Source organism: Pseudomonas tritici, from assembly GCF_014268275.3.
GTDB classification, from domain to species: Bacteria; Pseudomonadota; Gammaproteobacteria; order Pseudomonadales; family Pseudomonadaceae; genus Aquipseudomonas; species Aquipseudomonas tritici.
In genome coordinates, this window is sequence record NZ_CP077084.1 from 2,126,653 (window position 1) to 2,238,642 (window position 111,990).

Consider the following 111,990-nt stretch of genomic DNA (forward strand, 5'->3'; position numbering starts at 1 on the left):
TTTTTGGCGGCGCTCAACCTGCTGCAGCGCGAGTTTCCCGATGAGTCCTGCCCGATCCGTACCGCCTTGGTCACCGCGCGCTCGGCGCCGTCGCACGAGCGAGTGATTCGCACCTTGCGTGAGTGGGATATCCGGCTGGACGAGTCGTTGTTCCTCGGCGGCCTGGAAAAATCCGCGTTTCTGGAGGCGTTTGCTGCCGATGTGTTTTTCGATGACCAGGCCGGGCATTGCGAGAAAGCCAGGGAGTTTGTAGCGACCGGGCATGTGCCCCATGGCATCAGTAATGAGGTGAAGATCTAAGCTAATCGTATTCGCCCGGGCACTGCTAAGCTCATTTCATCTCCGCCATCCTGGCAGTTCCGGGGGGGTTCTATGATTCGTTCGATGCTGTACGCCACGGACCTCGGTCTGTACGCGCCTTATGTGATGCAGCACGCGCTGGCGCTGGCCCGAACGTTCAAGGCAGATTTGTATGTGATTCACGTGGTCGAGCCCATCGGGCTGTTCGCCGAATCGGTGTTACAGAGCTACCTTGATGAGAAGGCCCTGAGTGAATGGCAGAGCCAGGGGCTGACCACGGTGATGGCGACGATTGAGCAGCGGGTGCTGGACAGCTTTCGCGAGGAGTTGGGGGAAGGGGAGCAAGACCTGAAGTTGATCCGCTCGGTACGGGTGATCCAGGGGGACCCGTGCGAGGTGATACTCGACCAGTTGCGCAAACTGTCCGTGGACTTGTTGATCGTAGGCAGTCATAGCCACGCGATCGCGGCGGCCACCCCGTTGGGGCGCACCGCTGCACGGGTGCTGCAGTTGTCTACGGTGCCTGTGTACCTGGTGCCTTCGTTACAACGTCGACGCAGTGATGATGCGTGATGGGTAAAAACGATAAAAAGTTCTAGATTTATCCATCAAACCTTTAATATAGTTATATATCGTCGCTGATACCCGTGGCGTCTATCTGCTTTGAGGGACACATATGAAGCTTCAACAACTGCGCTACATCTGGGAAGTGGCGCACCACGACCTCAACGTTTCCGCTACCGCTCAAAGCCTGTACACCTCGCAACCTGGTATCAGCAAGCAGATCCGCCTGCTCGAAGATGAGTTGGGCGTCGAAGTGTTCGCCCGCAGCGGCAAGCACCTCACCCGTGTCACCCCGGCCGGTGAGCGTATCATCACCACCGCCGGCGAGATCCTGCGCAAAGTCGAAAGCATCAAGCAGATCGCCCAGGAATTCTCCAACGAAAAGAAGGGTACCCTGTCCATCGCCACCACCCACACCCAGGCTCGTTATGCGTTGCCGCCGGTGATCCGTGATTTCATCAAGCAATACCCGGACGTGGCCCTGCACATGCATCAGGGTTCGCCGATGCAGATCGCCGAGATGGCCGCTGACGGCACCGTCGATTTCGCCATCGCCACCGAAGCCCTGGAGCTGTTCGGGGACCTGGTGATGATGCCGTGCTATCGCTGGAACCGCTGCGTGGTCGTGCCGCAAGGTCACCCGTTGGCCAAGCTGCCGAAACTGACCCTGGAAGCCCTGGCTGAATACCCGATCGTGACCTACGTATTCGGTTTTACCGGCCGTTCCAAGCTCGACGAAGCCTTCAGCCATCGTGGCCTAACGCCGAAAGTGGTGTTCACTGCGGCCGACGCCGACGTGATCAAGACTTACGTGCGCCTGGGCCTGGGCGTCGGTATCGTCGCCAAGATGGCGGTCGACACGGCCCTCGACAAAGACTTGGTAGTGCTTGATGCGAGCGAGCTGTTCGAGTCGAGTGTGACCAAGATAGGTTTCCGTCGCGGCACTTTCCTGCGTGGTTTCATGTGCGATTTCATCGAGAAGTTTGCGCCCCACCTGACCCGTGAAGTCATGGCCAAGGCGATCCAGTGCCACAACAAGCAGGAACTGGAAGAGCTGTTCGACGGCGTTGAACTGCCCGTTCACTGAGTGGTTTATTTGGCCTCGGTAACCGTAAACAGTTGCCGAGCGCCTGCCACCAGAATCTCCACCTCATCACCTTCAAACTTGCCCAGCAGGCTGTTGCCCAGCGGCGAGCGCGGGGTGATGACGGTCACCGGTTGCCCGACCACGTCCACTTTCAAACCCGCCGCGTCCGGCGCCAGGAACAGCCACTGCTGGCGACCGTTCTCATCATCCAGGCCCAGTAGCGCGCCGATTTCTATGCCCCGCTGATCATCGTAGGCACGCAGTGCCATGTTCTGGCACAGCGCCAGCGACTGCTTGATTTCCTCGACACGCTTGGCTTGCCCGGCTGCCAGGTAGGAAGCCTCCAGCCCCAGAGTGTCGTATTTGTTTTCGGCGATGTTTTCTTCGTGGGTCGCAGTTTCGTAGGCGGTCTGCGCGGCCCGTTGGGCAATGTCGAGGTCGACGCTGAGCTTTTCCAGGACCAACTGGTGGACGGCGTGTTTATTCATAGTGATCAATCGCAGAATTGCAGGACATTGGCCCGAGTCTTTTCGTTGGGAGCGTTCTGGTCTTGTTGCAGCCAGAACTGGCATTTGGGGTTGGACAGGTTGCGTGCATTGTTGCGGGCCTGATCCAGGGCTTGCTGCTGTTCCTGCTTCTGCAGGTTCTGCTGGTATTGCTCGAACAGGCGGTTCGGCGGTTCAGGTTCCACAACCGCAGGCTTGCCCAATTGCTGGACCGCCTGGGCCACCGGCGCCAAGCTCTGCGGGAACAGATAGCGCGAAGCCAGCCAAGTGGTCAGCACGATGGCGATAAACCCCAGCCACACGCCAAACGCGATAGAGACACTGAGCTTGAGCAGCGAGAACGAACGATCAGACATGGCGGCCTCCTGGCAGGCATTTGCGGCGTGGCGGCGATTGTCGCACAGCCGCTGTGCAGAATAATCGCGATCAAGCCTTCTGCATCGGTGCATTTATGCGGACAATCGAGCCTTTGATCGTTGGAGCCCGGAATGAAAGCCCGCTGGGATATTTTTTGCAGCGTCGTCGACAACTACGGCGATATCGGCGTGACCTGGCGCCTGGCTCGGCAATTGGTGGCGGAGCACGCTTGCGCTGTGCGTTTGTGGGTCGATGACCTGCGTGCCTTCGAACGCATGTGCCCGGAAATTGATGTGCAGCAAGACCTGCAATGGCAGGAAGGCGTCGAAGTGTGCCATTGGCCGGCCGAGTGGGTGGGGGCGCCTGCGGCGGACGTAGTGATCGCCGCCTTCGCCTGTCAGTTACCGCCCGACTATATGGAAGCCATGGCCGAACGCGAGCGTACGCCGTTATGGATGAACCTGGATTACCTCAGCGCGGAAGACTGGGTAGTGGGGTGTCACCGGTTGCCTTCGGTGAAATTCAAAGGCGTGCAGAAGTACTTCTTCTTTCCCGGGTTTCGTCCCGGCACCGGAGGCTTGCTGCGCGAGGCGGGTCTGCTGGAGCAGCGTCGGGCCTTTCAGCAGGATGCCAGCGCGCAGCGAGATTTCCTGCAAGCCTTGGGCATATTTCCCGCAGCCGATGCGCGGCTGATCTCACTGTTTGCCTACGAAAATGCCGGGCTGGCCAGTTGGCTGGACGTGTTATCGACGGATGGGCGTGCCACTCATCTGTTGGTTCCGGAGGGCCGTATTCTGGGTGATGTGCAGCGCTGGCTGGGCCTGGACCGGCTGGCAGCGGGGGACATCCAGCAACGCGGAGCGCTGACGGTGCAGGTCATCGCGTTCGTACGCCAAGAGCAATATGACCACCTGCTGTGGTGCTGCGACTTCAATGCCGTACGCGGCGAAGACTCGTTCGTGCGCGCCCAATGGGCCGGCCGGCCGTTGCTGTGGCACATCTATCGCCAGGACGAAGACATCCATCTCGACAAGCTCGATGCCTTCCTGGAGCTGTACACGGCCGGCTTATCAGCGGCGGCAAAGGCTGCCTTTATCGGGCTCTGGCAAGCCTGGAACACGGAGGGCGATATGGCACAACCGTGGAAAATGCTGCTGGAACACGGGTCGGAGGTGAGCCAGCACGCCGAAACATGGTGTCTGGAACAGGGCTTGCAGGCCGATCTTGCGACGGCGCTGGTGAAGTTTTATGAAAGTTGGATATGATACGCCACCTTGAATTTTGTAAATCCCATCCAAATTTCGGATATATGCAATGAAAACTGGTAAAGAACTGAAACCCGGTACAGTGATCCGTCTCGAAAACGACCCTTGGCTGGTTCAGAAAGCTGAGTTCACCAAGTCTGGTCGTAACAGCGCAATCATGAAGACCAAGCTGAAGAACCTGCTGACCGGTTACAAGACCGAGATCGTCTACAGCGCCGATGACAAACTGGACGACGTGATCCTCGACCGCAAAGAAGCGACCCTGTCCTTCATCAGCGGCGACACCTACACGTTCATGGACACCACCGACTACACCATGTACGAGCTGAACGCTGAAGATATCGAAGCCGTTCTGCCGTTCATCGAGGAAGGCATGGAAGACGTTTGCGAAGCTATTTTCTTCGAAGAGCGCCTGGTTTCCGTAGAGCTGCCGACCACCATCGTGCGTAAAGTGGCCTACACCGAAGGTTCCGCTCGCGGCGACACTTCCGGCAAGGTGATGAAGCCTGCCAAGCTGAGCAACGGTACCGAACTGCAAGTGGCCGATTTCATCGAAATCGACGACATGATCGAAATCGATACCCGCGAAGGCGGTTCGTACAAAGGTCGCGCCAAGAAGTAATTCTGGCCCAGCCGATACGAAAAAAAGCCCGACCTTGTGTCGGGCTTTTTCGTGGGCGTCGTACTGACTTACTTCAGGTGTTGCTTCAGTTCGTCCGACGCTTGCAGCAGGGCTGAGCGCACCGCTGGTACCTGGCTGACCACATTGAGCAAACCGTAGTCGTGGATCATGCCGTTGTAGCGCACGGCAGTTACCGGCACACCGGCTGCATCCAGTTTGCGGGCATAGGCCTCGCCTTCATCACGCAGCACATCGGCGCCGGCCGTCTGGATCAGCGCGGGCGGCAAGCCTTTGAGCTGAGCAGGGGTGGCCCGCAGCGGCGAGGCGTAGACCTCGGCGCGCTGGTTGGCGTCGGTGGTGTAGTTGTCCCAGAACCACTTCATCATATTGCGGGTGAGGAAGTGCCCTTCGGCATACTGGTCGTAGGACCCCGTGTCGAAGCTGGCGTCGGTCACCGGCCACAGCAGCAGCTGGAATTTGATGGCTGGCGTGCCCTTGTCCTTGGCCATCAGGCTGACCACGGCCGCCATATTGCCGCCGACACTGTTGCCCGCTACCGCCAGGCGCTTGCCATCGACATTGATCTCTTTGCCATGCTCGGCCACCCATTTAGTGGCGCCGTAGGCCTGGTTGATCGCCACCGGATAGTGCGCTTGCGGCGAAGGCGTGTAGTTGACGAACACCGCCACCGCACCTGAGCCCGCCACCAAATCCCGCACCAGGCGTTCGTGAGTCGGGTAATCCCCCAGCACCCAGCCGCCACCGTGGAAGAACATGAACACCGGCAATGTGCCCTTGACCCCGGCCGGACGCACGATGGTCAGGTCCAGCGGCTTACCATCGACCTGAATGGTCTTCTGGCTCACTTCCGCCTTGGGTAAGGTCAGCTTCACACCGGCCTGGGCGCCAGTGAGTACGGCACGGGCGTCCTTTGGCGTCAGTTGCTCTATTGGTTTACCGGTGCCGGCGTTCAACGCATCCAGGAAGGCCTGGGTGTTGTGTTCCACATCACCCGTCGCAGCAAAGGCATTGGTGATAGACAGGGCGAGCAGGGTACCGGTGAGCGCTTTACCAATTGTGTTCATGTCGTTCTCCAGGGGCGGCCAAGGTCATCAGACGGTCACGTGCAGGCGCACATCGACGTTGCCACGGGTGGCGTTGGAGTACGGGCAGACTTGGTGAGCCGCGTCGACCAGGCTTTGCGCGTCGTCCTGAGCCAGGCCCGGCAGGCTGATGTGCAGGTCGATATCCAGGCCGAAACCACCGGGGATCTGGCCGATGCCGACGTGGGCAGTGATCGAGGCGTCATCCGGGATTTTGCGTTTGGTCTGGCTGGCGACGAATTTCAGCGCGCCGATAAAGCAGGCCGAGTAGCCGGCAGCGAACAGTTGTTCAGGGTTAGTGGCCTGGCCACCGGCACCGCCGAGTTCTTTGGGGGTGGAGAGTTTGACGTCGAGGATGTTGTCGTTGGAAACAGCACGACCATCACGGCCGCCGGTGGCGGTGGCTACTGCGGTATAGAGCGTTTGCATGGTGTTGTCCTCTTGTGTTGTAGCGCTAAATGTTTGTGCGCTAAGTAGTTGGTGAGGCGAATGTATAGCGCTAATGTTTAGCGCGCAAGCTAAATTTATAAAAAAGTTTGCATTGAGTAGTTTTCTGACGCGCCACAAAACCAAATGTGGGAGCTGGCTTGCCTGCGATAGCGGTGGGTCAGTCAATGCTGCTGTGACTGATAGACCGCTATCGCAGGCAAGCCAGCTCCCACATTTAGATATTGGGTGGCTGGTCTAGCGCGTTAGATGCTGGCTTGCAGGTTGGTGCGCAACGCAATCAAATCGCCTTGCAGCTTGCGCAACTGGTCCAATTCCAAGCCGCTGGCGCCAAGAATGCACTGAGGTATCCCCATGGCCTTGTCCTGCAACGCCCGGCCGGCGTCGGTCAATTCCACCACGACCACGCGCTCATCTTCACGGCTGCGTGTACGGCTGAGCAGGCCTTCGACCTCCAGGCGCTTGAGCAGCGGAGTGAGGGAGCCCGGATCGGTCAGCAGGCGGCTGCTGATTTCGCCGACGGTCAAACCGTCCTCTTCCCACAGCACCATCATCGCCAGGTACTGCGGATAGGTCAGGCCCAGGGCCTGCAACAAAGGCTTGTAGACCTTGGTCATCAACAGCGAGGTGGAGTGCAGGGCGAAGCACAGCTGGTTGTCCAGCATCAGCGATTCGCACGGATCAGGGTTTTTGCTCATGGCGGTGCCTCGAAAAAACGTGTCTGGGCTGGAATCTAGCGGGCAAATCTTTAATGCGCCAGATAATTCTGTCCGGGTGGTCAGACCAAGCCGCTTTGCAATGCCAGGTCCCAGGGCGGTACTGGGCTGAAACGGGTTTTGAGGTATTCCAGCAGCAAGCGGCTACGTGCATTGGGTTGCTGCTCCAGGCGCAGCGCATAGATCCCGGTGGTCTCGGGGCTGGGCAAGCCGTTTTCGCAAAACAACGGTAACAGCTCGCCGCGCACCAAGTACTCACTGGCGAGCCATGTGGGCAGATGGGCAATACCCAGCCCCGCCAGTGCGCCGGACAGCAAGGCTTCAGCGTTGTTGGCGCTCATGCGGATGCGCTGCGGGCGATAGGTCGCGCGGCGCCCATCCAGCTCAAAGCGCCAGGCGAACATCGGCGCCAAGCCATCCCAGTCCAGCCCGTCGTGTTCGCTTAGCTCGCGAGGATGCAGCGGCGTGCCACGGCTTTTCAGATAGGCCGGGCTGGCGCAGGCGATGCGTACGATGCTCGCCAGGGGCGTGGCGATCAGCCGGGTATCGACGATATGCCCGGCGCGCAGCACCAGATCGACCTTGCCCAGGTGCGCGCCCTGCATATCCACAAAGCTGTCGATCAAATGCAGGTGCACATCCAGCCCCGGATACACATTGAGGAAATCTGCAATCACCGGCGCCAGATGCCGTCGTCCAAACGCTGCCGGCGCATCCACGCGAATCAAGCCTTCCGGCGCATGGCTGAGGGACACCGCTTCGGCGCGCGCCAATTGCAACTCGCTGACAATCCGTCGCGCCCGCTCGGCAAACGCCAGGCCTGCCGGGGTCGGCACTACCGCGTGGGTGCTGCGCTGGAACAGGCGGCTGCCCACTGAGCTTTCCAGGCTGTCGATGCGCCGTGCCACCGCTGAGGGCGTCAGCGGGTGGCGACGTGCGGCGGCGGAAAAGCTGCCGGTCTCCAGTACATCGAGAAACAGGCCCAGCTGATCGGTCAAGGTATTCGGGTTCATGACTCAAACGCTTATGCGAGATTGGCACAGCCATTGTGCGTTGCTATGCGTTTCCACGCCATAGCCGACTGCGTAGCATGCAAGGCCTGGGATTGAGGAGTAACGCGCAGTGTTGGATTTAGTGATGTATTTGATCTTGGGCGCGGCCCTCGGCACGGTGGGCGGCCTGTTTGGCATTGGTGGCGGGCTGATTGCGATTCCGGTGCTCGGCGTATTGTTCGGCCTGGACCAGCAGTTGGCCCAAGGCACGGCGCTGGTCATGGTGGTGCCCAACGTGATGCTTGCGCTGTGGCGCTATCACCAACGCAACCGCATCGAACTGCGGCATGCGCTGCCGTTGGGGATCATGGGCTTCAGTTTTGCCTGGCTCGGTTCGATCTGGGCGGTGGGCCTGGATGCGGGGGCGATGCGCATCGGCTTTATCGTCTTTCTGATGGTGCTGGCGGCCTATAACCTGCTGCGCATGTTCACCCGCAACGCACCCCCGACTGCACAGATGCGTTACTCCTGGCCCTGGCTGGGCGTACTGGGTGCGGCGTCGGGCTCTATGGGCGGCCTGTTTGGCGTGGGGGGCGCGGTGGTCGCCACGCCGGTACTCACCAGCGTGTTTGGCACCAGCCAAGTGGTCGCGCAAGGATTGTCGCTGGCCTTGGCGCTGCCCAGCACCGGCGTAACGCTGGTGACCTACGCCTGGCACCAGGAAGTGGACTGGATGATCGGCGTGCCGTTGGCCGTCGGCGGCTTGCTCAGTATCAGTTGGGGTGTGAAGGTGGCGCATGCGCTGCCGGAGCGCGTGCTGCGCGGCTTGTTCTGTGGCTTCCTGGTGGTGTGCGCGGTGATGCTGACCTTTAAAGTCTGAAACCTTCGAGGATGTAGTCCGCCAGGCATTCGGTGATGGGCGAATTCATCTGTGGGTTGCGCAACAGGTGCAGGTTCATCGACGGCAGTGGCGGCAGGCCCTCGTCCTTGCCAAGCACGCGCAGGTCATCAGTCACCAGGCTTTCCATGCTGACCATCATCGCCAGGCCGGCGTTGACCACCGCCTGGATCGCCGCCACGTTGGAGCTGTGATAGGCCAGGCGATAATCCCGCCCGGCCGCCTCCAGTGCCGAGCGTGCCCACTGGGTGTAAAGACAATCGGCACCGGACATCGCCAGTGGCAGGGCCTCATGCTCGTCCGTGCAAAAGCATGGCGCCGCCGCCCACACCATGCGTTCTGTGCGCAACAGTTCACCGATTTCATTGCCTGGCTCGCGACTGACAACGGTCAACGCCAAATCACGGCGCTGCATCAGCACTGGTGAGGATTCGCAGTGCATCTCGATCTGGATCAGCGGATAGGCCTTGGAAAACTGCTTGAGAATCCCTGGCAGGAAACGCATCACGTAGTCATCTGGCGTGCCGATGCGCACCAAGCCCACCATGTGCGGCTCACGCAGGGTGTTGAACACCTCGCTGTGCAGTTTCAGGATGCGCCGTGCATACCCCAGCAACACCTGGCCTTCGGGTGTGAGCCGTACCTGCCGACCATCACGCTCGAACAGCTTGCGCTGCAACACGTCTTCTTCCAGGCGCTTCATCTGCATGCTCACCGCCGACTGGGTGCGGTTGACCAATTCCCCGGCGCGGGTGAAACCGCCCTGATCGGCGATGGCGACGAAGGTGCGCAGCACTTCTGTGTCGATGCTTGGAAAACTGGACAAATGATCAATCTCTGAGATGTATTGCATAAGAAACATTCGTTGGATTGATCATAAGCCCGAGCACACACTTGCGCCATCCCCACTGGAGGGCGAGAAGATGAAAGGTCAAAGAGGTTTTGTAGTGCTGGTGAAACGTCCATTTTCCGGGCTGTTTCACAAGATTTCCCGTTGGCAGGTGGTGCACGAGGAGCGGCAGATGCTGGCAACCTTGAGCGATGAGGCGCTCAAGGACATCGGGCTCAATCGCGGCGACGTAGAGCAGGAGCGACACCTGCATTTCTGGCAAGACCCGCTGCGAAAATGATCGCTGATGCAGTAGGGTGTTCGGTGAGTCCACACGGAGAACCTCATGCCCGCCGACCTGTCTTTTTCACTTAAGCAAGCTCGACGCATGGCGCTGGTGGCCCAAGGTTTTTCCGGACGCCAGGCGCCTGCGCTGATTAAGGCTACGCATCTCAACCGGATGATTGAGCGCCTCGGCGTGTTGCAGATCGACTCGGTGAACGCCGTGGTGCGCTCGCATTACCTGCCGCTGTTTTCCCGATTGGGCAATTACTCCCCTTTGCTCCTTGAGCAGGCGGCCTGGAGCCAGGGCCGGCGGCGTTCGTTGTTCGAATACTGGGGGCATGAGGCGTCACTATTGCCGCTGGCGCTTTACCCGTTGATGCGCTGGCGCATGGTACGGGCGCAGCAGGGGCAGGGTATCTATTCACAGATGGCGCGTTTTGGTCGGGAGCAGCAGGCCACGATCCAGCGCGTTTTGCGCACGGTCGGGCAACAGGGCGCATTGGGTGCCGGCAGCCTCTCGACGCGTGAGGAGCGCGCCGGCCTTTGGTGGGACTGGAGCGATGAGAAACACGCGCTGGAATGGTTGTTTGCGGCCGGCCTGGTGACGGTTGCTGGCCGACGTGGCTTTGAGCGTCTCTACGATTTGCCGGAGCGGGTCATTCCCAGCGCTGTCCTACAAACCTCTGTGACTGAGGCCGAAGCCCAGCGCGGCTTGCTGCTGCACAGCGCCACGGCGTTGGGCGTGGGCACCGAGAAGGACCTGCGCGATTACTTCCGTCTCGATCCTGCCGACAGCCGCAATCGCCTCGCCGAACTGGTGGAACACGGCCGACTGCAGGTTTGCCAGGTACAAGGTTGGAAACAACCGGCCTACTGCCTGCCCGAACCCAAAGTGCCGCGCAACGTCACGGCCAGCGCATTGCTGTCGCCATTCGATTCGTTGATCTGGGAACGCAGCCGCACCGAGCGCTTGTTCGATTTCCGTTACCGCTTGGAGATCTACACGCCACAGGACAAACGCGTCTACGGCTATTACGTGCTGCCGTTTTTGCACAACGAACGGATCGCCGCGCGCATCGACTTGCGCGCCGAGCGCGCCAATGGTCGTTTGGCGGTGCATGCGGTGCATGAGGAGGCGCCGGGGCTTGATGAGGAGGGGATGTTGGCGCTGGCGCTGAACCTGCGGCAGATGGCTGATTGGCTGGGACTTGAACAGGTCCAGCTCAATTGCCAACGGCCGAGTGCCGACCGGTTAAGGGCGGCAATGATGACTATGGATATTGGCCTATAGGGCCCCATCGCGGGCAAGTCGAATCGTCGCACCGCCGCTCCCACATTTGGAGCGCATTCCCCTGTGGGAGCCGGGCTTGCCCGCGATGGCGTCGGCTCAGTCGACAAAAATCTCAGCGCTTGACCTGCTTCAACGTCTCAGCAATCAAAAACGCCAACTCCAGCGACTGATCGGCATTCATCCGCGGGTCGCAATGGGTGTGATAGCGGTCCGACAAACCATCTTCAGTAATCGGCCGCGCGCCGCCGATGCATTCGGTGACGTTCTGCCCGGTCATTTCGATATGAATCCCGCCGGCATACGTCCCCTCGGCCTGGTGCACCTGGAAGAATTCCTTCACCTCGCCCAGGATCTGCGCAAAGTCGCGGGTCTTGTAGCCGCTGCTGGCCTTGATGGTGTTGCCATGCATCGGGTCGGAGCTCCACAGCACCTGCTTGCCCTCGCGCTGTACCGCACGAATCAGGCCTGGCAGGTGGTCGCCGACCTTGCCGGCGCCCATGCGCGCGATCAGGTTGAGGCGGCCGGGGTCGTTGTCCGGGTTGAGGATGTCGATCAAGCGGATCAAGTCATCCGGGTTCATGCTCGGGCCGACCTTGACGCCGATCGGGTTGTTCACCCCGCGCAGGAATTCGACGTGGGCACCGTCCAACTGGCGCGTACGGTCGCCGATCCACAGCATGTGCGCCGAGCAGTCGTAGTAGTCGTTGGTCAGGCTGTCACGGCGCACGAAGGCTTGTTCGTAATTGAGCAGCAGCGCTTCGTGGGCGGTGAAGAAGCTGGTTTCGCGCAGTTGCGGCGAGCTGTCCATGCCGCAGGCGCGCATGAAGGCCAGGGTTTCATCGATGCGGTCGGCCAGTTGGCTGTATTTTTCGGCCAGGGCGGAGTTGGCGATGAAGTCCAGGTTCCACTTGTGCACCTGGTGCAGGTCGGCAAAACCGCCTTGGGCAAACGCGCGCAACAGGTTGAGGGTGGCGGTGGACTGGTGATAGGACTGCAACAAGCGGTCCGGGTCCGGCACGCGGCTTTTTTCATCGAAACCGATGCCGTTGACGATATCGCCACGGTAGGCGGGCAGGGTGATGCCGTCGATGGTCTCGTCGTTGGCCGAACGCGGCTTGGCGAACTGGCCGGCCATGCGCCCGACTTTGACCACCGGGCAGCCGGCGGCGAACGTCATCACAATGGCCATCTGCAGCAACACCTTGAAGGTGTCGCGGATTTTTGCGGCGGAGAATTCGGCAAAACTCTCGGCGCAATCGCCACCTTGCAGCAGGAACGCGCGTCCCTGGGTCACTTCGGCGAACTGACGACGCAACTCGCGGGCTTCCCCGGCAAACACCAGCGGCGGGTAGCTGGCCAGGCTCTGCTCCACGTGCAGCAGGTGCGCAGCGTCCGGGTACTGGGGTTGTTGCTGGATCGGCAGGGCGCGCCAGCTGTCGGGGCTCCAGGGTTGGCTCATCATGCACTCGATTGTTGATTGACGGTCGGGCGCCAATGTTATCAGCAATTAGTGCGTGACCTGTTGCCGCCGGTTGGCCGACAATCGCGCCTTTGCCGTGCAGCAAACCCTTTAGGAGTAGTGATGACCGAGGAGCGTGTCGAGCGCCTGCTCGCCGAAGTCCATGATGATTTCGGCATGATCCGTGTGCTCGAAGTGGCCGATTACCGTTTTCTCGAGTTCGGCGATGCCATCGAGCAAAGCTGCGTGTTCACGGCAGACCCGAGCTGGCTGGAGTACGACTACACCCGCGCGATGCTGATCGGCGCGTTGTGCCATGAGCAGCCGGAAAGCGCGCTGTTCCTCGGCCTGGGCGCCGGCACGTTGACCCAGGCGTGCCTGAAGTTCCTGCCGCTGGAGGACGTGGAGGCCATCGAGTTGCGTCCCGACGTACCGCGCCTGGCCATCGAATACCTGGGGCTGGACGATGACCCACGGCTGTATATCCGCGTCGGCGACGCGCTGCAATTGCTCGACACGGCTGAGTCGGCCGACCTGATTTTCGTCGACCTCTACACCGACGTCGGCCCCGGCGTCGGGCACCTGGCCTGGACCTTCTTGGAAAACTGCCAGAAAAAACTCAACCCCGGCGGCTGGCTGGTGATCAACCAATGGGCCACCGACGATGGCAAACCGTTGGGTGCGGCGTTGTTGCGCGGGTTGTACCACCGGCATTACTGGGAATTGCCGGTGAAGGAGGGGAATGTGATTCTGCTGGTGCCTTCGGAGTTGGATCAGGAACTGGACCTTGGCGCGCTTTCGGCGCGTGCTGAAGCGCTGGCACCGCGGTTGGGCTATTCGTTGCAGTCGCTGATCAAGGCGATTCGGCCGGCTACTTAGTTGCCTGGAACGACGCCATCGCGGGCAAGCCCGGCTCCCACATTCGACCGCATTCCTACAGGATGCACGCAGTCAAAATGTGGGAGCGGCGGTTCGACGCTTCGACTTGCCCGCGATGAGGCCATCACTGTCGACGGCTAATTCAGGTTGTTCATATACCCTTGAACACCCCCGGCCGCTTCTCAATCATCGCCCGCACACCCTCCTTGGCATCCTCGCTGTTAAGCAACTTATCCACCACTGGCGGCAAAGCCGCTGCCGCGACGGCTTCGCCTTCCATGTGCGCCAGCCGTGCCGACATCAACGTGGCTTGCACACCCAACGGTGCCTGGCGCGCAATACGGTTAGCCAGTTCGACGGCGCGCGGCAGCAAATCTTCGCTGGCCATTACTTCCTGCACCAAACCCAAGCGCAGCGCGTCATGGGCATCGAATTCATCGCCGGTCAGCAGCCAGCGCATCGCATTGCCCCAGCCTGCGACTTGATGAAAGCGCAGCGTCGCGCCGCCAAACGGAAAGATCCCACGCTGTACTTCCATCTGCGCAAAGCGCGTATTGCTCGCGCACAGGTTGATGTCCGCCGCGAGCATCAGCTCGATCCCGATGGTCAGGCAGTAGCCCTGGGCCGCGACGATCACCGGTTTGCTCACACGCGGGCCGGCAAACACGCCCCAGGGATCGCAGCCCCCCAGCGGTGGTTGCCAGCCGCCGGCCATCACCGCGCTGACATTGGCCAGGTCCAGCCCGGCGGTAAAGTGATCACCATGGGCAAACACCACCGCCACCCGCGCATCGGCATTTCGATCAAATTCACCATACGCCAGGCTCAGCGCGTTGAGCAGGTCCAGGTCGAAAGCGTTGCGTTTGGCTACCCGGTCCAGGCCCAACAGCAGGACATGGCCCTGCAGTTCTCGGCTGACGCGGCTGCTGCTGGCTTGATTCATCGGGTGTGCCCTCGGGCGCGGGGAAGGGTTTCAGACCAAAGGGTCGGAAGGGTTGGGTGAACCGTTTAAGCGTAATGACCAACAGGGCCGGGCCTTTGAAAAATAGACCTTACGCGTGTTATCTGCAAAGACTGTGACGCAACGCGGTTTATCAGTGCTTTACGATAAAAAAAGCTCCCTTTTTCAGCTATTTCCGGTATAGTGCGCGCCGGCCTTTAACCGGGCCGCGTTTAGGTAGCGCAATTCCCCGAAGTCAGCTTCGGCTGCACGTCCGCACAGCGGACTCTCCCTTGACGAATCTTTTTCATTCATTCGTTTTCGCAAATCCCCGCCGACAAAGCAGCCAGGGCGACTCTTGAGTCTCAACACGGCATGCGCAGCTTTGGAGCATGGGTCTTTGCGGATGCACTTAGAGGCAGACCCATGACCCAGGAAACCGGCGGCTTCGCCGCTTTTAATCTTAACCCGAACATTCTCGCTGCCGTCATCGCGACCGGCTACGAAGAACCTTCGGCGATTCAGCAGCAATCGATCCCGATCATCATGGCCGGCCAGGACATGATTGGCCAGGCGCAAACCGGTACTGGTAAAACCGCCGCGTTCGCCCTGCCTATCCTGCACTGCATCGATCCTGCCAAGCGCGAACCGCAAGCCCTGATCCTGGCGCCAACGCGTGAGTTGGCGCTGCAAGTAGCAACCGCTTTTGAAACCTACGCCAAGCAAATGCCAGGCGTTACCGTTGTGGCCGTTTACGGCGGCGCGCCGATGGGCCCGCAACTGAAAGCAATCCGTAACGGCGCACAGATCGTTGTCGCCACCCCGGGCCGTCTGTGCGACCACCTGCGTCGCGACGAGAAAGTCCTGTCGACCGTGAACCACCTGGTTCTCGACGAAGCTGACGAAATGTTGAAGCTGGGCTTCATGGATGACCTGGAAGTCATCTTCAAGGCGCTGCCACCAACCCGTCAGACCGTACTGTTCTCGGCCACCCTGCCACAGTCGATCCGTGCCATTGCCGAACGCCACCTGCGCGATCCGCAACACGTGAAGATCCAGACCAAGACTCAGACCGTTACCGCGATCGAACAGGCTCACCTGTTGGTTCACGCTGACCAGAAGACCTCGGCTGTATTGAGCCTGCTGGAAGTCGAAGACTTCGACGCCCTGATCATGTTCGTGCGCACCAAGCAAGCGACCCTGGACCTGGCCAGTGCCCTGGAAGCCAAAGGCTACAAAGCCGCTGCGCTGAACGGTGACATCGCCCAGAACCAACGTGAGCGCGTGATCGACTCCCTCAAGGATGGCCGTCTGGACATCGTTGTGGCGACCGACGTGGCTGCACGTGGTCTCGACGTTCCACGTATCACCCACGTGTTCAACGTTGACATGCCGTACGATCCAGAGTCCTACGTTCACCGTATCGGCCGTACCGGCCGTGCCGGTCGCGAAGGTCGTGCACTGCTGCTGGTGACTCCACGTGAGCGCCGCATGCTGCAAGTGATCGAGCGTGTGACCGGTCAGAAAGTCGCCGAAGTCCGCCTGCCGGATGCCCAGGCCGTTCTGGATGCTCGCATCAAGAAACTGACCAACAGCCTGTCGCCGCTGGTGGCTGACGCTGAATCGACCCACGGCGAACTGCTTGACCGCCTGACCGCCGATATCGGTTGCACCCCACGTGCCCTGGCTGCAGCCCTGCTGCGTAAAGCGACCAACGGTCAGGCCCTGACCCTGGCAGCCATCGAGAAAGAACGCCCACTGGTGCCGAACAACGCGCCACGCGGTGATCGTCCAGAGCGTACTGGCGACCGTCCAGACCGTGGTGATCGTGAGCGTCGTGCTCCGGTTCCATTGGCTGAAGGCCGTGCTCGTTGCCGTACCGCGCTGGGCGCGCGTGACGGTATCGCTGCCAAGAACCTGCTGGGCGCTATCCTCAACGAGGGTGGCCTGGCACGTGAAGCCATCGGTCGCATTCAGGTCCGTGACAGCTTCTCCCTGGTGGAGCTGCCGGAAGATGGTCTGGAAAAACTGCTGACCAAGCTGAAAGACACTCGCGTTGCCGGTAAGCAGTTGAAGCTGCGTCGCTACCGCGAAGATTGATCCGCCCTTGGGCTGATTGATCACACATAAAAAATCCCCGACTGGTTCGGGGATTTTTTTTGCCTTGGATTCAGGCTGTGTCCGGATCAGCACCCAATCCAATGTGGGAGCTGGCTTGCATGCGATAGCGATGTATCAGTGATAAATGTGCTTGACTGAACCACCGCCATCGCAGGCAAGCCAGCGCCCACAAGAGGAGGCGTTCGTTAGTCGAAGCGGTAAATGTCCATTCCTAGGGCGCCCATGGTGAACCCCTGGTGCGCCACGCTGAAATCGCCACCGGCGCCACGTGCAAAGTACAGCGGCAACAAATGCTCATCGCTGGGATGGCTACGTACCGCATGCGGTGCCTGACGGCGATAGTCGTGCAGCGCGGTCTCATCGTTGGCCGCCAGCTTATCCACCACCCAGTCCCGGAAATCCTGCGCCCAGGGCTCTATGCTCTCAGGCCCCGCGTGCCAGTCCAGTTCGCCCAGGTTATGGGTGATGCTGCCCGAGCCGATCAACAGCACACCTCTGTCGCGCAGGCTGGCAAGCGCATGCCCGACCCGCGTCTGCAGGGCAGGGCCCATACGGCTGGGCAGGGAAACCTGCACCACTGGAATGTCTGCCGCCGGGTACATCAGCGACAACGGTACCCAGGTGCCGTGGTCGAACGGGCGTTGGTCGTCTATGCGTGCATTCAAATCATCGGCGTGCAACAACTCGACTATTTCGCCGGCCAACTGCGGATCGCCCGGCGCGGGGTATTGCACGGCAAACAATTCGCGGGGGAAGCCACCAAAATCGTGCCAGGTGTCAGGCGCGGCGCTGCCGCTGACCAGCAGCTCATGGCTTTCCCAATGCGCCGACACCACCACGATTGCCTTCGGCCGTGGTATCTCGGCGGCAAGTCGCTGAAGCGCCGGGCCGCTGGCGCCGGGTTGCAGGGCGAGCATGGGCGAACCGTGGGAGATAAACAGGCTGGGGAACATAAGTGGGGTCCTGAGCGTTAACATGGGCCCATCTTTAATCAGATCATTGATCTAAATCTAATATAAGTTTTAGCACCATTTGATCGAATTTTTGGGGGCATCCATGGAGCCTGAGTTTTGGCGGGAGCGCTGGGCGCGCAATCAGATCGGCTTTCATTTGCCCGAGGTCAATCCTTACCTGCAACGGCACTGGCCGAAGTTGGCCCTCGCCGAGGGCGCCAAAGTGCTGGTGCCATTGTGTGGCAAAAGCCTGGACCTGATGTGGCTGGCCAGCCTGGGGTTTCGGGTGCTGGGCGTGGAGCTGTCGGAACAGGCGGTGGAAGCCTTCTTCACAGAGCAGAGTCTGACACCGCGAGTCACCGAACGAGGCGCCTTCAAGGTGTATCAGGCGGATTTGATCGAAGTATGGTGCGGCGATTTCTTCGCCTTGGACGCGCAAGTCCTGGCTGATTGCACCGCGCTCTATGACCGCGCCGCGCTGATCGCCCTGCCACCGCTGCTGCGTGCGCAGTATGCCGAACACCTGAATACGCTTTTGCGGCCGGGTTGCCAGGGGCTGCTGATCACCCTCGATTATGACCAGACGCAAAAAGCCGGCCCGCCGTTTGCAGTGACGCATGATGAGGTGAAGGTGCTGCTTGGCTCGCATTGGGCCTTGGCGGTGCAGGAAGAGCAAGACATCCTGGGCGAAAGCTGGAAGTTCGTGCAGGACGGCGTTACGCGGCTTGAGGAGCGGGTGTATCAGCTGACGATGCGCTGAGCCCGCGATGACCACAGAGTAGGGTAGTGAGCGGGCTTGTCCCGCGCTGGGCTGCGGAGCGGCCCCAATAAGGCCGCTGCGTTTCTTCAGGTAAAGCTCGATATCGGGTTTTTAGGGCCGCTTCGCAGCCCAGCGCGGGGCAAGCCCGCTCACTACAGGATGCTTCTGCGCTTTCAAAAGAGGTGTAGATAGCTATGCCGCGATGGTCAAGGACGTACCCACGAAAAAGGGGCGATCAGATCGCCCCTTTCGGTGTCACTACCGAGCTATCAGCCCCGACGACGCAGTGCGTCGATACGCTCTTCCAGTGGCGGGTGGCTCATGAACAGGCGAGCCATGCCCTGCTTGATGCCACCGTTGATACCAAAGGCCGTCAGGCTGTCCGGCATATGCACCGGCAGGCCCTGTTCGGAGCGCAGGTGTTGCAGCGCTGCAATCATCGCCCCGGTACCGGCCAGGCGGGCACCGGCTTCGTCTGCGCGGAATTCGCGTTTGCGCGAGAACCACATGGTGATCGCGCTGGCCAGGAAGCCCAGCACCACTTCGGCGAAGATGGTTGCCACGAAATAGGCAATACCGCGGCCTTCTTCGTTCTTGAAGATCACCTTGTCGACAAAGTTGCCGATGATCCGCGCGAAGAACATCACGAAGGTGTTCACCACGCCTTGGACCAGCGCCAGGGTGACCATGTCACCGTTGGCCACGTGGCCGATCTCGTGGGCCAGCACCGCCTTTACTTCATCGTACGAGAAGCGTTCCAGCATGCCCTGGCTGACCGCAACGAGTGCGTCGTTCTTGTTCCAGCCGGTGGCAAAGGCGTTGGCTTCATAGGCCGGGAAGATCCCGACCTCGGGCATCTTGATGCCGGCTTCTCGGGACAATTGCTCGACGGTCTGCAGCAACCATTGCTCATGCCGGGTACGTGGCTGGGTGATCACCTGGGTGCTGGTGCTCATTTTCGCCATCCACTTGGAGATGAACAGCGAGAACAGCGAGCCGGCAAAACCAAAGACCGCACAGAAAACCAGCAGCTGATTGAGGTTCAGGTCAACCCCGTTGGCCGCCATGAACCCATTGAAGCCGAAAAGGCTCAGGGTAATGCTGGCAATCAGCACGACCGCAAGGTTAGTGGCCAAGAACAGCAGGATGCGCATCATGGTTGTAGAGTTCTCCTCATGCTTAATATGTCGCGTACTGCGGGGTATATAAGGTGCGGCATGGGGTGATTCAACCGAGCGACTATTTCAAACTGTGTCCTACAGCCTGAATGTAGAGCCTTGAAGGGATTTTCCGACGTAAAAAAGACCCCCTGATCGGTTCACCTATACCTTCCAGCCCAGTAATTATAGGGGGGAGATAGCTTTTGCTGCGCCAGCAAACGGCTGCAACGGAGAAGGGGCAGAGAAGTGTTGCCAGATACTCGCTGTACGACCGATTGTCGATCGTACAGCGCCGTTTCCGTTACTGGCGATAGGACTTGAGGAAGCTACCGATGCGACCAATGGCCATCTCCAGGTCATCCACACGCGGCAATGTGACCACGCGGAAGTGATCCGGCCACGGCCAGTTGAACGCCGTGCCTTGCACCACCAGCAGTTTTTCCGAGAGCAGCAGGTCGAGCACAAACTTCTCGTCGTTGAGAATCGGGCACACCTTCGGGTCGATCCGTGGGAAGGCGTACAGCGCTCCCATGGGTTTCACACAGCTCACGCCCGGGATGGCGTTAAGCAGTTCCCAGGTGCGATTACGCTGTTCCAGAAGGCGACCTTGGGGCAAGACCAGGTCGTTGATGCTCTGGTAGCCGCCCAGCGCGGTCTGGATCGCGTGCTGGCTCGGCACGTTGGCGCACAGGCGCATGTTGGCCAGCATGTCGATACCTTCGATGTAACTTTGCGCGTTGTGCTTGGGGCCGGAGATGGCGATCCAGCCGGAGCGAAACCCCGCCACGCGGTAGGACTTGGACAGGCCGTTGAAGGTCAGGCACAGCAGGTCTGGCGCCAGGGACGCGGTGCAGATGTGCACCGCGTCGTCGTAGAGGATCTTGTCGTAGATCTCGTCGGAGAACACCACCAGGTTGTGCTGGCGCGCCAGTTCGAGCATGCCCAGCAACACCTCCCTGGAATACACGGCGCCGGTCGGGTTGTTCGGGTTGATAATCACCAGGGCCTTGGTGTTCGGGGTGATCTTGGCCTTGATGTCGGCCAGGTCCGGGAACCAGTCGGCGCCTTCGTCACACAGGTAGTGCACCGGGTTGCCACCGGCCAGGGTCACGGCGGCGGTCCACAGCGGGTAGTCCGGCGCCGGCACCAGCACTTCGTCGCCATTGTTGAGCAGGGCCTGCATGGACATCACGATCAGCTCGGACACGCCATTGCCCAGGTAGATGTCTTCGATGCCAACACCTTCGACCTGCTTTTGCTGGTAGTACTGCATCACCGCTTTACGCGCGCTGAACAGGCCTTTGGAGTCGCTGTAGCCCTGGGCGGTGGGCAGGTTGCGGATCACGTCCTGGAGGATCTCGTCCGGCGCTTCGAAACCAAAGGGCGCCGGGTTGCCAATGTTCAGCTTGAGGATGCGATGGCCTTCCTCTTCCAGGCGTTTGGCGTGCTTGAGCACCGGGCCGCGAATGTCATAGCAGACGTTGGCGAGCTTGTTCGATTTGCTGACCTGCATGGCGATGTGATCCTGAAAATGAACGATCCAGACGGTGTGGACACTACCGTACTGTGAATCCCGCGGGGCCGCCCCCATAAATACGTTTGAATGCCGGTAGCGCGGGTGCCAGACTGGCGTTTTGAAGAGGCGCAATCATACGTGCCGCCTGATCTACGGAAAAGACACAGATCAGGCTTTTTCAGTTGCCGAGGTGTACCGATGGAAAAGCTGCAGAAGACCATTGATGAATGGAAAGCCATGCTCGACCCCGAGCAGTACAACGTATGTCGTCTCAAGGGTACCGAGCGACCTTTCAGCGGCAAGTACAACGGCACCAAGACGGACGGTGTGTACCACTGCATCTGCTGCAACGAGCCGCTGTTCGATTCGACCACCAAGTTTGATTCCGGCTGCGGCTGGCCCAGTTTCTACGCGCCGATTGCCGACAGCGCGATGATCGAAATCCGTGACGTCAGCCACGGCATGATCCGCACCGAAGTCACCTGCGCCAAATGCGATGCCCACTTGGGCCATGTATTCCCCGACGGTCCGCCGCCGACTGGCCTACGTTATTGCATCAATTCGGTGTGCCTGGACCTCGTCCCGCGATAAACACATCGTCTGTGGCGAGGGAGCAAGCTCCCTCGCCACAGACGCGGTTATCGTCTGATATCGGCCTATCATTCTGGTCAATTGAATTGAACACAATTGAATTGATCACTATGTTTATTCTTTCTTTCCGTTATCGAGGCACTGCCATGAGCGACAACCTGCTGAGCATCCCTTGCACCACCATCAAAGGTGAGCAAAAGACCTTGGCCGATTTTGCCGGCAAGGCCATCTTGGTGGTCAACACTGCCAGCAAGTGTGGCTTCACCCCGCAGTACAAGGGCCTGGAGCAACTTTGGCAGCAGTACAAGGACCAGGGGCTGGTGGTACTGGGTTTCCCTTGCAACCAGTTCGGCAAGCAGGAACCGGGTAACGAAGGGGCGATCTCCGAGTTCTGCGAGCTGAACTTCGGCGTCAGCTTCCCGCTGTTCAAGAAAATCGACGTGAATGGCAGCGATGCCCACCCGTTGTTCGTGCAACTGAAACAACAGGCCCCGGGCCTGCTTGGGTCCAAAGGCATCAAGTGGAACTTCACCAAGTTCCTCATCGGTCGTGACGGCCAGGTAGTCAAGCGTTTTGCCCCGACCACCAAGCCGCAGGACCTGACTCAAGAGATCGAAGCCCTGCTCAAATGAGCGTATCCCTGGCCCTCGATAACCAGCTGTGTTTCAAGCTCTACGCTGCGTCCAGGGCGGTGACCCGCGCCTATAAGCCGATGCTGGATCAACTGGGCCTGACCTACCCGCAATACTTGGTGATGCTGGTGTTGTGGGAATGGCACGACACAGCCCCCGCGCAACCCACGGTCAAGGCCTTGGGCGAACGCTTGATGCTGGATTCGGGCACGCTGACGCCGTTGCTCAAGCGCCTTGAGCACCTTAAGTGGGTCAAGCGCCAGCGCAGCGCCAAGGATGAGCGAGAAGTGCACCTGAGCCTCAGCGAAAGCGGTGTGCAGTTGCGCGACCAGACCCATGCGCTCAAGACCCGGCTGCTGTGCGACAGCGGCATCGACCTGAACCAGGCCGATGCCTTGCGCGACGGCTTGGACCAGTTGCTGCTGCAGATCAGAGACGTGTCGTCTTCGGCACCCACACGTCCAGCAAAGCGCTGAGTTCCTCGCGCCGAAACGGCTTGGCCAGGTAGTCATTCATGCCCGCAGCCCGGCAACGCTCGCGTTCTTCGGAAAGGGCGTTGGCTGTCAACGCGACGATCGGCAGTTCCGGCCAGCGCCCGCTGCGACGGATCTGCCGGCTGGCTTCGTAACCGTCCATCACCGGCATATTGCAGTCCATCAACACCATGTCGAAGTGTTGTTCTTCAAGAAACTTGAGCGCCTCCCCACCGTGGGCGGCCACGATCACTTCACACCCCAGTTTGCTGAGCATGCCTTTGGCCACCAGTTGGTTGACCGCGTTGTCCTCCACCAGCAGGATGCGCGCCCGGCGTGCCAGGGGCACGGCTTCTATCTGGATGGGATCAAGGATGAGTGGGTGATCGCTGCGCAAGTTACGTTCCAGGATTTGATACAGCGCATTGCGGCTCAGCGGGCGCGCCTGTTGCTGCAACGGCGCCAGTGCCGCGACTTCTTCGCTGGGCATGAAATTGCCATAGGCGGTCACCAGCAGGATCGGCGCGGTGATGGAAGGCCGCAGGCGGAACAGGCATTCGGGGCAGTCGGTGATCAGCAAGTCCGGCGTTTGCCCGCTTAAATCCTCATCACGCGGGTAGCAGCGCGGTGTCAGCCCCCAGTGGGGCAGGAGGGTGGTCAGCAGTTCCGTCAGGCCGCTGCCGGCACTGGTGATGGCGATCACCTCACCCTTGAGCGGCACCTGTTGAACGGCGGGCAAATGGATCGGCAACGGCAGGTCGGCGCAGAACTGGCTGCCGAAGCCGACCTCCGAACTGATGCTCAGTCGGCCTTTCATCGCTTCGCACAGGTTGTGCGTCAACGCCAAGCCGAGACCCGTGCCGCCAAACTGGCGTGTGATACCGGCTCCGGCCTGGGTGAACGGTTGGAAAATCTTTACCTGGGCTTCCTGCGCAATGCCGATGCCGGTATCACAGACCTCGATGCGCACTCGGCCATCCAGCGCGCTGAGGCGCACATCGACCCGGCCGAAGCGCGTGAATTTTAAGGCATTGGACAGCAGGTTACTGACGATTTGCCGCACACGGGTCGGGTCGCCCAGCACCTGGGCGGGAAACTGCGGGTCGATCAGGCAGGTCAGTTCGACACTGGGTGCCGCGTTTTGTGACAGCAGGTTAGCGGTGTCCTCCACCAGCGAGCCGAGGTCGAAGGGGATGTGTTCCAGCTCCAACTGGCCAGCATCGAACTTGGACAGGTCGAGGATATCGTTGAGCAACTCCACCAGCACTTTGCCCGAGTCATGGGCAATAGACAGTTGCTGGCGCTGCTCGGCATTGAGCGGGCTGTCCAGCGACAGCGCGATCATCCCCAACAGGCCGTTGAGCGGGGTGCGAATCTCATGGCTCATGTTGGCCAGGAACGCCGCACGCGCCTGGGCCATGCCCAATGCATGCATCTTCGCCGCTTCCAATTCGTCGTTGGACTGGCTCAGCCGCTGGTTGCTGGCCTTGAGCTCCAAGGTGCGCGCGGAGACGATGTCCTCCAATTGCCCCAGGTATTCGGTCAGTCGGTCTTCCGCGTGGCGGCGTTGCTGGATCTCCGTCTCCATGTTTTCGAACTGTTGGTTGGCAACGTTCACCAGTACGCCGATTTCGTCGTGTTCATGGCCCGGCGGGCAATCCAGGCGTGCCTGCCTGCGGTTGCTCAGCTCGCGAATAATACGCACCAGTGGCTGGGTCAGCATGACGTAGAACAGACCCAGCAGGATGCCGGTCAGCAGCAGGCTGCGGGCAAACCCGTTGAGCAGGGTGATCTCGGCACGGCGCAGGAAGCGGCTGCCAAAGGCATAAGTGTCCACGTCCAGCCGTAGCACGCCGAGGGACTCGTTGGGCATAGGGTTCAGGAACAGCCGATCTTCAAACTGGCGGTTGGCCCCAAACAGAAAATCGCTGAGGGGGCGGTAGGTGCTTTCTTTGCGCGGCCGGTCGACATCGGCCAGTACCACGCCATTATTGTCGATCAACTGGGCATGGATGATGGCGGGGGAGTGCAGCAGGCCCAGGGTCAGTTCCTGGGCCAGTTCGGCATCGATGTTGTAGGCGATGCGTGACGCGGGGTTGTGGCTGATTTCGATCAGCGAGCGAATTTCACGGTTGATGGATGCGTCTTCGCTGGCATAATCAATGCCGATTTGGATCAGGCTGAGCAAGGTTCCCAACACGAAACCGACCAGCACAGTCAATCTGGCTTGTTTATAAGACAAGCGGTGGGCGAACTTGATATCCATTGAGTGTTGAACCACTTTACGTTTCCCTTCGCCCGGCAAGCATAGCTGAACATCCACAGGCTCTGGCTTACCCGGCATGAATCGTTTTTTACGCAGCCTCGTGCGGTCTGCCGCAGGGCTGCCAATACGCCATCTTTTGCAAGAACTTGCCAGAGGAATAATTGTGGATTCTCGATTGAGTGCCTTTCTTGAGCGGGCCGATGCAGTGCTCGCCCGCCTCGAACCCTTATTGCCTGCACCACGCCAAACCATTGATTGGAACCAGTGCCTGGCTGCCCGCTGGCAGCGCGAAGGCCGCAGTGGTTTCCTGTTGCCGTTGGACGTGAGCCTGGACATGCGCCTGTCGGACCTGATCGGTGTCGACAAGCAACGTGAAACACTGGCGCGCAACACCCAACAATTCATCGATGGCCTGCCCGCCAATCATGCGCTGCTATGGGGCTCGCGTGGCACGGGTAAATCGTCGATGGTGCGCGCCTTGCTGGCACAGCACGCCAAGGCCGGTTTGCGCCTGATCGAGATCGAACGCGACCATCTGGCCGACCTGCCGCGTGTGGTCGAGCAACTGCTCAAGCTGCCGCAGCGTTTTATCCTGTTCTGCGACGACCTGTCATTCGAGGCCGGTGAAGGCGATTACCGTGTGCTGAAAAGCGTGCTCGACGGCTCTCTCGAACAGGCCCCGGAGAACGTGCTGCTGTACGCCACTTCCAACCGCCGCCATTTGGTGCCGGAAAACCAGAGCGACAATGACAACTGGAAACGCGTGGATGGTGAATTGCACCCAAGCGAAGCGGTGGAAGACAAGATCGCCTTGTCCGACCGTTTTGGCTTGTGGCTGTCGTTCTACCCGTTTACCCAGGAACACTTCCTGGATGTCGTGGAGCACTGGATCGGCGAACTGGCGAGCAAGGCCGGTTTGCAGTGGCAGCGCGATGAAGCGCTCGACATTCTTGCGGTACGCTGGGCTACCGGACGTGGCAACCGCAACGGTCGTTGCGCGTACCAATTCGCTCGTTACTGGGTCGGCCTCAAATTACTGGAACGTCAACCATGATTGATTTACAAAGCGCCGGTACTGGCCTTGATGGCTATGCCATGCTCTGCGCGCAACTGGAGTCGCTGCTGGCCGATGAGCGAGATTTCATCGCCAACAGTGCGCAGTTTTCTGCCTTCCTGTTCAACCAGCTGGACGATTTGAACTGGGCCGGCTTTTACCTTAACCGTGACGAAGAGCTGGTGCTTGGCCCGTTCCAGGGCCAGATCGCCTGCGTGCGCATACCGTTCGGCCGTGGGGTGTGCGGTGCGGCGGCGGCGACGCGGCAGACCCAGCGGGTGGAGGATGTGCATGCGTTCCCAGGGCATATCGCCTGTGACAGCGCATCGAACAGCGAGCTGGTGGTACCCCTGGTCAAGGACGGCAAATTGATCGGCGTCCTTGACCTCGATAGCCCGTCGTTGGCGCGTTTTACCCCCCAGGACCAGGCGGGCATTGAACGGCTGGCAGCAATTTTCCTGCGCTTGACCAACTGCTGATCACGTAAGGGGCGGCAGCCGCCCCTTGCTGGCATCGAGTGCTTGAAGCTGCATCTGCAGTAACCTCTCCAGTTCCATCATGAGCTTTTCCAAGGATTTCGCACTGGCTTCAATCAACGCCCAGTCATCACCGCGGGCACAGGCTTGTTCAAGGGTTTCGCACTGCCTGGCCAATGGGGTCGCCTGAACAATACGGGCAGCGCCTTTGATTTTGTGAGCTTGCTCGATGATTTCCTGGAGCGGGGCATGTGCACTGATCAGCGCCGTCAGTTCCTGGCGATCATGTCGGCTGCTGCTCAACAGTTCCTCCAGCAAACGCCAGCTCAACTGTGGATCGCCGCCGGTCAGGGCCTCGAAGTTGCCGAGGTCCAGGTACAGGTCGCTGGGTTGAGGGGCGATCTTCGCCAGTTGTCGCTCCAATGCCGTCAGGCTGATCGGTTTGAACAGGCAATCGTTCATACCGGCTTCGGCGCAGCGTTGCTTCTCTTCGGGCTGGGCATTGGCGGTAAAACCCAGTACCACGCACGGTGCGAGTTGCTCACGCTGTTCGTATTCCCGGATCGAGCGACTCAGCTCGTAGCCATTCATGATGGGCATGTTGCAGTCGGCGATGATCAGGTCGAAGCGTTCCTGGCGCCAGGCCTGGAAACCGGTGGCGCCGTTCTGGGCGGCGGTGAACTGGTGTCCCAGGTAACCCAGTTGCTGGCACATCAGCAAGCGGTTGGCGGGATGATCGTCCACCACCAGCACATTGAGCACTGGCGCGGTCGCAGGGGCTTCGGGTTTCGGTTCGACCGTTGCCTGTTCCGGCTGCAGGCGCGTCATGTTCAAGCTGACATGCACCTGAGTGCCCACCATAGGCACGCTGCTCAGGCTCAGTTGCCCGCCCATCATTGCGCACAGGCTGCGGCAGATCACCAGCCCCAGGCCGGCACCGCTCCTGGCGAGCTGCCCGGAATTGTCGGCCTGGGCAAAGGGTTCGAACAGGCGTAACTGGTCATCCCGGCTGATACCTATCCCGGTGTCCTCGACCACCAGTTTCATCTCGACTTGCTGCGCCAGCTCGGTGGGCAATACCTCAACCTTGATTTTGACCTCGCCGCGCTCGGTGAACTTGATCGCGTTGCTGACGAGGTTGGACAGCACCTGCTTGAACCGCAGCGGGTCGATCAACACATCGGTGTCATCCAGGTTGGGCTTGAACTCAAGGGACAGGCTGAGGGTTTTCTGGCGGGCCAGGCCGTCGAACACACGCACCACCGACTCGATCACCTCTCGCAGGTTGACGCGTTCCGGCGCCAGGCTCAGGCGCCCGGATTCGATGCGCGCGATGTCGAGGATATCGCCGATCAGCTCCAGCAGGTCCTTGGCCGAGTTGTACGCCACTTCGATGGCCGGGCGATCAAGATGGCCCTGGTCGGCACGCTTGAGGGTCAGTTCGAGCATGCCAATCACCGCGTTCATCGGTGTGCGGATTTCATGGCTCATGGTGGCGAGGAACGTGCTCTTGGCCCGGTTGGCTTCGTCGGCGCGTTCTTTGGCGGCGCGGATTTCGTCGAACAGTTGGCGTCGCTCGCTGATGTCAATCCAGCCACCAATGATGCCCTGCACCTCTGCGGTAGAGTCGCGGTATGGCAGGATCCAGTGGTAGATCGTCAGTTTTTTTCCGTGGATATGCAGGGTGCGATCAAGGATCAGCGGGTTGCCTTCGGCCATCACCCGCTGGTAATCGGCGTGATATTGAACCGCGTCGGTTTCAAGGGCCTCACTCATCTGGATGGCGCTTTTGCCGATCACATCCTCGCGTTTGACGTCGAATACCTGCAGGTAGCTGTCATTGCAGGTCTGCAGCAAGCCTTTACGATCACGCACGTAGATCGGATGCGGGGTTTCATTGACCAGCGCACGCATGAACTCGAACTGGTCACTGAGCGCGCGCTCGGCCATCTTGCGGTGTTTGATCTGGCGACGCATATAGGCGTTCCAGCCCAGGGAGACCAACAGCAAAAGGCCCGTACCAATGATGATGCGTGCGATCAGTTGATGATAGTTGCGCCAGTAGCTATCGGAGGCGGAGGTGTAGCCTCGCCAGCGACTGTTGATCACCCCCAGTTCATCCGGGGCGATGCTCAGCAAGGCCTTGTCGAGAATCGAGCTGAGTTCGGTGGCACTGCGTGCGGTTGCCAGGGCAAACGTGGCGGGAAAGGTGCCGATACTGGTGCTGATCTGAAGTTTGTCCTGGAACATCTGGGACGACAGGAAGTAGTTGGCGACTACCAGTGAGTTCACTGCGCCTTCGACATGCCCTTGGGCCAGCATTTCCGAGGCCTTGAACGTGTCGCTGGCGTTGACCAGATGCACCTCTGGGAAGTCGCGGCGCAGGACGGTTTCCAGCGGGTTACCCGGCGTAATTGCCAGGCGCTTGCCGGCCATCTGCTCCAGGTTCAAGGGCGCATCGGGCTCTTTCCGGGTCAGCAGCACATAGGAATTTTCCAGGTAAGGTCGGCTGAAATTCAGCTGCGCTTCCCGTTCAACGCTGGGCACGATTGCGCCGATGATGTCGACTTTGCCGGCGTCCACCTGTTCGATCATCGCATTCACGTCACGCCCGCGCTCAATGTCGAAACGCAGCCCGGTGCGCAGGCGAACCAACTCCAGCAGATCGGCGGTAATGCCACGAAAATTGCCGTCGGTATCGAAGAACGTCAGGGGGGCGAAGGTTTCGTTCACCGCCACCTTCACCACCGGGTGGTCCTTCAGCCAACGCTCCTCACGTTGAGTCAGTTGTAGCTTCTCGTCGGTCAGCAGGATGTCGCTGCCGGCGCTCCAGCGCTTGGCGATCGCGTCCCGTTCAGCGGTAGGCACGGCCGTCATTACCGCATCGACGATACTCAAGAGGGTGCGCTGCTGCTGGGGCATGGCAAAGCTGAACCCATAGGCCTCGTGCTTGCCGAAATTGGCCATGCGGATGTTCTTCAGGTAGCCCTTGTTGATCATGTAATGGGTGGAAATGGTATCGCCGAGAAACACGTCCGCCTGGTCGAATGCCACCGCATTCAAGGCATTTTGATAAGAGGGATAGACGCGGATGCGCGCCTCGGGGTAAAGCTTTTCCACCTCGCCCAGTGGCAGGTAGTGGTAGACCAGAGCCAGGCGCATCCCGGCCAGGCCATCCTTCAGGCTGCGGGTCTCACCTTCGCGGGTGACCAGTACCGGCTGGTCCACTGCATAGGGTTCGGACAGCGTGAGATTCGGGTTTGCCGCCTCAAAGCCGTTGGACGAGCCCAGCAGGTCGATATCCCCCGCTTCAAGGGCGCGGATCGCGGCCTCTCGGGATGGGTAGCGCAACACTTTCACCGGCAGTGCCAGTGCCTTGGACAGCAGGCCGGCGTAATCAGCGGTGAGTCCCTCGTAGTCGCGGCCGCTGGACGTGAGGTCAAAGGGCGGATAATCAGGGGACGCAGTGCCCAGCACCAACTCCCGCTTGTTTTGCAGCCATTGGCGTTGGGCCTTGTTGAGGTGGGTTTCCAGTTGAACCGAGCCTGCACGGCTCAACAAGGTGAAATGTTCCGGGCTCGCTGGGTGGTTCGCGAGCACGACCGTGCTGAAGCACAAGCCGGCACTCAATGTAATCAGATAGTCCTTTATACGCCTGGGCATCCGCTTTCTCACACTAGCGCGTTTCGTTTTGCCATCTCGATAAGTTCTACCAAGGATTTGGCTTGAAGTTTTTGCATCAGCCGCTTTTTATAAGTGCTTACTGTTTTATTACTCAGAAACATACCTTTGGCGATTTCCTTGTTGGTGCGGCCTTGTGCAAAAAGTTGCAATACCATTAGTTCGCGGTCGTTGACGGTCTTGAATAATTCGAGTTCCTGAGATTCCACACCGTCTACACCATTGCTGTTCAGTGCCTGGCTCGGGAAATAGTTGTAGCCGGACAACACCGCGCGAATGGCGCTCAGCAACTCACTCAAATCGCCTTCCTTGCACACGTAGCCATCGGCGCCCGAGCGCATGCAGCGTGTGGCGAAGAGGGTGGGGGACTGGGCTGTCAGGATCAGGGTCTTCATTGACGTGTTCATCGCGTTGAAGCGGCAGAGCACTTCCAGCCCATCCAGCTTGGGAATGCTGATGTCCAGGATAATCAGGTCAGGCAGGCATTCGCGGACCATTTGTATGGCGTCGCAGCCGTTATCCGTTTCGCCCACCACTTTGTACCCTTCGTGCTCCAGTAACATTCGGATGGCAAGTCGTATAACAGGGTGGTCATCGATAATAAAAACTGAGTTCATGATCACATTCCATGCAAGTGCAAATAAAGCGGGCACATTAGCTTAGAAGAGGAGGGAGGAGCATGAGTCGAGGGGGAAGTAGATATAAAACAGGAAAAGTCCTACATGAGAAAAGGTAAATGCCTACCGGCTGCTAAGGCGTTGTGAAGCGATATGTCAGTGCTGTGGCAGTGAGTGAACTAAATGCTGCTGTCATGGATTTAACGGGTGCGGCGCCGACGTTTTTCGTCAGTCCATGATGTTTAATTCCTACATTTGTAACTTAAGTAAAGGGCACAGCAAGTGCGCAAGTTCATTCTTGTTCAGTGGCTTTGATAAGTAACCGAGTAGTGGCAGGCCACGATCTGCCGCTTGGGATATCAGGCTGGCGAGTTCCGCCACGGGCAATCCGCTCAGCAGGATGGCGGTCGTGGTAAAGCGTCGGCGGCTGGCGATATCAATCAGTTCGAGTCCGGGCAGGTCAGGCAAGCATTGGTCACAGAGGATGATGTCGAAAGGCTCCTCGGCCCGTGACATCAAACAGATTGCCTGCTCGGCGTTTTCGGCTGGCGTCAGCCGGGCGAAGCCGAAGCTTCTGAGCAGGCACTGGGTGGCGAGAAGTTGAAAAGGATGATCCTCCACCAGCAGGATACGAAGTGGGTAGTTGGGCATTGGGGGCCACGCGGTGAGTCAAGCGTCGATGGGGGCGCGTAGGAACAGATCGCCAGGGTCGCCGGGAGCGTGCGTGATTATTCATCGGGTGGTTGTGCGAATTCGATCAGGCCGCTCTGTTCCCTTTGTAGGCAGATTCCTTTCAGGAAACAGGCGACGTGATCGTGCTCGTTATTGAGGGCTGGAGCGTCCGGTCATTTCCCGCGCCATCTCGGTGGCATAGCTGTCGGTCATGCCCGCGATAAAGTCGATCATGCGTAGGAACGACGCGTGTAACGGCCACTCGGGGTTCGGCGCGTTGTTGCCAAGCAAGTCGAGAATGCGCCGGTTCTTGAACGACGGCGTGCGCCCGCCATGTTGCTCAAGCGCGGCACCGCAGAAGGCGTTCAGGAGAATCTCGAGGGTGGTGTAGGCGCCGATCTCATGCAGGGTCTTGCGCTTGTCCTGAAAGATTTTCTTGCGCGCCATGTCTTTGGCATCCAGGACGCAGCGTTTGGCCGGGCCGTGCATATGCTCCACCAGATCCCCGGGCAGGGTGCCGGCCAACAAAGCGTCTTGCTGTTCCACGAAGGCCCGTGCCGCCGCGTTGGTCAAATGCTCGATGGCCTTGCCACGCAGGATCGCCAACTTGCGTCGACGGGAGTCCTGGGCGCCGAGTTGGCGATAGGTCTGTGGCAGGTCATCGCCCACCAGGTCCAGCAGCAGCGACTCGACTTCGGTGTACTCCAGCAACTCCATTTCCAGACCGTCTTCCAAGTCGATCAAGGCGTAGCAAATGTCGTCTGCCGCCTCCATCAGATACACCAGCGGATGCCGGGCCCAGCGCTGATCCTCGAGTTGCGGCAGGCCGAGCTTGTGGGCGATCTGCTCGAGGATCGGCAGCTCGCTCTGGTAGCAGCCGAACTTGTGTTTCTTGTACCCCAGCGAGTCCGCGTGCCGGGCGGTCCAGGGGTATTTCAGGTACGTGCCCAGGGTTGCGTAGGTCAGCCGCGTACCGCCGTCGAACTGGTGGTATTCCAGTTGGGTGAGCACACGAAAGCCCTGCGCGTTGCCTTCGAAGTTGAGGAAGTCATTGCGTTCGGCGCTGCTCATGTCGTCCAGCCAGCCGCGCCCTGCAGCCTGCTGGAACCAGTGGCGGATGGCGTCTTCGCCGGAATGCCCGAATGGCGGGTTGCCGATGTCGTGGGCCAGGCAGGCCGATTGCACCACCATGCCCAGGTCGCTCGGGTCGCACCAGTCGGGCAGGGCGCTGCGCAAGGTCTCGCCGACGCGCATGCCGAGGGAGCGGCCCACACAGCTCACTTCCAGGGAGTGGGTCAGGCGTGTATGGATGTGGTCGTTGCTGGAGACCGGGTGTACCTGGGTCTTGCGGCCCAGGCGGCGAAATGCGCCGGAGAAGATAATACGGTCGTGGTCTTTGTGAAACGGGCTACGCCCCAGTTCTTCCGGGCTGTGCAGCGGTTTGCCAAGACGTTCGCGAGTCAGCAGGGTGGGCCAATCCAAGGCGGGTACTCTCCGTACGGTGAATGACCCTCCCAGCTTCCCGGTTCAGCGCGACCTGGGCAAGCGAAAATCTACAGCCCGGCTGCGTCGATATCGATTAACAGCAAACGCTGACCGTTATCGAAGAATTGTCCGGCCGTGAGGCAATACTGATTGGTGGTCGCGTCGCGGTAGGTCGAAGACAGGGTCAGGCGCCGCTCCTCCCACCCCTCGGCCAGCAGGTGATAGAAGTACGGGCGCCACGACCAGTTATGGCCCAGGTAGCGACTGTCGGCCTGCCAGGCGTCCTGGCGCCATTCGAAGTTGGGGGTCAGCTGCGTGCCATGCCGGTCGCACTGGTAGAAGCGCAGCAGCCAGGGAAAGGCCGGCAGTTGCGGCAACTCGCTCAACGGCGCCTGGGCCTGCGCCCAGGTTTGCAGGATGTTCATCAGCTCGGCCAATTGCTGGCGCAATTGCATGATGCGCCCACGCTCTGCGAGCTTTTGTTGGACATACGCGGTGCGCAACTGGGCGAAACGCGAGACGAAGGCGTCGGCGGCGAACCAGTCCAGCTGCGCCTGGGCAAACAGATAGCCCTGCACATAGCGCGAACCACACTCCAGGGCGAAGCTTAACTGCGCCTCGGTTTCCACGCCTTCGGCGATGATCCAGCACCCGGTCTTCTCCGCCATTTGCGCCAATGCCCTGACCACTTCGCTGCTCGGCCCGCCGCGGGCGGCGGCCTGGAACAGGCGCATGTCCAGCTTGAGAATATCCGGCTGCAATGCCAGCACCCGGTCGAGCTGCGAATAGCCAGCGCCAAAGTCATCGATGGCGATTCGCGCGCCGGCCTCGCGATAACGCACCACCACGTCGGCCAGGCGCTGGATGTCGCCGCCCAGTTCGGTGATCTCGAACACGATGCGTCGTGGGTCGACGCCATGGCTGTGGATCTGCTTCAGGCTCGGCAAGGCTTGGCCCGGGCGCAGGCGATTGATCCAGCGCGGCGAGATGTTCAAGCTCAGGAACCAATCTTCGGGGGCTTCGTGCAAGCGGCTCAGTGCGTTGTCACGGATCTGCCGGTCGAGACGGCGCAAGGTCACGCCCGGCGTGCGTGGGTCGGCGAACAGCGGGCCCACGGACTGCAAGCGGCCGTCAGCCTGGCGCAGACGGCCCAGGGCCTCAACGCCGGCGATGCGGCCGGTGGCGGTGTCGATAAATGGCTGGAAGCAGGCGAGCGGTTGCCCGTCGATCACGGGGCCTCCTTAAGCGAGGTGGCGAAAAAAAGGCCCGGCCCTCGAAAACGAGGGTCGGGCCGATTCTGTTAGCAAGAATGCAGCCAGCCAGGCTCAACCTTTGCGCGATGAACCCTGCATGGCCAGTTTGATCAGCGGGATCAAGCCGGCGCCCAGGCGCACCATGCGCGTCAGGCTGCCGATACCGCCGCCCTTGGCGCCCTTACCGGTAAAGAAGCCCATCAGCGTCACAGCGGCCACGCCCCACAGCGGCGCGTGCTTGATGCCCAGGCCGTCCTGAAAGTTCTGGCCCAGGTTGCGCACCTTGTTCAAGGGCGACATCAATTGCTGGGATTCGTGTCGAATCTCCTGGCGGTGCATTTCCATGCGCAGGCGAATCAACGCCTTGCGCATTTCCCGCCGTGAGGTGTTTGTCGGTAGTTGAGTCATGGCAGCAGGCGCTCCCGGTCATTGGCCAGCTCTTCGAGGGTGGCGTGGAACGGCGTGGACTCATCGAACACCGCCGCTTTCAAGCGTACCCCGCAGAACGCTGCGGCCAGCGTGTAGAACACGCAGAGGCAGATGATCCCGGTCAGGCGGTAGCCGGTGTCCCACACCAGGATCATCACCAAGGTCGACAGCCCCACCAGCAACAGCAGCGCAAACACCAGCGCCAGGCCGGCAAACAGCAGCAGGCTGACGGTGCGGGCCTTCTGTTCCTGCAATTCAATGCCAAACAATTCGACGTGGCTGTGCAGCAAGCCCAACACGGCCGCGCCCAAACGTCTTGAGGTAGTGCCCGTGGACGAGCCAGTTTCGCCGATAGACATGATTAGCGCCTTGTGGCCAACAGGCCGATCAGAAAGCCCACGCCGGCGGCAATGCCCACCGACTGCCAAGGGTTGGCCTGCACGTAATCTTCAGTGGCGGTGACCGCCGCCTGGCCACGTTCGCGCAGGGACTCTTCGGTCTGTTTCAGGGTTTCGCGGGCCTGCAGCAGCGTGTCATGAATCTTCGCGCGCAGCTCATCGGCCTGGTCACCGGCAAGCACCTTGGTGTCATCCAGCAACCGTTCGGTGTCAGTCACCAAGGTTTGAAAATCCGCCATCAATATTTCTTGAGCAGTCTTTGCAGTTCTTCTGGCCATGGTTATCTCCGTGATTGGCTGATCGGTACGTCGGTTCGATACGTAGTGGTTTCGAGTCACCGGCATCGGTGAAGGTTCAGTGCAATTGTCTGGTACAGCTTTTGCTTTGCCTTGGTGCGCAGGCCCCGGGGCTTGCGCTGAATCCGGGCGGCTTTAGGCAATGCCTTGAAAAACCTTACCCTAAATAACTGAAACCCGCGGAAAAACCCTTTCGGCAACGGCCTGTTGTGTTGATCGCTGCGCTAAAGCGGTTCACATCCTCTGTAGAGGGGTGGGGCCGGCGGTGCCAATTTAGTGCGCGCAACCCTGGCTTGAACCGCTTTGGTGCTTTTTGCCTTTATTACAGGCCTGCCAACCTCCATGGAAAATCTGCAAAGTGCAGTGGACACCCTCGTCCATAGTTCCAATACCCTGTTTATCCTGATCGGTGCGGTCATGGTGCTGGCCATGCACGCCGGCTTCGCGTTCCTGGAAGTGGGCACCGTGCGCCAGAAAAACCAGGTCAACGCCTTGTCGAAGATCCTCAGCGACTTCGCCATTTCCACGCTGGCCTATTTCTTTATAGGCTATTGGATCTCCTACGGTGTGAGCTTCATGCAACCGGCCGCTGTGATCAGTGCCGATCATGGTTATGGGTTGGTGAAGTTCTTTTTCCTGCTGACCTTCGCGGCGGCGATCCCGGCGATTATTTCCGGCGGTATCGCCGAGCGTGCGCGGTTTGCTCCGCAGCTCTGCGCAACGGCGTTGATTGTGGCGTTTATCTACCCGTTTTTCGAAGGCATGGTGTGGAACGGCAATTTCGGCCTGCAGGCCTGGCTGCTCGCGACCTTTGGCGCCAGCTTCCACGACTTCGCCGGTTCCGTGGTGGTGCACGCCATGGGCGGCTGGCTGGCGCTGGCGGCGGTGTTGTTGCTGGGCCCGCGCAATGGGCGCTACCGCGACGGGCGCCTGGTAGCGTTTGCACCGTCGAGCATTCCGTTCCTGGCGTTGGGCTCGTGGATTTTGATCGTCGGTTGGTTTGGCTTCAACGTGATGAGCGCGCAAACCCTCAACGGCGTCAGTGGCCTGGTGGCAGTCAATTCGCTGATGGCCATGGTCGGCGGCACGGTTGCGGCCCTGGTCATCGGTCGCAATGACCCAGGCTTCCTGCATAACGGTCCATTGGCCGGGCTGGTGGCGATCTGCGCGGGCTCCGACCTGATGCACCCGGTGGGCGCGCTGGTCACGGGGGCAGTCGCCGGTGGTGTGTTCGTGTGGTTCTTCATCGCGGCCCAGGATCGCTGGAAGATCGATGACGTACTGGGTGTGTGGCCGTTGCACGGCCTGTGCGGGGTGTGGGGCGGCATCGCTTGTGGCATTTTCGGCCAGACCGCCCTCGGTGGGCTGGGGGGTGTCAGCCTGATCAGCCAGTTGATCGGCACCGCCCTCGGTGTGCTGGTGGCGCTGGCCGGCGGCCTGTTGGTGTACGGCGTGATCAAGCGCGTGACCGGGCTGCGCCTGAGCCAGGAAGAGGAGTACTACGGCGCGGACCTGTCGATCCACAAGATCGGCGCGGTCAGTCAGGATTGATCGGCGCCTCTTCTGCGTTGTTCGGGTGCGAGTAAAAACCGTGCAGCAGGTGATAGCGGTTCTGCCGCACTTCATCGACACGCGCCTGTACCTGTTGGTCCGGCAGGCCTAGCAGGATCAAGGCATGGGAGGCGAGCATCAGGCTCGACTCCAACAGCTCGGGCACCACTTCATTGGCGCCCGCGGCTTTCAGTTCGGCCAGTTGGCTGTCATCGCGGGTGCGCACCAGAATCGGCACTTCGGGGTTGATCCGGCGCGCTTCTTTCAACACCACCAAGGCAACGTCGCTGTTGTCCACCGCAATCACCACCAACCGTGCACGCTCCAGGCCGACTGCACTGAGCAGGGCACCACGCCGGCAATCGCCGTAATGCACGCTGCTGTCTTCGGTGGTGGCTTCCTGGACCCGTTCCGGGTCGTCATCCAGGGCGATAAACGCCTGTTGCTCATTGCGTAGGAAACGTCCGATGGATTGGCCTACGCGTCCATACCCGCAAATCACTGCGTGCCCGCGCAACTCGGCGTTCAGCGCGGTGATTTCTTCCAACTGCACTTGCTGGTTGGGCTTGCGGTGCAGGCGCAGGGCAATGCGTGGTGCGGCGCGCAACAGCAGCGGCGTCAGCAACATCGAACAGAACGTGGCAGCGAGCAGCAGGCCGTTGAATTCATCCGGGATCAGACGGCTTTGCTGCATCTGCGCCATCAACGCAAAACAGAACTCGCCACCCTGGGCCAGGGCCAGGCCACTGCGCCAGGCGGTTTCACTGTCGCTGCCACGCAGCTTGACCAGCGCGGCGACCACACAGCCTTTGGCCACCATCAATGCCAGGGTCATGCCGAGGATCAGCAGGCTATGGCTGACGAACAGTTGCAGGTCGATGAGCATGCCGATGCTGACGAAAAACAGCCCCAGCAAGATGTCGCGAAACGGGCGGATATCCGCCTCGATCTGATGGCGGTAGTGGCTTTCCCCTAACAACATGCCGGCGAGGAACGCACCCAGCGCAGGGGAGAGCCCAAGCAGGTGGGTGAGCCAGGCGGTCAGCAACACAATCACCAGCGCCAGCAGCACAAACAGCTCTGCCGAATGGGAGGCGGCGACCTCGCGGAACAAACGCGGCAACAGCCAACGGCTGGCGAGCAGCAGGCCGACAAACAAGAACACGGTTTTGCCGAGTGTCAGCGGCAGCGCCAGGTACCAGGCTTGCTCACCGGTGCCGGCAAACACCGGCACCAGGGTCAGCAGCAACACCGCCACTACGTCCTGAAACAGCAACACGCCAATCGCGTTCTGGCCGTGGCTGCTGAAGATTTCACCAAGGCTGGTCAGCTCCTTGCTGACAATCGCCGTGGATGACAACGCCAGCCCTGCCCCCAGCAACAGGGCGATGCCCGGCGCCACACCAAAGGCCATCAATAATCCGCCCAGCAGTACTGCGCACCCCAGCACCTGCAAACTGCCCAGGCCAAACACCACACGGCGCAAGGCGAGCATCCTGGTCAGGGAAAATTCCAGGCCCAGGGAGAACAGCAGAAACACCACACCGAGTTCGGCGAGGTCGGGCAGGTCCTCGCTGTCATTCACCCAGTCCAGCGCGGTGGGCCCCACGGCCAGGCCGACGCACAGGTAGCCCAGCACGGGCGGCAATCGCAACCGGCGAAACAGCGCAATCACCACCAGGGATGAGGCCAAAATGATCAGCAGGTTGGCAAACACATGCATCTCCGTTGCTAGGGGGCAGGCAAAAAGCCGCGAGAATCGCCGAATCAGTTATACGCCATGGTGACCTGGGTCAGGGTTTTAGTGAGGGTGGGCGAGAGGCCGTAACCGGGCTTAGAATGGTGGCCTGTTTTCTGACCAGGTCCATTGCCATGCTTCCTGAATGCCAGTTATTCGGCTCCCTGGGTTGCCATCTTTGTGAAATCGCCGAAGCCGAAATCATGCCGCTCGTCGAACACGGGTTGCTGGTGGAACTGGTGGATATCACCGACCCCGAAGACCTGACCGAAGCCTACGGCCTGCGGATCCCGGTGCTTCGCCGGGTAGACACCGGGGCGGAACTGGATTGGCCATTCGACACACAACAGGTTGTCGCCTTCCTTCGCTGAGTTTTATGCGATGGCAGGTTTCCGATTATTACGTTACTGTATGTTTGTACAGCGATTGAATAGAGGGAACGCCCGTGGTGAATGTTGAACAACTGAAAAGCAGCGTCAATCGCATGTCCGCCGATGTCGTGCGCGACGCGGTGAACGAGCTGCGCCTTGACGGCCTGGTCACGGAAGGCAAGACGCCGTTTAATAAAGTGCATTTCAATACTTGCTTCGCCGAGATCGAGGCGCTGTTCCAGCGCGCCGGTTATCACAAGCAGCTGGATGTGGTGGGTTACCAGGGCTTGTTGTACGCGTTGTACGACCCAGGCCGCTGGGAAGCGGTGGACGTGCTGCGCTGGCTCAAGGAATTCACCGACGCCGCCAGTGCCTCGAAGGTTCTGCGGGCCGCGTTGGCCAAGGCCTGAGATTCGCCCTAGGCTCAATCCCGCGCAATGCGGGATAATGCCTGCCGGTTTTTCCAAGGCTTGAGCATCTGCATGTCCACTTCTGTTTTTATCGCCTCCGAGCATCAAGCCAGTACGTTGTACTTGCCACCGGGCCCTTGGGCGACGGTGCTGGATTGCCTGTGCGAACACTTCCCGGCGATCAGCCGTGAACATTGGCTGGACCGCATCGCCCGCAGCCGCGTATTGGATATCAACGGCAGCCCGATCAGCCAGGACCTGGCCTACAAGGAAGGGCTGTGCATCTATTACTTCCGCGAAGTGCCCAACGAGAAAATCATCCCCGTACAGGAAACCATCCTGTACGCCGACGAGCACCTGGTGGTGGCAGACAAACCCCATTTCCTGCCCGTGACCCCGGCCGGTGAATATGTCGAGCAAACCCTGCTGCGGCGCCTGATTCGCCGCCTCGACAATCCATCGCTGGTGCCCTTGCATCGCATCGATCGGCATACGGCGGGGTTGGTGCTGTTCTCGGCCAACCCGGCCAGCCGCTCCGCGTATCAACAACTGTTTCCCACGCGCAAGATCGATAAATTCTACGAGGCCATCGCACCGGCCTTGCCTGAACTGGCGTTCCCCAGAGTGCATAAAAGCCGCCTGGTCGATGGCGAGCCGTTCTTTCGTATGCAGGAGGGGTCTGGCGCCGCCAACACTGAAACGGCTGTGGAAGTGCGCGAAAAGAATGGCGATCTATGGCGCTACGGCCTGTTTCCCGTGACTGGCAAGAAGCACCAGCTGCGCGTGCATATGACGGCACTTGGCGCGAGTATCTGTAACGACCCGTTCTACCCGGATGTGATCAAGGACGCGGTGGACGACTACGCCAACCCGCTCAAGCTGCTGGCCCAGGGCGTGCGTTTTATCGACCCGGTCACCGGCGTTGAGCGCAGCTTCCGCAGCGAGATCACCCTGGACTGGTAACCCCTCGGAAACGACAAGGCCCGCGCGAGGCGGGCCTTGTGGCAAACGCTAAGACTTACAGGTCTTTAACGGTGCGAACCTGATCTTTGTTGATGCGGGTGCGCTTGCCGTCAAGTTGTTCGAATTCGTAGAAACCCGAATCTTCATTGTATTTCGGGGTGTCGACGGCCTGGATTTCGCGACCGTCATTCAGGGTGATCACTGTCGGCGAGGCGCAACCGGCGAGGGTGGCGAGGCCCAGTGCAAGCATGAGAGCGGCGATGGTCCGTTGAGTCATGAGTTTGTCTCCGAGAGAATACTTTTTAATTGCTGACCTTGTGACGCGTGCGGCGCCGACAAAGTTCCTGATGCGAGGTTCATTCTGACATGCCCGACAGCGTCTGTAACAGCTCGGGCGTATTAAGGTTGGCCAGTCGCGGGTCATCCGCCGGGCACTCCAGTCCCACGCCACCCAGTTGCAGGAAGATCTTGCGTGGGCTGCGTTCACCCGCACGCCATGCCTGTTCTACCTCAGTTTGCAGGTGGGTAGGGATGATGCAGATCAAGGGTTCCCAGAATTCACCATGGCGCACCATCACTGGCAGTAGCGGGTTGCGCTGCGCTGTCTGCCGCAGGTCGGCGAGCAATCGGGCGTCGATATGCGGTACATCGCACGGCAATATCAGCAGGTGCGCGTGGCGCGCGGCGGCGAGTCCCGCACGGATACCGGCGAGCGGGCCGGGAAAGTCCGGGCTGTCGTCATTCACCAGTTGGTCGGCATAGACGGCGTACTGTTGCGGGTTGCGGTTGCACGAGATGATCAGGTCATCCGTGAGCGGTCGCACCAGGCTCTGTAGATGCGCGATCAAGGGCTGGCCACGCCAATCCAACAGGCCTTTGTCCTGGCCGCCCATGCGCTGCCCGCGCCCACCGGATAGCAGCAGGATCGAACACGGCAGGGGGGATGAGTCGATAGGCATGGCGGTTCCGCAGCGGCAGCAAAAGGGGGGCCTGTGATATAACATCGGGCTGTTCCTTCGACAACCGGACCGTGCCATGAACGCCAAGGCAGATGCGCCCTTCGTACCCCTGAATATCGCTGTATTGACCGTCAGTGACACCCGCACCCTGGACACCGACACCTCGGGCCAGGTCTTCGTCGACCGTCTCACCGCCGCTGGCCATACCCTGGCCGAGCGCGTGCTGCTCAAGGACGACCTTTACAAAATCCGCGCCCAAGTCGCCCACTGGATCGCCGAAGACGTGGTGCAAGTGGTGTTGATCACCGGCGGCACCGGCTTCACCGGCCGTGACAGCACGCCTGAGGCCGTCAGTTGCCTGCTCGATAAACAGGTCGACGGTTTTGGCGAGCTGTTCCGCCAGATATCCGTGGCTGATATCGGCACCTCTACCGTGCAGTCTCGCGCATTGGCAGGCTTGGCCAATGGCACCCTGGTGTGCTGCCTGCCGGGTTCCACCAATGCGGTGCGTACCGGCTGGGATGGCATCCTCGCCGAGCAGTTGGACAACCGTCATCGCCCGTGCAACTTCGTACCGCACCTGAAGCAGGCCGAGCCTTGTGAATCCCGTGGGTAAGCCTGGCAAGACCGGCGCCCTGATGCCGGTGGAAGAGGCCTTGCAAAAACTGCTGGCGATGGCCGAAGCCGCGCCGATCCGCGAGCAGGAAACGCTGCCCCTGGCTGACTGCGATGGCCGTGTATTGGCCCAGGACCTGATCTCTACGCTCGACCTGCCGCCTTGGCCGAACAGCGCCATGGACGGTTACGCCGTGCGCTTGGCGGACTGGACCGGTGAACCGTTGGCAGTGAGCCAGCGCATCTTCGCAGGTCAGTCGCCACAGCCCCTGGCCACCGGCACCTGCGCGCGGATCTTCACCGGCGCGCCGGTTCCCGAAGGTGCTGACTGTGTGGAAATGCAAGAAAACGCTGTGGTTCACGCCGACGAGCGCGTGAGCTTCACCGAAGCCCTGCACATCGATCAGAACATCCGCCCCCAAGGCCAGGAAACCACCGTAGGCGAGCTTGTGTTAACGGCCGGCACGCGCCTGGGCCCGATTGAGCTGGGCCTGGCCGCTTCCCTTGGCCGTGATTGCCTGGCAGTAGTACGCCGACCGCGTGTGGCGGTGTTGTCCACCGGCGATGAATTGATCGAGCCGGGCTTGCCGCTCGGGCCGGGGCAGATCTACAACAGCAACCGTGGCGTGCTCTGCTCATGGCTGGCGCGCATGGGTTGCGAAGTGATCGACGCCGGCATCCTGCCCGATGACTTGGACCGGACCCGCACTCGCCTGGCCGATCTGGGCAATGTCGACCTGATCCTGTCGACCGGCGGTGTGTCGGTAGGCGAGGCGGACTTCCTCGGCATTGCCCTGCGTGAAGAGGGTGAGCTGGCGCTGTGGAAACTGGCGATCAAGCCAGGCAAGCCGCTGACCTTCGGCCACTTCCGAGGCGTGCCGGTGATCGGCCTGCCGGGCAATCCGGCCTCGACGCTGGTGACGTTTGCGCTGCTAGCGCGCCCTTATTTGTTGCGCCGTCAAGGCGTGCAAGATGTCGAGCCGCTGCGCTTTGAAGTGCCGGTGGGGTTCGTGTGGCCCAAACCGGGCAATCGTCGCGAATACCTGCGCGGGCGTATCGAGCAGGGCCAGGCGATCATCTATCGCAACCAGAGTTCCGGCGTGCTGCGCAGTGCGGCGTGGGCGCAAGGGTTTGTGGAGGTGTTGGAAGGCACGACATTGACGATTGGCGACCGGGTCAACTTCATTCCTTTGAGTGAAGTAATGGGCTGACGCGCAGTTCATCGGTGGCTGACTGACGCTCAAGAAAAGTCCTATGAGTAAACCTGAGCGGGCAGGCTAATTTGCCGAGTTCTGGTTAACTGGAGGACTGACGATGACTATCCAACGTGCTACATCCATTAATAGCGTGGAGGCGCCCGTTTACGCCGAGCCCGGCATGCTCACTGCAGCCTCAATCAATTCAACCAATGCGCGTAGGGTCTTGAGCGAATTGATTGGCCGGCCGCCTTCCGAGGACAATTATCGAGAGCGACTTGCCTGCATGATCGCCGATCCGAATATTACTTCCTGGCAGGCGTTGACGCGCAACCCAGGGCAGTTGCAACGGCTGCAGGATAACGAGCGGTTGGGCTGGTCCAACCCGGCTGCGGCTGACAGCAGTATGCCAACACTGGCGCAGGCTCTGGGCAAAAGAAACGTCTGGCTGCCTGAGGTGGAAAGCCTCAATGCCAACATCCTGAAAAATCTGACGGCGCAGTTGGCAGAGAAGTACCTGACGCAGTTCCAGTCAATCCTCCACGACCAGGCACCTGCCGTGTCGCAAGATGTCTCGATAGTTCGCGGTGCGCCGTCAGCGGGTAAAACCACCTTTCTGACTGGCCAGTTCGCGCTCAACACCGATGTTGTGAAGAATATGATCCAGAACCGTATGCCCGGTACCAGCATGCTGCAAGTGCATGATCAGGGCGCGGCACTGGTTCAGCAGTTCATGGGGCCTATGGAAAAGCGCTTGGGGCAGCCATTGACGCGGGACGCGTTGTACCTGTGGCCAAATGACTTCAATCAGAAGATCGCCGATGTCGCACGTTTGAGCCAAGCGCCCAAGCTGCATTTCCATGATATCCAGGTGGACCTGGCGACCTTGTGCTGCCGGATTCTCAAACGTGGGACGGATGAGGCGGTGATGGACTTCAATGTCCTGAGCCAGTTTTTCAGTGCGGGTCTGGAGCATCGTGGCCAGAGTATCGAGTCGGTCAAGAGCAATCAGGGCAGGCTCAAAGAGTATTCACTGTCGGCCTGGGACGGTCAGCAAAACGTGCTCGTCGCCCAGCGCGCACCAGGTACGAAGGCGTTTGTGATCAAGGATCAGGTCCTGTTCGATCATGTTACTGCCCGAGATAGCCGTTCCATCAAGGCGGAGATAGACAATGTTCGCAACACCGTCATTAACGCGCAGTTCATCGAGGCCTTCACTGCTCCACTTCCGCCGGCTCAGGCCAGCGCGTTCGGTGCAGCATTGCGGCGGTACGAGGGGCAGACGTTCGAGCAGGCGTTGAAGCAGCATGCGCAGCGCAAGCCCGTTGCCACGTCGGTCGCGGCCCGCGTGTTGGCCGGTGTGATGCCCGGCTGATTCAGTAGTCATCCCCACGTTCGGTCACGTCGCGCTCCACCGGCCCCGCATGCGGGTCATACCCCACCGGAAACTTGCCTTTCAACGTCCAGGCAAACGCAATGATCTCGGCAATCGTGCGGTACAACTCCTCCGGAATGCTGTCGCCCAACTCCATGCGCGCCAGCAGCTTCACCAGCTCTGCGTTTTCATAGATGGGCACTTCATTTTCCCGCGCCAACTTCAGGATCGCTTCGGCCAGGGCATCATCGCCCTTGGCCGTCAGGGTGGGTGCCTGCTGGCCGTCGTACTTGAGGGCAATCGCCTGGCGCGGAGGGCTTGGGTTTTTCATGCGGTCTCATCCACCCAGCGTTGCTCCAATCCGGTTTTGGGCCCGCGCGGCGGGGTGCCGAGGTGGCAGTCGAGGTCGCCGACGTTGAGGCCCGAGGTCACCAGGCGTTCGCGCAGGTTGCCCAAGTGGCTTTCGATCAGGCTGGCGGTGAATGGCCGGGTCGCCCACAGCTGGCTGGACAGTTTGCCCTGGCTCAGTTGCGCCTGGACCTGCAACGGCCCCAGTGGCTCCATATCAAACGCCAACTCGACGCGCCAGAGCATCTGTTTGGCGTCCTTCTTGTCTTTGCGTTCGGGCTGGTCTTTGTCCGGCGCCGGTTCTTCGCGCTGGAACTTGACCTGCAAGGGCACGATGTCCTGCAGGGTGCGCATAGGGATTTCCAACTGCCACGTGGTTTGTAGGCGACCGTCGGCGGTGGTGCCGGTCTGCTCCAGGCTCGACAGTTGATGGCTTTGCAAGCGCGAGATAGCCCCGGCGGCCAGGCGCAGCAGGTTTTCCAGGTCGCCTTCGCCTTCCAGTTTGGCCATCAGGCGTTCGGGCAGCGGAAAGCCAGCGGGCAGCTGTCGGGCGCTGACTTGGCCGAGGGTGTTCAGCGGGCTGCGTACGAAGTTGGGCAGCACCTGGGCCAGGGTATTGGCGGCGAGGATGGCGTTCAGGTTGGTGCTGGCGGGCAGGGCGGGCAACAAGTCCGCGACCAGGCGCAGCAAGGCACCTTTCATGTCCAGTGGGGGAACTTGCGGGTTTTGCCCGGCAAGCAGCTTGGCTTCAAGAAACGCCCCGCTGTTCTGGATGACTTGCGCGAGCACCTTGGGGTTGCTGACCTGGGCCAAATCCGGCAAGGCGGCCAGCAAACGGTCGGCGGCGGCGCGCAGGTTGGCGGAGGTGCTGTCGCCGCGCGGCAGGTTTTGCAGCGCAGTGAACACCGCATCCAGCGAGCCTTGGCGACTTTGTTGGGTCGACAGTTGCTGCGTGACGGCCAACTGATCCTTGAGCCCGCTCAAGGGTACAAAATTCAAGGTTTGCGCGTTCTGCACCACGGCACTGAGCAGGCTGCCGACGCGCAACGGCTGCGGGCTTTCCACGGTCAGGGTGGCGCCCGTCAGTGCGCTGTTGAGCACGGTCACCAGTGAGCGGTAAATCGCCGGTTGCGCCGTGCCTTGGGGCAGCATTTGGGTGGTCAGCACCTTGGCCTGCAACAGCGTGCCCACCGGCATCTGATTGGTATCGATGCGGGTGAGGGCGGCTACATTCGCGCTCAAGGCCTGCTGCAGGCTGAGCGTCAGGTTGCCGGCGGGCGTCTGGCTGACCGCGACATTGCTGCCCAGCGGCAAGGGTTGGGCGCTGCTGGCTTGCACCAGGGTCTGGCGGCCACCTTCCAAGGTCAATTTGAGTAGCAACTGAAAGGCTTCACCGCCTTGTTTCAGGGCGATCACTTCGGCGTTCGCGGTTTTCCCGGGGTCGATCAAGCCGATCTGCGGCTCCAGCAGTTTCAGCAATTCACCGGCCGCAGGCGCAAGGCTGGGCCCGGCCGCAGTAGCAGGTGGAAGCGTAGGAAGGTTGATCTCACCGGTCATCGCGCGCGTCGTCTCTGGGGAAATTGCCCTCTTTAGAGTAGGGCATCACATGTATAATGCCGCCCGTCTGCAAAGAGAGCGCTAAAAACCTCACAACTATTTGATCCAGCTCTCTAAAATCGGTCGCCAAAGCCGTTATTGTGCATTTCTCTTTAACGGCCGCTGCACCGCCGACTTGAACCGTAAAGGCCCGCGATCTTTTGACCAGCCCTCTTCTTGAAGCCGTAGCGCTCTCCTGTGAACGCGACCTGCGCCTGCTGTTCGAGCATCTCGAACTGCGGCTGGCGGGCGGTGACATGGTGCAGATCAGTGGCCCCAACGGCAGCGGCAAGACCAGTTTGCTGCGCCTGCTGGCCGGGCTGATGCAGCCGACGGCCGGCGAGGTACGCCTCAACGGCAAGCCCCTCAACGAACAACGCACCGAACTGGCACGCAACCTGATCTGGATCGGCCACGCCGCCGGCATCAAGGACGTGCTCACCGCCGAAGAAAACCTCAGTTGGCTCAGCGCCCTGCATCATCCTGCTGCGCGCGATGCCATTTGGCAGGCTCTGGCCGCTGTTGGTCTCAAGGGTTTCGAAGACGTGCCCTGCCACACCCTGTCCGCCGGCCAACAGCGCCGCGTGGCCCTGGCGCGTTTGTATCTGCCCGGCCCGCCGTTGTGGATTCTCGATGAACCGTTCACCGCCCTCGATAAACAAGGCGTCGCCCAGTTGGAAGAACACCTGGCCCAACACTGCGAGCGGGGCGGCCTGGTTGTGCTCACCACTCATCACACGCTAAATCGCATGCCCGCCGGTTACCGTGACCTGGACCTGGGGCGGTGGTCGGCATGAGCGTATTCGCCCTGCTGGTTGCCCGCGAAGCGCGGCTGCTGTGTCGTCGCCCGGCCGAGTTGGCCAACCCGCTGGTATTCTTCGCCATTGTTATCGCGTTGTTCCCGTTGGCGGTCGGCCCCGAGACTAAACTGTTGCAAACCTTGTCCCCGGGACTGGTGTGGGTCGCCGCACTTTTATCCGTCGTGCTCTCGCTGGACGGGCTGTTTCGCAGTGATTTCGAAGACGGTTCCCTGGAACAGTGGGTCCTTTCGTCGCACCCTTTGCCACTTCTGGTACTGGCCAAGGTACTGGCACACTGGGCTTTTTCCGGCCTGGCGCTCGTCTTGCTCTCGCCGCTGCTGGCGATGATGCTGGGCCTGCCCACCGAATGCCTGCCGATCCTGCTCCTGAGCCTGCTGCTCGGTACACCGGTGCTCAGTTTGCTGGGCGCGGTGGGCGCGGCATTGACCGTGGGTTTGAAGCGCGGCGGCCTGTTGCTGGCCCTGTTGATTCTGCCTTTGTATATCCCGGTGCTGATCCTGGGCAGTGGTGCGTTGCAAGCCGCGCTCATGGGCATGCCGGCGACCGGTTACCTCTTGTGGCTTGGTAGCCTGACCGCCCTGGCGTTAACCCTGACACCCTTTGCTATAGCGGCCGGCCTGAAGATCAGCGTTGGCGAATAATGAGGTCTGACTGAGCGCTATACGTTCAGTCAGTAAAGACCCTACGCTTCTTGCCACGACAAGAAGCAACCGTGATGGAAACAGCAATGAACTGGACCTGGTTTCATAAGCTCGGCTCGCCCAAATGGTTCTATGGCATCAGCGGCAAACTGCTGCCGTGTTTGAGCATCGCTGCCGTGTTGCTGATCGGCATCGGCCTGGTCTGGGGCCTGGCCTTCGCGCCGCCGGACTATCAGCAAGGCAACAGCTTTCGCATCATTTATATCCACGTTCCCGCCGCGATGCTGGCCCAGTCCTGCTACGTGATGCTGGCCGTGTGCGGCGTGGTCGGGCTGGTGTGGAAGATGAAGCTCGCAGACGTTGCCCTGCAATGCGCCGCGCCCATCGGTGCGTGGATGACCGCCGTGGCGCTGGTCACCGGCGCGATCTGGGGCAAGCCGACCTGGGGGTCATGGTGGGTGTGGGATGCGCGACTAACGTCCATGTTGATCCTGCTGTTCCTGTACTTCGGTCTGATTGCCCTGGGCAATGCGATCAGCAATCGTGACAGCGCCGCCAAGGCCTGCGCGGTGCTGGCGATTGTCGGTGTGATCAACATCCCGATCATCAAATACTCGGTGGAGTGGTGGAACACCCTGCACCAGGGCGCCACCTTCACCCTCACCGAAAAACCGGCGATGCCTGTGGAAATGTGGGCGCCGCTGCTGCTGATGGTGCTGGGGTTCTACTGTTTCTTCGGCGCCGTGCTGCTGATGCGCATGCGCCTTGAAGTGCTCAAGCGTGAAGCCCGCACCAGCTGGGTCAAGGCCGAAGTGCACAGCAGCCTGGGAGCGCGTGGATGAGTTTTGCTTCTTTCAGCGAGTTTATCGCCATGGGCCACCACGGCCTGTATGTCTGGACGGCCTATGGCATCTGCCTGGCAGTGCTGGCCCTCAACGTCGCCGCGCCGATCCTGGCCCGCAAGCGTTACCTGCAACAAGAGGCGCGTCGTCTGCGCCGGGAGACCGAAAAGTGAATCCGCTGCGTAGAAAGCGTCTGTTGATCATCCTTGCCATCCTCGCTGGCGTCGGCATTGCCGTGGCCCTGGCCTTGAGCGCTCTGCAGCAGAACATCAACCTGTTCTACACCCCGACCCAGATCGCCAACGGCGAAGCGCCTGTCGATACGCGCATCCGTGCTGGCGGCATGGTGGAGAAGGGCTCCTTGAAGCGTTCCGGCGATTCCCTGGACGTGACCTTTGTGGTCACCGACTTCAGCAAATCTGTGACCATCACCTACCGCGGCATCCTCCCGGACCTGTTCCGCGAAGGCCAAGGCATCGTCGCCCTGGGCAAGCTCAACGCCGACGGCGTAGTGGTGGCCGATGAAGTGCTGGCCAAGCACGACGAAAAATACATGCCGCCAGAAGTCACCAAAGCGTTGAAAGACAGCGGCCAGTCCGCGCCAATGCCTGCCAAGGAGGGCTGAGCCATGACGTCCGCACTGTTTATTCCGGAACTGGGCCAGTTGGCGATGATCCTCGCCCTGTGCTTTGCCATCGTCCAGGCCGTGGTGCCATTGCTTGGCGCCTGGCGCGGTGACCGCTTGTGGATGAGCCTGGCGCAGCCGGCCGCCTGGGGCCAGTTCGCGTTCCTGCTGTTCGCGTTTGGCTGCCTGACCTACGCCTTCATGACCGACGACTTTTCCGTCGCCTATGTCGCCAATAACTCCAACAGCGCGCTGCCGTGGTACTACAAATTCAGCGCCGTGTGGGGCGCCCACGAAGGTTCGTTGCTGCTGTGGGCGTTGATCCTCGGCGGCTGGACGTTCGCCGTGTCGGTGTTCTCGCGCCAACTGCCGCAAGTGATGCTGGCGCGGGTGCTGGCGGTGATGGGCATGATCAGCATCGGTTTCCTGCTGTTCCTGATCATGACCTCCAACCCCTTCACGCGCATCTTGCCGCAGATCCCGGTAAACGGGCACGACCTCAACCCGCTGCTGCAAGACATCGGCCTGATCGTGCACCCGCCGATGCTTTACATGGGGTACGTGGGGTTCTCCGTGGCCTTCGCCTTCGCCATCGCCGCCTTGCTCGGCGGGCGTCTCGATGCAGCCTGGGCGCGCTGGTCGCGGCCGTGGACCATCGTCGCCTGGGCGTTTCTCGGCATCGGTATCACCCTCGGCTCGTGGTGGGCTTACTACGAACTTGGCTGGGGTGGCTGGTGGTTCTGGGACCCGGTGGAAAACGCCTCCTTCATGCCATGGCTGGTCGGCACGGCATTGATTCACTCGCTGGCTGTCACCGAAAAGCGCGGCGTGTTCAAGAGCTGGACCGTGTTGCTGGCCATCGCGGCGTTTTCCCTCAGTCTGCTCGGCACATTCCTGGTGCGTTCGGGCGTGCTGACCTCGGTGCACGCGTTTGCGTCCGACCCGGAGCGCGGCGTGTTCATCCTGATCTTCCTGCTGTTTGTGGTGGGCGGCTCACTCACGCTGTTCGCCCTGCGCGCCCCGGTGGTCAAGAGCCAGGTCGGCTTCAACCTGTGGTCGCGGGAAACCCTGCTGCTGGGCAATAACCTGGTGCTGGTGGTCGCCGCGTCAATGATCCTGCTCGGCACTCTGTATCCGCTGGTGCTGGATGCCCTCAGTGGCGCCAAACTGTCCGTCGGCCCGCCGTACTTCAACGCGCTGTTTATCCCGTTGATGGGCCTGTTGATGGTGGTGATGGCGGTTGGCATGCTGGTGCGCTGGAAAGACACCCCGGTGAAATGGCTGGCCGGCATGCTGATGCCGGTGTTGCTCGGCAGCGTGGCGTTGGCGGTGATCGCAGGTGTAGCGTATGGCGACTTCAACTGGGCAGTGCTTGCGACCTTCCTGCTGGCTGCCTGGGTATTGCTGGCCGGCGTGCGTGACATCTTCGACAAAACCCGCCACAAGGGACTGCTCAAAGGCTTGCCGACGCTGACCCGCAGCTACTGGGGCATGCAGATCGCCCACATCGGTATCGCCGTGTGCGCCCTGGGCGTGGTGCTTTCCAGCGAGAACAGCGCCGAGCGCGACCTGCGCCTGGCGCCCGGTGAGTCGATGGACCTGGCCGGTTACCACTTCATCTTCGAAGGCGCCAAGCACTTTGAAGGCCCGAACTTCACGTCAGACAAAGGCACCGTGCGCGTCGTCCGCAACGGCAAGGAAATCGCCGTGCTGCACCCGGAAAAACGCCTTTACACCGTGCAGAGTTCGATGATGACCGAAGCCGGGATCGACGCCGGTTTCACCCGCGACCTCTATGTGGCATTGGGTGAACCGCTGGGCGAGGGTGCCTGGGCGGTGCGCGTGCATGTGAAACCGTTCGTGCGCTGGATCTGGTTCGGCGGTTTGCTCACCGGTTTCGGTGGTTTGCTCGCCGCGCTGGATCGGCGTTATCGGGTCAAGGTCAAGAGCCGGGTGCGTGAAGCGATTGGTTTGACCGCTCAAGGGGTTAGCTGATGAGTATTGATGGTAAGCGCTGGATAGTCGTGGGCTTGATAGCCGCAGTACTTGGCGCGTTCGCTACGATTGTAGTTGTGCAGCTTAAAAAGGGTGATCCCACTACATTGCCCTCGGCGCTAATAAATAAGCCGTTTCCGGAGTTTTCACTGGCAGACGTGCAGGGCACTAAGCAACTCACCAGGGCCGATCTTCTTGGAAAACCTGCGTTGGTAAATGTATGGGCCACCTGGTGCATCTCGTGCCGCGTCGAACACCCGGTGCTGAACAAACTGGCCGAGAAGGGCGTGGTGATCTACGGCATCAACTACAAGGACGACAACGCAGCGGCCTTGAAGTGGCTGGCCGAGTTCCACAACCCGTACCAGTTGGATATCCGTGATGAAGACGGCAACCTCGGCCTGAACCTTGGCGTGTACGGTGCCCCGGAAACCTTCTTCATCGATGCCAAGGGCGTGATCCGCGACAAATACGTGGGTGTGATTGATGAGGTGGTCTGGCGCGAACAATTGGCCGCCAAGTACCAGGCGCTGGTCGATGAGGCCAAGCCATGAAGCGCTTGTTAGCCGCCGCTGTTCTGGCGCTCGGATTGGCTGGCGTGGCCCACGCCGCCATCGACACCTACGAATTTGCCAACGACGCCGAGCGTGAGCGTTTCCGCGACCTCACCAAGGAACTGCGCTGCCCCAAATGCCAGAACCAGGACATCGCCGATTCCAACGCGCCCATCGCCACCGACCTGCGCAGAGAGATCTTCCGCATGCTGGGGGAGGGCAAGGACGACCAGCAGATCATCGACTTCATGGTCGACCGCTACGGTGATTTCGTGCGCTACAAACCGGCCCTCACCGGCAAGACCGCGCTGCTCTGGTTCGGCCCTGCCGGGCTGTTGCTGGCCGGCGTGGTGGTGATGGCCGTGATCGTGCGCCGCCGCCGCGCCGCGCCTACCGATGGTTCCGACGCGCTGTCCCCCGAAGAGCGTAAACGCCTCGACCAATTGCTGGACACCAAGACTGATGATTGATTTCTGGCTCGCAGCCGGCTTGCTGCTACTGATTGCCCTGAGTTTCCTGTTGATCCCTGTGTTGCGTGGCCGCCGTGCCCAGCGTGAAGAGGACCGCACTGCGCTGAACGTGGCGCTGTACCAGGAGCGCGTCGCCGAGCTGCAAGTGCAGCAGGACGAAGGCGTGCTGAATGCCGCGCAACTCGACACCGGTCGCGCCGAAGCTGCCCGCGAATTGCTGGCTGACACCGAAGGCGTGGAAAAGCCTCGCGAATCGCGTTTGGGCAAACCGCTGCCATTGTTGGCGGCCTTTTTGGTGCCTGTCCTGGGCGTTGCGCTGTACCTGCATTACGGCGCGAGCGATAAGGTCGAGCTGACCCGCGAATTCTCCCAGCCGCCAGTGTCCATGGAAGACATGACCCAGCGCCTGGAGCGCGCCGCGGCCGCGCAGCCGGATTCGGCGGAAGGCCTGTATTTCCTCGGTCGCGCCTACATGGCTCAGGACCGTTCCGCCGATGCCGCGAAAGTCTTCGAACGCACCGTGGCACTGGCCGGGCGCCAGCCGGAACTGCTCGGCCAATGGGCCCAGGCGCAGTACTTTGCAGACAATAAACAGTGGTCGCCGAAGGTCCAGGCGCTGACTGACGAAGCGTTGAAGCTTGACCCGAAGGAAGTCACCAGCCTTGGCCTGCTGGGTATCGCGGCGTTTGAAGGTCAGCGTTATCAGGAAGCGATCGATTACTGGAACCGTCTGCTGGCGCAATTGCCGCCGGGAGACAATTCCCGTGCGGCGCTGCAAGGCGGCATCGACCGTGCGGCCGAGAAGCTGAAAGAGAGCGGCGGCACCGTCGCCCCTCAAAAATCCGTGATGAACGTCCGGGTGGACGTGTCCGCCGACGTGAAGGCCAAGGCGCTGCCAACCGACAGCGTATTCATCTTCGCCCGCGCCGTGAAAGGTCCGCCGGCACCGTTGGCAGCCAAGCGCGTCACCGTCGCCGAACTGCCGATCACCGTCGAACTGGGCGATGCCGACGCGATGATGCCGCAGTTGAAACTGTCGAACTTCCCTGAAGTCCAACTGGTTGCGCGCATATCCCGGGCCGGTCAACCGACCGCTGGCGAGTGGATCGGCCGCAGCCAACCCCTGGCCAGCTCCACCACTGCGCTGCAGCAGCTGACCATCGACAGTCCGGATAAGTAAACTTGAGGAAACGCCTATGACCGCACTCGCACGCATCACCCTGCTCAGCCTGGTATTGGGCCTGAGCGCTTGTGCGGTCCACCGGCCACCTCCTGCGCCTACCGGCCCGACCATCCCACCGTCGGGCCCGTCGACCCAGCCAGGCACCAAGCCTTCCGGTCCGGTGACCCCGCCGCCGAAACCAGTGCCAACCAAATCGCCAACCTTCGCACCACCTCCAGGCGCCGCCAGCCACTGGGACGGCAAGATGCAGGTGTATGTGCTGGAAGAGCAGCCCGACACCTTCTACCGCCAGCGCACGTATTACCGCTGGAGCAACGGCTGGAGCCGCTCCATCAGCCCGAACGGGCCGTGGGAAGAGACCGACGTGCAGGGTGTACCGCCGGGGTTGAGCAAGCAGTACGCGCAATGACAAAAGGCGACCTTCGGGTCGCCTTTTTCATGGCTTGAAACGCCTGCCTTCATCCAATGAAGCTGCCACAGCATATCTCCTCGGCCATCAGCCCAGGGTACGCTACTGTAAACAACGAAATACCCGGTGGCGAACCGGCCTTCCTGGGGTAATGTGTGCGCCGTCGGCCCGGTGACCGGCGACAAGTAACGAGGGTGTTCTGATGGCAGGCAGGTTGATCTATCTCATCGGGCCTTCCGGCTCGGGCAAGGACAGCCTGCTGGATGCCGCACGTCCGCGTTTGGCCGAGCGCGGTTGCCACATCGTGCGCCGCGTCATCACCCGCTCGGCAGAAGCGGTGGGCGAGGCCGCGCGAGGTGTGAGCCCGGAGCGGTTTGCCGCGATGCAGGCCGAGGGCGCGTTTGCCCTCAGTTGGCAGGCGAATGGCTTGTCCTATGGCATTCCCAAGGCGATCGACGACTGGCTGGCGGCGGGGCACGACGTGCTGGTCAACGGCTCGCGCGCGCACTTGGCGCAGACTCGAGAGCGTTATCCGACGTCGCTGGTGTTGCTGCTGACGGTGGATCAGGCGGTGTTGCGCCAGCGCTTGATCGCACGGGGGCGTGAGGCGCTGGCGGATATTGAAGCGCGCCTGGCACGCAATGCACAGTTCACCGCCGAGCTGATCGACGGCAACAGTGCGGGGTTGTTCCTACTGGATAATTCCGGCCCGCTGGAGCATACGGTCGAGCGCCTGCTGTGCTGCCTCGACCACGGGCACTCGGCATGCGCTTGACTATCTGGGCCCCTAAACCCTGTGGGAGCAGGCAAGCCAGCTCCCACAGTTGATCTTCATTACCCTGCTGTTTCTATTCCAAACCGCCCCGCCAATTCCTTGCGCCCCTTGGCCGTCACTCCCAATGCGCGGCTGTCCAGGTCCTGGGTCACCCATTCACGGCTGATCACGCTTTGCAGCAACGCCGCGCCCAATGCGCCGGCCAGGTGCGGGCGGCGCATGCTCCAGTCCAGGCAACCACAGGCAAAGCGACGGCGTTGCGCCCGCAGTGCGGTGACATCCAGACCCAGGTCAAGCATGGCTTTCTCACCCGGCGCGGTGAGCTGGTAATTACCGTCGCCGGCCAACCATCCGGTTGCTATGAAATGGTCGTGCAACTGCACGGCGAGTGTGCCGGCCATATGGTCGTAACAGGTACGCGCGAACTGCAGGCGACTGGGCGTGTTCGGCACAAACGCCTTGGCGCTGTGGCGGCTGATCACCATCAGGCTCTCGATGGCTTGGGCGATATGGGCCCCCGCCAAGCGGTAGTAACGATGACGGCCTTGGGTGTGCAGTTCGATCAAACCGTTCTCCTTGAGCCTGGCCAGGTGAGCGCTGGCGGTGGATGCGCTGACCTCGGCAATCACCGCCATTTCGGTGCTGGTACGCGCATGGCCGTCCATCAGCGCACAGAGCATTCGAGTGCGTGCGGGTTCTGCAATTGCGCCGGCGATGTGTGAGAGTGCGGCGTCATCGTCGTGGGCGTTCATACTTCGTTCCTGAGCGAATCATCACCGTGCGAGAGCGCCGATAGTAACGGTTCTTTTTGAACAGGACGTACTCAATGACGCCGCTTGACGCCCCCACCCATGCAGACCCCTACGTCTACTACGCCCGTTTGCGGCGCAATGAAGAGCTGCTGTTCGATGCCCAACTTGGGCTGTGGGTAGCCAGCCGCGCAGAGACGGTGGAGGCTGTTTTGGCGCATCCCGACTGTCGTGTACGCCCGCCCCATGAGCCAGTGCCTCCCGCCATCGCGCAACGTGCAGCAGGCCAGGTGTTTACGCGGTTGATGCGCATGAATGAAGGCGCTGCCCATCGCTGCCCTAGGGCGATCATCGAACCGGCGCTGGCCGCCCTGGACGCGCAGCACGTTGCGACCGTGGTGAGGCAGCTCAGCACCCGTATGAAAACCCCGGATGAATGGATGTTCACCCTCCCGGTGTCGGTGGTTGCACACCTATTGGGCGTGCCCTGTACGCAGTTAAAAGCCGTCGCCGGTTTGACGCGCGATTTCGTGGCCTGCCTCTCACCGTTGAGTAACGCCGCTCAACTGCAGAAGGCCGACATTGGTGTGTCGCAATTGAGTCAGATGTTCAACGGTGTGCTTGAGGAAATAGGGTTGCTGGCACTGATTCGTAGAGGTGACTGGCAGGACGCGCAAGTGCTGAATGCCAACCTGATTGGACTGTTGTCGCAGACCTGCGAAGCGACGGCTGGCCTGATCGGCAATACGCGGGTATTGCTCTGTCAGCGACCTGACCTGGTTGAGCAGATCCTACGCGCGCCAACCCTGGTCACTGCACTGGTGGAGGAAGTGGCCCGCTACGATTCGCCGGTGCAAAACACGCGGCGATTCGTTGCTAGGCGCTGCACGATTGGCCGCCGTGTTGTAGAGGCTGGGGATACAATTCTGGTATTGCTGGCGGCTGCCAATCGGGACCCTGATGCGAACCCGGACCCTGACACGTTCCAGCTTGAACGTGCGCATCGGCGAGTCTTCAGTTTTGGTTCGGGGAGACACCATTGCCCAGGGCAGACGCTCGCGTTGACCATCGCCTCGCACGTTATTCTGGCAATGTTGCAGCGTCAGCCGAGCTTATTCGCCAGCGCAATCCCGTTCAGCTATTGGCCCTCGTTGAATGGCCGCATCCCCAACTTCTGCAGTACGGTCCTACAGCAATAATCCCTCCACATATTCGACAAACGCCCGCGCCTTGGCACTCGCCATCCTGCCGGTGGGGAACACCGCCCATAAATCCCTGGGCGGTAATGTCCAGTCGGTCAGTACCCGCTTCACTTCGCCGCTGGCCAGTTCCGGCGCAAACATCCAGGTGGACGACAAGGTCAGTCCCAGATGACTCAATACGGCTGCGCGGACACCTTCAGCCGCCGTCACGCGTACGCGGCCGTGGGCGACGAGCGGGTATTCGATGTCGCGTTGGGTGAAGGTCCAGTGCGAGCCTTCGCCGCGGGTGTAGATGATTGCTTCGTGTTGCAGCAAATCCGCCGGGGTGGCGGGTTCACCGAAACGTTCGAAATAGCGCGGGGTGCCCAGGATGATGCACGGCGATTCGCCGATCTTGCGCGCCGTGAGGCTCGAGTCATTCATGTTGCCCATGCGCAGGGCCACGTCGATGCCTTCTTCGACCAGATTGAGGCTGCGGTCGTCGAGCACGACGTCCACATTCAATTCGGGGAACTGCGAGAGGAAGGGGCCCAGGTGAGGAATGATATGCATCCGGGCGAAGGTCACCGGCGCGCTGATGCGCAGGTTGCCGGTGAGTCCCGCGCCTGCGCCACGGGCGGCGTCGTCGGCCGCGTTGGCTTCATCGATGGCGCGCTTGGCTTTCTCGAAAAATGCCAGGCCTGCCTCGGTCGGCGTCAGGCCCCGTGTGGAGCGCAGTACCAGGCGCACCGCCAGGCGCGTCTCCAGTTGCGCAATGCTTTTGGAGACGGCGGGCTGGCCAATGCCCAGGCGTTTGGCGGCAGCGGAGAAAGAGCCGGTCTCGACAACGTGGACGAAGGTCTCCATGGCGGTGAGGCGGTCCATCGGTGATTCCTGTTTGGGTTGGCGGCGCCCAAGCCTAAGGCGATGGCCTGCGTGTGTCATGTGTTTAAGCGTTGAGCAGATGGGCCTTCAACATCCGGTAAAACAGCCGTCAGTCAGGATTGGTCATTTTATGCTTGAGTAAAGATAACTCTAGGGTTATTTTTATTCAGGCCAGGCCAAGGATGCTGAGGTGCAAAGCAGGTTATTGATCAAGGAACTGCAAGAGGCAGGCTGGGTGTTGGATCGAGTTACGGGCAGTCATCATATATTCACCCACCGCTATAACCCGTACACGATCCCCGCTCCCCATCCTAAAAAGGATTTGCCGCTGGGCACTGTCAGAAGCATCAGAAAACGCGCCGGCCTGTTTGAGTTTTAAGGAGAATATTCATGCAATACCCAATCTGTATCGAATGGGGCGATGACTTCACCGCCACCGGTATCCAGATCCCCGATATCCCAGGCGCGGTCACGGCCGGGGACAGTTTTGAAGAGGCCTACAAGGCCGCAGTGGAAGTCGCGCACATCAGGCTGCAAGAGATTGCCGCAGAGGGTGGGCCGATTCCGATGCCAACGTCGGTCGCCAATCATCACGTGCACGAAGACTACGCCGGCATGGGTTGGGGGATGTTGGAATTGGACATCTCGCCCTACCTGGGCAAGACCGAGAAGGTCAATGTGACGTTGCCTGGTTATGTCATCCAGCGCATCGACCGTTATGTGCGTGAGCATAAGATCAAGAGCCGTTCTTCCTTCCTGGCGGATGCTGCGCTTGAGAAGCTGGTGCGGTCCTGAGGAAGGGTTAATGGATGTGTCCTCAGCGCTGGAAAAACGGCGTACTTGAGTAACCACTGCTTTTTTAGATTTTGTTTTTCTCTTGCCAAAACAACTCGATACCGCCCGGGCATTTGTGTTGTCGAGTGTTTAAATTGCAAAGGAATTCCTGGGTGTATCGCCTTGTGTTTCGGGGCTCACAGGTGTTGCGGTTAGAACCAAATCTGCGTTGGTATCAGATTTTTCAACGTGCGAATTTACCTCTGGAGTGATTGGCCGACGATCCGTTGGCCGGCCCTATTTATTAAAACCAAAGGTGCCGCACAATGAACAATTATGACCTGCGTAGCGTTATTCCTCTTCACAACCTACCGGTATCGGACCCCGGCCCGTTTGGTGTGGGGGCTGGTAACAAGCCGACTTACACCACGGACCAGGCAGCCCAACACATCACGCGGGACAACCTGCGATTTCATGACCGTAATGGCGACTCGAAGGTCGACGTGAATTACACGGTGGACAACAGTTTCACCAAACCACAGCAGCAACGCGTCCGCCAGGCGGTGCAGTCCTGGCAGGACGTAGCCAATATCAATTTTCGCGAGCAGTCAGGCAACTCGGACGGCACGCTCAATATTCGCAATAACCCTCGCGGTGATCGTGGGGTTGCCACATTTCCCGGGCGCTCCACTGCCAACACATCTGCCACGATCGGCACGCTAAGAGAGAGCGGGTCGCCGGTATTGGGCAGTCACTTTTCAGTCACTGCGATCCATGAAGTGGGCCACGCCATTGGCCTGCACCATCCGGGGAACTACAACGGCGGTGGCTCCAATTACCAGAACGGCGCGGTCTACGCCGAGGATACAAAGGCGCGCACGGTGATGAGTTATTGGTCGGAGAAGAATCAGAAGGGGCACGACTTCAAGGGGCAGAACCCCTCTGCGCCGATGATGGACGATATCGCGGCGGCGCAACGCTTGTACGGGGCCAACCACCAAACCCGTAACACCGACACCACCTATGGCTTCAATTCCAATACCGAGCGGGAGGCGATGAGCCTCAATAGCGCCAAGGACAAACCCGTGTTCTGTGTCTGGGACGGTGGTGGTGTCGACACGCTGGATTTCTCCGGCTTTTCCCAGGACCAGAACATCAACCTGAATGCCGAATCGTTTTCTGACGTAGGTGGGTTGAAGGGCAATGTGTCCATTGCCAAGGGTTGCACGATTGAAAACGCGATTGGCGGCTCTGGCCGGGACACGATATCGGGGAATGAAGCCGGTAATCTGCTCAAGGGGGGTGGGAGGGGCGACACCCTGCGAGGCGGTGGCGGCGCAGACACCTTTGTCTACGACAAGGCCAGCGACTCCACGCCATCCGACCCTGACATGATCGAGGACTTCACCAGCGGCACCGATAAGATCGACGTTTCGGGCGCCATGAAGGACGCGGGTGTGGGGGCCCTGGTGTTTACTGACCGGTTCACCGGGCGAGCGGGTGAGGCGATGCTCAAGCATGACCCCCGTACGGGCCTCTCAAGCCTGGCTATTGACCTGAAAGGCACGGGCAACGCAGACCTGGTAGTCAAGAGCAAAGGGGAGATCAAGCCAGCCGACGTGCAGGGGGGCGGCAAGACACCTAACGTCCAGCCTTTACCTACGCCGACGCCTGCCCCTGTACCCGTGCCTGCACCCGCCCCGTTGCAGGATAAGACACTGGAAGGCGCCGCCGGCTTGATCCAAATGTTTGCCATCACCCTGTTAGCGTTTTTCGCGCAGCTGATAAGCCTGATAACCTCGCCGTCCGGCCAGGCATCCGCGGGAAAACACCAGCCTTAAACCCGTCACTCAAGCGGTGGCAGCCGTGGCCTGACGCGAAGCGCTGAGGAACCGCAACAGCGCCAGCAACGGAAACGCGCTGCCCACCAGCATCACACCCAGCCAACCGCCGTGTTCATACACGCTGCTGGCAATCGCCGAGCCGAAAGCGCCGCCGATGAAGATGCTGGTCATGTACAGCGCGTTCAGTCGGCTGCGGCTGTTGGCGTCAAGGGCGTAGATGGCGCGTTGGCCAAGCACCATGTTCATCTGCACGCAGAAGTCCAGGACCACGCCGGTCACGGCCAGGCCGATGACGCTGTACAACGGATGTACGAAGGCTGGCAGGAAGCTCAGCGCGGCAAACAGCATGGCCAGCAACGAAGCGCGGTGGGTATGGCCGGCGTCGGCCAGGCGACCTGCGATAGGCGCGGCGATGGCACCCAGGGCACCGACCAAGGCAAACAGCGCGATTTCACTTTGGCTCAGGCCGTGGTTACGCGCCAGCTCCAGTGGGGCGGCGGTCCAGAACAGGCTGAAGGTGGCGAACATGCAGCCCTGGTAGAACGCCCGTTGGCGCAGTACCGGTTGCTGACGCAGCAAGGTGCCCAATGAACCCAGCAATTGGCCATAGCTGGCGGAGTGATCCGGCTGACGTTTAGGAATGGTCAGCATCAGCACCACGCTGATAAATGCCATCAACGCCGCCGCCGCCATGAACATTGCGCGCCAGCCAAAGTGGTCCGCGACCACGCTGGACACCGGTCGGGCCAGCAGGATACCCAGCAACAGGCCACCCATGATGCTGCCGACTACACGGCCACGGGACTCGGCGGGCGCCAGGTGCGCGGCCAGCGGGATCAGGATCTGCACCGACACCGAACTGAAGCCGATCAGCAACGACACCAGCAAAAACAGGTTGGGTTGTTCGGTGTACGCTGCCCCCAGCAGGCTGGCGATAGCGAGCACGGTAGTGGCGATCATCAGCTTGCGGTTTTCCAGCAGGTCGCCCAGGGGCACCAGGAAAAATAAGCCAAGGGCGTAGCCGATTTGCGTCAGCGATACGATCAGGCTGGCCATGGCAGGCGTGAGGCCGATGTCCGGCGCGATCAGTTCGATGATCGGTTGCGCGTAGTAGATGTTGGCGACGATGGCGCCGCAGCAAAACGCAAACAGCATCACCATGCTCCGGGTCATGGTGCTTGTAGCGTGGGAAGTAGCGTTCATGGTGTTCTCATAAAAGCGAAGGAAGTGGGGCGAGCCTAAAGACAACACCGTAGCCTGGGTAGGCTGGTGGCAGTGATAACACCCATGCCCGGTAATGATGAGTGAATCGTTAACTTTCTGCGCGAAGGGGGATGATACATTCAGAAACAACCGCCGAAACAGGAAATCCATTGCAATGAAGATCACGTTGAACAAGATGCTCCTGGCTTCCACGCTTGCTGCCGCCATGGCCGTAGGGCTGGCCCAGGCTGCCGAGGCCCCGCGCGTGGGCGTGCGCGGCGCCATCACCGCCATGGACGGCGATACGATGCAGGTCAAGGTCAACAGCGGCGAAGACGTCACGGTGCATTTGACACAGGCCACTCAAGTACGCGCCGTCACCCTGGCCAAGATCGACGAGATCAAGCCCGGCAGTTACATCGGTTCGGCGGCCATGCCCAATGCTGATGGCACGTTGACTGCGCTTGAAGTGCATGTGTTCCCACCGGCCATGGCCGGCACGGGCGACGGGCACCGCGCGTTTGATTTGAAAGAAGGCAGCAGCATGACCAACGGCACCGTTGGCGACTTGGTGGTCAGCAACGGCCGTACCCTGACCGTGAAGTACAAAGGCGGCGAGAAGAAGATCGTGGTGCCGGAGGGTGTGCCGATCGTCAACCTGGAACCAGGGGATCGCAGCTTGCTCAAGGCGGGGGTGAAGGTGGTGTTGTTTGCGGCGCAGGGGGCGGATGGGACGGTCACTGCCCAGGCCATCTCGGCCGGCAAAGATGGCGTAACACCCCCTATGTAGTTGGCTTTTTCATATAGGCTGGTTCCGACGCAGTTACAGGACTTGTCTGGCAAGGCCGCAGGGGCTGCCTGTCGTAGATTCGACGCATGCACGCTCGCAGGCTGAATCAAGACAGGAACCTCACTATGCGGATTATCCAGATGTTGATGCCTTGCCTGCTCATACCGGTCATCACAGTCGCCGCTGAAAAACAGCTCGAAACGATCACTTACACGGTTTACGTCGAGCGGATGGCCGCGGCTACCGCATCCGCCTGGCCGAAGCTGGCAACAATGGAGCGCCTGAAAGGCCAGACCGGATTTTATGCTCAGGCGCAGATTCTGGTGTACGACGGCGTTTCGGCCTGGCTGATCGATGCAAACGGTTATCGGGCGATTGCGGCGGGACCTGTACACGCGCTTGGTTTTTCGTCGGATTACAAATCCTTCAAGGAACTGCTGTGGGAGGGGCGACCCACCGTCTATATGGGCCTGGGTCAAACCTTGCCAGAGGTTGAAGCGCGCAACATGCTCAACAATCCCAGCGCAGTGCCAGCATTGTTTGCACTGGCAACCCATGAAGCCTTTCATTTCTTTGGTCAGGCCGGTTGGCAATTGATTTCGGGCTCGCGCGCCGGGCGCTATCCTCTTCAGGCCCAGCCCAGGCAGTACCGGCAACACTTGATCAACGCCTTATATGCATCGCTGCAAGGTGATCCCCAGGCGTTGGGCAAGGCGCGCTATTGGCATGACCGTTGGCAGACCGAATTTGCCCTGGAGGCTCAGGACATTCGCTACTACGACATTCTCGAAGGCACCGCCGAATACATAGAAGGGCTTGCTCGGACTTTTGCGAGTGTTGCTGCAGATGAGCCTGAAGCCTGGGCGCAAGGCGTGATGGCACGCTTCCCGAGCGCTGCAGCCTTGTCTCTGGATGGCGAAAGCTACGCGTTGGGCGCATTGGCCATTTATATCCTGGACCGTCTGGACGCCAATGGGTGGCAGTCAATCATCGAGGGGCAAACTCCCGTCCAACGTTTGCTGGCGAACGTGAGGAAGAGCGTCGATGTGCCTGATGCAGCGCTGAATCGACGGATCGCCGAGGAGATTAGCGAGCGCAATCGGCACCTGGCGCGGGTCATTGATCCTGTCATTACACAGCTGAAGCACCCCGACACGGTACGCCTCATGGTCCCCATGAGCGCTGTGGCCGGGTCTATCAGCATGAGCGGCAGCTATCAGGTTGAAGAGGCGCCCGACGAGATGCTCGTGGATTTCTCGGCACAGTTCTCACCATCAAAAGGTCGTGTCACGTTTGATCGTGCCACGGTAGCACTGGCCGTCAGCGAGGCCTGCGGTGAGAAGAGTGGCTTTGTGGTGGTGCCCATCGCCGCGAGTGAGTTCCCGAACGGTCCGGCCGGGCGACTGCGGTTGAAGGGGGCTGGGTTTGAAGTCGATGCGCCGTTTCCCAGGAAGGGTACAGGCAGTGAGGGTGTGTGGTGTATCCCTGCATAAAGCAAAAGCCCCTGAACTCAGGGGCTCTTGAACCAGGGCTTATTGACCGGAATAGATCTGGTCAAACACCCCACCATCATTGAAGTGAGTCTTCTGCACCGTGCGCCAGTCACCAAAGGTCTTCTCCACCGACAGGAAGTCAACTTTCGGGAAGCGGTCGGTGTATTTGGCCAGCACTTTCGGATCACGTGGGCGCAGGTAGTTGTTCGCCGCGATCTCCTGGCCTTCCGGCGACCACAGGTACTTCAAGTAGTCTTCGGCAGCCACGCGGGTGCCTTTCTTCTCGATCACCTTGTCGACCACCGACACCGGCGGCTCCGCTTCGGCAGAGACGCTTGGGTAGATCACTTCGAACTGATCACGGCCGAATTCACGGGCGATCATTTCAGCTTCGTTCTCGAAGGTCACCAGCACGTCGCCGATCTGGTTGGTCATGAAGGTCGTGGTAGCCGCACGGCCGCCGGTGTCCAGCACAGGCGCCTGTTTGAACAGTTTGCCGACGAAGGCCTTGGCCTTCTCTTCATCACCGCCGTTTTTCAGCACATAACCCCAGGCCGAGAGATAGGTGTAGCGGCCGTTACCCGAGGTTTTCGGGTTGGGCACGATCACTTGCACGCCGTCCTTGAGCAGGTCCGGCCAGTCTTTCAGGGCTTTCGGGTTGCCTTTGCGCACGATGAATACAGTGGCGGAAGTGAACGGTGCGCTGTTGTCCGGCAGGCGGGTGACCCAGTTGTCCGGCACCAATTTGCCGTTGTCGGCCAGGGCGTTGATGTCGGTGGCCATGTTCATGGTGATGACGTCAGCCGGCAGGCCGTCGATGACCGAGCGCGCTTGTTTGCTGGAACCGCCGAAAGACATCTGCAGGGTCAGCTTGTCGTCTGGGTGCTCGGCTTCCCAGTGTTTCTGGAAGGCGGCGTTGTAGTCCTTGTAGAAATCGCGCATCACGTCGTAGGAGACGTTGAGCAGTGTGACCGGGGCAGCCTGTGCGGCGCCCGCCAGGGCAAGGCCGGCGGCCAGAAGAGAGGCGCTAACGAGTTTTTTCACTGCTCATTCCTTGTTATTCGAGAAGGTTGCTGTATGCGTGAGGGCATTTTGCCAGCGACTATAGCGGGCTCCGCATAGACGTTTAAAGATTAAAACGCACTTTGCTTATTCCACTTTACGAAAAAGATTACTCCCACACCGCGAGCAGAACGCGGCGTTGGGCTCATGGCTGTCTTTCTTGCACACCGGGCAGTCGGTCTGCAGCTGTTCGCCGCGCATGGCACTCGCCAGTTCGGCGGTGAAAATACCGGTAGGCACGGCGATGATCGAATAACCGGTGATCATCACCAGCGACGAAATCACCTGGCCCAGCGGCGTCTTCGGCACGATATCGCCAAAGCCCACGGTGGTCAGCGTGACGATGGCCCAGTAAATACCTTTGGGGATGCTGGTAAAGCCGTGTTCCGGGCCTTCGATCACGTACATCAAGGTGCCGAATACCGTGACCAGCGTGCACACGCTCACCAGGAACACCACGATCTTCTGCTTGCTGCCGCGCAGCGCCGCCATCAAGTAATTGGCCTGCTTGAGGTACGGGCTGAGCTTGAGCACGCGGAAAATCCGCAGCATCCGGATGATGCGGATGATCAGCAGGTACTGCGCGTCGCTGTAATACAGCGCGAGGATGCCGGGCACGATGGCCAGCAGGTCCACCAGCCCATAAAAGCTGAAGGCATAGCGCAACGGTTTGGGCGAGCAGTACAGCCGCAGCCCGTACTCGATCAGGAAGATGAGGGTAAACCCCCACTCGATATAGGCCAGCACGTCAGCGTAGTTCTGGTGGATCTGGTCGATGCTGTCGAGCATCACGATCACCAGGCTGGCGAGGATGATCAGCAGCAGGATGCCGTCAAAACGCCGTCCGGCCTTGGTGTCACTTTGAAAAACCATGACGTAGAGCCGCTGGCGCCAGTCGTTGTTGCTGTCCATAAATCCCGCCTGAAACTGATATCGGGCAAGCCTAGGGGGATTCGAAGGGCCTGTCCATGCAGGGTTTGCGTAGCACGCGACCGCCTGCGCGCACCAGCCAGCAAGCAAGGATGAATGGCGCGGTCAACGCGGGCAGGTGCAGGGCGGCAAAGCCCGGCGTGAGGAGGATCGCCAGCACGATGCCGAGCAGCGGCAGCCAGGGTTGCCGGCGCACTTGGCTCAATGCCAGCGCTGCCAATGCAGGGTTGTAGCTGTGCAGGCCGAGGAGGGCGCTGGCGTGTTCGTCCAGCCACAGCGCAATCAGCACGCCGACACTGGCGCCAATCAAGGCCCACACGGCGGCGCGGCGGTTGGCCAGCCACAAGCCCAGCGCAATCAGGGCCCCGGCGATGGGCTGGTCCAGCAGCATGATTTGGGCGAGTCCGATAAAAGGTGCCGTGAGGATGTTCAAGGTGTCGGGTTCGTTCAGGGTAAGCGTACTCTCCGGGACCATGCCCAGTAGCGACCAACCCAGTACGACAAAAGGCGCGGTATACGCTGGCAAGTCATCGGGCTGACTGGCGCGCTTCAACCATTGCCGGGTCAGGATCGCACTCAAGCCACCGCACGCCAGGATCAGCGGTGGCAACAAGGCCGACCAGGCGAAGCAATGGCTGATCAATACGCCCAGCAACACGCCGTTGTAGCTATAAAGGCCGGCCTGGCGCTCAGCCTTGGGATAGCCGCGGCGCTGAGCCGTGAGCAATCCCGCGACGCCACCCAGCAACGCCCCGCCGAACAAAGTGGGGGCGCCGATCAGGATGGCCAGCAGGCACAGCAGGCCACACAGCGGCTGGCGCTGCAGGAAGATCTGGCTGAAACCGTTGAGCAGGGCTTCGGCCCAGTCGGGGCAGGATGGGTTGTGCATTTGGGGTCATTCAGTCAGACCGAGTTGCCCCCTTTGCGAGCAAGCCCGCTCCCACATTCGATCGCGTTCAGTCAGGTAAAACGCGGTCGAAAGTGGGAGCGGGCTTGCTCGCGAAGGGGCCCTTACAGACGCTAAATCAACGTCTCGATACGCAGTGAGTTGGTCGAGCCCGGCTGCCCGAACGGCACCCCCGCCGTAATCACCAAGGTATCCCCGCGCTGCGCCATGCCTTGCGCCTGGGCAATCTCCAGCGCCGTGGAACACACCTCATCCACCTGGCGCAGCCGATCATTCACCACCGAATGCACGCCCCACGCCACGCTCAACCGCCGCGCCGTGGACAGGTTCGGCGTGAGGTTGAGGATCGGCGCCACCGGCCGTTCCCGCGCCGCGCGCAAGCTGGAGCTGCCGGACTCGCTGTAGTTCACCAGCACCGCCACCGGCAGGATGCTGCTGATACGGCGGATCGCGCAGCTGATGGCGTCCGACACCGTGGCATCCGCCTTGGGCCGGCTGACATCCAGTTGGGTTTGGTAGTCCGGGCCGTTTTCCACTTGGCGGATGATCTTGCTCATCATCTGCACGGCTTCCAGCGGGTACTCGCCGGACGCGGTTTCGGCCGACAGCATCACCGCGTCCGCCCCTTCGGCCACGGCGTTGGCGACGTCCGTTACCTCGGCACGGGTCGGCGCTGGGGAGAAGCGCATGGATTCAAGCATCTGTGTGGCCACCACCACCGGCTTACCCAACTGGCGGCAGGTGCTGATGATGTCTTTCTGGATCTGCGGCACGCTTTCTGCCGGCACCTCCACGCCGAGGTCGCCTCTGGCCACCATGATTGCGTCGCTGAGCTCGGCGATTTCCCGCAGGCGTTGCACGGCAGAGGGCTTCTCGATTTTGGCCATCAGGAATGCCTTGTCGCCGATCAACTCGCGGGCTTCGCGGATATCTTCCGGGCGCTGCACGAATGACAGCGCCACCCAGTCCACACCCAGCTCCAGGCCGAAGCTCAAGTCGCGCCGATCCTTGGCGGTCAGTGGGCTGAGTTCCAACAAAGCTTGTGGGACGTTGACGCCTTTGCGATCAGACAATTCGCCGCCGTTCAGCACCGTGGTGTCGATGGCGTCCGCGTGCTTGGTGATCACCCGCAGGCGCAGTTTGCCGTCGTCCAGCAGCAGGTCCATGCCGGGTTCCAGCGCCGCGATGATTTCCGGGTGGGGCAGGTTGACTCTACACTGGTCGCCGGGTGTTTCGTCGAGATCCAGGCGCAAGGCCTGGCCGCGCACCAATTGCACTTTGCCCTCGGCAAAACGCCCGACCCGCAGCTTCGGTCCTTGCAGGTCCATAAGGATGCCCAGCGGGTAGTTCAACTGGCGTTCGACTTGGCGAATCCACTGGTAGCGCTGGGCGTGGTCGGCGTGATCGCCGTGGCTGAAATTGAGCCGGAAGATATTCACCCCGGCTTCCACCAGCTCGCGGATGTCATCGATACCGTCGGTGGCCGGGCCCAGGGTGGCGAGGATTTTGACCTTCTTGTCAGGCGTCATGGTTGGCAGTCTCAAGAATCAGGATGGCGCGGAAATCGTTGACGTTGGTGCGCGTCGGCTCGGTGATGATCAAACCGTCGAGCGCGGCGAAATAGCCGTAGCCATTGTTGTTGTCCAGCTCGTCGCTGGCTGACAGGCCCAGGGCTTCGGCGCGGGCATAACTGCACGGCGTCATGATGGCGCCGGCGTTGTCCTCCGAACCGTCGATGCCGTCGGTGTCACCGGCCAGGGCGTACACGCCGGGCAAGCCTTTGAGGCTGTCGGTCAGGCTCAACAGGAATTCCGCATTGCGCCCGCCACGGCCATTGCCGCGTACGGTCACGGTGGTTTCGCCGCCGGACAGGATCACGCATGGCGCTGCCAGTGGCTGGCCGTGCTGCACGATCTGCCGGGCGATGCCGGCGTGCACCTTGGCCACGTCCCGCGCTTCGCCCTCAAGGTCGCCGAGGATCAACGGGCTGAAACCGGCCTGGCGGACTTTTACCGCGACCGCTTCAAGCGATTGCTGTGGGCGCGCGATCAGTTGGAAGTGGCTGCGGGCGAGCACCGGGTCACCGGGCTTGACGGTTTCCGAGGCTGGGTTCTGCAACCAACTGCGCACCGAGGCGGGGGCTTCGATGTTGTAGCGCTTGAGGATCGCCAGGGCCTGCTGTGAGGTGCTCGGGTCACCGACCGTGGGGCCGGAGGCGATCACCGTGGCCTGGTCACCCGGCACGTCGGAAATCGCGTAGGTGTAGACCGTCGCGGGCCATGCCGCTTTCGCCAGGCGGCCGCCCTTGATGGCCGAAAGGTGCTTGCGCACGCAGTTCATCTCGCCAATGGTCGCGCCGGATTTGAGCAGGGCTTTGTTGATGGCCTGCTTGTCGGCCAGGGTGATGCCTTCGGCGGGCAGGGCCAGCAACGCCGAGCCGCCGCCGGACAGCAGGAAGATCACGCGGTCGTCTTCGGTCAGGTCGCTGATCAACTCCAGCACGCGCTTGGCCACGGCCAGGCCGGCCGCATCGGGCACGGGATGAGCGGCTTCGACCACTTCGATTTTTTGGCACGGCGCGCCGTGACCGTAGCGGGTGACGACGAGGCCAGTGACTTCGCCCTGCCAGCAATTCTCGACCACAAGGGCCATCGCGGCGGCAGCCTTGCCGGCGCCGATCACGATCACACGGCCACTGCGGTCGGCGGGCAGGCAGGGTTCAAGCACGTGCCGGGGGTGGGCGGCGTCGATAGCTGTGGCAAACAGCTCGCGAAGCAGGTGTTGCGGATCGACCGACATAAGCGGGCTCCCGGGGGGATTCTTGTTATTAGGTGTGCAGCAAACTTGAGTATTGGAATGCGATCAAATGTGGGAGCTGTGTGTCTTACTTATCGCGAATCGAAAAATTCGCCATATGCTCCAAGCCTTTAATCAGCGCCGAATGGTCCCAATTCCCGCCGCCAATCGCCGTGCACGTGCTGAACACCTGCTGCGTACCCGCCGTGTTCGGCAGGTTGATCCCCAACTCCTTGGCACCGGCCAGCGCCAGGTTGAGGTCCTTCTGGTGCAGATTGATGCGGAAGCCCGGATCAAAGGTGCCCTTGATCATGCGCTCGCCATGCACTTCGAGGATCTTCGATGACGCAAAGCCCCCCATCAGCGCTTCACGCACTTTGGCCGGGTCGGCGCCGTTCTTGGCGGCGAACAGCAGCGCTTCGGCCACCGCCTGGATGTTCAGCGCGACGATGATCTGGTTGGCGACCTTGGCGGTCTGGCCATCGCCATTGCCACCCACCAAGGTGATGTTCTTGCCCATGGCCTGGAACAGCGGCAGGGCGCGTTCGAAGGTCTGTGGCTCGCCACCGATCATGATGCTCAGTGTGCCGGCCTTGGCGCCGACTTCACCACCGGATACCGGCGCGTCGAGGTACTGCGCGCCAGCTGCGTTGATCTTGGCCGCGAAAGCCTTGGTCGCCGTGGGAGAGATCGAACTCATGTCGATCACTACCTTGTTGGGCGACAGGCCTGCGGCCACGCCGTCGGCGCGGAACAGCACGTCGTCGACCTGCGGGGTATCGGGGACCATGACGATAATGAACTCGGCTTCCTGCGCCACTTGCTGCGGGTTGGCCAGGGCCACGGCGCCGGCGTCGATCAGCGCTTGCGGGGCCTTGCCGTGGTGCTCGGACAGGAACAGTTGGTGACCTGCTTTTTGCAGGTTGGCGGCCATGGGTTGGCCCATGATGCCGGTGCCGATAAATCCGATTTTAGCCATGATGAAAATCCTCTTGTTATTCGATAGGCAGGCCCAGCTCGGTCTGCCAAACACCGAAGATCTACTGTGGGAGCTGGCTTGCCTGCGATGGCAATCGTTCAGTTACAGACTGATTGCCTGATACACCGCTATCGCAGGCAAGCCAGCTCCCACATTTTTTTGTGTTGTGTCTGTTAGATGGTGTTGTGGGTTTTGAGCCAGCCCAAACCGGCTTCGGTGGTGGTCAACGGCTTGTACTCACAGCCAACCCACCCCGGGTACCCAATCCGGTCCAAATGTTCGAACAGGAAGCGGTAGTTGATCTCCCCAGTCCCCGGCTCATTGCGCCCCGGGTTGTCCGCCAGCTGGATGTGGTTGATCTCACCCAGGTGCGCGGCCATGGTGCGGGCCAGGTCGCCTTCCATGATTTGCATGTGATAGATGTCGTATTGCAGGAACAGGTTGGCGCTGCCCACTTGCTCGCGAATCGACAGGGCCTGCGCCGTGTTGTTCAGGTAGAAACCCGGGATGTCGCGGGTGTTGATCGCTTCCATCACCAGCTTGATGCCCACCGCTTGCAGCTTGTCGGCGGCGTACTTGAGGTTGGCGACAAAGGTTTTTTCCAGGGTTTCATCATCCACGCCTTGTGGCCGAATGCCCGCCAGGCAGTTGATCTGGGTATTGCCCAGCACCTCGGCATAGGCGATGGCCAGCTTGACCCCCGCACGGAATTCCTCGACCCGGTCCGGGTGGCACGCCAGGCCGCGTTCGCCCTTCGCCCAATCGCCGGCCGGCAGGTTGAACAGCACTTGGGTCAGGCCATGGGCGTCGAGTTGCGCCTTGATTTCAGCGGAGCTGAATTCGTAGGGGAACAGGTACTCGACACCTTCGAAGCCAGCATCGGCGGCCGCTTTGAAGCGAGCAAGGAAGTCCTGTTCGGTAAACAGCATGGACAGGTTGGCGGCGAAACGCGGCATAAGGTTCTCCTTAATCGAGCAGGGAAATGGCAGTCGGCGCATCGTTGCCGACCAGTGCCAGATCTTCGAATTCGTTGACGGCGTTGATCTCGGTGCCCATGGAAATATTGGTCACGCGCTCCAGAATAATCTCAACGATCACCGGGACCTTGAGTTCTTCGATCATTTCCTCGGCGCGGCGCAAGGCAGGCGCGATCTGGCTTGGCTCGAACACGCGCAGGGCCTTGCAACCCAGGCCTTCGGCGACGGCCACGTGGTCCACGCCGTAACCGTTGAGTTCCGGGGCGTTGAGGTTGTCGAAGGACAACTGCACGCAGTAGTCCATTTCAAACCCGCGCTGGGCCTGGCGGATCAGGCCCAGGTAGGAGTTGTTCACCACCACGTGGATGTACGGCAGCTTGAACTGCGCGCCCACCGCCAGCTCTTCGATCATGAACTGGAAGTCATAGTCGCCGGACAACGCCACCACTTTGCGGCTCGGGTCGGCTTTGACTACGCCGAGCGCCGCCGGAATGGTCCAGCCCAACGGGCCGGCCTGGCCGCAGTTGATCCAGTGGCGTGGCTTGTACACATGCAGGAACTGCGCGCCGGCAATCTGCGACAGGCCGATGGTGCTCACGTAGCACGTGTCTTTGCCGAACACCTGGTTCATCTCTTCGTACACGCGCTGCGGCTTGACCGGCACGTTGTCGAAGTGGGTCTTGCGGTGCAGGGTGGCTTTGCGCTGCTGGCAGTCATTCAACCAGGCGCTGCGATCCTTGAGCTTGCCAGCGGCTTTCCACTCGCGGGCCACTTCAATGAACATCGTCAGTGCCGAGCCTGCGTCGGAAACGATGCCCAGGTCTGGGGTGAACACGCGGCCAATCTGCGTCGGCTCAATGTCGACGTGAATGAATGTGCGGCCTTCGGTGTAGACCTCCACCGAACCGGTGTGGCGGTTGGCCCAACGGTTACCGATGCCCAGCACCACGTCCGACTTGAGCATCGTCGCGTTGCCATAGCGGTGGGAGGTTTGCAGGCCGACCATGCCGACCATCTGCGGGTGATCGTCCGGGATGGTGCCCCAGCCCATCAGCGTCGGGATCACAGGGATACCCGTCAACTCAGCAAATTCAACCAGCAGCTCGCTGGCGTCGGCATTGATCACGCCGCCACCGCTGACCAGCAGTGGGCGTTCGGCCTGGTCCAGCAAGGCCAGGGCTTTTTCGACCTGGATGCGGGTTGCCCGTGGCTTGGCCAGTGGCAACGGTTGGTAGGCATCGATATCGAATTCGATCTCGGCCATCTGCACGTCGAACGGCAGGTCGATCAGCACCGGACCTGGGCGGCCGGAGCGCATTTCATAGAAGGCTTTCTGGAACGCGTAGGGCACTTGGCCGGGCTCCATCACCATGGTCGCCCATTTGGTCACTGGCTTGACGATGCTGGTGATGTCGACGGCCTGGAAATCTTCCTTGTGCATACGGGCGCGGGGTGCTTGGCCGGTGATGCACAGGATCGGGATCGAGTCAGCCCAGGCGCTGTAGAGGCCGGTGACCATGTCAGTGCCCGCCGGGCCCGAGGTGCCGATGCACACGCCGATATTGCCGGCCTTGGTGCGGGTGTACCCCTCCGCCATGTGCGAGGCGCCCTCAACGTGGCGAGCAAGGACGTGATCGATGCCACCCACCTTCTGCAAGGCCGAGTACAGCGGATTGATCGCGGCGCCTGGGATACCGAAGGCGGTGTCCACGCCTTCACGGCGCATCACCAGGACGGCGGCTTCGATTGCTCTCATTTTGCTCATTGTTTTGGTGCCTCTTGCGTTTTGTAATTGTATACAAGTTGTTTCTGCTTGAAGTGTATTCACGGCCGCCTGCGCAGGTCAATGCATTTTATTTTCTGATCTGCGCGTTCGTCGGATGGCCTTAAGAGCGAGTTTTATCGACGTATGGCGACTTTGTTTGAAAATATTGTATACAAAAATAAATATCATTGTGTTCTATTTGCTTGATCGAGCATCTGATCTCTCAGACCTCCACCGCTTTCCCAATAACAAAAGAAGGACGGCACCATGAGCGCTTTAACCTTGAAACTCGCTACCCAACTGGTCAGCCAGGCCCTCAGCGCAGGGCGCACCATTGCGGCGGCGCCGCTGACCATCGCAGTACTCGACAGCGGCGGCCATCTGGTCACGTTGCAACGCGAAGACGGCGCCAGCCTACTGCGCCCGCAAATCGCCATCGGCAAGGCTTGGGGCGCGATAGCCCTGGGCAAAGGCTCACGCCTGTTGGCGCTGGACGCGCAGCAGCGCCCGACGTTTATCGCGGCGTTGAACAGTTTGGGGCAGGGCAGCGTAGTACCCGCGCCGGGCGGGGTGTTGATTCGAAGTCACGAGGGTGTGGTGCTGGGGGCGATCGGGATCAGCGGGGATACGTCGGATATTGATGAGCAGTGTGCGATTACAGCGATTGAGGGGGTGGGGTTGATGGCGGATGCGGGGGTGTCTGCTTGATTTTTGGTTGACTGATATGGCCTTTTCGCGAGCAAGCCCGCACACACTTGATTGGGTTCACACATCTATATTTGTGAATACGGTCAAATGTGGGAGCGGGCTTGCTCGCGAAGGCGGCAGCTCGGTCCCGGCTCTAAACCCAAATCGCGTCCCACAACGCATAGTCGCCAATCCGCGTCACCAGCCCGGCGCGCAATGGATTGGCCACCACATACCTGGCCATTTTCACCAAGTCATCTTCCTTGCGCAGCGCGCGATCATGAAAGCTGGTTTGCCAAAGCCGACCTTTGCGCCCGGTAGCCCCGTTTACGCTTCGAGTGCTTTTGGATTTCACTTGGCACATCAGATCCCCCAGTGAGCCTTTTTGTAGTTCGAGCAGCCAGTGGAAATGGTCGGGCATCACCACCCAGGCTAGCGAGTTTGCTAATCCTTGATACTGGGCAAGCCTGAATTGCCAGACCACCAAACGGCCCAGATGAAAGTCACTGAATATCGGCACACGTTCGTGGGTATTGGTGGTAATCAGGTAAATGCGGTTGGGTTCGCTGAAGAGCCCGATACGCAGGCGATGTGACGTAGCTAAATCAGGCATTCCATGGCCTCTCTTCAGTGGGGGTTCTGAGAGGCTAGATCCAGGTGGCTGATGCTGAATGGCAGGCTTTTGGCTGGATGTGTCTGGGAGGGCGCATTCGCGAGCAAGCCCGCTCCCACATTGGATCTGCTGTGTTCATACATTGTGTGTCTGGCGCGGATCAACTGTGGGAGCAGCGGTGCGACGATTCGACTTGCTCGCGAATGGCACAGGCACCCCCGGTCTCTCAGTCCAACTCACACCCCTTCAACACCAACCGAATAATCGTCAATGCCGCCGCCTCATAATCTGCCTCATCCAACTTGGTCTTCCCGGTCACCGCCGAGATCTGCCAGTCAAAATCCGCATACGTCTGCGTCGCCGCCCAGATGCTGAACATCAAGTGATGGGGGTCAATCGCTGCGATCAGGCCGCGATCCACCCAGCTCTGGATGCACGCGATGTTGTGTTTGGCCTGGGCGTTGAGTTGTTCGACCTGATCAGCGCTCAAGTGCGGCGCGCCGTGCATGATTTCGCTGGCGAAGACCTTTGAGGCAAACGGCAGGTCGCGGGAAATGCGGATCTTCGAGCGGATGTAGTTGCTCAGCACCACCGAAGGCTCGCCCTCAGGATTGAACGGCGTGGAAGCGGCCAGGATCGGCTCGATAATGCTTTCGAGCACCTCGCGGTAGAGGTTGTCCTTGGACTTGAAGTAGTAGTACACGTTGGGCTTGGGCAGCCCGGCCTTGGCGGCGATGTCGCTGGTTTTGGTCGCGGCGAAGCCTTTGTCGGCAAACTCCTCGCTGGCCGCCCGCAGGATCTTTTCTTTGTTGCGCTCGCGAATGGTGCTCATAAACCAGAGGTTTCCTTGCCAGTACAGGCGGTTGCGCATGGTAGCACCGGCCATCCGCGAGCCTCAACAATGTGCCCGCAAAGCTGTGCGCCGCGTTATGCTCGCGCCATCTCACTCTTACGGAAGTCCGATTCATGGCAGGAAGCAGCTTGTTGGTGTTGATCGACGATATCGCCGCCGTACTCGATGACGTTGCCCTGATGACAAAAATGGCGGCGAAGAAGACTGCCGGCGTGCTGGGTGACGACCTGGCACTCAACGCCCAGCAGGTCTCCGGGGTGCGGGCTGAGCGGGAAATCCCCGTGGTGTGGGCGGTGGCGAAGGGCTCGTTTATCAATAAATTGATCCTGGTGCCCACCGCACTGTTGATCAGCGCATTTGCGCCTTGGGCGGTGACGCCTTTGTTGATGCTTGGCGGTGCCTACCTGTGTTTCGAAGGCTTTGAGAAGCTCGCGCACAAGTTCCTGCACAGCAAGGATGAAGATCAAGCTGAACACGCCCAGTTGGTCGAAGCTGTTGGCGACCCGGCGACCGACCTGGTGGCCTTCGAAAAGGACAAGATCAAGGGCGCAATCCGCACCGACTTCATCCTCTCCGCCGAAATCATCGCCATCACCCTTGGCACCGTGGCTGACGCGCCATTGATGCAGCAGGTGGTTGTGCTGTCGGGCATTGCCATCGTCATGACCGTGGGCGTCTACGGGCTGGTGGCCGGCATCGTCAAGCTGGATGACCTGGGTTTGTGGCTCACCCAGAAGCCTGGCCAGGTGGTACGCAGTATCGGTGGTGCCATCCTGCGCGCGGCGCCTTACATGATGAAGAGCCTGTCGGTCATCGGCACGGCAGCGATGTTCCTGGTGGGCGGTGGGATTCTCACCCATGGCGTACCCGTGGTGCATCACTGGATCGAGACGGTCAGCCAGGGCGCGGGTAGCGTGGCATGGTTGGTGCCGACGCTGCTGAATGGCGTGGCGGGGATTGTTGCTGGGGCGGTGGTGCTGGCCGTTGTCAGCGCAGTGGGTAAGCTCTGGAAAACCGCGAAGGCTTGATCCAATCGCAATAAAAAAGGCCATTCAATCGAATGGCCTTTTTTTGTGGCGCTGATTACTCCGCAATCTGCAACTTGCGCGATTCCGTATAGATGTACCGCACCTTCTCATACTCGAACGGCGAGTTCATCTGACCATACCGGAAGCTGGTCTGGTAGCGCTTGTCGACCGCGCGCAGGGCCCAGATTTCCGGGTGGTTGGAGCTGACTTCAGCCACATTGAGGAAGTTGATTTGGGTTTCGGCGGTGTAGTCGACCAGCAAGCCACCGGTGTCGCGCAGGTTTGAGGGGCCGAAGACCGGCAGCACCAGGTACGCGCCGCCAGGCACGCCGTAGAAGCCCAGGGTCTGGCCGAAGTCTTCGCTCTGGCGCGGCAGGCCCATGGCGGTAGCAGGGTCCCACAGGCCGGCGATGCCGATGGTGGTGTTGACCAACAGGCGCCCGGTGGTTTCCAGGGAGCGGTGGCCCTTGAGCTGCAGCAGGCTGTTCAACAGGTTCGGTACGTCGCCCAGGTTGTTGAAAAAGTTGCTCACGCCGGTGCGCAGGAAACTTGGGGTGACGTAGCGGTAACCGTCGACCACGGGCAGGAACACCCATTGGTCGAAGCGGTAGTTGAAGTGGTACACGCGACGGTTCCACGCTTCCAGCGGGTCGTAGACGTTGAGCGCGGTGAGCGTTGAACGCTCGAATTCACGCTGGTCCAGGCCCGGGTTGAACTTGAGCTTGGTCAGTGGCTCCTTGAAGCCGTCTGAGCCAACCACGGTGGGTTCGTGAGCCTTGCTGTTGTCGGCATTGGCCACGCCTGCGCACATCAAGGCGGCAAGCAGCAGAAGATATTTAGCCACGGAAGAACTCCAGCATGGCGTCGGCGTTGACGCGGTAATTAAGGTTGCCGCAGTGGCCGCCCAGCGGGTAGACGGTCAAGCGATCGCCGAAGGTTTCACGCAGGAAACCGAGGTCGCCTGGGCCGAGGATCACGTCGTCGGCGTTGTGCATGACGGCGATCTTCGGGTTGGTGTGCAGGTAGTCCTTGAGGGCGTACAGGCTGACTTGGTCGACCAGTTGCAACAGGCTGCCGCCGTCGGAACGCGCGCGCCACATCGGGATCACTTGTTCGGTGAGGTAGCAGTCGAAGTCGCATTGCAGCGCACGCTTGAGGAACGGCGTGAGGCTGGTGCCTTCGGTGATCGGGTATTTCGGCGGGATGATCAGGCCGCGGCGGTTGATCAGGTCCGAGGTAAAGGCGATGTCAGCGGCCGAGAAGCGGAACGAGGTGCCGATCAGCATGGCCATCTGTTCGTTGGTCAGGTGCTGCTTGGAGTTCTGGAAGTCGTAGAGCAGGGCGTCATTCAGATCGATGTAGCCCTTTTGCTGGAAGTAGCGGGTCAGCTTGTTCAGCACCAACTCATAGAAGGTGGTGGTGTTGTTGATGCCCTTGACTTCGGTCTGTACCAACTTGTCGAGGTTGGTGATCGAGGTGTAGAGATTGACCGGCGGGTTCAGCAGCAACACTTTCTTGAAGTTGAAGCTGCGGCGGGTCTCATCGAGTTTGGCGACAAACGCTGCATCCAGGCCGCCGAGGCTGTAGCCGGTGAGGTAGAAGTCGGTCACCGGCAGCGAGGCATTCTGCGCGCGCACGGCTTGCATCACGCGGTACATGTCCTCGGCGTCTTCCTGGGTGATACCCGGGGTGGCGAAGCGCGAGGCGGCGCTGATGAAGTCAAAGCTGGTGGGCGACGACAGCTGCACCACGTGGTAACCGGCCTGGTAATACAGCTTTTTCAGGTATTCGTTGATGCTGCTGTCAAACCGCGCGCCGGTGCCCGCGATCAGGAAGATCAACGGCGCGGCGCGATCCTGCTTGGCGATGCGGTAGGTGAGTTTCTTCACCGCCCAGAAGTTGTCCGGCAGGCTGAACTCGCGCTCGGGACGCATGTTCAGGGTGTAGTCGGACTGGTTGATCTCGTCATCGCTCGGCAATTTCGGCCGAAGGTCAGGCGGGGTAGTGGCGATGGTCGCTTCGAACGGATTCGTCAAAGGGAAGCCATAGGTGGCCTGGTCGATGTCGACGGCCAGTGCTGACGCACTCAAAAAAAGGCTGCCCAACAAGGCAGCGCAGCGCAAGGAACGGAGCATGACTTAATCCCTAGGAGGAAACGTGCTTAATAAAGTTCGCAGGCTATGACCACCGCGTTGCCACCGAAGTGCCAGCTCTCGGCACGAAAAGTCGGAAAATAACGTCGGAATCGGGGTAATAGTAGCGAGAAGATACACTTTGCCGCGCATTGGTGAACAGTTATCTGCGCGTACACCTTGCTAACGGCCGCCGGAGCATTAAGCTGAGCGCCGTTTTTGCCTATCGGAGTACCCCATGTCCCGTCGTTTGCCGCTGATTTTGCTGCTTATTGCCTTGCCGTTGTGGCTGGCCGCCAGTTATGGCGCGCGTTACGGCTTTATGGAAGATGGCCGGTGGGTTGGCATCTGCGCCGATGAAGCCAGCCGCTGGGAATGTCAGCTGCGTTCGAACCTGGGGTTGATGATTCACTTCAGGGTGCTTGGCTGGGCAGCGTTGGTTACGTCGGTGCTGGCGTTTTTCGTGCCGGGTCGTGCGGGATGGGGGTTGGCAGTGCTGGGGATGGTGTTCGGGTTGCCGGCGCTGGCGTTGTACAACACTGCGTTTGCGGTGTTTGCGGTGGTGATTGCGGGGTTGCGATTGGTCAGGAAGCCTCGGGCTGCTTGATAGGGCCTCTTCGCGAGTAAGTCGAAGCGGCGGTTCGACGCTTCAACTTGCTCGCGAAAGCGGTCTTAAGCCTTACGCACCCGCAAGCAACGCCACAAAGCCACAACCATGAGCAGGCTGGCCACCGCCCAACCCCAAGCCTGCTGGTTCAACAACCCTTCACGGTACAACTGCGGCGCAATGCCGGCACCGATGATAAAAGCCAGCAGCGCAATCTCCCGACGCGGCCCCGTCACCGGACGTACCAGGTATATCAGGGCAGGCAACACCAGCGCCGCACTCGGGAAGCTGCGATAACGCGGGTCGAACACCAACGCCAACATCATCACTGCGCCGGCAAACCCGGCGATCGCCACTAGCCAGCCTGCACGCTGCTCCAGCCAGTTGAACGCCCGCTCACGCCAGCCTTCCCGCGCGCTCAAAGCCAGCGCGGCGTGAGCCAGCACCAACAAGTTCAACACCATCAGCAAACCTGCCCACACCCATTCCTCACTGAAGCGTGCGGTCACGCGGCTCAGCTCAGCCCAGGTGCCTATGGAGCAGGCGGCGATTGCACCCAGCAGCGGCAGCACAATAGCAGCGCGCGTGCTGCGTACACGCCCACCCAGCGCCAAGGTGCCCAACAGGATAATCCCACCCACGCCCAGCCACAGTGGCCAGTACGGCACATTGGTCACCGGCCCGGCGAGGATGCCCTTGTCCTGGCGATCGGCATCGAACAGGCCCCAGTAACCACCTACGGCGCCTTCGCTGGCGCGCTTCCAGGGCTGGTCAAACGCTTCGATCAAGTTGTAACGCCAGCCATTGGCCTCAGCCATGGCCACAAAGCCGCGCATGAACTTGGCTTCGTTGACCCGGCTTGGCACCGCGGTTTCGCGCTGGCGGCCTTCGCTGGGCCAGCCGGTTTCACCGATCAGAATGTCCTTGGGCGCAAACTTGTTGCCAAAGGTCTGGCGCACATCGCCCACGTGCTTGAGGGCCTGGTCGATGCCGGACGGATCATCTTCCCAATACGGCAGCAGGTGAATGGTCAGGAAATCCACCGCCGGAGCTATTTCCGGGTGTTGCAGCCAGAACTCCCACACGTCCGCGTAAGTCACTGGCTGCTTGATCTGGCGTTTGACGTTCTGAATCAGCTTTACCAGTTGCGCGGCGGTGACTTCCTTGCGCAGCAGGGCTTCGTTGCCGACGATCACCGACGTCACGACATCCGGGCTGGCGTTGGCCGAGGCGATCAACTGGTCGATTTCCTTTTCAGTCGCCACCGGGTCGCTGCTGACCCAGGCGCCGGCCATCACCTTCAGCCCATGCTTGCGCGCCATGTCCGGCAAGGCTTCCAGGCCGGTCATGGAGTAGGTGCGAATGCATTCAAAGCGAGTGGCCAGCAGGGCCAGGTCGGCGTCCATGCGTTCAGGGCGCAGCCTGAACGGCTGGTCAAACGGCGATTGGTCTTTGTCGAACGGTGTGTAGGACGCGCACTGCATCTTGTGCGTAGCGCTGGCAACGTCTGGCAACACCACGGGCCGGCCGAGGCCATACCAGTAACCGATCAGGGCCAACAGGCCGAGGAGCAAGGCAAAGAAATAGGGCAGGGCAGGGAAGCGGGCATTCGCGGGCATGGTCGGCTTATCTGGAAGAGCAAAGGCGCGCATCTTAACCGGATTTGGCGAGTCCCAGTGGGGGCAGCATAATTTTGACATGCAAAGTTCGGGCGGGATTTTGGCGTCAAGTCCTACAAAGCGTCCTACTGGCGATGTGATGTCGTTTCTTGCTTGTACAAGGTCGCTGACAGAGCAGGTTCCAAGTCCAGTCAGGTCGATGATCGAGGTGTCAGCACTCCACTGACGGCGCAGCAGCCGGATCGATGCGCGTGAAGGGGGCGCGGTGCACCACAGAACAACAGGTTGACGTCGCTCGGCATCCGCTGGGCGCAGCACTTTCGGGGAAGCACAATGAAGATGCGACGACTCTTGGGCGCAGCTGCCACTCTGGTAGTTGCGATGAGCTCCACACTGGCCAGCGCCGACAGCAAAACCCTGAGCATCGGCTACGTAGATGGCTGGTCGGACAGCGTTGCCACCACGCACGTGGCGGCAGAGGTGATCAAGCAAAAGCTCGGCTATGACGTGAAACTGCAAGCGGTCGCCACCGGGATCATGTGGCAGGGTGTTGCCACCGGTAAGCTCGACGCCATGCTTTCTGCCTGGCTGCCGGTCACCCACGGTGAGTATTGGACCAAGAACAAGGACAAGGTGGTCGATTACGGCCCCAACTTCAAGGACGCTAAGATCGGCTTGATCGTGCCGGAGTACGTCAAGGCCAAGTCCATCGAAGACCTCAAGACTGACACTACCTTCAAGAACAAAATCGTCGGCATCGACGCGGGTTCAGGTGTGATGCTCAAGACCGACGAAGCCATCAAGCAATATGGCCTCGACTATAAGCTGCAAGCCAGTTCGGGCGCGGCGATGATCGCCGAGCTGACCCGTGCCGAAGACAAACAGGAGTCCATTGCGGTTACCGGTTGGGTGCCACACTGGATGTTCGCCAAGTGGAAACTGCGTTTCCTGGACGATCCAAAAGGGATTTATGGTGCTGCTGAAACCGTCAACAGCATCGGCAGCAAGGGCCTGGAGAAGAAAGCGCCGGAAGTCGCAGCCTTCCTGAAGAAATTCCAGTGGGCTTCCAAGGACGAAATCGGCGAAGTCATGCTGGCGATACAAGAAGGTGCCAAGCCTGATGCAGCGGCCAAGGATTGGGTCGCCAAGCACCCTGAGCGTGTTGCCGAGTGGGTCGGTAAATAAACCCCGAAGTGTCTAGATAGCACCTTGCAGGCCCGTCTGGCGTTGTCGTCAGGCGGGCTTTGTCGTTTCTGGGTCAAAACCTGTCAATTCAGTCAGTGCAAAACTGGCGATAACCCTCATGTCGTTCTAATACTAAGGTCGTCTGGAACCCTTTGTGCAGCCGCATACAGTGGATACGTACCAATAATAAAAAAGCTGTGCTGCGAGGATAAAAACAATGAACGACAGCATTTACCTCTCGATTCAAAACAGCCCGCGTTTCAAGGAGCTGGTGAGAAAAAGGGAACGGTTCGCCTGGATTCTCTCGGCGATCATGCTAGGGCTTTACTCCGGTTTCATCCTGTTGATCGCCTACGGGCCACAAGTGCTGGGGGCAAAACTCAGCCCTGGCTCGTCGATTACCTGGGGCATTCCCCTGGGTGTCGGGCTGATTGTGTCGGCCTTTATCCTGACCGGCATCTATGTGCGGCGGGCCAACGGCGAGTTTGACGACCTGAACAATGCGATTCTCAAGGAGGCTGCGCAATGATCCGGCGTCTACTGGCAGTATTCGGCGCTTCGCTCTTTGCTCCGGCCGTCTGGGCGGCGGATGCATTGACCGGTGAAGTGCAAAGGCAACCGCTGAACATCTCGGCCATCGTGATGTTTGTCGCGTTTGTCGGTGCCACCTTGTGCATCACCTACTGGGCGTCCAAGCGCAACAAGTCGGCGGCCGATTACTACGCGGCTGGCGGCAAGATCACCGGTTTCCAGAATGGCCTGGCGATTGCCGGTGACTATATGTCGGCGGCGTCTTTCCTGGGGATTTCCGCACTGGTTTATACCTCCGGTTATGACGGCCTGATCTACTCGATCGGCTTTTTGGTGGGCTGGCCGATCATTCTGTTCCTGATCGCCGAGCGCCTGCGCAACCTGGGCAAGTACACCTTTGCTGACGTTGCCTCCTACCGCCTGGGCCAGACCCAGATCCGCAGCCTGTCCGCGTGTGGCTCTTTGGTGGTGGTGGCGTTCTACCTGATCGCGCAGATGGTTGGTGCGGGCAAGCTGATTCAGCTGTTGTTCGGCCTGGACTACCACGTAGCGGTCATCCTGGTGGGTATCTTGATGTGCATGTACGTGCTGTTCGGCGGCATGCTGGCGACCACTTGGGTGCAGATCATCAAGGCAGTGCTGTTGCTGTCCGGTGCCTCGTTCATGGCGCTGATGGTGATGAAGCACGTCAACTTCGACTTCAACGCCCTGTTCTCCGAGGCGATCAAGGTTCACCCTAAAGGTGAAGCGATCATGAGCCCCGGCGGCTTGGTGAAAGACCCGATCTCGGCATTCTCCCTGGGCCTGGCACTGATGTTCGGTACCGCTGGCCTGCCGCACATCCTGATGCGCTTCTTCACCGTAAGCGACGCCAAGGAAGCACGTAAGAGCGTGCTCTATGCAACTGGCTTCATCGGCTACTTCTATATCCTGACCTTTATCATCGGCTTTGGCGCGATCCTGCTCGTCAGCACCAACCCGGCGTTCAAAGATGCGGCAGGCGCCTTGCTGGGCGGTAACAACATGGCGGCAGTGCACCTGGCCAATGCGGTGGGTGGCAGTATCTTCCTGGGCTTCATCTCGGCCGTGGCGTTCGCCACTATCCTCGCGGTGGTTGCCGGTTTGACCCTGGCCGGTGCTTCGGCGGTGTCCCATGACCTGTACGCCAGCGTGATCAAGAAAGGCAAGACCAACGACAAGGATGAGATTCGCGTATCGAAGATCACCACCATCGCCTTGGGCGTGTTGGCTATCGGCCTGGGTATCCTGTTCGAAAGCCAGAACATTGCGTTCATGGTCGGCCTGGCGTTCTCCATTGCGGCCAGCTGTAACTTCCCGGTGTTGCTGCTTTCCATGTACTGGAAAAACCTCACCACCCGTGGCGCGATGATTGGCGGCTGGCTGGGCTTGATCAGTGCCGTTGGCCTGATGGTGCTGGGCCCGACCATCTGGGTCTCGATCCTGCACCACGAAAAAGCCATCTTCCCGTACGAGTACCCGGCGCTGTTCTCGATGATCATTGCGTTCGTCGGCATCTGGTTCTTCTCCATCACCGACAAGTCGGCGGCGGCAGAGAAAGAGCGTGCGCTGTACTTCCCGCAGTTTGTGCGTTCGCAAACTGGCCTGGGGGCGAGCGGGGCGGTTAATCACTAAGGTTGTAACTAAATAAGAAATGCCCCGGCCGAAACGCTGGGGCATTTTTTTGCCTGGGGTTCTGTGTTGCCTGGGCTATTGCTTTCGCGAGCAAGCCCGCTCCCACAGTTGACCGCATTTCAAAGGATGTACACGGTCAACTGTGGGAGCGGGCTTGCTCGCGAAAGCGGTATGTCAGGCGGCACAAACAAAAACGGCCTCCACTAAGGGAGGCCGTTCTCAGTAAAGCTTGCAGCCAGTGCTTACTTGCGATCTTCCAGCTTGGTGATGTCACGCGACTCGTAGCCGGTGTACAGCTGGCGCGGGCGGCCAATCTTGTACGGGCTGGAGAGCATTTCTTTCCAGTGGGAGATCCAGCCCACGGTCCGCGCCAGGGCGAAGATCACGGTGAACATACTGGTTGGAATGCCGATCGCCTTGAGGATGATCCCCGAGTAGAAGTCGACGTTCGGGTACAGCGAGCGTTCGATGAAGTACGGGTCGGTCAGGGCGATCTCTTCCAGGCGCATGGCCAGTTCGAGTTGCGGATCGTTCTTGATACCCAGTTCCTTCAACACTTCGTCGCAGGTCTGTTTCATGACGGTGGCGCGCGGGTCGCGGTTCTTGTAGACCCGGTGACCGAAGCCCATCAACTTGAACGGGTCGTTCTTGTCCTTGGCCTTGGCGATGAATGTGTCGATGTTCGAGACATCGCCGATTTCATCGAGCATGGTCAACACGGCTTCGTTCGCACCGCCGTGGGCAGGGCCCCACAGTGCGGCGATACCGGCGGCGATACAGGCGAACGGGTTCGCACCCGAAGAACCTGCCAGACGCACGGTAGAAGTCGAGGCGTTCTGTTCGTGGTCGGCGTGGAGGATGAAGATCCGGTCCATGGCCTTGGCAAGCACAGGGCTGATCGGTTTGATCTCGCACGGCGTGTTGAACATCATGTGCAGGAAGTTTTCCGCGTACGTCAGGTCGTTGCGCGGGTACATCATGGGTTGGCCCATGGAGTACTTGTAAACCATTGCGGCCAGGGTCGGCATCTTGGCAACCAGGCGGATCGCGGAGATTTCGCGATGCTGCGGGTTATTGATGTCGAGGGAGTCATGATAGAAGGCCGACAGGGCGCCGACCACGCCGCACATGACGGCCATCGGATGGGCGTCGCGACGGAAGCCGTTGAAGAAGGTCTTCAACTGCTCGTGAACCATGGTGTGGTTCTTCACGGTGCTGACGAACTGGGCTTTTTGCTCGGCTGTTGGCAATTCGCCATTTAGCAGCAGGTAGCAGGTTTCCAGGTAGTCCGACTTCTCAGCCAGTTGTTCGATCGGGTAGCCGCGGTGAAGCAGAATGCCATTATCGCCGTCGATATAGGTGATCTTCGACTCGCAAGAGGCGGTCGACATGAAGCCTGGGTCGAAAGTGAAACGGCCCGTGGCCGTCAGGCCCCGTACGTCGATAACATCGGGACCAACGGTGCCGGTTAAAATGGGCAGCTCGACGGGGGCTGCGCCCTCGATGATCAACTGCGCTTTTTTGTCAGCCATGTGGCCTCCTATTTATGCTTCAAATCATCAGACAGACCCCCCACGCAGGGCCCGCACCACTATAGTGAGATAAATTCAGATGTCAATTTGCCTAAAGTCTTGCCCCAGAAGGCTTTAACCGTACTTTTTCCTCGAAATTACCTGCCGTTTACGCCTTTTATCCCGCCAGCGCAATCCGCTATTAGGGTGAGGTGAGCGCGTTGTCATTAGTAACCTAACTGTCTATACTCGGCCACCGACCGCCAAGGGCTTTTGGGCTTGCTTTCATTGGGGGTCGCACTCCCTGGGTGGTGCTTACCTGACCAGTGCACTCCCCGACAACTTTGCCCTGATTGTTAGGGGCTCTTAAGTGTGAAAAAAAGCCGTGAATAGCCAACGACCTGTAAACCTAGACCTAAGGACCATCAAACTCCCCATCACCGGCGTTACGTCGTTCCTGCACCGTGTTTCCGGCATCATCCTGTTCCTGGGCTTGGGCATCATGCTTTATGCATTGAGCAAATCCCTGGGTTCCGAGGAAGGTTACGCCGAGGTGAAGGCATGCTTGACCAGCCCGCTGGCCAAGTTCGTAGCATGGGGCCTCCTGTCCGCTCTGCTGTATCACCTGGTAGCCGGTGTGCGCCACTTGATCATGGACATGGGCATCGGTGAGACGCTGGAAGGCGGCCGCCTGGGCTCGAAAATCATCATCGCCATCTCCGTGGTGCTGATCGTTCTGGCAGGAGTTTGGATATGGTAACCAGCGTTACGAACCTATCGCGTTCGGGCCTCTATGACTGGATGGCACAACGTGTGTCTGCGGTTGTTCTCGCGGCTTATTTCATTTTCCTGATCGGATACCTCGTCGCAAATCCGGGCATCGGCTATGAGCAATGGCACGGCCTGTTTTCCCACAATGCGATGCGAATCTTCAGTCTGCTGGCCCTTGTTGCCCTGGGTGCTCACGCCTGGGTTGGCATGTGGACCATCGCGACCGACTACCTGACGCCAATGGCGCTGGGCAAGTCCGCGACCGCAGTACGTTTCCTCTTCCAGGCAGTATGCGGCATCGCGATGTTCGCTTACTTCGTCTGGGGTGTGCAGATTCTTTGGGGTATCTGATTCATGGCTAACATTCCAACTATTTCATTCGACGCCATCATTATTGGTGGCGGCGGTGCTGGCATGCGCGCTGCGCTGCAGCTGGCACAGGGCGGTCACAAGACTGCCGTGATCACCAAGGTGTTCCCGACCCGTTCCCACACCGTATCGGCCCAGGGTGGCATTACCTGCGCCATCGCCTCCGCCGACCCGAACGATGACTGGCGCTGGCACATGTACGATACCGTCAAGGGTTCCGACTATATCGGCGACCAGGACGCTATCGAATACATGTGTCAGGAAGGCCCGGCCGCGGTGTTCGAGCTGGACCACATGGGTCTGCCGTTCTCCCGTACCGAACAAGGCCGTATCTACCAGCGTCCATTCGGCGGCCAGTCGAAGGATTACGGTAAAGGCGGGCAGGCTGCCCGTACCTGCGCCGCGTCCGACCGTACCGGTCACGCGCTGCTGCACACGCTTTATCAGGGCAACCTGAAAGCCGGCACCACGTTCCTGAACGAATACTACGCGGTTGACCTGGTGAAGAACGCCGACGGCGCATTCGTCGGTGTGATCGCCATCTGCATTGAAACCGGTGAAACCACCTATATCCGCGCCAAGGCTACTGTTCTGGCGACGGGCGGTGCAGGCCGTATCTACGCGTCGACCACCAATGCCCTGATCAACACCGGTGACGGCGTTGGCATGGCACTGCGTGCCGGCGTGCCAGTGCAAGACATCGAAATGTGGCAGTTCCACCCGACCGGCATCGCCGGCGCCGGTGTACTGGTTACAGAAGGTTGCCGTGGTGAAGGTGGTTACCTGATCAACAAGCACGGCGAGCGTTTCATGGAGCGTTATGCGCCGAACGCGAAAGACCTTGCTGGCCGTGACGTTGTAGCCCGTTCGATGGTTAAGGAAATCATTGCCGGCAACGGCTGTGGCCCGAACGGCGACCACGTACTGCTCAAGCTCGATCACCTGGGCGAAGAAGTGCTGCACAGCCGCCTGCCAGGCATCTGCGAGCTGTCCAAGACCTTCGCACACGTTGACCCGGTAGTTGCACCGGTTCCGGTTGTTCCAACCTGCCACTATATGATGGGCGGCGTGCCGACCAACATTCATGGCCAGGCGATCACCCAGAACGCTGAAGGTGTGGACGAGATCATTCATGGTCTGTTCGCCGTAGGCGAAGTGGCGTGCGTATCGGTACACGGTGCCAACCGTCTGGGCGGCAACTCGCTGCTCGACTTGGTGGTATTCGGTCGTGCTGCCGGCCTGCACCTCGAAAAAGCGCTGACCGACGGCATCGAATACGATGACGCGACCGACGCCAACATCGAAGCGGCCCTGGCCCGTCTGAATGCGCTGAACTCGCGCACTGATGGCGAAGACGTAGCTACCCTGCGTCGCGAGCTGCAAAGCTGCATGCAGAACTACTTCGGTGTATTCCGTACCGGCGAATACATGCAGAAGGGTATTGCCCAGCTGGCCGATCTGCGCGTGCGCATCGCCAACGTCAAGATCAACGATAAGAGCCAGGCGTTCAACACCGCTCGTATCGAAGCCCTTGAACTGCAAAACCTGCTGGAAGTGGCTGAAGCGACTGCGATCGCCGCCGAGGTTCGTAAAGAATCCCGTGGTGCTCACGCGCGTGAAGACTTTGAAGATCGCGATGACGAAAACTGGTTGTGCCACACCCTGTACTTCCCGGGTGACAAGCGCGTAACCAAGCGTGCCGTGAACTTCTCGCCGAAGACGGTACCGACGTTTGAACCGAAGATTCGGACTTACTAAGGGTGGCTGCCATGTTGAAAGTCAGTGTTTATCGCTACAACCCTGATCAGGACGCTGCGCCGTTCATGCAGGAGTTCCAGGTTGATACCGGTGGTAAAGACCTGATGGTGCTGGATGTATTGGCGCTGATCAAAGAGCAGGACGAAGGTTTCTCGTATCGTCGCTCTTGCCGTGAAGGTGTGTGCGGTTCCGACGGCATGAACATCAACGGCAAAAACGGCCTGGCGTGCATCACGCCGCTGTCTGCCGTGGTTAAAGGCAACAAGTTGATCGTTCGTCCGCTGCCAGGTTTGCCGGTTATCCGTGACCTGGTCGTGGATATGAGCATCTTCTACAAGCAATACGAGAAAGTTAAGCCGTTCCTGCAGAACGACACGCCGGCCCCGGCCATCGAGCGTCTGCAGTCCCCGGAAGAGCGTGAGAAGCTCGACGGTCTGTACGAGTGCATCCTGTGCGCTTGCTGCTCGACGTCGTGCCCGTCCTTCTGGTGGAACCCGGACAAGTTCCTGGGTCCAGCTGCCCTGCTGCAAGCGTACCGCTTCCTGGCAGACAGCCGTGACACCAAGACGTCCGAGCGTCTGGCTTCGCTGGATGACCCGTTCAGCGTATTCCGCTGCCGCGGGATCATGAACTGCGTCAACGTATGTCCCAAAGGCCTGAACCCGACTAAGGCCATTGGTCACATCCGTAACATGCTGCTGCAGAGCGGCGTGTAAGCGACGTGTAGTAAAAGCAGGACCGTTGTGCCCGTAAATGCTACGGCGCAGGCTTCAACCGGCGCCGTAGTTTTAACTTGAGCAGCGACTTACAAAGCCGCGGCTCTTATTTTGAAGAAATGAGACAAGCAGGGGCATTCGGGTTGGTACCCGAACTATCAGCGTGATCCTAAGTGGCTTGTTTTGGTCGCTGCACTTGGCCTTTTGCAAGCAAACTCGGTGTTTTCGCCGGTGGTGTCCCCAAATCGAGGGTGACCAAGCATGCAAGAAAGCGTGATGCAGCGCATGTGGAACAGCGGCTATCTTTCAGGTGGTAACGCTGCCTATGTGGAAGAGCTTTATGAGCTCTACCTGCACGACCCTAACGCTGTGCCAGAAGAATGGCGCACCAAATTTCAGACGTTGTCTTCAGACGGCAACGCTGCCACCGATGTATCGCACGCCACGATTCGCGATCAGTTTGTGCTGCTGGCAAAGAACCAGCGCCGCGCCCAACCGGTTTCCGCCGGCAGCGTGAGCAGTGAGCACGAGAAGAAGCAAGTTGAGGTATTGCGACTGATCCAGGCCTACCGGATGCGTGGCCACCAGGCGGCCCAGCTTGACCCGCTGGGGCTCTGGCAGCGTCCTGCACCTGCTGACCTGTCGATCAATCATTACGGCTTGACCAATGCCGATCTTGATACGACCTTCCGTGCCGGCGACCTGTTCATCGGCAAAGAGGAGGCGAGCCTACGCGAAATTCACGAAGCGTTGCAGCAGACATATTGCCGCACCATTGGCGCTGAGTTCACGCACATCACCGATTCCGAGCAACGCCACTGGTTCCAGCACCGTCTGGAAGGTGTGCGTGGTCGTCCGGTGCTGTCTGAAGATGTGCGTAGCCATCTGCTCGAGCGCGTAACCGCTGCCGAAGGCCTGGAAAAGTACCTGGGTACCAAGTACCCGGGCACCAAGCGTTTCGGTCTGGAAGGCGGCGAAAGCCTGATCCCGATGCTCGACGAGTTGATCCAGCGTTCCGGTTCCTACGGCACCAAGGAAATCGTGATCGGCATGGCTCACCGTGGTCGCTTGAACGTGTTGGTCAACACCTTCGGCAAGAACCCGCGTGAGCTGTTCGACGAGTTCGAAGGCAAGAAGAAGGTTGAGCTGGGTTCCGGTGACGTTAAATACCACCAGGGCTTCTCGTCCAACGTGATGACCACTGGCGGTGAAGTTCACCTGGCCATGGCCTTCAACCCATCCCACCTGGAAATTGTTTCTCCAGTGGTCGAGGGTTCGGTCCGTGCTCGCCAGGATCGTCGTAATGACACCACCGGTGAAAAGGTTCTGCCGATTTCCATCCACGGTGACGCGGCTTTCGCCGGTCAAGGCGTGGTCCTGGAAACGTTCCAGATGTCGCAGACCCGCGGCTTCAAGACCGGCGGTACCGTTCACATCGTCATCAACAACCAGGTTGGCTTCACCATCAGCAACCCGCTGGACGCGCGCTCTACCGAGTACGCGACCGACGTTGCCAAGATGATCCAGGCGCCGATCCTCCATGTGAATGGCGATGATCCGGAAGCTGTGCTGTTTGTGACCCAGTTGGCCATTGATTACCGCATGCAGTTCAAGCGTGACGTGGTGATCGACCTGGTTTGCTACCGCCGTCGCGGTCACAACGAAGCGGACGAGCCAAGCGGTACTCAGCCGTTGATGTATCAGCAGATCACCAAGCAGCGCACTACCCGTGAGCTGTACGCCGAAAGCCTGACCAAGGCCGGCGTGGTTGACGATGCGCGTGTTCAGGCGAAAGTCGATGAATACCGCAACGCGCTGGACAATGGTTTGCATGTTGTAAAAAGCCTGGTTAAAGAGCCGAACAAAGAGTTGTTCGTTGACTGGCGTCCGTACCTGGGCCACGCCTGGACTGCGCGTCACGATACGTCGTTCGATCTGAAGACCTTGCAGGAATTGTCCGCCAAGCTGCTGGAAATCCCGGAAGGTTTCGTGGTTCAGCGCCAGGTTGCGAAGATCTACGAAGACCGTCAGAAGATGCAAGCCGGCGGCCTGCCGATCAACTGGGGTTACGCCGAAACCATGGCGTACGCGACCCTGGCGTTCGAAGGTCACCCGATTCGCATGACCGGCCAGGACATCGGCCGTGGTACGTTCTCGCACCGTCATGCTGTATTGCACAACCAGAAAGACGCGGGCACCTACATCCCGTTGCAGAACCTGTACGCAGGCCAGCCACGTTTCGACCTGTACGATTCGTTCCTGTCCGAAGAAGCCGTACTGGCGTTCGAATACGGTTACTCGACCACCACGCCTCAGGCGCTGGTGATCTGGGAAGCCCAGTTCGGCGACTTCGCCAACGGTGCCCAGGTGGTTATCGACCAGTTCATCACCAGCGGCGAGCACAAGTGGGGCCGTCTGTGCGGTCTGACCATGCTGCTGCCACACGGTTATGAAGGTCAGGGTCCGGAGCACTCCTCGGCCCGTCTGGAGCGTTACCTGCAGCTGTGCGCCGAGCACAACATCCAGGTGTGCGTGCCGACTACCCCGGCCCAGATCTACCACTTGCTGCGTCGCCAGGTGATCCGCCCGCTGCGCAAGCCGCTGGTGGTACTGACACCGAAGTCGCTACTGCGTCATAAATTGGCCATCTCGACCCTGGAAGATCTGGCGGATGGTTCGTTCCAGACCGTTATTCCAGAGATCGATACGCTGGACGCGGCGAAAGTGACTCGCCTGGTCCTGTGCAGCGGCAAAGTCTACTACGACCTGCTGGAAAAACGCCGTGCCGAAGGCCGCGAAGACATCGCCATCGTGCGTATCGAGCAGCTTTACCCGTTCCCGGAAGACGACCTGATGGAGGCCATTGCGCCTTACACCAACCTCACTCACGTGGTGTGGTGCCAGGAAGAACCGATGAACCAGGGCGCTTGGTACAGCAGCCAGCATCATTTGCGTCGCAGCATCGGTAACCATAAGCAGGCCCTGGGCCTGGAATATGCCGGTCGTGACGCTTCTGCTGCACCTGCGTGTGGTTATGCGTCGATGCACGCCGAGCAGCAGGAAAAACTGCTGCAAGATGCTTTCACTGTTTAACGCCTTCGCGCTGACTGAAACCGAATTTTAAGGACCCACAGATAATGGCTATCGAAATCAAAGCCCCGTCATTCCCGGAATCGGTTGCCGATGGCACCGTTGCCACCTGGCACAAGAAACCAGGCGACGCTGTAAAGCGTGACGACCTGATCGTCGACATCGAGACCGACAAAGTCGTTCTGGAAGTGTTGGCCGAAGCTGACGGCGTACTGGGCGCAATCGTTGCCGAAGAAGGCGCTACCGTTCTGTCGAACCAGGTGCTGGGCTCGATCGAAGAGGGCAGCGCTGCTGCCGCTGCTCCTGCCGCCGCTGCACCGGCTGCTGCTTCGGCTCCCGCTGCTGCTCCGGCCGCAGGCGGCGAAGATCCAATCGCTGCACCGGCTGCCCGTCAGTTGGCTGAAGAAAACGGCATCAACCTGGCGTCCATCAAAGGCACCGGCAAAGACGGCCGTGTGACCAAGGAAGACGTGGTGGCTGCAGTTGAAGCCAAGAAAAACGCCCCAGCTGCCGCACCTGCCAAGGCAGCTGCCCCGGCTGCCGCTGCGCCTGTGTTCGCCGCTGGCGACCGCACCGAGAAGCGCGTACCGATGACCCGCGTACGTGCCACCGTGGCCAAGCGTCTGGTTGAAGCACAGTCGAACATGGCGATGCTGACTACCTTCAACGAAGTCGACATGACCGAAGTCATGGCCCTGCGTTCGAAGTACAAGGATCTGTTCGAGAAGTCCCACAATGGCGTGCGCCTGGGCTTCATGTCGTTCTTCGTGAAAGCGGCTACTGAAGCGCTGAAACGCTACCCGGCAGTCAACGCTTCGATCGACGGTACCGACATCGTTTACCACGGCTATGCAGACATCGGCGTTGCCGTGTCCAGCGACCGTGGCCTGGTGGTTCCAGTCCTGCGTAACGCCGAGCTGATGAGCCTGGCTGAAATCGAAGGCGGCATCGCCGGCTTCGGCAAGAAAGCCCGTGACGGCAAGCTGACCATCGACGAGATGACCGGCGGTACGTTCACCATCACTAACGGTGGTACCTTCGGTTCGATGATGTCGACGCCGATCGTCAACCCGCCACAAGCTGCGATCCTGGGCATGCACAATATCATCCAGCGTCCTATGGCCATCAACGGCCAAGTCGTGATCCGCCCGATGATGTACCTGGCACTGTCTTACGATCACCGCCTGATCGATGGTAAAGAAGCCGTGACTTTCCTGGTGACCATCAAGAACCTGCTGGAAGACCCAGCTCGTCTGCTGCTGGATATCTGATTGAAGCAGCTTCAAGTTGCGAGCTACAAGCTGTAGGAAAAAGCAGCTTGGCTTGCAGCTTGGGGCTAGAAGCTTGTCGCAAATAGAGGATCTATTTTCATGACACAGAAATTTGACGTCGTAGTGATTGGTGCAGGTCCTGGCGGCTATGTTGCCGCCATCAAGGCCGCACAACTGGGCCTCTCGACTGCTTGCATCGAAAAATACACCGACAAGGAAGGCAAACTGGCGCTGGGCGGTACTTGCCTGAACGTTGGTTGCATTCCTTCCAAGGCGCTGCTGGACAGCTCCTGGAAATTCCATGAAGCCCAAGACGGTTTCGCGATCCACGGCATTAACCACGCTGGCGTGACCATGGACGTGCCAGCAATGGTCGGCCGTAAAGCCAACATCGTTAAAGGCCTGACCTCCGGCGTTGCCACCTTGTTCAAGGCCAACGGCGTGACTTCCCTGCAAGGCCACGGCAAGCTGCTGGCCGGCAAGAAAGTTGAAATCACCAAGCCAGACGGCTCGGTTGAAGTCATCGAAGCCGAGAACGTAATCCTGGCCCCAGGTTCGCGTCCAATCGACATCCCGCCTGCTCCAGTTGACCAGAACGTGATCGTTGATTCGACCGGCGCCCTGGAGTTCCAATCGGTTCCTAAGCGTCTGGGCGTGATCGGCGCTGGCGTGATCGGCCTGGAACTGGGTTCGGTATGGTCCCGTTTGGGTTCCGAAGTCACCGTGCTGGAAGCCCTGGACACGTTCCTGCTGGCTGCCGACACCGCGGTGTCCAAAGAAGCCCTGAAAACCCTGACCAAGCAAGGTCTGGACATCAAACTGGGCGCCCGTGTTACCGGTTCCAAGGTCAACGGCGAAGAAGTCGTTGTGACCTACACCGATAAAGAAGGCGAGCAGACCATCACATTCGACAAGCTGATCGTAGCCGTCGGTCGCCGTCCAGTGACCACCGACCTGCTGGCAGCTGACAGCGGCGTGAACATCGACGAGCGTGGCTTCATCCACGTTGACGATCACTGCGCTACCACCGTGCCTGGCGTGTACGCCATCGGCGACGTGGTTCGCGGCATGATGCTCGCGCACAAGGCTTCCGAAGAAGGCATTATGGTTGTCGAGCGCATCAAGGGTCACAAGACCCAGATGAACTACGACCTGATCCCATCGGTTATCTACACCCACCCGGAAATTGCATGGGTCGGCAAGAACGAACAGCAGTTGAAAGCTGAAGGCGTTGAAGTTAACGTCGGCACCTTCCCGTTTGCTGCTTCTGGCCGTGCCATGGCAGCCAACGACACCGGTGGTTTTGTCAAAGTCATCGCTGATGCCAAGACTGACCGCGTATTGGGCGTCCACGTGATTGGCCCAAGCGCTGCAGAACTGGTTCAGCAAGGCGCGATCGGTATGGAATTCGGCACCAGTGCCGAGGACCTGGGCATGATGGTCTTCTCCCATCCGACCCTGTCCGAAGCGTTGCACGAAGCAGCGTTGGCAGTGAATGGCGGCGCCATCCACATCGCCAACAAGAAGAAGCGCTAAGCGAGATAATAAGAAACCACGGCGGAGTTGCCCGTCGTGAGCCTTGCGCGCAAGACTCACCGCGGAATATCCGCTGGACGCAGTCTTGCGCAGCTTTACGGGCCTTGAGCCCCGCAAGTTGCGCAAGCAGCAGTCACAGGTGGCGCGGCACTCATAATGAGCGCAGCGCCGAATGCGCAGTACCTAACGAAGACGGTAAAAAGCATGAATCTTCACGAGTATCAGGGTAAGCAGCTGTTCGCTGAATACGGCCTGCCAGTATCCAAGGGCTACGCAGTAGACACCCCGGAAGCAGCAGCAGAAGCTTGCGACAAAATCGGCGGCACCGAGTGGGTTGTCAAAGCCCAGGTCCACGCTGGTGGTCGCGGTAAAGCGGGCGGCGTTAAGCTGGTTCGCAGCAAAGAAGACGCCAAGGCCTTCGCACAGCAGTGGCTGGGCAAGCGTCTGGTGACTTACCAGACTGATGCCAATGGCCAGCCAGTCACCAAGATCCTGGTTGAATCGTGCACTGATATCGCTAAAGAGCTGTACCTGGGCGCTGTCGTTGACCGTTCGAGCCGTCGCATCGTGTTCATGGCTTCCACCGAAGGTGGCGTGGACATCGAGAAAATCGCTCACGAGACCCCAGAAAAAATTCTGAAAGCCACTATCGATCCACTGGTTGGCGCTCAGCCATTCCAGGGTCGCGAGTTGGCATTCCAGCTGGGCCTGGAAGGGAAGCAAGTTGCCCAGTTCGCCAAGATCTTCGTGGGTCTGGCCAAACTGTTCCAGGATCACGATCTGGCCCTGCTGGAAGTGAACCCGCTGGTGATCAAGGCTGACGGCGATCTGCACTGCCTGGACGCCAAGATCAACATCGACGCCAACGCCATGTACCGTCAGCCTAAGCTGAAGACTTTCCACGATCCGTCGCAAGACGATCCGCGCGAAGCGCACGCTGCCAAGTTCGAACTGAACTACGTAGCCCTGGAAGGTAACATCGGTTGCATGGTCAACGGTGCTGGCCTGGCCATGGGTACCATGGACATCGTCAACCTGCATGGCGGCAAACCAGCCAACTTCCTCGACGTGGGCGGTGGTGCTACCAAAGAACGCGTGACCGAAGCCTTCAAGATCATCCTGTCCGACGCCAACGTCGCTGCAGTACTGGTCAACATCTTCGGCGGCATCGTTCGTTGCGACATGATTGCCGAAGGCATCATCGGTGCAGTGAAAGAAGTCGGCGTTAAAATCCCGGTTGTTGTTCGCCTTGAAGGTAACAACGCTGAACTGGGCGCTAAAGTACTGGCAGAAAGCGGTTTGAACATCATCGCGGCTACCAGCCTGACCGACGCTGCTCAACAAGTTGTCAAAGCTGCGGAGGGCAAATAATGAGCGTCCTGATCAATAAAGACACCAAAGTTATCTGCCAGGGTATTACCGGTTCGCAAGGTAGTTTCCACACCCAGCAAGCCATTGAATACGGCACCAAGATGGTGGGTGGCGTTACTCCTGGTAAAGGCGGTACCGAGCACCTGGGTCTGCCAGTGTTCAACACCGTGAAAGAAGCCGTAGAAACCACTGGCGCTACCGCCAGCGTGATCTACGTTCCAGCTCCTTTCTGCAAGGACTCCATCCTGGAAGCAGCCTTCGGCGGCATCAAGCTGATCGTCTGCATCACCGAAGGCATTCCTACCCTGGACATGCTGGACGCTAAAGTTAAGTGCGACGAGCTGGGTGTTACCCTGATCGGCCCTAACTGCCCAGGCGTGATCACCCCAGGCGAATGCAAGATCGGCATCATGCCAGGTCACATTCACTTGCCAGGCAAAGTCGGTATCGTTTCCCGTTCCGGCACCCTGACCTACGAAGCTGTTAAGCAGACCACTGACGCCGGTTTCGGTCAGTCGACTTGCGTCGGCATCGGCGGTGACCCGATCCCAGGCTCCAACTTCATCGACATCCTGAAGCTGTTCCAGGAAGACCCGAAGACCGAAGCGATCGTCATGATCGGTGAGATCGGCGGTTCGGCTGAAGAAGAAGCGGCTGCCTACATCAAGGCACACGTGACTAAGCCGGTTGTTTCCTACATCGCTGGTGTGACTGCCCCTGCTGGCAAGCGCATGGGCCATGCTGGCGCAATCATCTCTGGCGGCAAGGGCACTGCAGACGAGAAGTTTGCTGCCCTGGAAGACGCAGGCGTTAAAACCGTGCGTTCGCTGGCAGACATCGGCAAGGCTTTGTCCGAGCTGACCGGTTGGGCTGTCAAGTAAGCCTCGCGCTTAACTGACGCTTCACCCACACAAAGGCCACCTTCGGGTGGCCTTTGTGCGTTCTGGGACAGCTGAATTCGCGACTGGCGCAGATCAAAATGTGGGAGCGGGCTTGCTCGCGAAAGCGGTGTATCAGCTAGCCAGTCAGGTGCTGAAACACCGCTTTCGCGAGCAAGCCCGCTCCCACATTCGATTGTATTCCAACATTTAGATATATGAATGCGACATAGAAATGTCGCTTATCGGACAGTACGCCCCGCAACAGTGCGTTTGTCAGCCCAATTCTGTACCCTAGCCGCCTCTTTATGCGCCCGCATCCCAAAAGGAAGCCGCGCGCTAGACCGGTCGGCTCCCATAAGGGCCGGCAGTATTTCCCTCATCCATAGGGAATCCCTCTCTAAATTCCGATTCAGTAGTGTGGTATTTCCTCAAATGAAAGTGTTGAAAAGCCAGGACATCCTGGCGCTGGGTTTTATGACCTTTGCCCTGTTCGTGGGCGCCGGCAACATCATCTTCCCGCCTATCGTTGGTTTGCAGTCCGGGCCTCACGTCTGGATGGCAGCGCTGGGCTTTCTGATTACCGCAGTGGGTTTGCCGGTGGTCACCGTGATCGCGCTGGCCAAGGTTGGCGGCGGTATGGACGCGTTGAGCAGCCCGATCGGCAAGATCGCCGGTGGCCTGCTGGCGGCGGCGGCGTATCTGGCGGTAGGGCCGCTGTTCGCCACCCCGCGTACCGCGACCGTATCTTTCGAAGTGGGCCTGGCGCCGCTGACCGGCGAAAGCCCGTTGGCGCTGTTCCTCTACAGTTCGGTGTATTTCCTGGTGGTGTTCTTTGTCTCCCTGTACCCAGGCCGACTGCTGGACACCGTGGGTCGCTTTCTGGCGCCGCTGAAGATCATTGCGTTGGCCATCCTTGGCATCGCAGCGTTTGCCTTGCCGGCGGGAGACTTGGGGGTTGCCACGCCGAAATACGTGGCTGCGCCGTTCTCTGAAGGCTTCATCAATGGCTACCTGACCATGGATACCCTGGGCGCCCTGGTGTTCGGCATCGTGATCGTCAACGCGATTCGCTCCCGTGGTGTGGAGTCGCCAAAGCTGATCACCCGCTACGCAATCATCGCCGGCTTGATTGCCGGTGTGGGCCTGGCCCTGGTGTATGTCAGCCTGTTCCGCCTGGGTTCGGGCAGCCATGAAGTCGCCGCCGGTGCTGCCAATGGCGCCGCCGTATTGCACGCCTATGTGCAACACACGTTTGGCTCCCTGGGCAGCGGCTTCCTGGCGGTGCTGATCTCCCTGGCGTGCCTGGTCACGGCTGTTGGCCTCACCTGTGCCTGCGCCGAGTACTTCAGCCGCGTCTTGCCGCTGTCCTACAAGACCCTGGTGGTGATCCTGGCGCTGTTCTCGCTGTTCGTGTCCAACCTGGGCCTGACCAAGCTGATCGCGTTCTCGATCCCGGTACTCACCGCGATCTATCCGCCGTGCATCGTGCTGGTGGCGCTGAGCTTCTGCAAAGACTTCTGGCAGGAGCAGGGCCGGATCGTTGGCCCAGTGATGTTGGTGTCGTTCATCTTTGGCTGCATCGACGCGCTCAAGGGCGCGGGCCTGGCGGGTTGGTTGCCGTCGCAGTTGGCGAATTTGCCGTTGAGCGAGCAGGGCCTGGCGTGGCTGGTGCCTTCGGTGATGGTGTTGGTCGTGACGGTGGTGATTGACCGTATGCTCGGCAAGCGTAGCGAAGCGATCGCATAACCCACGTTCGCGCAGTACTGAAATGCCCCGTATCAATCGATACGGGGCATTTTTTATGCTTATGACACAACAACCTTCTAAAGTTGGAACTCTTTAGACTGCGTTAACATCCACACACACCGTGTAACAGGACCCACATGTCGTTCGTCGAAACCAATCAGATCCACCTGCTCGCTGCCCTCTGGTTCGTCCTCTGCTGGGGTGGTTACACCCGCTATGCTACCTGGAAAGCCCGGGACACCGCATGCCTCGCCAGCGTGCTGCATCTGTATCGCGAAGACTGGATGCGCCGCATGCTATTGCGCGACAACCGCATCGCCGACGCCAGTGTGATCGGCAACTTGGAACGCAACGCCTCGTTCTTCGCTTCCAGCACCTTGATTATCCTGGCCGGCATTCTCACCGTGCTCGGCGCCTCGGAGCGCGCGGTGTCGCTGTTGGCAGACATCCCCATGGTGCAGCAGGCCTCCCAAGGCATGTCAGAGATCAAGCTGCTGTGCCTGGCGCTGGTATTCGTCTATGCGTTTTTCACGTTCAGCTGGTGCATGCGCCAGTACAATTTCGCAGCGGTGCTGGTGGGCTCGGCACCGATGATCGGCGAGCGGCACGTGTCGGAGCAGGAGCGCAACGCATTTGCCCTGCGCGCGGCACGGGTGATCTCCATGGCCGCCAACCAGTTCAACTTTGGCCTGCGCGCTTATTACTTCGGCATGACCATGCTCGCGTGGTTTGTCAGCCCCTGGTTGTTCATGTTGATGAGCAGTGGGGTGGTGCTGGTACTGTATCGCCGGGAGTTTCATTCCGACGTACTGCAAGTGATGGTGTATACGCAGACCGATACGCCGTTGCCGGAAGTGGCTAAAGAGGCGGCTTAGTTAAGCCTTCAACTCTAAATGACAGACAAAAGAAAGCCCGCTATCTAAGCGGGCTTTCTTCTTGCAGCAACGCTATTTCAAGCCGCGGTCTCAAGAACCGGTGGCAGGGGTAGCAGGTGCTGCTTCTTTTGCGGCGGCGGCGTTCGATTCAGCCTGAGCTTTGGCAGCATCGGCGTTTTCTTTCGCAGCGTCGTTCACTTTATCCTGAGCCTTCGCCATATCTTTCTGAGCTTGCTCGGAATGTGCTGCGGCGTCTTGGGCTTTGTCTTCGGATTTCTTGTCGCAGGCAGCGAGACCGAGGGCAGCGGCCAACATCATGGAAATAGCTAAAGTCTTGCGCATGGGGTGTTTCTCCTTATTGAAGATATCTACTGGCCTTTCGAGCATGGCCGTTCAGCATTAGTTCCTTTTGTTACGAAGATATATAAAAACAGTCACCCAGGAACTTTCACACGCGCCACCGATACTGCGAATCCATACAAATAAGAGTCCAGACACGATGACTGAAAATCCCCTGCTAGCGCGTGCGGCACGCTTTGTATCGGCCTTGCGCCATTGTCAGGTGTTGGGCATTACCGCTCATCACGCCGACGCGCAGGGCGTCACACTTGTCATGCCCTACGCCGCGCATCTGGTAGGAAACCCCACTACCGGCGTGATCCACGGCGGCGCGCTGACCTCCCTGATGGACACGGCCTGCGGCATGGCCACCCTGTGTGTATTGCCGGAATTCGAGGTGTGCCCGACCCTCGACCTGCGGGTCGATTACATGCACCCCGCCGCGCCACATCAACCGGTGTATGGCTTCGCCCAATGCTATCGAGTGACCACCGACGTGATCTTCACCCGTGGCTTCGCCTATCAGGATGACCCGCAACAACCCATCGCCCATGTGGTGGGTACGTTCATGCGCATGGGCAAGCGCCTCAAAGGCACGCAAGGGCTGGGCAGTACGATCAAGGGAGAACAGGCATGACCCACCGTTTCAAGACCCGCCTCGAGCAGGCCCATGCGCGCGGCGATTACGAGGCGCTGCTCAACCTGATCCCTTACGCCAAACTGATCGGCATCGAATGCACCCGCCTTGGAGATGAATTGCTGTTTCGGCTACCGGCCAACAAGGACAATATTGGTAACCCAATATTGCCGGCGCTGCACGGCGGAGTGATCGCGGGCTTTATGGAGCTGTCGGCGGCGCTGCACCTGCTGGTGTTTACCGGTGCGCCAGGCATCCCGAAAATCATCGATTTTTCCTTGGATTACCTGCGCGCCGGGCAATTTCGCGACACCTACGCCAAATGCCAGGTGTGGCGCCAAGGCCGACGAGTGGCAAACGTGGCGATCACCGCCTGGCAAAGCACTGCGGCCGAGCCTATCGCCACCGCTCGTGCGCATTTCAAAATCGAGGAACAGAGCCGCCCTTGAAATCCTGGTCTTAGCCCCCAACTTTGATGACAACCCGCCGCCAACCCTCAAGGGCGCGGCCACTGCCATCCAATTGGAGTTTGATGACCATGAGTGTGGAAACTCAAAAGGAAACCCTGGGCTTCCAGACCGAGGTGAAGCAACTGCTGCACCTCATGATCCATTCGCTGTATTCCAACAAGGAAATCTTCCTTCGCGAATTGATCTCGAACGCCTCTGACGCTGTCGACAAGTTACGTTTCGAAGCCCTGTCCAAGCCTGAGTTGCTGGAAGGTGGCGCCGAACTGAAAATCCGTGTGAGCTTCGACAAGGACGCCAAGACCGTCACCCTCGAAGACAACGGCATCGGCATGAGCCGTGAAGACGCGATTACCCACTTGGGTACCATCGCCAAATCCGGTACCGCTGATTTCATGAAGAATCTGTCGGGCGACCAGAAGAAAGATTCGCACCTGATCGGCCAATTCGGCGTGGGCTTCTATTCGGCCTTTATCGTTGCCGATAAAGTTGAAGTGTTCAGCCGTCGTGCCGGCCTCGACGCCAGTGAAGGCGTGCACTGGTCATCCAAAGGTGAGGGCGAGTTCGAAATCGCTACCATCGATAAGGCCGACCGTGGCACGCGTATCGTGCTGCACCTCAAAGACGGTGAAGACGAGTTTGCCGATGGCTGGCGCCTGCGCAACATCGTCAAGAAGTACTCCGACCACATCGCTTTGCCGATCGAGCTGCCGAAAGAACAAGCGGCCGCCGAAGGCGAAGAAGCGCCGGCCCAGGAATGGGAAGTGGTCAACCGCGCCAGCGCGCTGTGGACCCGTCCTCGCACCGAGATCAAGGACGAGGAATACCAGGAGTTCTACAAGCACATCGGTCACGACTACGAAAACCCGCTGAGCTGGAGCCACAACAAGGTCGAAGGCAAGCTGGAATACAGCTCGCTGCTCTACGTGCCGGCCCGTGCTCCGTTCGACCTGTACCAGCGCGAAGCGCCGAAGGGCCTCAAGCTCTACGTGCAGCGCGTGTTCGTGATGGACCAGGCGGAATCCTTCCTGCCGCTGTACCTGCGCTTTATCAAAGGCGTGGTCGACTCTAATGACCTGTCGCTGAACGTGTCGCGGGAAATCCTGCAAAAAGACCCAATCATCGACTCCATGAAGTCGGCGCTGACCAAACGCGTGCTCGACATGCTGGAAAAACTGGCGAAGAACGAGCCTGAGCAATACAAAGGCTTCTGGAAAAACTTCGGCCAGGTCATGAAAGAAGGCCCTGCTGAAGATTTCGCCAACAAGGAAAAAATTGCCGGCCTGCTGCGTTTTGCCTCGACTCATGAAGAGGGTGGCGAGCAAGTTGTGTCGCTGGCCGAGTACCTGGCACGGGCCAAGGAAGGTCAGGACAAGATCTACTACCTGACCGGCGAAACCTACGCCCAGGTCAAGAACAGCCCGCACCTGGAAGTCTTCCGCAAGAAAGGCATCGAAGTGCTGCTGCTGACCGACCGTATCGATGAGTGGCTGATGAGCTACCTCAGCGAGTTCGACGGCAAGACCTTCGTCGATGTGGCCCGTGGTGACCTGGACCTGGGTAACCTGGACTCCGAAGAAGAGAAGAAAGAAGCCGAAGAAGTCGCCAAGGCTAAAGAAGGCCTGGTTGAGCGGATCAAGGCGTCCCTGGGCGAGGCTGTCAGCGAAGTGCGGGTTTCCCACCGTCTGACCGATTCCCCGGCGATCCTGGCCATCGGCGAGGCGGACCTGGGCATGCAGATGCGCCAGATCCTCGAAGCGAGCGGCCAGAAGGTTCCGGATTCCAAGCCGATCTTCGAATTCAACCCGGCTCACCCGCTGATCGGGAAGCTCGATGCAGAGCAGAATGAAGAGCGCTTTGGCGACCTGTCGCACATCCTCTTCGACCAAGCGGCCCTGGCCGCTGGCGACAGCCTGAAAGATCCGGCCGCTTATGTGCGCCGCCTGAACAAGCTGTTGGTTGAACTGTCGGTTTGACACCGTTGTAGAGAAAACCCGCCTCGGCGGGTTTTTTCGTTCTACTGCACCTCAACTGGAGAAAATGATGAGCCAAGTCACTGTGCGTTCCGTGGTCTATCAGATTGATGGCCAGTCTTATGAGAGCCGCCTGGCATTCGATGCCAGCCACAAAGGCCCGTTGCCGGGCCTGCTGATGGCGCCGAACTGGATGGGTGTGAGTGCAGGTGCCGAAGAGATCGCCAAAAGCGTGGCCAGCAAGGGCTACGTGGTGCTCATCGCCGACCTGTACGGGCAAACCGTGCGCCCGTCAAATGGCGATGAAGCCGGCGCAGCGATGATGCCGCTGAAGAATGACCGCGTGTTGCTGACCAAGCGCATGCAGGCGGCCTTCGAGCAGTTGCAAGGCCAGACCGAAGCGGCGGTTGATACCGCCAGGTTGGCGACCTTTGGGTTCTGCTTTGGCGGTTGCTGCTCCTTGGAGCTGGCGCGTACCGGTGCGCCGTTGAAGGCTGCGGTATCGTTCCACGGCACCCTCGACACGCCGAATCCGGCGGATGCGAAGAACATCAAGGGTTCAGTGCTGGTGCTGCACGGTGCTTCCGACCCGTTGGTGCCGAAAGAGCAACTGCCGGCGTTTGAAGATGAAATGAACGCAGCAGGTGTGGATTGGCAGTTGCTGAGCTACGGCGGTGCGGTGCATTCCTTCACTGACCCGCATGCGAATGTGCCGGGCAAGATGATGTACGACGCGAAGACCGCTGCGCGGGCTTTTCAGTCGATGCATAACTTGTTGGATGAAGTGTTCAAGGGCTAATCTCCAGCGCTTATTCCGGCCTCTTCGCGAGCAAGCCCGCTCCCACATTCGACCGCGTTTACCCTGTAGGAACGCGCTCGAATGTGGGAGCGGGCTTGCTCGCGAATGCTATCTCACCGGCAACTCAATTCTTTCAGACTCACCCGGCACCGTCGGCCAATCCCCTGCCGCCCAGCGCTGGCGCGCCTGTTCGATCGCTGCCGGATCACTCGCCACAAAATTCCAATTGATCCGCCGTGGCCCATCCAGTGGCGCGCCGCCGAACACCACCAGGTGGCAATCACTCTCGGCGAACAGTGTCATTTCCTGTCCGGCCGGCAGTACCACCAGGCTATGCACCTCAAGTAACTCACCCTCCAATTGCACCTCACCCTCCAGCACATACACCGCGCGTTCCTCATGCTCATCAGGAATCAGCAGCGTCGTGGCGGTTTGCATGCGCACCTCGGCATACAGCGTGGGCGATAGCACCGGCACCGGCGACTTGAGGCAGAACCCATCACCCGCAATCAGGCGGATCTGCACGCCGAGGTTGTCACTCACCGGCAAGCTCGCTGCCGGGTGATGGCTGTAATGCCCCGGCCCCGTTTCGTGGTCCATTGGTGATGCCAGCCACACTTGCAGCCCATGCAGGCTGAAACCGCTGGCCTTGAGCGCCTCTGGCGTGCGCTCGACGTGGGCAATCGCACTGCCGGCAGTCATCCAACTGACATCGCCGGCCTGCACCACTTGGTCCGACCCCAGGCTGTCCTTGTGCTGCAGTGCACCGTCGAACAGATAAGTGAGGGTCGACAGCCCGATATGCGGGTGCTGGCGGATGTTCATGCCATCGCCGGGCGCGTAGCGGGTGAGCAGCATATGGTCGAAAAACACAAAAGGCCCAACGCTGCGGCATTCTCGCGATGGCAAAGGGCGCAGGATGGGTTGGCCTTCGACATCTTCGGGGCGAGGGCGGATCACGGTGAGGGTGGTCATGGTGCATCCCAGTCTGAGCGGGTTGGATGCTTCTGAGCATAACCCGCTCGGTAGGATGTTGCCGCTATTGGCTGAAGGCGCCTTCCGACAATTGGGTCTCGATGCTGACCTCGGCGGTAGTCATCAACTTGTGCACCGGGCAGCGATCAGCCACGCGATGCAATTCATCGCGTTGTTCGTCGGTGAGTACGCCCTTTAGCGTCAGCTTGACGTTGAGCGTGTATTTGCCCTTTTGCTCTTCGGTGGCGTCGTGGGTGACTTCCACGGTCACACCGGTCAACGGGATGTCTTTTTTCTGGGCATAAAGCCTGACGGTCAAGGCTTTGCACGACGCCAGTGCCGCGTCGAAGTAGTCATGGGGGGAGGGCGCCGAATCGTCGCCGCCCAGGCTTTTGGGCAGGTCAGTAAACAACTCATGGTTGTTGATATTGACGCTATGGCGAAAGTTGTCCTGGTTCAGGGTATTCACGGTAACAGGCATGGCAAACCTCACAGGGTGGCAGGATGAAGGTCATGCAGTTATAGAGCATGCTGGCACTTCGGTGTTCCGCGTTTTTTGCTGGATGAACCCCGGCAGGGCGCGCAAGGTCTACCCGTATCAGCCCTAATCGAGGTTTTACCGTGCCCTGGACTCGCCTGACCCTTGCCCTGTTGCTCGCCGCCAGTAGCCTTGCTGCGCAGGCCCGTGACTATGCCTACAGCGACGCGCACCTGCATTACGTGGATTTTTTCCAGGAAACGGCGGGTATGGACAAGCTGCTCAAGGCGATGGCCGACAACCGCATTGAGCATGTGATGATTTCCGGCATACCGGTCGCGAAGAAATGGCACGAAGACGAGCCCAAACGCCCACGCTATTACGCCGGTGATGACGCCGATGCCTATTGGTACAGTGCCACTGACGTGATCGTCGCCGCTGCGGTCAATAAACTGGCCCCTGAGCAGCGCCAGTACTTTCATCCATTCCTGTCGGGCTTTAACCCTAACGACAAAAACTCCGCGGCCCATATCCAGCGCATGCTCGACCTGAACCCGGGGCTGTGGCAGGGTATCGGTGAGGTGTTCACCCGTCACGACGACCTCACCGCCCTGACATCAGGCGACACCCCACGCGCTAATAACGAAGCCATGACCCGCATCTACCACTTGGCCGCTGAAAACGACCTGCCGGTGATGCTGCACTCCAATATCACCTCCAAGCGCGAGCGTAACCCGCTGTATCTCGCCGAGGTCGAGGAGTCGCTGCGCAACCATCCACACACCCGCTTTATCTGGGCCCATGCCGGCACCAGCAAGGAAATCCACCGGCATCAGGTGCAGATGGACTTCTTACTGCCCACGTTGAGTCGCCTGCTTGAGGCTTACCCCAACCTGTATATCGACCTGTCCTGGAGCATGCTCACGCCTTACTTGCTCGATGAGGCGGGCAAGCCCCGCCCAGAGTGGGTAAAGCTGGTGGAGCGCTTCCCGGAGCGCTTCATGCTGGGTTCTGACGTGGTAGGGCGCTTCAACAAGCTGGGTAAGGAAATGCGCCGCTTTGATCCGTTCCTCGATGCGCTGCCTGCGCAGGTGGCCCACAAAGTGGCGCGGGATAACTTCCTGGCCATCCTGCCTAAGCCTTCGAGGTATTGATTTCACCCAATAAAAAGCCCCGAACCAGTCGGGGCTTTTTATTCGATCAAGCTACAGGCCTTACTTACCCTGCCAGCGTTTCAGCACCAAGGTAGCGTTAGTGCCACCAAAGCCAAAGCTGTTGCTCATCACGGTATCGATCTTGGCGTTTTCAACGGTCTTGGTCAGGATCGGCATATCAGCCACAACCGGATCAATCTCGTCGATGTTGGCCGAGCCGGCCATGAAGTTGCCTTCCATCATCAGCAGGCAGTAGATCGCTTCGTGAACGCCAGCGGCGCCCAGGGAGTGACCGGACAGGCTTTTGGTAGAGCTGATGGCCGGGGCCTTGTCGCCGAAAACCGCACGCACGCCTTCCATTTCCTTGGCGTCGCCGACCGGAGTCGACGTGCCGTGGGTGTTCAGGTAGTCGATTGGGGTGTCAACGGTAGACATCGCCATCTGCATGCAACGGATGGCGCCTTCACCGCTTGGCGCAACCATGTCGTAGCCGTCGGACGTCGCGCCGTAGCCAACGATTTCCGCGTAGATCTTGGCACCACGGGCCAGAGCGTGTTCCAGCTCTTCGACCACTACCATGCCGCCGCCGCCGGCAATGACGAAACCGTCACGCTTGGCGTCGTAGGCGCGGGAGGCCTTTTCCGGGGTTTCGTTGTACTGGGTGGACAGTGCGCCCATGGCGTCGAACAGGAACGATTGGCTCCAATGCTCTTCTTCACCGCCGCCGGCGAACACGATGTCCTGCTTGCCCAGCTGGATCTGCTCAACGGCAGTCCCGATGCAGTGAGCACTGGTGGCGCAGGCGGAGGAGATCGAGTAGTTCACGCCCTTGATGGCAAATGGCGTGGCCAGGCAGGCCGAAACGGTGCTGCCCATGGTCCGCGTAACACGGTACGGGCCAACGCGCTTCACGCCTTTTTCGCGCAGGATGTCCAGCGCTTCCATCTGGTTGAGGGTCGATGCGCCGCCGGAGCCGGCGATCAGGCCGGTGCGTACGTTGGATACCTGGTCTTCGCTCAAGCCGGAGTCGGCGATCGCGTCTTTCATCGCCAGGTAGGCGTAGGCGGCAGCGTGGCCGACGAAGCGATAGATCTTGCGATCGATCAGTTCTTCGAGGGGCAGGTCGATGGAGCCGGAAACCTGGCTACGCAGACCCATTTCGGCATATTCCGGGTTGAAGCGGATGCCAGGGCGACTTGCACGCAGGTTAGCGGTGACGGTCTCTTTGTCATTGCCCAGGCAAGAAACGATGCCCAGACCAGTGATAACGACGCGGCGCATGCGGATAACCCTTAAAAGTTGTCAGTGGAAGTGAATACGCCGACTCGAAGACCTTCGGCAGTATAGATCTCGCGACCGTCGACAGTCACCGAACCGTCAGCGATAGCCAGGTTCAGCTTGCCCTTGAGGACGCGCTTGATTTGAATGTTGTAGGTGACTTTCTTGGCGGTCGGCAAGACCTGGCCAAAGAATTTCACTTCGCCCGAACCCAGGGCGCGACCGCGACCCGGCAGGCCTTGCCAGCCCAGGTAGAAGCCAACCAGTTGCCACATGGCGTCAAGGCCCAGGCAGCCTGGCATCACCGGGTCACCTTCGAAATGGCAGGCGAAGAACCACAGGTCCGGGGTGATATCCAGCTCGGCGACCAATTCACCTTTGCCGTACTTGCCACCTTCTTCGCTGATATGGGTGATGCGATCCACCATCAGCATGTTCGGGGCGGGCAGTTGCGCGTTACCTGGGCCGAACAGCTCACCGCGACTGCAGCGCAGCAGGTCTTCCCGAGTAAAGGCGTTTTGTTTGGTCATGCGAGCTCCTCAATAATCCCATGCGGCAGGGTAGGGCAAATCTTCCCGAACCGAATGAAGCGTTCATGCCTCATGTCGGCAGCCTACACATAGACTATTGCGTTGTAGTGAAAGTCACAGCGGCAAGGCACTCAATGTACACTTGTTCACTGAAATTTTAAACCGGGCCTGTTTATGGGTCCGTTCGGGTGCCTAAGACTGCCGCACTTTCGCCTTTCACGCCAGTCGCAGTTGGCTGATGGCGCGGCGCTATTGCACCCAACGTTGCAGGATTTGCTGCAAATCCGTGCGTTTGAACGGCTTGGCCAGGTAATCGTTCATTCCGGCTGCAAGACAGGCTTCACGGTCACCCTGCAAGGCGTTGGCAGTCAGGGCGATGATCGGCAGGTCAGCGCACCCCGGCAATTGGCGAATCTGTCGGGTGGCTTCGTAGCCATCGATCAGCGGCAGTCGGCAATCCATCAGGATCGCCGTGAAAATCAGGCTTTCGGCGCTACGGATCGCCTCGGCGCCGTCGGTGGCAATGCTCACTGCGAAGCCCAGGCTGCGCAGCATGGCTTCGACCACGGTGCGGTTGACTGGGTTGTCTTCCACTAGCAACACATGGCGGCCATCGCCGGCGCTGCCTTTGCCGTCGGCGTCGGTAGCGATGGCCGGCAAGCTCTGCTGATCAATGGCCAGGGGAATTTCCAGGGTGAACACCGAGCCACGGCCTTCTTCGCTCTGTGCGCGTAGGGTGCCGCCCATGCGTTCAGCCAGGGTACGGGCGATGGGCAGTCCCAGGCCGGTGCCGCCGTAACGTCTTGAAATGGAACTGTCGGCTTGCTGGAATGCATCGAACATCAATTCCAGGCGCTCGGTGGAAATCCCGATGCCACTGTCACGCACGGTACAGGTGAACCACACCAGTTCATGGTCGAGGGCCTGCCACTGGGGTTCAACGCTGACCGCGCCGTGCTCGGTGAACTTCAGTGCGTTGCCGATCAGGTTCACCAGGATTTGGCGGATCCGCGTCGGGTCGCCCTGCACCCGCAAGGCGTCCATCCCTTGCGGGATCGACAGCTGCAGCGCCAACCCACGCTGCTGCGCGCTGTGCTGGAAGGCCTGGGCGCAGCTGTTGATCAGCTCCGCGAGGTTGAACGGAATGTGCTCCAACTCCAGCGCGGCGCGTTCGATCCGCGAGAAGTCGAGGATGTCATTGATGACCTTGAGCAAATGCTCGGTGGACTCGGAAGCCAGCGCCGCGTACTCGGTCTGCTCCTCGGTCATCTCGGTGGTTTCCAGTAACTGCAACATGCCCAGCACACCGTTCATGGGCGTGCGCAGCTCATGACTCATCATCGCCAGGAAATCCGACTTGGCATTGTTGGCGCGCTCGGCTTCTTCGCGGGTCTGGATCAACTGGGCCATGGCCTGCTGTTGTTCGCGACTGGCCTGGTTGAGCCCTTCGGCGAGGTTATTGATATGCCGCGACAGGTCGCCGAGCTCTGAGTCATCCACGATCGGCAGCGGCGTCTTGTAGTCACCTTGCTGGATGGCCTTCACCGCATTGCCCATGGCGCTGATTGGCTGTGACAGGCTGGCGGCCAGGCGCCGTGCGAGCAGGAAGGTGAACAACAGGGCGAACAGCGCCAGGATGCCGGCCTTGAACAGGATCTCCTGCTGGCGCTGGCTGAACGCGTCGTTGGACATGCCGACAATCACCCGGCCCAGGTAATCCGCACGCGGTGCCTTGGGTTCGTTGAGGTTGTCCTGGAAGAAGTCATTGCCCAACTGGATGTGTTGCAGGCGAATCGGCGCCTGGAACACTTTTACCGACAGCGACCGGTCGTGTTTCTCCGACGGTTGCTCGACATACACCAGGATGTTCTCGCTGCTGTCCTGGATCTCCAGGAAGCGCACATGGGGCGTGGCCAACGTGGCGCGCAACAGGCTATCAAGCACATCATTGTTGCCGGAAATCACCCCGTATTCGGTGGCGGGTGCCAGTTGGTTGGCGATCAATTGGCCGGTGTGGTCCAGTTCCTGGCGCAGGTCCTGGATACGCACGAAGGTAAAGAAGCTGATCAACAGCAACGTCAGCAACAGTGCCGGGCCCAGGGTGATGAGCTGGGTACGGGTGTTGATATCCCAACGGCGACGCAAGGTCATGGGCGTTTTTCTCCTTCGGCCAATCGCGTGGCAACGCTGGCTTCGTCCACCTGTTCGATCCCCAGTGAGCGCGCGACTTGCGGGTTGCCCACGACTTTGAAGTGTTCCGGATACAGCGAACTCGGCCAATTGGCTGGCGGATGGTCGAGCAGGCGGTCGAGCACGCGCAGCCAGTCGTCCTGGTCGCTGTAGGTGCTGGCCAGGCTGCCGGCCCGCACAAAGCCCGCATTCGGGCCCACCAACGGCAGTTGCTGGGCATAGCTGCTCAGCAACAGGTTCTTCGCGGTTTTCGGGTTGTACAGCTGCGGGTCGTCGAGGCCAAGCAACACGTCACTGTTTCTGAACAGGGTTTGCAACGGTCGACTGTCATTAATGTTGTCCCAGAGCTGCGGCACGATTTCCAGGCCCAGGGGCGTGGCGTGCTGGCGCAGTTCGGGCAGGAGAAATTCACTTTCGGCGCCATAGAGCACGCCGATGCGCCGTGCTTGGGGAAGGATGCCGGTGATCAGGCGCAATTGGCGCTCCAGCGGCGGGTCGCTCCACAACAGGCTGATGCGTGGGTGCTGCGTTGTGCCCAGGCGCTGGTGGGCCTGCAGCCGACTGATGCGCAGCACCAGCGTCGGCGGGCCCTGGGTGTCTTGCAGGCGCCAGTCGAGGCCGGGCAGGTCGAGCAGGATCAGGCGTGTGTTGGCCGGCAGGTGGCTGGGAGCCGGTAGATCCTTGAGGGCGGTGAAAGTGACTTGGTCTTCGGGGCGTTGTTGGGCCAGCGCCTGGGCAAAGGCCTGCACGCCCGCGCCGTCTTCGGCGGCGGTCAGCAGGATCTCGGCGCTCCAGGCAGGAGCGGCAAACAGCAGGCAACCGAGCAGCGCAGCGCGTCGCCAGAGCGTATTGATAAAAGAACGGGTCATCCGTGACGAGTCGCCCATCTCAGAACTCTAACTCCGCGCTGAAGTAGAGCACGTGGCGACTGTCGTAATTGTTGTCGGCCCAGGTGGTGGGCTGGTTATCGAGGCGTTGTTGCAACATGCCGGCCAGCTCCACGTTGGCTTTGCCCAGGGCAATGCGCTTGGCCACCCGCAGGTCGGCCCGTTCGAAGCGGTAGCCGTTGAGTGCGTCGTCGCCATAGTAGAACAGCGCGCTCGACCAGCCGCGACCCCATTCACGCAACCAGCCGGCGGATCCACTGTTACGCGCGGTTTGTGCTTTATCACGCGGGTTACTGCTGGTGGCATCGACGTAAGCATAGGTCAGCCGCAGGCGG

Annotated in this window: 113 protein-coding genes (2 of these 113 cut by a window edge); 62 read left to right on the forward strand and 51 right to left on the reverse strand. The window is 60.0% G+C overall.

What is annotated here, in order from left to right; translation table 11 throughout:
- The 3 genes from HU722_RS09490 to cysB all read left to right on the forward strand — a co-directional run.
- Nucleotides 1-300 carry the 3' portion of a 5'-nucleotidase gene (locus tag HU722_RS09490; protein WP_049709305.1) on the forward strand. 606 nt of this gene lie to the left of the window's left edge, so only the last 300 of its 906 coding nucleotides appear in the window; the start codon falls outside the window, past its left edge; it ends in the stop codon at nt 298-300.
- Nucleotides 301-372: 72 nt separating this feature from the next.
- Nucleotides 373-873, forward strand: coding sequence for a universal stress protein (locus tag HU722_RS09495; RefSeq protein ID WP_049709304.1), 501 nt, complete (start codon nt 373-375; stop codon nt 871-873).
- A gap of 103 nt (nt 874-976) precedes the next feature.
- On the forward strand, nt 977-1,951 hold the full coding sequence (gene cysB, locus HU722_RS09500; RefSeq protein WP_012722988.1) for an HTH-type transcriptional regulator CysB: 975 nt from the start codon (nt 977-979) through the stop codon (nt 1,949-1,951).
- A 5-nt stretch (nt 1,952-1,956) separates the two neighbouring features.
- On the opposite strand, the gene HU722_RS09505 is transcribed toward cysB, so the two are convergent.
- The gene (locus tag HU722_RS09505; protein WP_065872734.1) at nt 1,957-2,439 is read right to left on the reverse strand and encodes a GreA/GreB family elongation factor; all 483 of its coding nucleotides are present in this window, start codon (nt 2,437-2,439) and stop codon (nt 1,957-1,959) included.
- A gap of 5 nt (nt 2,440-2,444) precedes the next feature.
- A complete protein-coding gene (locus HU722_RS09510; RefSeq protein ID WP_065872733.1) occupies nt 2,445-2,813 on the reverse strand; it encodes a hypothetical protein in 369 nt (122 codons plus the stop codon).
- 132 nt (nt 2,814-2,945) lie between these two features.
- Between HU722_RS09510 and earP the strand changes: the two genes are divergently transcribed.
- Both earP and HU722_RS09520 read left to right on the forward strand, forming a co-directional pair.
- Nucleotides 2,946-4,079: an elongation factor P maturation arginine rhamnosyltransferase EarP gene (gene earP, locus HU722_RS09515; protein WP_065882420.1), complete on the forward strand. Its 1,134-nt coding sequence runs from the start codon at nt 2,946-2,948 to the stop codon at nt 4,077-4,079.
- Between the two features lie 49 nt (nt 4,080-4,128).
- Entirely contained in the window at nt 4,129-4,701 is a 573-nt protein-coding gene (locus HU722_RS09520) for an elongation factor P (RefSeq protein WP_065872731.1), read from the forward strand.
- 68 nt (nt 4,702-4,769) lie between these two features.
- Here the strand turns inward: HU722_RS09520 and HU722_RS09525 are convergent, their stop codons facing one another.
- The 4 genes from HU722_RS09525 to HU722_RS09540 form a co-directional block, all read right to left on the reverse strand.
- Entirely contained in the window at nt 4,770-5,786 is a 1,017-nt protein-coding gene (locus tag HU722_RS09525; RefSeq protein WP_083224225.1) for an alpha/beta hydrolase, read from the reverse strand.
- Between the two features lie 27 nt (nt 5,787-5,813).
- On the reverse strand, nt 5,814-6,233 hold the full coding sequence (locus tag HU722_RS09530; RefSeq protein ID WP_010211852.1) for an organic hydroperoxide resistance protein: 420 nt from the start codon (nt 6,231-6,233) through the stop codon (nt 5,814-5,816).
- A gap of 263 nt (nt 6,234-6,496) precedes the next feature.
- A complete protein-coding gene (locus HU722_RS09535) occupies nt 6,497-6,949 on the reverse strand; it encodes a MarR family winged helix-turn-helix transcriptional regulator (protein WP_065872730.1) in 453 nt (150 codons plus the stop codon).
- An 80-nt stretch (nt 6,950-7,029) separates the two neighbouring features.
- Nucleotides 7,030-7,980, reverse strand: a complete 951-nt coding sequence (locus HU722_RS09540; RefSeq protein ID WP_049709297.1) for a LysR family transcriptional regulator — start codon at nt 7,978-7,980, stop codon at nt 7,030-7,032.
- A gap of 109 nt (nt 7,981-8,089) precedes the next feature.
- Between HU722_RS09540 and HU722_RS09545 the strand changes: the two genes are divergently transcribed.
- A complete protein-coding gene (locus tag HU722_RS09545) occupies nt 8,090-8,839 on the forward strand; it encodes a sulfite exporter TauE/SafE family protein (RefSeq protein WP_065872729.1) in 750 nt (249 codons plus the stop codon).
- Here HU722_RS09545 and HU722_RS09550 read toward each other — a convergent pair.
- Entirely contained in the window at nt 8,829-9,710 is an 882-nt protein-coding gene (locus HU722_RS09550; protein WP_065882422.1) for a LysR family transcriptional regulator, read from the reverse strand. The genes HU722_RS09545 and HU722_RS09550 overlap by 11 nt on opposite strands.
- Before the next feature lie 70 nt (nt 9,711-9,780).
- On the opposite strand from HU722_RS09550, the gene HU722_RS09555 reads away from it, so the two are divergent.
- Nucleotides 9,781-9,987, forward strand: coding sequence for a DUF1127 domain-containing protein (locus HU722_RS09555; RefSeq protein WP_065872727.1), 207 nt, complete (start codon nt 9,781-9,783; stop codon nt 9,985-9,987).
- Between the two features lie 45 nt (nt 9,988-10,032).
- Nucleotides 10,033-11,262 (forward strand): winged helix-turn-helix domain-containing protein, encoded by a 1,230-nt coding sequence (locus HU722_RS09560; protein ID WP_186752984.1) that lies wholly within the window; start codon nt 10,033-10,035, stop codon nt 11,260-11,262.
- A 112-nt stretch (nt 11,263-11,374) separates the two neighbouring features.
- Here the strand turns inward: HU722_RS09560 and HU722_RS09565 are convergent, their stop codons facing one another.
- A complete protein-coding gene (locus HU722_RS09565; protein WP_049709292.1) occupies nt 11,375-12,721 on the reverse strand; it encodes a class II 3-deoxy-7-phosphoheptulonate synthase in 1,347 nt (448 codons plus the stop codon).
- A gap of 123 nt (nt 12,722-12,844) precedes the next feature.
- Here HU722_RS09565 and HU722_RS09570 point away from each other — a divergent pair, with 123 nt between their 5' ends.
- The gene (locus tag HU722_RS09570) at nt 12,845-13,600 is read left to right on the forward strand and encodes a spermidine synthase (RefSeq protein WP_049709291.1); all 756 of its coding nucleotides are present in this window, start codon (nt 12,845-12,847) and stop codon (nt 13,598-13,600) included.
- A gap of 151 nt (nt 13,601-13,751) precedes the next feature.
- Here the strand turns inward: HU722_RS09570 and HU722_RS09575 are convergent, their stop codons facing one another.
- Entirely contained in the window at nt 13,752-14,543 is a 792-nt protein-coding gene (locus tag HU722_RS09575) for a crotonase/enoyl-CoA hydratase family protein (protein ID WP_065872725.1), read from the reverse strand.
- A 423-nt stretch (nt 14,544-14,966) separates the two neighbouring features.
- Between HU722_RS09575 and HU722_RS09580 the strand changes: the two genes are divergently transcribed.
- Complete coding sequence (locus HU722_RS09580; RefSeq protein WP_065872724.1) at nt 14,967-16,640, forward strand: DEAD/DEAH box helicase; 1,674 nt, start codon at nt 14,967-14,969, stop codon at nt 16,638-16,640.
- A 206-nt stretch (nt 16,641-16,846) separates the two neighbouring features.
- Here the strand turns inward: HU722_RS09580 and HU722_RS09585 are convergent, their stop codons facing one another.
- Nucleotides 16,847-17,614 (reverse strand): DODA-type extradiol aromatic ring-opening family dioxygenase, encoded by a 768-nt coding sequence (locus HU722_RS09585; RefSeq protein ID WP_065872723.1) that lies wholly within the window; start codon nt 17,612-17,614, stop codon nt 16,847-16,849.
- Nucleotides 17,615-17,717: 103 nt separating this feature from the next.
- Here HU722_RS09585 and HU722_RS09590 point away from each other — a divergent pair, with 103 nt between their 5' ends.
- A complete protein-coding gene (locus HU722_RS09590; RefSeq protein ID WP_065909898.1) occupies nt 17,718-18,374 on the forward strand; it encodes a thiopurine S-methyltransferase in 657 nt (218 codons plus the stop codon).
- Nucleotides 18,375-18,643: 269 nt separating this feature from the next.
- On the opposite strand, the gene htpX is transcribed toward HU722_RS09590, so the two are convergent.
- Both htpX and HU722_RS09600 read right to left on the reverse strand, forming a co-directional pair.
- Nucleotides 18,644-19,531 carry a protease HtpX gene (gene htpX, locus HU722_RS09595; protein ID WP_034102803.1) on the reverse strand — a complete coding sequence of 296 codons (888 nt, stop codon included), beginning with the start codon at nt 19,529-19,531 and terminating at the stop codon, nt 18,644-18,646.
- 304 nt (nt 19,532-19,835) lie between these two features.
- Nucleotides 19,836-21,047 (reverse strand): pyridoxal phosphate-dependent aminotransferase, encoded by a 1,212-nt coding sequence (locus HU722_RS09600; RefSeq protein ID WP_065872721.1) that lies wholly within the window; start codon nt 21,045-21,047, stop codon nt 19,836-19,838.
- 201 nt (nt 21,048-21,248) lie between these two features.
- Here HU722_RS09600 and msrB point away from each other — a divergent pair, with 201 nt between their 5' ends.
- The 3 genes from msrB (at nt 21,249) to HU722_RS09615 (ending at nt 22,749) form a co-directional block, all read left to right on the forward strand.
- On the forward strand, nt 21,249-21,641 hold the full coding sequence (gene msrB / locus HU722_RS09605; protein ID WP_049709285.1) for a peptide-methionine (R)-S-oxide reductase MsrB: 393 nt from the start codon (nt 21,249-21,251) through the stop codon (nt 21,639-21,641).
- A gap of 146 nt (nt 21,642-21,787) precedes the next feature.
- A complete protein-coding gene (locus HU722_RS09610; protein WP_049709284.1) occupies nt 21,788-22,273 on the forward strand; it encodes a glutathione peroxidase in 486 nt (161 codons plus the stop codon).
- Nucleotides 22,270-22,749: a MarR family winged helix-turn-helix transcriptional regulator gene (locus HU722_RS09615; protein ID WP_065872720.1), complete on the forward strand. Its 480-nt coding sequence runs from the start codon at nt 22,270-22,272 to the stop codon at nt 22,747-22,749. Before HU722_RS09610 ends, HU722_RS09615 begins: the two co-directional genes overlap by 4 nt.
- Here HU722_RS09615 and HU722_RS09620 read toward each other — a convergent pair.
- Nucleotides 22,703-25,012 (reverse strand): hybrid sensor histidine kinase/response regulator, encoded by a 2,310-nt coding sequence (locus tag HU722_RS09620; RefSeq protein ID WP_065872719.1) that lies wholly within the window; start codon nt 25,010-25,012, stop codon nt 22,703-22,705. The genes HU722_RS09615 and HU722_RS09620 overlap by 47 nt on opposite strands.
- A gap of 163 nt (nt 25,013-25,175) precedes the next feature.
- Between HU722_RS09620 and HU722_RS09625 the strand changes: the two genes are divergently transcribed.
- Together HU722_RS09625 and HU722_RS09630 are read left to right on the forward strand one after the other, a co-directional pair.
- A complete protein-coding gene (locus HU722_RS09625) occupies nt 25,176-26,066 on the forward strand; it encodes an ATP-binding protein (protein WP_049709281.1) in 891 nt (296 codons plus the stop codon).
- Nucleotides 26,063-26,545 (forward strand): GAF domain-containing protein, encoded by a 483-nt coding sequence (locus HU722_RS09630; protein WP_065872718.1) that lies wholly within the window; start codon nt 26,063-26,065, stop codon nt 26,543-26,545. Before HU722_RS09625 ends, HU722_RS09630 begins: the two co-directional genes overlap by 4 nt.
- Here the strand turns inward: HU722_RS09630 and HU722_RS09635 are convergent, their stop codons facing one another.
- The 8 genes from HU722_RS09635 to HU722_RS09670 form a co-directional block, all read right to left on the reverse strand.
- Complete coding sequence (locus HU722_RS09635) at nt 26,546-30,205, reverse strand: transporter substrate-binding domain-containing protein (RefSeq protein ID WP_065882427.1); 3,660 nt, start codon at nt 30,203-30,205, stop codon at nt 26,546-26,548.
- An 8-nt stretch (nt 30,206-30,213) separates the two neighbouring features.
- Nucleotides 30,214-30,840, reverse strand: coding sequence for a response regulator transcription factor (locus HU722_RS09640; protein ID WP_065872716.1), 627 nt, complete (start codon nt 30,838-30,840; stop codon nt 30,214-30,216).
- 249 nt (nt 30,841-31,089) lie between these two features.
- On the reverse strand, nt 31,090-31,491 hold the full coding sequence (locus HU722_RS09645) for a response regulator (RefSeq protein ID WP_065872715.1): 402 nt from the start codon (nt 31,489-31,491) through the stop codon (nt 31,090-31,092).
- 171 nt (nt 31,492-31,662) lie between these two features.
- Nucleotides 31,663-32,994 (reverse strand): deoxyguanosinetriphosphate triphosphohydrolase, encoded by a 1,332-nt coding sequence (locus tag HU722_RS09650; protein ID WP_065872714.1) that lies wholly within the window; start codon nt 32,992-32,994, stop codon nt 31,663-31,665.
- Between the two features lie 71 nt (nt 32,995-33,065).
- Nucleotides 33,066-34,229 carry an EAL domain-containing protein gene (locus HU722_RS09655; RefSeq protein ID WP_065872713.1) on the reverse strand — a complete coding sequence of 388 codons (1,164 nt, stop codon included), beginning with the start codon at nt 34,227-34,229 and terminating at the stop codon, nt 33,066-33,068.
- Between the two features lie 93 nt (nt 34,230-34,322).
- Nucleotides 34,323-34,658, reverse strand: a complete 336-nt coding sequence (locus HU722_RS09660) for a hypothetical protein (RefSeq protein ID WP_065882429.1) — start codon at nt 34,656-34,658, stop codon at nt 34,323-34,325.
- Nucleotides 34,655-35,038, reverse strand: a complete 384-nt coding sequence (locus HU722_RS09665) for a phage holin family protein (RefSeq protein WP_033901397.1) — start codon at nt 35,036-35,038, stop codon at nt 34,655-34,657. Before HU722_RS09665 ends, HU722_RS09660 begins: the two co-directional genes overlap by 4 nt.
- Nucleotides 35,039-35,040: 2 nt before the next feature.
- Entirely contained in the window at nt 35,041-35,355 is a 315-nt protein-coding gene (locus HU722_RS09670) for an ElaB/YgaM/YqjD family protein (protein ID WP_065872711.1), read from the reverse strand.
- Nucleotides 35,356-35,715: 360 nt separating this feature from the next.
- Here HU722_RS09670 and HU722_RS09675 point away from each other — a divergent pair, with 360 nt between their 5' ends.
- Entirely contained in the window at nt 35,716-36,924 is a 1,209-nt protein-coding gene (locus HU722_RS09675) for an ammonium transporter (protein WP_065872710.1), read from the forward strand.
- On the opposite strand, the gene HU722_RS09680 is transcribed toward HU722_RS09675, so the two are convergent.
- Complete coding sequence (locus HU722_RS09680; RefSeq protein WP_083214604.1) at nt 36,911-38,647, reverse strand: cation:proton antiporter; 1,737 nt, start codon at nt 38,645-38,647, stop codon at nt 36,911-36,913. The genes HU722_RS09675 and HU722_RS09680 overlap by 14 nt on opposite strands.
- A gap of 149 nt (nt 38,648-38,796) precedes the next feature.
- Between HU722_RS09680 and HU722_RS09685 the strand changes: the two genes are divergently transcribed.
- From HU722_RS09685 to HU722_RS09695, 3 genes are all read left to right on the forward strand, one after another.
- Entirely contained in the window at nt 38,797-39,033 is a 237-nt protein-coding gene (locus HU722_RS09685) for a glutaredoxin family protein (RefSeq protein WP_065872759.1), read from the forward strand.
- A gap of 74 nt (nt 39,034-39,107) precedes the next feature.
- The gene (locus tag HU722_RS09690) at nt 39,108-39,443 is read left to right on the forward strand and encodes a transcriptional regulator (protein WP_065872709.1); all 336 of its coding nucleotides are present in this window, start codon (nt 39,108-39,110) and stop codon (nt 39,441-39,443) included.
- A 72-nt stretch (nt 39,444-39,515) separates the two neighbouring features.
- Entirely contained in the window at nt 39,516-40,406 is an 891-nt protein-coding gene (locus HU722_RS09695) for a pseudouridine synthase (RefSeq protein ID WP_065889470.1), read from the forward strand.
- A 55-nt stretch (nt 40,407-40,461) separates the two neighbouring features.
- On the opposite strand, the gene HU722_RS09700 is transcribed toward HU722_RS09695, so the two are convergent.
- Both HU722_RS09700 and mobA read right to left on the reverse strand, forming a co-directional pair.
- Nucleotides 40,462-40,683, reverse strand: a complete 222-nt coding sequence (locus HU722_RS09700; RefSeq protein ID WP_010211805.1) for a YgdI/YgdR family lipoprotein — start codon at nt 40,681-40,683, stop codon at nt 40,462-40,464.
- 79 nt (nt 40,684-40,762) lie between these two features.
- Nucleotides 40,763-41,365 carry a molybdenum cofactor guanylyltransferase MobA gene (gene mobA, locus HU722_RS09705; protein WP_065872707.1) on the reverse strand — a complete coding sequence of 201 codons (603 nt, stop codon included), beginning with the start codon at nt 41,363-41,365 and terminating at the stop codon, nt 40,763-40,765.
- Between the two features lie 76 nt (nt 41,366-41,441).
- Between mobA and moaB the strand changes: the two genes are divergently transcribed.
- The 3 genes from moaB to HU722_RS09720 all read left to right on the forward strand — a co-directional run bounded on the left by moaB (nt 41,442) and on the right by HU722_RS09720 (nt 44,551).
- On the forward strand, nt 41,442-41,981 hold the full coding sequence (moaB, locus tag HU722_RS09710; protein WP_048729884.1) for a molybdenum cofactor biosynthesis protein B: 540 nt from the start codon (nt 41,442-41,444) through the stop codon (nt 41,979-41,981).
- Nucleotides 41,965-43,191, forward strand: a complete 1,227-nt coding sequence (locus tag HU722_RS09715) for a molybdopterin molybdotransferase MoeA (RefSeq protein ID WP_065909893.1) — start codon at nt 41,965-41,967, stop codon at nt 43,189-43,191. The genes moaB and HU722_RS09715 overlap by 17 nt, the downstream gene beginning before the upstream one ends.
- 103 nt (nt 43,192-43,294) lie before the next feature.
- Entirely contained in the window at nt 43,295-44,551 is a 1,257-nt protein-coding gene (locus HU722_RS09720; protein ID WP_139114655.1) for a hypothetical protein, read from the forward strand.
- A gap of 1 nt (nt 44,552) precedes the next feature.
- On the opposite strand, the gene HU722_RS09725 is transcribed toward HU722_RS09720, so the two are convergent.
- Together HU722_RS09725 and fliK are read right to left on the reverse strand one after the other, a co-directional pair.
- Nucleotides 44,553-44,882, reverse strand: coding sequence for an EscU/YscU/HrcU family type III secretion system export apparatus switch protein (locus tag HU722_RS09725; protein ID WP_065872704.1), 330 nt, complete (start codon nt 44,880-44,882; stop codon nt 44,553-44,555).
- Nucleotides 44,879-46,456: a flagellar hook-length control protein FliK gene (gene fliK / locus HU722_RS09730; protein WP_065872703.1), complete on the reverse strand. Its 1,578-nt coding sequence runs from the start codon at nt 46,454-46,456 to the stop codon at nt 44,879-44,881. The genes HU722_RS09725 and fliK overlap by 4 nt, the downstream gene beginning before the upstream one ends.
- A gap of 200 nt (nt 46,457-46,656) precedes the next feature.
- Between fliK and ccmA the strand changes: the two genes are divergently transcribed.
- The 11 genes from ccmA (at nt 46,657) to phnN (ending at nt 54,810) form a co-directional block, all read left to right on the forward strand.
- On the forward strand, nt 46,657-47,292 hold the full coding sequence (gene ccmA, locus HU722_RS09735) for a cytochrome c biogenesis heme-transporting ATPase CcmA (protein WP_065872702.1): 636 nt from the start codon (nt 46,657-46,659) through the stop codon (nt 47,290-47,292).
- A complete protein-coding gene (ccmB, locus tag HU722_RS09740) occupies nt 47,289-47,957 on the forward strand; it encodes a heme exporter protein CcmB (RefSeq protein ID WP_186752983.1) in 669 nt (222 codons plus the stop codon). The genes ccmA and ccmB overlap by 4 nt, the downstream gene beginning before the upstream one ends.
- Before the next feature lie 86 nt (nt 47,958-48,043).
- A complete protein-coding gene (locus HU722_RS09745) occupies nt 48,044-48,799 on the forward strand; it encodes a heme ABC transporter permease (RefSeq protein WP_065872701.1) in 756 nt (251 codons plus the stop codon).
- On the forward strand, nt 48,796-48,972 hold the full coding sequence (gene ccmD / locus HU722_RS09750) for a heme exporter protein CcmD (RefSeq protein WP_049709263.1): 177 nt from the start codon (nt 48,796-48,798) through the stop codon (nt 48,970-48,972). Before HU722_RS09745 ends, ccmD begins: the two co-directional genes overlap by 4 nt.
- Nucleotides 48,969-49,424, forward strand: coding sequence for a cytochrome c maturation protein CcmE (ccmE, locus tag HU722_RS09755; RefSeq protein WP_065872700.1), 456 nt, complete (start codon nt 48,969-48,971; stop codon nt 49,422-49,424). The genes ccmD and ccmE overlap by 4 nt, the downstream gene beginning before the upstream one ends.
- Before the next feature lie 3 nt (nt 49,425-49,427).
- The gene (locus HU722_RS09760; RefSeq protein WP_186752982.1) at nt 49,428-51,419 is read left to right on the forward strand and encodes a heme lyase CcmF/NrfE family subunit; all 1,992 of its coding nucleotides are present in this window, start codon (nt 49,428-49,430) and stop codon (nt 51,417-51,419) included.
- Nucleotides 51,419-51,973, forward strand: coding sequence for a DsbE family thiol:disulfide interchange protein (locus tag HU722_RS09765; RefSeq protein ID WP_065882439.1), 555 nt, complete (start codon nt 51,419-51,421; stop codon nt 51,971-51,973). Before HU722_RS09760 ends, HU722_RS09765 begins: the two co-directional genes overlap by 1 nt.
- Nucleotides 51,970-52,443 (forward strand): cytochrome c-type biogenesis protein, encoded by a 474-nt coding sequence (locus HU722_RS09770; RefSeq protein WP_043050428.1) that lies wholly within the window; start codon nt 51,970-51,972, stop codon nt 52,441-52,443. The genes HU722_RS09765 and HU722_RS09770 overlap by 4 nt, the downstream gene beginning before the upstream one ends.
- The gene (gene ccmI, locus HU722_RS09775; protein WP_065945653.1) at nt 52,436-53,623 is read left to right on the forward strand and encodes a c-type cytochrome biogenesis protein CcmI; all 1,188 of its coding nucleotides are present in this window, start codon (nt 52,436-52,438) and stop codon (nt 53,621-53,623) included. The genes HU722_RS09770 and ccmI overlap by 8 nt, the downstream gene beginning before the upstream one ends.
- A 16-nt stretch (nt 53,624-53,639) precedes the next feature.
- Nucleotides 53,640-54,035 (forward strand): hypothetical protein, encoded by a 396-nt coding sequence (locus HU722_RS09780; RefSeq protein WP_065872697.1) that lies wholly within the window; start codon nt 53,640-53,642, stop codon nt 54,033-54,035.
- A 202-nt stretch (nt 54,036-54,237) separates the two neighbouring features.
- Complete coding sequence (gene phnN, locus HU722_RS09785; protein WP_065882442.1) at nt 54,238-54,810, forward strand: phosphonate metabolism protein/1,5-bisphosphokinase (PRPP-forming) PhnN; 573 nt, start codon at nt 54,238-54,240, stop codon at nt 54,808-54,810.
- Nucleotides 54,811-54,869: 59 nt separating this feature from the next.
- On the opposite strand, the gene HU722_RS09790 is transcribed toward phnN, so the two are convergent.
- Nucleotides 54,870-55,562, reverse strand: coding sequence for an ArsR/SmtB family transcription factor (locus HU722_RS09790; protein WP_065882444.1), 693 nt, complete (start codon nt 55,560-55,562; stop codon nt 54,870-54,872).
- Between the two features lie 74 nt (nt 55,563-55,636).
- Between HU722_RS09790 and HU722_RS09795 the strand changes: the two genes are divergently transcribed.
- Complete coding sequence (locus HU722_RS09795; RefSeq protein WP_186752981.1) at nt 55,637-56,758, forward strand: cytochrome P450; 1,122 nt, start codon at nt 55,637-55,639, stop codon at nt 56,756-56,758.
- Here HU722_RS09795 and HU722_RS09800 read toward each other — a convergent pair.
- Nucleotides 56,747-57,625 carry a LysR family transcriptional regulator gene (locus HU722_RS09800; protein ID WP_186752980.1) on the reverse strand — a complete coding sequence of 293 codons (879 nt, stop codon included), beginning with the start codon at nt 57,623-57,625 and terminating at the stop codon, nt 56,747-56,749. The two genes, HU722_RS09795 and HU722_RS09800, sit on opposite strands and share 12 nt — an antisense overlap.
- Nucleotides 57,626-57,815: 190 nt before the next feature.
- Between HU722_RS09800 and HU722_RS09805 the strand changes: the two genes are divergently transcribed.
- The 3 genes from HU722_RS09805 (at nt 57,816) to HU722_RS09815 (ending at nt 60,240) form a co-directional block, all read left to right on the forward strand.
- Nucleotides 57,816-58,004: a type II toxin-antitoxin system HicA family toxin gene (locus HU722_RS09805; RefSeq protein WP_065872692.1), complete on the forward strand. Its 189-nt coding sequence runs from the start codon at nt 57,816-57,818 to the stop codon at nt 58,002-58,004.
- 11 nt (nt 58,005-58,015) lie between these two features.
- Entirely contained in the window at nt 58,016-58,420 is a 405-nt protein-coding gene (locus HU722_RS09810) for a type II toxin-antitoxin system HicB family antitoxin (RefSeq protein WP_186752979.1), read from the forward strand.
- 305 nt (nt 58,421-58,725) lie between these two features.
- Nucleotides 58,726-60,240, forward strand: a complete 1,515-nt coding sequence (locus HU722_RS09815) for a M10 family metallopeptidase C-terminal domain-containing protein (protein WP_186752978.1) — start codon at nt 58,726-58,728, stop codon at nt 60,238-60,240.
- A gap of 9 nt (nt 60,241-60,249) precedes the next feature.
- Here HU722_RS09815 and HU722_RS09820 read toward each other — a convergent pair whose 3' ends face one another.
- Nucleotides 60,250-61,446 (reverse strand): MFS transporter, encoded by a 1,197-nt coding sequence (locus HU722_RS09820; protein WP_083207090.1) that lies wholly within the window; start codon nt 61,444-61,446, stop codon nt 60,250-60,252.
- Nucleotides 61,447-61,621: 175 nt separating this feature from the next.
- Here HU722_RS09820 and HU722_RS09825 point away from each other — a divergent pair, with 175 nt between their 5' ends.
- Entirely contained in the window at nt 61,622-62,236 is a 615-nt protein-coding gene (locus tag HU722_RS09825) for a DUF5666 domain-containing protein (protein WP_065872688.1), read from the forward strand.
- A 125-nt stretch (nt 62,237-62,361) separates the two neighbouring features.
- Nucleotides 62,362-63,729 carry a hypothetical protein gene (locus HU722_RS09830; protein WP_186752977.1) on the forward strand — a complete coding sequence of 456 codons (1,368 nt, stop codon included), beginning with the start codon at nt 62,362-62,364 and terminating at the stop codon, nt 63,727-63,729.
- Nucleotides 63,730-63,768: 39 nt separating this feature from the next.
- Here the strand turns inward: HU722_RS09830 and HU722_RS09835 are convergent, their stop codons facing one another.
- From HU722_RS09835 to gcl, 8 genes are all read right to left on the reverse strand, one after another.
- A complete protein-coding gene (locus tag HU722_RS09835) occupies nt 63,769-64,773 on the reverse strand; it encodes a sulfate ABC transporter substrate-binding protein (protein ID WP_186752976.1) in 1,005 nt (334 codons plus the stop codon).
- Nucleotides 64,774-64,878: 105 nt separating this feature from the next.
- Entirely contained in the window at nt 64,879-65,703 is an 825-nt protein-coding gene (locus HU722_RS09840; protein ID WP_049709249.1) for an ion transporter, read from the reverse strand.
- A 31-nt stretch (nt 65,704-65,734) separates the two neighbouring features.
- Nucleotides 65,735-66,610 (reverse strand): urea transporter, encoded by an 876-nt coding sequence (locus HU722_RS09845; RefSeq protein ID WP_186752975.1) that lies wholly within the window; start codon nt 66,608-66,610, stop codon nt 65,735-65,737.
- Nucleotides 66,611-66,741: 131 nt separating this feature from the next.
- A complete protein-coding gene (gene pyk / locus HU722_RS09850; protein ID WP_049709247.1) occupies nt 66,742-68,157 on the reverse strand; it encodes a pyruvate kinase in 1,416 nt (471 codons plus the stop codon).
- The gene (locus HU722_RS09855) at nt 68,147-69,427 is read right to left on the reverse strand and encodes a glycerate kinase type-2 family protein (protein WP_186752974.1); all 1,281 of its coding nucleotides are present in this window, start codon (nt 69,425-69,427) and stop codon (nt 68,147-68,149) included. The genes pyk and HU722_RS09855 overlap by 11 nt, the downstream gene beginning before the upstream one ends.
- Before the next feature lie 85 nt (nt 69,428-69,512).
- Entirely contained in the window at nt 69,513-70,403 is an 891-nt protein-coding gene (locus tag HU722_RS09860; protein ID WP_049709245.1) for a 2-hydroxy-3-oxopropionate reductase, read from the reverse strand.
- A gap of 173 nt (nt 70,404-70,576) precedes the next feature.
- A complete protein-coding gene (hyi, locus tag HU722_RS09865; protein ID WP_186752973.1) occupies nt 70,577-71,359 on the reverse strand; it encodes a hydroxypyruvate isomerase in 783 nt (260 codons plus the stop codon).
- Between the two features lie 10 nt (nt 71,360-71,369).
- Nucleotides 71,370-73,145, reverse strand: a complete 1,776-nt coding sequence (gene gcl, locus HU722_RS09870; RefSeq protein ID WP_186752972.1) for a glyoxylate carboligase — start codon at nt 73,143-73,145, stop codon at nt 71,370-71,372.
- Between the two features lie 267 nt (nt 73,146-73,412).
- Between gcl and HU722_RS09875 the strand changes: the two genes are divergently transcribed.
- The gene (locus HU722_RS09875) at nt 73,413-73,853 is read left to right on the forward strand and encodes a GlcG/HbpS family heme-binding protein (RefSeq protein WP_186752971.1); all 441 of its coding nucleotides are present in this window, start codon (nt 73,413-73,415) and stop codon (nt 73,851-73,853) included.
- Nucleotides 73,854-73,986: 133 nt separating this feature from the next.
- Here HU722_RS09875 and HU722_RS09880 read toward each other — a convergent pair whose 3' ends face one another.
- Nucleotides 73,987-74,445, reverse strand: coding sequence for an REP-associated tyrosine transposase (locus tag HU722_RS09880; RefSeq protein ID WP_065872679.1), 459 nt, complete (start codon nt 74,443-74,445; stop codon nt 73,987-73,989).
- Nucleotides 74,446-74,671: 226 nt separating this feature from the next.
- Complete coding sequence (locus HU722_RS09885; protein ID WP_065872758.1) at nt 74,672-75,277, reverse strand: TetR/AcrR family transcriptional regulator; 606 nt, start codon at nt 75,275-75,277, stop codon at nt 74,672-74,674.
- A 134-nt stretch (nt 75,278-75,411) separates the two neighbouring features.
- On the opposite strand from HU722_RS09885, the gene HU722_RS09890 reads away from it, so the two are divergent.
- The gene (locus tag HU722_RS09890) at nt 75,412-76,326 is read left to right on the forward strand and encodes a DUF808 domain-containing protein (protein ID WP_186752970.1); all 915 of its coding nucleotides are present in this window, start codon (nt 75,412-75,414) and stop codon (nt 76,324-76,326) included.
- A gap of 55 nt (nt 76,327-76,381) precedes the next feature.
- On the opposite strand, the gene HU722_RS09895 is transcribed toward HU722_RS09890, so the two are convergent.
- Both HU722_RS09895 and HU722_RS09900 read right to left on the reverse strand, forming a co-directional pair.
- On the reverse strand, nt 76,382-77,170 hold the full coding sequence (locus HU722_RS09895; protein WP_065872677.1) for an MlaA family lipoprotein: 789 nt from the start codon (nt 77,168-77,170) through the stop codon (nt 76,382-76,384).
- Entirely contained in the window at nt 77,163-78,461 is a 1,299-nt protein-coding gene (locus HU722_RS09900) for a serine/threonine protein kinase (RefSeq protein WP_065872676.1), read from the reverse strand. The genes HU722_RS09895 and HU722_RS09900 overlap by 8 nt, the downstream gene beginning before the upstream one ends.
- A gap of 235 nt (nt 78,462-78,696) precedes the next feature.
- Between HU722_RS09900 and HU722_RS09905 the strand changes: the two genes are divergently transcribed.
- Complete coding sequence (locus HU722_RS09905; protein ID WP_065872675.1) at nt 78,697-79,065, forward strand: hypothetical protein; 369 nt, start codon at nt 78,697-78,699, stop codon at nt 79,063-79,065.
- Between the two features lie 65 nt (nt 79,066-79,130).
- On the opposite strand, the gene HU722_RS09910 is transcribed toward HU722_RS09905, so the two are convergent.
- Complete coding sequence (locus HU722_RS09910; protein ID WP_065882463.1) at nt 79,131-80,684, reverse strand: glycoside hydrolase family 17 protein; 1,554 nt, start codon at nt 80,682-80,684, stop codon at nt 79,131-79,133.
- Nucleotides 80,685-81,017: 333 nt separating this feature from the next.
- Here HU722_RS09910 and HU722_RS09915 point away from each other — a divergent pair, with 333 nt between their 5' ends.
- From HU722_RS09915 to HU722_RS09925, 3 genes are all read left to right on the forward strand, one after another.
- Entirely contained in the window at nt 81,018-81,869 is an 852-nt protein-coding gene (locus HU722_RS09915) for a glycine betaine ABC transporter substrate-binding protein (protein WP_065872673.1), read from the forward strand.
- Nucleotides 81,870-82,086: 217 nt separating this feature from the next.
- The gene (locus tag HU722_RS09920) at nt 82,087-82,398 is read left to right on the forward strand and encodes a DUF485 domain-containing protein (RefSeq protein ID WP_049709234.1); all 312 of its coding nucleotides are present in this window, start codon (nt 82,087-82,089) and stop codon (nt 82,396-82,398) included.
- Nucleotides 82,395-84,053 (forward strand): cation acetate symporter, encoded by a 1,659-nt coding sequence (locus HU722_RS09925; protein ID WP_065872672.1) that lies wholly within the window; start codon nt 82,395-82,397, stop codon nt 84,051-84,053. Before HU722_RS09920 ends, HU722_RS09925 begins: the two co-directional genes overlap by 4 nt.
- A 242-nt stretch (nt 84,054-84,295) precedes the next feature.
- Here HU722_RS09925 and gltA read toward each other — a convergent pair whose 3' ends face one another.
- On the reverse strand, nt 84,296-85,585 hold the full coding sequence (gene gltA / locus HU722_RS09930; RefSeq protein WP_014717728.1) for a citrate synthase: 1,290 nt from the start codon (nt 85,583-85,585) through the stop codon (nt 84,296-84,298).
- Between the two features lie 364 nt (nt 85,586-85,949).
- Here gltA and sdhC point away from each other — a divergent pair, with 364 nt between their 5' ends.
- From sdhC to HU722_RS09985, 11 genes are all read left to right on the forward strand, one after another.
- Nucleotides 85,950-86,324 carry a succinate dehydrogenase, cytochrome b556 subunit gene (gene sdhC, locus HU722_RS09935; RefSeq protein ID WP_003172804.1) on the forward strand — a complete coding sequence of 125 codons (375 nt, stop codon included), beginning with the start codon at nt 85,950-85,952 and terminating at the stop codon, nt 86,322-86,324.
- On the forward strand, nt 86,318-86,686 hold the full coding sequence (gene sdhD, locus HU722_RS09940; RefSeq protein ID WP_032889156.1) for a succinate dehydrogenase, hydrophobic membrane anchor protein: 369 nt from the start codon (nt 86,318-86,320) through the stop codon (nt 86,684-86,686). Before sdhC ends, sdhD begins: the two co-directional genes overlap by 7 nt.
- Before the next feature lie 3 nt (nt 86,687-86,689).
- Nucleotides 86,690-88,462 carry a succinate dehydrogenase flavoprotein subunit gene (sdhA, locus tag HU722_RS09945; protein ID WP_065872671.1) on the forward strand — a complete coding sequence of 591 codons (1,773 nt, stop codon included), beginning with the start codon at nt 86,690-86,692 and terminating at the stop codon, nt 88,460-88,462.
- Nucleotides 88,463-88,473: 11 nt separating this feature from the next.
- Nucleotides 88,474-89,178: a succinate dehydrogenase iron-sulfur subunit gene (locus HU722_RS09950; protein ID WP_003172807.1), complete on the forward strand. Its 705-nt coding sequence runs from the start codon at nt 88,474-88,476 to the stop codon at nt 89,176-89,178.
- Nucleotides 89,179-89,439: 261 nt separating this feature from the next.
- A complete protein-coding gene (locus tag HU722_RS09955) occupies nt 89,440-92,271 on the forward strand; it encodes a 2-oxoglutarate dehydrogenase E1 component (RefSeq protein ID WP_065872669.1) in 2,832 nt (943 codons plus the stop codon).
- A 44-nt stretch (nt 92,272-92,315) separates the two neighbouring features.
- Nucleotides 92,316-93,539 (forward strand): 2-oxoglutarate dehydrogenase complex dihydrolipoyllysine-residue succinyltransferase, encoded by a 1,224-nt coding sequence (gene odhB, locus HU722_RS09960; protein WP_065872668.1) that lies wholly within the window; start codon nt 92,316-92,318, stop codon nt 93,537-93,539.
- 99 nt (nt 93,540-93,638) lie between these two features.
- Nucleotides 93,639-95,075, forward strand: a complete 1,437-nt coding sequence (gene lpdA / locus HU722_RS09965; protein WP_065882465.1) for a dihydrolipoyl dehydrogenase — start codon at nt 93,639-93,641, stop codon at nt 95,073-95,075.
- Between the two features lie 204 nt (nt 95,076-95,279).
- Entirely contained in the window at nt 95,280-96,446 is a 1,167-nt protein-coding gene (sucC, locus tag HU722_RS09970) for an ADP-forming succinate--CoA ligase subunit beta (protein ID WP_060754516.1), read from the forward strand.
- Nucleotides 96,446-97,327, forward strand: a complete 882-nt coding sequence (gene sucD / locus HU722_RS09975) for a succinate--CoA ligase subunit alpha (RefSeq protein ID WP_065872666.1) — start codon at nt 96,446-96,448, stop codon at nt 97,325-97,327. Before sucC ends, sucD begins: the two co-directional genes overlap by 1 nt.
- 432 nt (nt 97,328-97,759) lie before the next feature.
- Nucleotides 97,760-99,073, forward strand: coding sequence for a branched-chain amino acid transport system II carrier protein (brnQ, locus tag HU722_RS09980; RefSeq protein WP_065891391.1), 1,314 nt, complete (start codon nt 97,760-97,762; stop codon nt 99,071-99,073).
- A gap of 137 nt (nt 99,074-99,210) precedes the next feature.
- Nucleotides 99,211-99,948 (forward strand): DUF599 domain-containing protein, encoded by a 738-nt coding sequence (locus tag HU722_RS09985; RefSeq protein ID WP_065872664.1) that lies wholly within the window; start codon nt 99,211-99,213, stop codon nt 99,946-99,948.
- A gap of 90 nt (nt 99,949-100,038) precedes the next feature.
- Here HU722_RS09985 and HU722_RS09990 read toward each other — a convergent pair whose 3' ends face one another.
- Complete coding sequence (locus HU722_RS09990; RefSeq protein WP_012723095.1) at nt 100,039-100,290, reverse strand: hypothetical protein; 252 nt, start codon at nt 100,288-100,290, stop codon at nt 100,039-100,041.
- 157 nt (nt 100,291-100,447) lie between these two features.
- Between HU722_RS09990 and HU722_RS09995 the strand changes: the two genes are divergently transcribed.
- The 4 genes from HU722_RS09995 (at nt 100,448) to HU722_RS10010 (ending at nt 104,163) form a co-directional block, all read left to right on the forward strand.
- Entirely contained in the window at nt 100,448-100,924 is a 477-nt protein-coding gene (locus HU722_RS09995; RefSeq protein ID WP_065872663.1) for a PaaI family thioesterase, read from the forward strand.
- Entirely contained in the window at nt 100,921-101,373 is a 453-nt protein-coding gene (locus HU722_RS10000) for a PaaI family thioesterase (RefSeq protein WP_065882467.1), read from the forward strand. The genes HU722_RS09995 and HU722_RS10000 overlap by 4 nt, the downstream gene beginning before the upstream one ends.
- Before the next feature lie 89 nt (nt 101,374-101,462).
- A complete protein-coding gene (gene htpG, locus HU722_RS10005; RefSeq protein ID WP_065872757.1) occupies nt 101,463-103,367 on the forward strand; it encodes a molecular chaperone HtpG in 1,905 nt (634 codons plus the stop codon).
- A 67-nt stretch (nt 103,368-103,434) separates the two neighbouring features.
- Nucleotides 103,435-104,163 carry a dienelactone hydrolase family protein gene (locus tag HU722_RS10010; protein WP_186752969.1) on the forward strand — a complete coding sequence of 243 codons (729 nt, stop codon included), beginning with the start codon at nt 103,435-103,437 and terminating at the stop codon, nt 104,161-104,163.
- Nucleotides 104,164-104,271: 108 nt separating this feature from the next.
- Here HU722_RS10010 and HU722_RS10015 read toward each other — a convergent pair whose 3' ends face one another.
- Together HU722_RS10015 and HU722_RS10020 are read right to left on the reverse strand one after the other, a co-directional pair.
- Nucleotides 104,272-105,138 carry a pirin family protein gene (locus tag HU722_RS10015; RefSeq protein ID WP_065872660.1) on the reverse strand — a complete coding sequence of 289 codons (867 nt, stop codon included), beginning with the start codon at nt 105,136-105,138 and terminating at the stop codon, nt 104,272-104,274.
- Nucleotides 105,139-105,202: 64 nt separating this feature from the next.
- The gene (locus tag HU722_RS10020) at nt 105,203-105,619 is read right to left on the reverse strand and encodes an OsmC family protein (RefSeq protein WP_065872659.1); all 417 of its coding nucleotides are present in this window, start codon (nt 105,617-105,619) and stop codon (nt 105,203-105,205) included.
- A gap of 140 nt (nt 105,620-105,759) precedes the next feature.
- Between HU722_RS10020 and HU722_RS10025 the strand changes: the two genes are divergently transcribed.
- Nucleotides 105,760-106,770 (forward strand): amidohydrolase family protein, encoded by a 1,011-nt coding sequence (locus HU722_RS10025; RefSeq protein WP_065872658.1) that lies wholly within the window; start codon nt 105,760-105,762, stop codon nt 106,768-106,770.
- Between the two features lie 60 nt (nt 106,771-106,830).
- Here the strand turns inward: HU722_RS10025 and fabB are convergent, their stop codons facing one another.
- The 5 genes from fabB to HU722_RS10050 form a co-directional block, all read right to left on the reverse strand.
- On the reverse strand, nt 106,831-108,051 hold the full coding sequence (fabB, locus tag HU722_RS10030; RefSeq protein WP_012723103.1) for a beta-ketoacyl-ACP synthase I: 1,221 nt from the start codon (nt 108,049-108,051) through the stop codon (nt 106,831-106,833).
- Between the two features lie 11 nt (nt 108,052-108,062).
- Nucleotides 108,063-108,578, reverse strand: a complete 516-nt coding sequence (gene fabA, locus HU722_RS10035; RefSeq protein ID WP_003210552.1) for a 3-hydroxyacyl-[acyl-carrier-protein] dehydratase FabA — start codon at nt 108,576-108,578, stop codon at nt 108,063-108,065.
- 249 nt (nt 108,579-108,827) lie between these two features.
- Entirely contained in the window at nt 108,828-110,729 is a 1,902-nt protein-coding gene (locus tag HU722_RS10040; RefSeq protein ID WP_065872657.1) for an ATP-binding protein, read from the reverse strand.
- The gene (locus tag HU722_RS10045) at nt 110,726-111,655 is read right to left on the reverse strand and encodes an ABC transporter substrate-binding protein (protein ID WP_065872656.1); all 930 of its coding nucleotides are present in this window, start codon (nt 111,653-111,655) and stop codon (nt 110,726-110,728) included. Before HU722_RS10045 ends, HU722_RS10040 begins: the two co-directional genes overlap by 4 nt.
- Before the next feature lies 1 nt (nt 111,656).
- Nucleotides 111,657-111,990: the 3' end of a TonB-dependent receptor plug domain-containing protein gene (locus HU722_RS10050; protein ID WP_345945871.1), read on the reverse strand. The gene runs 1,787 nt beyond the window's last position; only the last 334 of its 2,121 coding nucleotides appear in the window; its start codon lies off the right edge, out of view; its stop codon occupies nt 111,657-111,659.

Bases quoted from the DNA above. Each gene is read 5' to 3' on its own strand.
- HU722_RS09495 (WP_049709304.1), top strand. From the start codon at position 373: ATGATTCGTTCGATGCTGTACGCCACGGACCTCGGTCTGTACGCGCCT.
- cysB (WP_012722988.1), top strand. From the start codon at position 977: ATGAAGCTTCAACAACTGCGCTACATCTGGGAAGTGGCGCACCACGAC.
- HU722_RS09505 (WP_065872734.1), bottom strand. From the start codon at position 2,439: ATGAATAAACACGCCGTCCACCAGTTGGTCCTGGAAAAGCTCAGCGTC.
- HU722_RS09510 (WP_065872733.1), bottom strand. From the start codon at position 2,813: ATGTCTGATCGTTCGTTCTCGCTGCTCAAGCTCAGTGTCTCTATCGCG.
- earP (WP_065882420.1), top strand. From the start codon at position 2,946: ATGAAAGCCCGCTGGGATATTTTTTGCAGCGTCGTCGACAACTACGGC.
- HU722_RS09520 (WP_065872731.1), top strand. From the start codon at position 4,129: ATGAAAACTGGTAAAGAACTGAAACCCGGTACAGTGATCCGTCTCGAA.
- HU722_RS09525 (WP_083224225.1), bottom strand. From the start codon at position 5,786: ATGAACACAATTGGTAAAGCGCTCACCGGTACCCTGCTCGCCCTGTCT.
- HU722_RS09530 (WP_010211852.1), bottom strand. From the start codon at position 6,233: ATGCAAACGCTCTATACCGCAGTAGCCACCGCCACCGGCGGCCGTGAT.
- HU722_RS09535 (WP_065872730.1), bottom strand. From the start codon at position 6,949: ATGAGCAAAAACCCTGATCCGTGCGAATCGCTGATGCTGGACAACCAG.
- HU722_RS09540 (WP_049709297.1), bottom strand. From the start codon at position 7,980: ATGAACCCGAATACCTTGACCGATCAGCTGGGCCTGTTTCTCGATGTA.
- HU722_RS09550 (WP_065882422.1), bottom strand. From the start codon at position 9,710: ATGCAATACATCTCAGAGATTGATCATTTGTCCAGTTTTCCAAGCATC.
- HU722_RS09555 (WP_065872727.1), top strand. From the start codon at position 9,781: ATGAAAGGTCAAAGAGGTTTTGTAGTGCTGGTGAAACGTCCATTTTCC.
- HU722_RS09560 (WP_186752984.1), top strand. From the start codon at position 10,033: ATGCCCGCCGACCTGTCTTTTTCACTTAAGCAAGCTCGACGCATGGCG.
- HU722_RS09565 (WP_049709292.1), bottom strand. From the start codon at position 12,721: ATGAGCCAACCCTGGAGCCCCGACAGCTGGCGCGCCCTGCCGATCCAG.
- HU722_RS09570 (WP_049709291.1), top strand. From the start codon at position 12,845: ATGACCGAGGAGCGTGTCGAGCGCCTGCTCGCCGAAGTCCATGATGAT.
- HU722_RS09575 (WP_065872725.1), bottom strand. From the start codon at position 14,543: ATGAATCAAGCCAGCAGCAGCCGCGTCAGCCGAGAACTGCAGGGCCAT.
- HU722_RS09580 (WP_065872724.1), top strand. From the start codon at position 14,967: ATGACCCAGGAAACCGGCGGCTTCGCCGCTTTTAATCTTAACCCGAAC.
- HU722_RS09585 (WP_065872723.1), bottom strand. From the start codon at position 17,614: ATGTTCCCCAGCCTGTTTATCTCCCACGGTTCGCCCATGCTCGCCCTG.
- HU722_RS09590 (WP_065909898.1), top strand. From the start codon at position 17,718: ATGGAGCCTGAGTTTTGGCGGGAGCGCTGGGCGCGCAATCAGATCGGC.
- htpX (WP_034102803.1), bottom strand. From the start codon at position 19,531: ATGATGCGCATCCTGCTGTTCTTGGCCACTAACCTTGCGGTCGTGCTG.
- HU722_RS09600 (WP_065872721.1), bottom strand. From the start codon at position 21,047: ATGCAGGTCAGCAAATCGAACAAGCTCGCCAACGTCTGCTATGACATT.
- msrB (WP_049709285.1), top strand. From the start codon at position 21,249: ATGGAAAAGCTGCAGAAGACCATTGATGAATGGAAAGCCATGCTCGAC.
- HU722_RS09610 (WP_049709284.1), top strand. From the start codon at position 21,788: ATGAGCGACAACCTGCTGAGCATCCCTTGCACCACCATCAAAGGTGAG.
- HU722_RS09615 (WP_065872720.1), top strand. From the start codon at position 22,270: ATGAGCGTATCCCTGGCCCTCGATAACCAGCTGTGTTTCAAGCTCTAC.
- HU722_RS09620 (WP_065872719.1), bottom strand. From the start codon at position 25,012: ATGGATATCAAGTTCGCCCACCGCTTGTCTTATAAACAAGCCAGATTG.
- HU722_RS09630 (WP_065872718.1), top strand. From the start codon at position 26,063: ATGATTGATTTACAAAGCGCCGGTACTGGCCTTGATGGCTATGCCATG.
- HU722_RS09635 (WP_065882427.1), bottom strand. From the start codon at position 30,205: ATGCCCAGGCGTATAAAGGACTATCTGATTACATTGAGTGCCGGCTTG.
- HU722_RS09640 (WP_065872716.1), bottom strand. From the start codon at position 30,840: ATGAACTCAGTTTTTATTATCGATGACCACCCTGTTATACGACTTGCC.
- HU722_RS09645 (WP_065872715.1), bottom strand. From the start codon at position 31,491: ATGCCCAACTACCCACTTCGTATCCTGCTGGTGGAGGATCATCCTTTT.
- HU722_RS09660 (WP_065882429.1), bottom strand. From the start codon at position 34,658: ATGACTCAACTACCGACAAACACCTCACGGCGGGAAATGCGCAAGGCG.
- HU722_RS09665 (WP_033901397.1), bottom strand. From the start codon at position 35,038: ATGTCTATCGGCGAAACTGGCTCGTCCACGGGCACTACCTCAAGACGT.
- HU722_RS09670 (WP_065872711.1), bottom strand. From the start codon at position 35,355: ATGGCCAGAAGAACTGCAAAGACTGCTCAAGAAATATTGATGGCGGAT.
- HU722_RS09675 (WP_065872710.1), top strand. From the start codon at position 35,716: ATGGAAAATCTGCAAAGTGCAGTGGACACCCTCGTCCATAGTTCCAAT.
- HU722_RS09680 (WP_083214604.1), bottom strand. From the start codon at position 38,647: ATGCATGTGTTTGCCAACCTGCTGATCATTTTGGCCTCATCCCTGGTG.
- HU722_RS09685 (WP_065872759.1), top strand. From the start codon at position 38,797: ATGCTTCCTGAATGCCAGTTATTCGGCTCCCTGGGTTGCCATCTTTGT.
- HU722_RS09695 (WP_065889470.1), top strand. From the start codon at position 39,516: ATGTCCACTTCTGTTTTTATCGCCTCCGAGCATCAAGCCAGTACGTTG.
- HU722_RS09700 (WP_010211805.1), bottom strand. From the start codon at position 40,683: ATGACTCAACGGACCATCGCCGCTCTCATGCTTGCACTGGGCCTCGCC.
- mobA (WP_065872707.1), bottom strand. From the start codon at position 41,365: ATGCCTATCGACTCATCCCCCCTGCCGTGTTCGATCCTGCTGCTATCC.
- moaB (WP_048729884.1), top strand. From the start codon at position 41,442: ATGAACGCCAAGGCAGATGCGCCCTTCGTACCCCTGAATATCGCTGTA.
- HU722_RS09720 (WP_139114655.1), top strand. From the start codon at position 43,295: ATGACTATCCAACGTGCTACATCCATTAATAGCGTGGAGGCGCCCGTT.
- HU722_RS09725 (WP_065872704.1), bottom strand. From the start codon at position 44,882: ATGAAAAACCCAAGCCCTCCGCGCCAGGCGATTGCCCTCAAGTACGAC.
- fliK (WP_065872703.1), bottom strand. From the start codon at position 46,456: ATGACCGGTGAGATCAACCTTCCTACGCTTCCACCTGCTACTGCGGCC.
- ccmB (WP_186752983.1), top strand. From the start codon at position 47,289: ATGAGCGTATTCGCCCTGCTGGTTGCCCGCGAAGCGCGGCTGCTGTGT.
- HU722_RS09745 (WP_065872701.1), top strand. From the start codon at position 48,044: ATGAACTGGACCTGGTTTCATAAGCTCGGCTCGCCCAAATGGTTCTAT.
- ccmD (WP_049709263.1), top strand. From the start codon at position 48,796: ATGAGTTTTGCTTCTTTCAGCGAGTTTATCGCCATGGGCCACCACGGC.
- HU722_RS09760 (WP_186752982.1), top strand. From the start codon at position 49,428: ATGACGTCCGCACTGTTTATTCCGGAACTGGGCCAGTTGGCGATGATC.
- HU722_RS09765 (WP_065882439.1), top strand. From the start codon at position 51,419: ATGAGTATTGATGGTAAGCGCTGGATAGTCGTGGGCTTGATAGCCGCA.
- HU722_RS09770 (WP_043050428.1), top strand. From the start codon at position 51,970: ATGAAGCGCTTGTTAGCCGCCGCTGTTCTGGCGCTCGGATTGGCTGGC.
- ccmI (WP_065945653.1), top strand. From the start codon at position 52,436: ATGATTGATTTCTGGCTCGCAGCCGGCTTGCTGCTACTGATTGCCCTG.
- HU722_RS09780 (WP_065872697.1), top strand. From the start codon at position 53,640: ATGACCGCACTCGCACGCATCACCCTGCTCAGCCTGGTATTGGGCCTG.
- phnN (WP_065882442.1), top strand. From the start codon at position 54,238: ATGGCAGGCAGGTTGATCTATCTCATCGGGCCTTCCGGCTCGGGCAAG.
- HU722_RS09790 (WP_065882444.1), bottom strand. From the start codon at position 55,562: ATGAACGCCCACGACGATGACGCCGCACTCTCACACATCGCCGGCGCA.
- HU722_RS09795 (WP_186752981.1), top strand. From the start codon at position 55,637: ATGACGCCGCTTGACGCCCCCACCCATGCAGACCCCTACGTCTACTAC.
- HU722_RS09800 (WP_186752980.1), bottom strand. From the start codon at position 57,625: ATGGACCGCCTCACCGCCATGGAGACCTTCGTCCACGTTGTCGAGACC.
- HU722_RS09810 (WP_186752979.1), top strand. From the start codon at position 58,016: ATGCAATACCCAATCTGTATCGAATGGGGCGATGACTTCACCGCCACC.
- HU722_RS09815 (WP_186752978.1), top strand. From the start codon at position 58,726: ATGAACAATTATGACCTGCGTAGCGTTATTCCTCTTCACAACCTACCG.
- HU722_RS09820 (WP_083207090.1), bottom strand. From the start codon at position 61,446: ATGAACGCTACTTCCCACGCTACAAGCACCATGACCCGGAGCATGGTG.
- HU722_RS09825 (WP_065872688.1), top strand. From the start codon at position 61,622: ATGAAGATCACGTTGAACAAGATGCTCCTGGCTTCCACGCTTGCTGCC.
- HU722_RS09830 (WP_186752977.1), top strand. From the start codon at position 62,362: ATGCGGATTATCCAGATGTTGATGCCTTGCCTGCTCATACCGGTCATC.
- HU722_RS09840 (WP_049709249.1), bottom strand. From the start codon at position 65,703: ATGGACAGCAACAACGACTGGCGCCAGCGGCTCTACGTCATGGTTTTT.
- HU722_RS09845 (WP_186752975.1), bottom strand. From the start codon at position 66,610: ATGCACAACCCATCCTGCCCCGACTGGGCCGAAGCCCTGCTCAACGGT.
- pyk (WP_049709247.1), bottom strand. From the start codon at position 68,157: ATGACGCCTGACAAGAAGGTCAAAATCCTCGCCACCCTGGGCCCGGCC.
- HU722_RS09855 (WP_186752974.1), bottom strand. From the start codon at position 69,427: ATGTCGGTCGATCCGCAACACCTGCTTCGCGAGCTGTTTGCCACAGCT.
- HU722_RS09860 (WP_049709245.1), bottom strand. From the start codon at position 70,403: ATGGCTAAAATCGGATTTATCGGCACCGGCATCATGGGCCAACCCATG.
- hyi (WP_186752973.1), bottom strand. From the start codon at position 71,359: ATGCCGCGTTTCGCCGCCAACCTGTCCATGCTGTTTACCGAACAGGAC.
- gcl (WP_186752972.1), bottom strand. From the start codon at position 73,145: ATGAGCAAAATGAGAGCAATCGAAGCCGCCGTCCTGGTGATGCGCCGT.
- HU722_RS09875 (WP_186752971.1), top strand. From the start codon at position 73,413: ATGAGCGCTTTAACCTTGAAACTCGCTACCCAACTGGTCAGCCAGGCC.
- HU722_RS09880 (WP_065872679.1), bottom strand. From the start codon at position 74,445: ATGCCTGATTTAGCTACGTCACATCGCCTGCGTATCGGGCTCTTCAGC.
- HU722_RS09885 (WP_065872758.1), bottom strand. From the start codon at position 75,277: ATGAGCACCATTCGCGAGCGCAACAAAGAAAAGATCCTGCGGGCGGCC.
- HU722_RS09890 (WP_186752970.1), top strand. From the start codon at position 75,412: ATGGCAGGAAGCAGCTTGTTGGTGTTGATCGACGATATCGCCGCCGTA.
- HU722_RS09900 (WP_065872676.1), bottom strand. From the start codon at position 78,461: ATGCTCCGTTCCTTGCGCTGCGCTGCCTTGTTGGGCAGCCTTTTTTTG.
- HU722_RS09905 (WP_065872675.1), top strand. From the start codon at position 78,697: ATGTCCCGTCGTTTGCCGCTGATTTTGCTGCTTATTGCCTTGCCGTTG.
- HU722_RS09910 (WP_065882463.1), bottom strand. From the start codon at position 80,684: ATGCCCGCGAATGCCCGCTTCCCTGCCCTGCCCTATTTCTTTGCCTTG.
- HU722_RS09915 (WP_065872673.1), top strand. From the start codon at position 81,018: ATGAAGATGCGACGACTCTTGGGCGCAGCTGCCACTCTGGTAGTTGCG.
- HU722_RS09920 (WP_049709234.1), top strand. From the start codon at position 82,087: ATGAACGACAGCATTTACCTCTCGATTCAAAACAGCCCGCGTTTCAAG.
- HU722_RS09925 (WP_065872672.1), top strand. From the start codon at position 82,395: ATGATCCGGCGTCTACTGGCAGTATTCGGCGCTTCGCTCTTTGCTCCG.
- gltA (WP_014717728.1), bottom strand. From the start codon at position 85,585: ATGGCTGACAAAAAAGCGCAGTTGATCATCGAGGGCGCAGCCCCCGTC.
- sdhD (WP_032889156.1), top strand. From the start codon at position 86,318: ATGGTAACCAGCGTTACGAACCTATCGCGTTCGGGCCTCTATGACTGG.
- sdhA (WP_065872671.1), top strand. From the start codon at position 86,690: ATGGCTAACATTCCAACTATTTCATTCGACGCCATCATTATTGGTGGC.
- HU722_RS09950 (WP_003172807.1), top strand. From the start codon at position 88,474: ATGTTGAAAGTCAGTGTTTATCGCTACAACCCTGATCAGGACGCTGCG.
- HU722_RS09955 (WP_065872669.1), top strand. From the start codon at position 89,440: ATGCAAGAAAGCGTGATGCAGCGCATGTGGAACAGCGGCTATCTTTCA.
- odhB (WP_065872668.1), top strand. From the start codon at position 92,316: ATGGCTATCGAAATCAAAGCCCCGTCATTCCCGGAATCGGTTGCCGAT.
- lpdA (WP_065882465.1), top strand. From the start codon at position 93,639: ATGACACAGAAATTTGACGTCGTAGTGATTGGTGCAGGTCCTGGCGGC.
- sucC (WP_060754516.1), top strand. From the start codon at position 95,280: ATGAATCTTCACGAGTATCAGGGTAAGCAGCTGTTCGCTGAATACGGC.
- sucD (WP_065872666.1), top strand. From the start codon at position 96,446: ATGAGCGTCCTGATCAATAAAGACACCAAAGTTATCTGCCAGGGTATT.
- brnQ (WP_065891391.1), top strand. From the start codon at position 97,760: ATGAAAGTGTTGAAAAGCCAGGACATCCTGGCGCTGGGTTTTATGACC.
- HU722_RS09985 (WP_065872664.1), top strand. From the start codon at position 99,211: ATGTCGTTCGTCGAAACCAATCAGATCCACCTGCTCGCTGCCCTCTGG.
- HU722_RS09990 (WP_012723095.1), bottom strand. From the start codon at position 100,290: ATGCGCAAGACTTTAGCTATTTCCATGATGTTGGCCGCTGCCCTCGGT.
- HU722_RS09995 (WP_065872663.1), top strand. From the start codon at position 100,448: ATGACTGAAAATCCCCTGCTAGCGCGTGCGGCACGCTTTGTATCGGCC.
- HU722_RS10000 (WP_065882467.1), top strand. From the start codon at position 100,921: ATGACCCACCGTTTCAAGACCCGCCTCGAGCAGGCCCATGCGCGCGGC.
- htpG (WP_065872757.1), top strand. From the start codon at position 101,463: ATGAGTGTGGAAACTCAAAAGGAAACCCTGGGCTTCCAGACCGAGGTG.
- HU722_RS10010 (WP_186752969.1), top strand. From the start codon at position 103,435: ATGAGCCAAGTCACTGTGCGTTCCGTGGTCTATCAGATTGATGGCCAG.
- HU722_RS10015 (WP_065872660.1), bottom strand. From the start codon at position 105,138: ATGACCACCCTCACCGTGATCCGCCCTCGCCCCGAAGATGTCGAAGGC.
- HU722_RS10020 (WP_065872659.1), bottom strand. From the start codon at position 105,619: ATGCCTGTTACCGTGAATACCCTGAACCAGGACAACTTTCGCCATAGC.
- fabB (WP_012723103.1), bottom strand. From the start codon at position 108,051: ATGCGCCGCGTCGTTATCACTGGTCTGGGCATCGTTTCTTGCCTGGGC.
- fabA (WP_003210552.1), bottom strand. From the start codon at position 108,578: ATGACCAAACAAAACGCCTTTACTCGGGAAGACCTGCTGCGCTGCAGT.
- HU722_RS10040 (WP_065872657.1), bottom strand. From the start codon at position 110,729: ATGACCTTGCGTCGCCGTTGGGATATCAACACCCGTACCCAGCTCATC.
- HU722_RS10045 (WP_065872656.1), bottom strand. From the start codon at position 111,655: ATGGGCGACTCGTCACGGATGACCCGTTCTTTTATCAATACGCTCTGG.